Source organism: Plantactinospora sp. CNZ321 (genome assembly GCF_004217235.1).
The window spans coordinates 6,908,804-7,024,146 of record NZ_SHKQ01000001.1 but is presented as its reverse complement, the minus strand read 5'-3'; the positions used below and the strand labels follow the sequence as shown (position 1 = coordinate 7,024,146).

94 protein-coding genes, 1 tRNA gene and 5 pseudogenes (1 of these 100 cut by a window edge) are annotated in these 115,343 nt (G+C 71.0%); 67 read left to right on the top strand and 33 right to left on the bottom strand.

What is annotated here, in order from left to right; translation table 11 throughout:
* From EV371_RS30470 to EV371_RS30455, 4 genes are all read left to right on the top strand, one after another.
* Positions 1-158, top strand: partial view of a redoxin domain-containing protein gene (locus tag EV371_RS30470; RefSeq protein WP_130465084.1) — the 3' end only. Its footprint begins 385 nt before the window's first position; the window shows 158 of its 543 coding nt (coding positions 386-543); its start codon lies beyond the left edge, outside the window; its stop codon occupies positions 156-158.
* Complete coding sequence (locus EV371_RS30465; protein WP_130465083.1) at positions 155-2,047, top strand: ABC transporter ATP-binding protein; 1,893 nt, start codon at positions 155-157, stop codon at positions 2,045-2,047. Before EV371_RS30470 ends, EV371_RS30465 begins: the two co-directional genes overlap by 4 nt.
* Positions 2,047-2,628: a S26 family signal peptidase gene (locus tag EV371_RS30460; protein ID WP_130465082.1), complete on the top strand. Its 582-nt coding sequence runs from the start codon at positions 2,047-2,049 to the stop codon at positions 2,626-2,628. Before EV371_RS30465 ends, EV371_RS30460 begins: the two co-directional genes overlap by 1 nt.
* Before the next feature lie 81 nt (positions 2,629-2,709).
* Complete coding sequence (locus EV371_RS30455; RefSeq protein ID WP_130465081.1) at positions 2,710-5,574, top strand: tetratricopeptide repeat protein; 2,865 nt, start codon at positions 2,710-2,712, stop codon at positions 5,572-5,574.
* Between the two features lie 66 nt (positions 5,575-5,640).
* Here EV371_RS30455 and EV371_RS30450 read toward each other — a convergent pair whose 3' ends face one another.
* Complete coding sequence (locus EV371_RS30450; RefSeq protein WP_130465080.1) at positions 5,641-7,020, bottom strand: golvesin C-terminal-like domain-containing protein; 1,380 nt, start codon at positions 7,018-7,020, stop codon at positions 5,641-5,643.
* 667 nt (positions 7,021-7,687) lie between these two features.
* Between EV371_RS30450 and EV371_RS30445 the strand changes: the two genes are divergently transcribed.
* Positions 7,688-11,374, top strand: coding sequence for an RICIN domain-containing protein (locus tag EV371_RS30445; protein WP_130465079.1), 3,687 nt, complete (start codon positions 7,688-7,690; stop codon positions 11,372-11,374).
* A 580-nt stretch (positions 11,375-11,954) separates the two neighbouring features.
* On the top strand, positions 11,955-13,193 hold the full coding sequence (locus EV371_RS30440; RefSeq protein WP_130465078.1) for a helix-turn-helix domain-containing protein: 1,239 nt from the start codon (positions 11,955-11,957) through the stop codon (positions 13,191-13,193).
* On the opposite strand, the gene EV371_RS30435 is transcribed toward EV371_RS30440, so the two are convergent.
* A complete protein-coding gene (locus EV371_RS30435) occupies positions 13,117-13,428 on the bottom strand; it encodes a TrkA C-terminal domain-containing protein (RefSeq protein WP_486484856.1) in 312 nt (103 codons plus the stop codon). The two genes, EV371_RS30440 and EV371_RS30435, sit on opposite strands and share 77 nt — an antisense overlap.
* Before the next feature lie 54 nt (positions 13,429-13,482).
* Positions 13,483-13,707 carry a hypothetical protein gene (locus tag EV371_RS30430; RefSeq protein ID WP_130465077.1) on the bottom strand — a complete coding sequence of 75 codons (225 nt, stop codon included), beginning with the start codon at positions 13,705-13,707 and terminating at the stop codon, positions 13,483-13,485.
* A 574-nt stretch (positions 13,708-14,281) separates the two neighbouring features.
* Here EV371_RS30430 and EV371_RS30425 point away from each other — a divergent pair.
* Complete coding sequence (locus tag EV371_RS30425; RefSeq protein WP_130465076.1) at positions 14,282-14,596, top strand: TraR/DksA family transcriptional regulator; 315 nt, start codon at positions 14,282-14,284, stop codon at positions 14,594-14,596.
* Between the two features lie 188 nt (positions 14,597-14,784).
* Here the strand turns inward: EV371_RS30425 and EV371_RS30420 are convergent, their stop codons facing one another.
* Both EV371_RS30420 and EV371_RS30415 read right to left on the bottom strand, forming a co-directional pair.
* Complete coding sequence (locus EV371_RS30420) at positions 14,785-21,045, bottom strand: RHS repeat-associated core domain-containing protein (protein ID WP_130465075.1); 6,261 nt, start codon at positions 21,043-21,045, stop codon at positions 14,785-14,787.
* 292 nt (positions 21,046-21,337) lie between these two features.
* The gene (locus tag EV371_RS30415) at positions 21,338-22,198 is read right to left on the bottom strand and encodes a hypothetical protein (RefSeq protein WP_130465074.1); all 861 of its coding nucleotides are present in this window, start codon (positions 22,196-22,198) and stop codon (positions 21,338-21,340) included.
* Between the two features lie 236 nt (positions 22,199-22,434).
* Here EV371_RS30415 and EV371_RS30410 point away from each other — a divergent pair, with 236 nt between their 5' ends.
* Complete coding sequence (locus tag EV371_RS30410; RefSeq protein ID WP_207230651.1) at positions 22,435-25,230, top strand: BTAD domain-containing putative transcriptional regulator; 2,796 nt, start codon at positions 22,435-22,437, stop codon at positions 25,228-25,230.
* Between the two features lie 52 nt (positions 25,231-25,282).
* On the opposite strand, the gene EV371_RS30405 is transcribed toward EV371_RS30410, so the two are convergent.
* From EV371_RS30405 to EV371_RS30395, 3 genes are all read right to left on the bottom strand, one after another.
* On the bottom strand, positions 25,283-26,107 hold the full coding sequence (locus EV371_RS30405) for a GDSL-type esterase/lipase family protein (protein WP_130465072.1): 825 nt from the start codon (positions 26,105-26,107) through the stop codon (positions 25,283-25,285).
* A 105-nt stretch (positions 26,108-26,212) separates the two neighbouring features.
* Positions 26,213-27,745 (bottom strand): outer membrane protein assembly factor BamB family protein, encoded by a 1,533-nt coding sequence (locus EV371_RS30400; RefSeq protein ID WP_130465071.1) that lies wholly within the window; start codon positions 27,743-27,745, stop codon positions 26,213-26,215.
* Between the two features lie 351 nt (positions 27,746-28,096).
* On the bottom strand, positions 28,097-29,806 hold the full coding sequence (locus EV371_RS30395; RefSeq protein WP_130466331.1) for a phospholipid carrier-dependent glycosyltransferase: 1,710 nt from the start codon (positions 29,804-29,806) through the stop codon (positions 28,097-28,099).
* Positions 29,807-29,953: 147 nt separating this feature from the next.
* Between EV371_RS30395 and rsmI the strand changes: the two genes are divergently transcribed.
* On the top strand, positions 29,954-30,814 hold the full coding sequence (gene rsmI / locus EV371_RS30390; RefSeq protein ID WP_486484855.1) for a 16S rRNA (cytidine(1402)-2'-O)-methyltransferase: 861 nt from the start codon (positions 29,954-29,956) through the stop codon (positions 30,812-30,814).
* A 27-nt stretch (positions 30,815-30,841) separates the two neighbouring features.
* Here rsmI and EV371_RS30385 read toward each other — a convergent pair whose 3' ends face one another.
* On the bottom strand, positions 30,842-31,786 hold the full coding sequence (locus EV371_RS30385) for a hypothetical protein (protein WP_486484854.1): 945 nt from the start codon (positions 31,784-31,786) through the stop codon (positions 30,842-30,844).
* A gap of 355 nt (positions 31,787-32,141) precedes the next feature.
* Here EV371_RS30385 and metG point away from each other — a divergent pair, with 355 nt between their 5' ends.
* The 5 genes and pseudogenes from metG to EV371_RS33615 form a co-directional block, all read left to right on the top strand.
* The gene (metG, locus tag EV371_RS30380) at positions 32,142-33,959 is read left to right on the top strand and encodes a methionine--tRNA ligase (protein WP_130465070.1); all 1,818 of its coding nucleotides are present in this window, start codon (positions 32,142-32,144) and stop codon (positions 33,957-33,959) included.
* Positions 33,960-33,986: 27 nt separating this feature from the next.
* Positions 33,987-34,847: an SAM-dependent methyltransferase gene (locus EV371_RS30375; protein WP_207230650.1), complete on the top strand. Its 861-nt coding sequence runs from the start codon at positions 33,987-33,989 to the stop codon at positions 34,845-34,847.
* Between the two features lie 125 nt (positions 34,848-34,972).
* Positions 34,973-35,545: a sigma-70 family RNA polymerase sigma factor gene (locus EV371_RS30370; protein WP_130465068.1), complete on the top strand. Its 573-nt coding sequence runs from the start codon at positions 34,973-34,975 to the stop codon at positions 35,543-35,545.
* Positions 35,545-36,111: a hypothetical protein gene (locus EV371_RS30365; RefSeq protein WP_486484853.1), complete on the top strand. Its 567-nt coding sequence runs from the start codon at positions 35,545-35,547 to the stop codon at positions 36,109-36,111. The genes EV371_RS30370 and EV371_RS30365 overlap by 1 nt, the downstream gene beginning before the upstream one ends.
* Positions 36,112-36,311: 200 nt before the next feature.
* Positions 36,312-36,641, top strand: a pseudogene (locus EV371_RS33615) (PHB depolymerase family esterase); the annotation flags it as partial.
* Positions 36,642-37,014: 373 nt separating this feature from the next.
* Here EV371_RS33615 and EV371_RS30355 read toward each other — a convergent pair.
* Positions 37,015-37,224, bottom strand: a complete 210-nt coding sequence (locus EV371_RS30355; protein WP_130465067.1) for a DUF397 domain-containing protein — start codon at positions 37,222-37,224, stop codon at positions 37,015-37,017.
* Between the two features lie 534 nt (positions 37,225-37,758).
* On the opposite strand from EV371_RS30355, the gene EV371_RS30350 reads away from it, so the two are divergent.
* Positions 37,759-38,202: a hypothetical protein gene (locus tag EV371_RS30350; RefSeq protein ID WP_130465066.1), complete on the top strand. Its 444-nt coding sequence runs from the start codon at positions 37,759-37,761 to the stop codon at positions 38,200-38,202.
* 376 nt (positions 38,203-38,578) lie between these two features.
* Complete coding sequence (locus EV371_RS30345) at positions 38,579-39,484, top strand: TatD family hydrolase (RefSeq protein ID WP_130465065.1); 906 nt, start codon at positions 38,579-38,581, stop codon at positions 39,482-39,484.
* A gap of 138 nt (positions 39,485-39,622) precedes the next feature.
* Here the strand turns inward: EV371_RS30345 and EV371_RS30340 are convergent, their stop codons facing one another.
* Both EV371_RS30340 and EV371_RS30335 read right to left on the bottom strand, forming a co-directional pair.
* Positions 39,623-40,705, bottom strand: coding sequence for an Lrp/AsnC family transcriptional regulator (locus tag EV371_RS30340; protein ID WP_130465064.1), 1,083 nt, complete (start codon positions 40,703-40,705; stop codon positions 39,623-39,625).
* Complete coding sequence (locus tag EV371_RS30335; protein WP_486484852.1) at positions 40,702-41,040, bottom strand: alpha/beta fold hydrolase; 339 nt, start codon at positions 41,038-41,040, stop codon at positions 40,702-40,704. Before EV371_RS30335 ends, EV371_RS30340 begins: the two co-directional genes overlap by 4 nt.
* A 62-nt stretch (positions 41,041-41,102) precedes the next feature.
* Here EV371_RS30335 and EV371_RS30330 point away from each other — a divergent pair, with 62 nt between their 5' ends.
* The 7 genes and pseudogenes from EV371_RS30330 (at position 41,103) to EV371_RS30305 (ending at position 47,528) form a co-directional block, all read left to right on the top strand.
* Positions 41,103-42,389, top strand: a complete 1,287-nt coding sequence (locus tag EV371_RS30330) for a glycoside hydrolase family protein (protein ID WP_130465062.1) — start codon at positions 41,103-41,105, stop codon at positions 42,387-42,389.
* Positions 42,390-42,500: 111 nt separating this feature from the next.
* Positions 42,501-43,376 (top strand): 16S rRNA (adenine(1518)-N(6)/adenine(1519)-N(6))-dimethyltransferase RsmA, encoded by an 876-nt coding sequence (rsmA, locus tag EV371_RS30325; protein WP_130465061.1) that lies wholly within the window; start codon positions 42,501-42,503, stop codon positions 43,374-43,376.
* 130 nt (positions 43,377-43,506) lie between these two features.
* A complete protein-coding gene (locus tag EV371_RS30320; protein ID WP_130465060.1) occupies positions 43,507-44,463 on the top strand; it encodes a 4-(cytidine 5'-diphospho)-2-C-methyl-D-erythritol kinase in 957 nt (318 codons plus the stop codon).
* A 24-nt stretch (positions 44,464-44,487) separates the two neighbouring features.
* Positions 44,488-45,997: pseudogene (locus EV371_RS30315) on the top strand (ABC-F family ATP-binding cassette domain-containing protein); the annotation flags it as partial.
* Positions 45,998-46,083: 86 nt separating this feature from the next.
* Positions 46,084-46,293, top strand: a pseudogene (locus tag EV371_RS34800) (ABC transporter C-terminal domain-containing protein); the annotation flags it as partial.
* A gap of 161 nt (positions 46,294-46,454) precedes the next feature.
* Positions 46,455-46,910 (top strand): DUF4383 domain-containing protein, encoded by a 456-nt coding sequence (locus EV371_RS30310; RefSeq protein ID WP_130465058.1) that lies wholly within the window; start codon positions 46,455-46,457, stop codon positions 46,908-46,910.
* Positions 46,911-47,054: 144 nt separating this feature from the next.
* Positions 47,055-47,528: a DUF4383 domain-containing protein gene (locus tag EV371_RS30305; protein ID WP_130465057.1), complete on the top strand. Its 474-nt coding sequence runs from the start codon at positions 47,055-47,057 to the stop codon at positions 47,526-47,528.
* Between the two features lie 17 nt (positions 47,529-47,545).
* On the opposite strand, the gene EV371_RS30300 is transcribed toward EV371_RS30305, so the two are convergent.
* Together EV371_RS30300 and EV371_RS30295 are read right to left on the bottom strand one after the other, a co-directional pair.
* On the bottom strand, positions 47,546-48,148 hold the full coding sequence (locus tag EV371_RS30300) for a TetR family transcriptional regulator (RefSeq protein WP_349338056.1): 603 nt from the start codon (positions 48,146-48,148) through the stop codon (positions 47,546-47,548).
* A 217-nt stretch (positions 48,149-48,365) separates the two neighbouring features.
* Positions 48,366-49,340: a fatty acid desaturase gene (locus EV371_RS30295; protein ID WP_130465056.1), complete on the bottom strand. Its 975-nt coding sequence runs from the start codon at positions 49,338-49,340 to the stop codon at positions 48,366-48,368.
* A gap of 148 nt (positions 49,341-49,488) precedes the next feature.
* Here EV371_RS30295 and EV371_RS34795 point away from each other — a divergent pair, with 148 nt between their 5' ends.
* The 11 genes from EV371_RS34795 (at position 49,489) to EV371_RS30240 (ending at position 60,097) form a co-directional block, all read left to right on the top strand.
* Positions 49,489-50,076, top strand: coding sequence for a helix-turn-helix domain-containing protein (locus EV371_RS34795; protein ID WP_486484851.1), 588 nt, complete (start codon positions 49,489-49,491; stop codon positions 50,074-50,076).
* Positions 50,077-50,122: 46 nt separating this feature from the next.
* Positions 50,123-50,193: transfer RNA gene (locus tag EV371_RS30285), tRNA-Gln, on the top strand.
* Between the two features lie 73 nt (positions 50,194-50,266).
* A complete protein-coding gene (gene glmU, locus EV371_RS30280) occupies positions 50,267-51,781 on the top strand; it encodes a bifunctional UDP-N-acetylglucosamine diphosphorylase/glucosamine-1-phosphate N-acetyltransferase GlmU (RefSeq protein ID WP_486484850.1) in 1,515 nt (504 codons plus the stop codon).
* A gap of 51 nt (positions 51,782-51,832) precedes the next feature.
* Entirely contained in the window at positions 51,833-52,813 is a 981-nt protein-coding gene (locus EV371_RS30275; RefSeq protein ID WP_130465054.1) for a ribose-phosphate diphosphokinase, read from the top strand.
* Between the two features lie 293 nt (positions 52,814-53,106).
* On the top strand, positions 53,107-53,796 hold the full coding sequence (locus EV371_RS30270) for a 50S ribosomal protein L25/general stress protein Ctc (protein WP_130465053.1): 690 nt from the start codon (positions 53,107-53,109) through the stop codon (positions 53,794-53,796).
* Positions 53,797-53,895: 99 nt separating this feature from the next.
* Positions 53,896-54,486: an aminoacyl-tRNA hydrolase gene (gene pth, locus EV371_RS30265; RefSeq protein WP_130465052.1), complete on the top strand. Its 591-nt coding sequence runs from the start codon at positions 53,896-53,898 to the stop codon at positions 54,484-54,486.
* Between the two features lie 251 nt (positions 54,487-54,737).
* A complete protein-coding gene (locus EV371_RS30260; protein ID WP_130465051.1) occupies positions 54,738-55,601 on the top strand; it encodes an inositol monophosphatase family protein in 864 nt (287 codons plus the stop codon).
* A 105-nt stretch (positions 55,602-55,706) separates the two neighbouring features.
* Entirely contained in the window at positions 55,707-56,618 is a 912-nt protein-coding gene (gene cysD, locus EV371_RS30255; protein WP_130465050.1) for a sulfate adenylyltransferase subunit CysD, read from the top strand.
* Positions 56,618-57,907, top strand: a complete 1,290-nt coding sequence (locus EV371_RS30250) for a GTP-binding protein (protein ID WP_130465049.1) — start codon at positions 56,618-56,620, stop codon at positions 57,905-57,907. Before cysD ends, EV371_RS30250 begins: the two co-directional genes overlap by 1 nt.
* A 58-nt stretch (positions 57,908-57,965) precedes the next feature.
* Positions 57,966-59,255 carry a VWA domain-containing protein gene (locus tag EV371_RS30245; RefSeq protein WP_165436873.1) on the top strand — a complete coding sequence of 430 codons (1,290 nt, stop codon included), beginning with the start codon at positions 57,966-57,968 and terminating at the stop codon, positions 59,253-59,255.
* Positions 59,255-60,097 carry a peptidase gene (locus EV371_RS30240; RefSeq protein WP_486484849.1) on the top strand — a complete coding sequence of 281 codons (843 nt, stop codon included), beginning with the start codon at positions 59,255-59,257 and terminating at the stop codon, positions 60,095-60,097. Before EV371_RS30245 ends, EV371_RS30240 begins: the two co-directional genes overlap by 1 nt.
* A 599-nt stretch (positions 60,098-60,696) precedes the next feature.
* Here EV371_RS30240 and EV371_RS30235 read toward each other — a convergent pair.
* Genes EV371_RS30235 through EV371_RS30220 form a run of 4 tightly spaced genes read right to left on the bottom strand, consistent with a single transcriptional unit; the run spans position 60,697 to position 63,449 of the window.
* A complete protein-coding gene (locus EV371_RS30235; protein WP_130465048.1) occupies positions 60,697-61,086 on the bottom strand; it encodes a RidA family protein in 390 nt (129 codons plus the stop codon).
* A 6-nt stretch (positions 61,087-61,092) separates the two neighbouring features.
* Positions 61,093-61,824 carry a hypothetical protein gene (locus tag EV371_RS30230; protein ID WP_130465047.1) on the bottom strand — a complete coding sequence of 244 codons (732 nt, stop codon included), beginning with the start codon at positions 61,822-61,824 and terminating at the stop codon, positions 61,093-61,095.
* Complete coding sequence (locus EV371_RS30225; RefSeq protein WP_130465046.1) at positions 61,821-62,933, bottom strand: hypothetical protein; 1,113 nt, start codon at positions 62,931-62,933, stop codon at positions 61,821-61,823. The genes EV371_RS30230 and EV371_RS30225 overlap by 4 nt, the downstream gene beginning before the upstream one ends.
* Positions 62,934-62,954: 21 nt before the next feature.
* Positions 62,955-63,449 (bottom strand): hypothetical protein, encoded by a 495-nt coding sequence (locus EV371_RS30220; protein WP_130465045.1) that lies wholly within the window; start codon positions 63,447-63,449, stop codon positions 62,955-62,957.
* Positions 63,450-63,694: 245 nt separating this feature from the next.
* Between EV371_RS30220 and EV371_RS30215 the strand changes: the two genes are divergently transcribed.
* The 6 genes and pseudogenes from EV371_RS30215 (at position 63,695) to EV371_RS30190 (ending at position 71,394) form a co-directional block, all read left to right on the top strand.
* Positions 63,695-64,024, top strand: coding sequence for a WXG100 family type VII secretion target (locus tag EV371_RS30215; protein ID WP_130465044.1), 330 nt, complete (start codon positions 63,695-63,697; stop codon positions 64,022-64,024).
* A 12-nt stretch (positions 64,025-64,036) separates the two neighbouring features.
* Complete coding sequence (locus EV371_RS30210) at positions 64,037-65,863, top strand: M91 family zinc metallopeptidase (RefSeq protein WP_130465043.1); 1,827 nt, start codon at positions 64,037-64,039, stop codon at positions 65,861-65,863.
* Entirely contained in the window at positions 65,860-66,459 is a 600-nt protein-coding gene (locus EV371_RS30205) for a hypothetical protein (protein WP_130465042.1), read from the top strand. Before EV371_RS30210 ends, EV371_RS30205 begins: the two co-directional genes overlap by 4 nt.
* Before the next feature lie 204 nt (positions 66,460-66,663).
* On the top strand, positions 66,664-69,555 hold the full coding sequence (locus tag EV371_RS30200) for an nSTAND1 domain-containing NTPase (protein ID WP_486484989.1): 2,892 nt from the start codon (positions 66,664-66,666) through the stop codon (positions 69,553-69,555).
* 2 nt (positions 69,556-69,557) lie between these two features.
* Positions 69,558-70,792, top strand: a pseudogene (locus tag EV371_RS30195) (IS3 family transposase).
* A 38-nt stretch (positions 70,793-70,830) separates the two neighbouring features.
* Positions 70,831-71,394: a WD40 repeat domain-containing protein gene (locus EV371_RS30190; RefSeq protein WP_486484848.1), complete on the top strand. Its 564-nt coding sequence runs from the start codon at positions 70,831-70,833 to the stop codon at positions 71,392-71,394.
* A 4-nt stretch (positions 71,395-71,398) separates the two neighbouring features.
* Here EV371_RS30190 and EV371_RS30185 read toward each other — a convergent pair whose 3' ends face one another.
* The gene (locus tag EV371_RS30185) at positions 71,399-71,698 is read right to left on the bottom strand and encodes an NIPSNAP family protein (protein WP_130465040.1); all 300 of its coding nucleotides are present in this window, start codon (positions 71,696-71,698) and stop codon (positions 71,399-71,401) included.
* Between the two features lie 479 nt (positions 71,699-72,177).
* Here EV371_RS30185 and EV371_RS30180 point away from each other — a divergent pair, with 479 nt between their 5' ends.
* Positions 72,178-72,789 (top strand): DUF4352 domain-containing protein, encoded by a 612-nt coding sequence (locus tag EV371_RS30180; RefSeq protein WP_130465039.1) that lies wholly within the window; start codon positions 72,178-72,180, stop codon positions 72,787-72,789.
* 58 nt (positions 72,790-72,847) lie between these two features.
* On the opposite strand, the gene EV371_RS30175 is transcribed toward EV371_RS30180, so the two are convergent.
* Positions 72,848-73,948: a Scr1 family TA system antitoxin-like transcriptional regulator gene (locus EV371_RS30175; protein ID WP_165436872.1), complete on the bottom strand. Its 1,101-nt coding sequence runs from the start codon at positions 73,946-73,948 to the stop codon at positions 72,848-72,850.
* A 178-nt stretch (positions 73,949-74,126) separates the two neighbouring features.
* On the opposite strand from EV371_RS30175, the gene EV371_RS30170 reads away from it, so the two are divergent.
* On the top strand, positions 74,127-74,756 hold the full coding sequence (locus EV371_RS30170; protein ID WP_130465038.1) for a hypothetical protein: 630 nt from the start codon (positions 74,127-74,129) through the stop codon (positions 74,754-74,756).
* Entirely contained in the window at positions 74,753-74,995 is a 243-nt protein-coding gene (locus EV371_RS30165; RefSeq protein WP_130465037.1) for a hypothetical protein, read from the top strand. Before EV371_RS30170 ends, EV371_RS30165 begins: the two co-directional genes overlap by 4 nt.
* A gap of 120 nt (positions 74,996-75,115) precedes the next feature.
* On the opposite strand, the gene EV371_RS30160 is transcribed toward EV371_RS30165, so the two are convergent.
* Positions 75,116-75,829 carry an MBL fold metallo-hydrolase gene (locus EV371_RS30160; protein WP_130465036.1) on the bottom strand — a complete coding sequence of 238 codons (714 nt, stop codon included), beginning with the start codon at positions 75,827-75,829 and terminating at the stop codon, positions 75,116-75,118.
* A 74-nt stretch (positions 75,830-75,903) separates the two neighbouring features.
* On the bottom strand, positions 75,904-76,341 hold the full coding sequence (locus EV371_RS30155) for a MerR family transcriptional regulator (protein ID WP_130465035.1): 438 nt from the start codon (positions 76,339-76,341) through the stop codon (positions 75,904-75,906).
* 50 nt (positions 76,342-76,391) lie between these two features.
* On the opposite strand from EV371_RS30155, the gene EV371_RS30150 reads away from it, so the two are divergent.
* Positions 76,392-76,817 (top strand): SDR family NAD(P)-dependent oxidoreductase, encoded by a 426-nt coding sequence (locus EV371_RS30150; protein WP_130465034.1) that lies wholly within the window; start codon positions 76,392-76,394, stop codon positions 76,815-76,817.
* Between the two features lie 120 nt (positions 76,818-76,937).
* Positions 76,938-77,843 (top strand): arylamine N-acetyltransferase, encoded by a 906-nt coding sequence (locus EV371_RS30145; protein ID WP_207230648.1) that lies wholly within the window; start codon positions 76,938-76,940, stop codon positions 77,841-77,843.
* Positions 77,844-77,897: 54 nt separating this feature from the next.
* On the opposite strand, the gene galK is transcribed toward EV371_RS30145, so the two are convergent.
* Entirely contained in the window at positions 77,898-79,118 is a 1,221-nt protein-coding gene (gene galK / locus EV371_RS30140) for a galactokinase (RefSeq protein ID WP_207230647.1), read from the bottom strand.
* Complete coding sequence (gene galE, locus EV371_RS30135; protein ID WP_130465032.1) at positions 79,115-80,104, bottom strand: UDP-glucose 4-epimerase GalE; 990 nt, start codon at positions 80,102-80,104, stop codon at positions 79,115-79,117. Before galE ends, galK begins: the two co-directional genes overlap by 4 nt.
* A 155-nt stretch (positions 80,105-80,259) precedes the next feature.
* Here galE and EV371_RS30130 point away from each other — a divergent pair.
* Positions 80,260-81,336: pseudogene (locus tag EV371_RS30130) on the top strand (hemolysin family protein); the annotation flags it as partial.
* 122 nt (positions 81,337-81,458) lie between these two features.
* Here the strand turns inward: EV371_RS30130 and EV371_RS30125 are convergent.
* Together EV371_RS30125 and EV371_RS30120 are read right to left on the bottom strand one after the other, a co-directional pair.
* The gene (locus EV371_RS30125; RefSeq protein WP_130465030.1) at positions 81,459-82,727 is read right to left on the bottom strand and encodes a YCF48-related protein; all 1,269 of its coding nucleotides are present in this window, start codon (positions 82,725-82,727) and stop codon (positions 81,459-81,461) included.
* Positions 82,720-83,355 (bottom strand): RNA polymerase sigma factor, encoded by a 636-nt coding sequence (locus EV371_RS30120; protein ID WP_486484847.1) that lies wholly within the window; start codon positions 83,353-83,355, stop codon positions 82,720-82,722. Before EV371_RS30120 ends, EV371_RS30125 begins: the two co-directional genes overlap by 8 nt.
* Positions 83,356-83,627: 272 nt before the next feature.
* Between EV371_RS30120 and trpS the strand changes: the two genes are divergently transcribed.
* From trpS to EV371_RS30095, 5 genes are all read left to right on the top strand, one after another.
* Positions 83,628-84,653 carry a tryptophan--tRNA ligase gene (gene trpS / locus EV371_RS30115; RefSeq protein WP_130465029.1) on the top strand — a complete coding sequence of 342 codons (1,026 nt, stop codon included), beginning with the start codon at positions 83,628-83,630 and terminating at the stop codon, positions 84,651-84,653.
* 138 nt (positions 84,654-84,791) lie between these two features.
* Positions 84,792-85,307, top strand: coding sequence for a 2'-5' RNA ligase family protein (locus tag EV371_RS30110; RefSeq protein WP_130465028.1), 516 nt, complete (start codon positions 84,792-84,794; stop codon positions 85,305-85,307).
* Positions 85,308-85,490: 183 nt separating this feature from the next.
* Positions 85,491-87,140 (top strand): SPFH domain-containing protein, encoded by a 1,650-nt coding sequence (locus tag EV371_RS30105; RefSeq protein ID WP_207230646.1) that lies wholly within the window; start codon positions 85,491-85,493, stop codon positions 87,138-87,140.
* Complete coding sequence (locus tag EV371_RS30100; protein ID WP_130465026.1) at positions 87,137-88,450, top strand: SPFH domain-containing protein; 1,314 nt, start codon at positions 87,137-87,139, stop codon at positions 88,448-88,450. The genes EV371_RS30105 and EV371_RS30100 overlap by 4 nt, the downstream gene beginning before the upstream one ends.
* Before the next feature lie 154 nt (positions 88,451-88,604).
* On the top strand, positions 88,605-89,654 hold the full coding sequence (locus tag EV371_RS30095; RefSeq protein ID WP_130465025.1) for a hypothetical protein: 1,050 nt from the start codon (positions 88,605-88,607) through the stop codon (positions 89,652-89,654).
* A gap of 30 nt (positions 89,655-89,684) precedes the next feature.
* Here EV371_RS30095 and EV371_RS30090 read toward each other — a convergent pair whose 3' ends face one another.
* Positions 89,685-90,383: an exonuclease/endonuclease/phosphatase family protein gene (locus EV371_RS30090; protein ID WP_130465024.1), complete on the bottom strand. Its 699-nt coding sequence runs from the start codon at positions 90,381-90,383 to the stop codon at positions 89,685-89,687.
* A 177-nt stretch (positions 90,384-90,560) separates the two neighbouring features.
* Between EV371_RS30090 and EV371_RS30085 the strand changes: the two genes are divergently transcribed.
* Positions 90,561-91,469, top strand: a complete 909-nt coding sequence (locus EV371_RS30085) for a YihY/virulence factor BrkB family protein (protein ID WP_349337989.1) — start codon at positions 90,561-90,563, stop codon at positions 91,467-91,469.
* A gap of 148 nt (positions 91,470-91,617) precedes the next feature.
* Positions 91,618-92,061 carry a hypothetical protein gene (locus EV371_RS30080; RefSeq protein ID WP_130465022.1) on the top strand — a complete coding sequence of 148 codons (444 nt, stop codon included), beginning with the start codon at positions 91,618-91,620 and terminating at the stop codon, positions 92,059-92,061.
* 4 nt (positions 92,062-92,065) lie between these two features.
* On the opposite strand, the gene EV371_RS30075 is transcribed toward EV371_RS30080, so the two are convergent.
* Positions 92,066-92,839, bottom strand: coding sequence for an NAD(P)H-binding protein (locus EV371_RS30075; RefSeq protein WP_130465021.1), 774 nt, complete (start codon positions 92,837-92,839; stop codon positions 92,066-92,068).
* Positions 92,840-93,048: 209 nt separating this feature from the next.
* Here EV371_RS30075 and sigJ point away from each other — a divergent pair, with 209 nt between their 5' ends.
* The gene (gene sigJ, locus EV371_RS30070) at positions 93,049-93,933 is read left to right on the top strand and encodes an RNA polymerase sigma factor SigJ (protein ID WP_130465020.1); all 885 of its coding nucleotides are present in this window, start codon (positions 93,049-93,051) and stop codon (positions 93,931-93,933) included.
* Positions 93,934-94,228: 295 nt separating this feature from the next.
* On the opposite strand, the gene EV371_RS30065 is transcribed toward sigJ, so the two are convergent.
* Both EV371_RS30065 and EV371_RS30060 read right to left on the bottom strand, forming a co-directional pair.
* Complete coding sequence (locus EV371_RS30065; RefSeq protein WP_130465019.1) at positions 94,229-95,854, bottom strand: glycoside hydrolase family 13 protein; 1,626 nt, start codon at positions 95,852-95,854, stop codon at positions 94,229-94,231.
* Positions 95,855-96,058: 204 nt separating this feature from the next.
* Positions 96,059-97,132 carry a substrate-binding domain-containing protein gene (locus EV371_RS30060; protein WP_207230645.1) on the bottom strand — a complete coding sequence of 358 codons (1,074 nt, stop codon included), beginning with the start codon at positions 97,130-97,132 and terminating at the stop codon, positions 96,059-96,061.
* A gap of 276 nt (positions 97,133-97,408) precedes the next feature.
* On the opposite strand from EV371_RS30060, the gene EV371_RS30055 reads away from it, so the two are divergent.
* From EV371_RS30055 to EV371_RS30045, 3 genes are all read left to right on the top strand, one after another.
* On the top strand, positions 97,409-98,713 hold the full coding sequence (locus EV371_RS30055; protein ID WP_130465017.1) for an extracellular solute-binding protein: 1,305 nt from the start codon (positions 97,409-97,411) through the stop codon (positions 98,711-98,713).
* A 106-nt stretch (positions 98,714-98,819) separates the two neighbouring features.
* Positions 98,820-99,839, top strand: a complete 1,020-nt coding sequence (locus EV371_RS30050; protein WP_130465016.1) for a carbohydrate ABC transporter permease — start codon at positions 98,820-98,822, stop codon at positions 99,837-99,839.
* On the top strand, positions 99,839-100,684 hold the full coding sequence (locus EV371_RS30045) for a sugar ABC transporter permease (RefSeq protein ID WP_130465015.1): 846 nt from the start codon (positions 99,839-99,841) through the stop codon (positions 100,682-100,684). The genes EV371_RS30050 and EV371_RS30045 overlap by 1 nt, the downstream gene beginning before the upstream one ends.
* A 13-nt stretch (positions 100,685-100,697) precedes the next feature.
* On the opposite strand, the gene EV371_RS30040 is transcribed toward EV371_RS30045, so the two are convergent.
* On the bottom strand, positions 100,698-101,450 hold the full coding sequence (locus tag EV371_RS30040; protein ID WP_130465014.1) for a DUF305 domain-containing protein: 753 nt from the start codon (positions 101,448-101,450) through the stop codon (positions 100,698-100,700).
* A gap of 189 nt (positions 101,451-101,639) precedes the next feature.
* Complete coding sequence (locus EV371_RS30035) at positions 101,640-102,245, bottom strand: TetR/AcrR family transcriptional regulator (protein ID WP_165436871.1); 606 nt, start codon at positions 102,243-102,245, stop codon at positions 101,640-101,642.
* Positions 102,246-102,343: 98 nt separating this feature from the next.
* Here EV371_RS30035 and EV371_RS30030 point away from each other — a divergent pair, with 98 nt between their 5' ends.
* From EV371_RS30030 to EV371_RS29990, 9 genes are all read left to right on the top strand, one after another.
* On the top strand, positions 102,344-103,384 hold the full coding sequence (locus tag EV371_RS30030; RefSeq protein WP_207230644.1) for a hypothetical protein: 1,041 nt from the start codon (positions 102,344-102,346) through the stop codon (positions 103,382-103,384).
* A 135-nt stretch (positions 103,385-103,519) separates the two neighbouring features.
* Entirely contained in the window at positions 103,520-103,861 is a 342-nt protein-coding gene (locus tag EV371_RS30025; protein ID WP_130465013.1) for a hypothetical protein, read from the top strand.
* A 324-nt stretch (positions 103,862-104,185) separates the two neighbouring features.
* The gene (locus EV371_RS30020; protein WP_130466320.1) at positions 104,186-105,250 is read left to right on the top strand and encodes a BMP family ABC transporter substrate-binding protein; all 1,065 of its coding nucleotides are present in this window, start codon (positions 104,186-104,188) and stop codon (positions 105,248-105,250) included.
* Between the two features lie 148 nt (positions 105,251-105,398).
* Positions 105,399-107,063: an ABC transporter ATP-binding protein gene (locus EV371_RS30015; protein WP_207230841.1), complete on the top strand. Its 1,665-nt coding sequence runs from the start codon at positions 105,399-105,401 to the stop codon at positions 107,061-107,063.
* Positions 107,060-108,367, top strand: a complete 1,308-nt coding sequence (locus EV371_RS30010) for an ABC transporter permease (RefSeq protein WP_130465011.1) — start codon at positions 107,060-107,062, stop codon at positions 108,365-108,367. Before EV371_RS30015 ends, EV371_RS30010 begins: the two co-directional genes overlap by 4 nt.
* 171 nt (positions 108,368-108,538) lie before the next feature.
* Positions 108,539-109,816, top strand: coding sequence for an ABC transporter permease subunit (locus EV371_RS30005; protein WP_130465010.1), 1,278 nt, complete (start codon positions 108,539-108,541; stop codon positions 109,814-109,816).
* A 30-nt stretch (positions 109,817-109,846) separates the two neighbouring features.
* Positions 109,847-110,551, top strand: coding sequence for a cytidine deaminase (locus tag EV371_RS30000; protein WP_130466319.1), 705 nt, complete (start codon positions 109,847-109,849; stop codon positions 110,549-110,551).
* 39 nt (positions 110,552-110,590) lie between these two features.
* Positions 110,591-111,871, top strand: a complete 1,281-nt coding sequence (locus tag EV371_RS29995; protein WP_130466318.1) for a thymidine phosphorylase — start codon at positions 110,591-110,593, stop codon at positions 111,869-111,871.
* Positions 111,872-112,129: 258 nt separating this feature from the next.
* Positions 112,130-112,810 carry a DUF4272 domain-containing protein gene (locus EV371_RS29990; RefSeq protein ID WP_130465009.1) on the top strand — a complete coding sequence of 227 codons (681 nt, stop codon included), beginning with the start codon at positions 112,130-112,132 and terminating at the stop codon, positions 112,808-112,810.
* An 11-nt stretch (positions 112,811-112,821) separates the two neighbouring features.
* Here EV371_RS29990 and EV371_RS29985 read toward each other — a convergent pair whose 3' ends face one another.
* Positions 112,822-113,682, bottom strand: a complete 861-nt coding sequence (locus EV371_RS29985) for a putative RNA methyltransferase (protein ID WP_130465008.1) — start codon at positions 113,680-113,682, stop codon at positions 112,822-112,824.
* 139 nt (positions 113,683-113,821) lie between these two features.
* Between EV371_RS29985 and EV371_RS29980 the strand changes: the two genes are divergently transcribed.
* Complete coding sequence (locus tag EV371_RS29980) at positions 113,822-114,901, top strand: adenosine deaminase (protein WP_130465007.1); 1,080 nt, start codon at positions 113,822-113,824, stop codon at positions 114,899-114,901.
* The last annotated feature ends 442 nt before the right edge of the window (positions 114,902-115,343 follow it).

The following is a 115,343-nucleotide window of genomic DNA, read 5'->3' as shown; positions in this document are numbered from 1 at the left end:
GGGTGGTCGTCGAGGCCGGCGACGGTGCGCTGAGTTCGGCCTTCCGTGCCCGCGCCTACCCGACCCTGCTGCGGGTGGGTCGCGACGACGCCGGACGGCTCGTCGTCACCGCCAACAAGGTGGAGGTGGACCAGCCAGCCACGTTGGCGGTCCGGTGAATCCCCGGCGGTCGGCGGCCCGATCCCGAGGGCTGGTGGTGCGGGCGTTGGGCGCCGGCGCGCTCACGGGCAGGGCGGCTCCCGGCAAGCTCGGACTGTACGCGGCCATCACCCTCGTCGGCGGCGCGCTACCGGTGGCGACCGCCTGGCTCACCAAACTGGTGTTGGACAACCTGATCGGCGGCGCCGCGCTCGCGACGCTGGTCGCGCTCGGCAGCGGTCTCGCTGCGGCCGGTGTCCTGGTCAGCGTCCTTCCCCAGGTCGGACAGTACCTGCGGGCCGAGTTGGACCGCGCCGCCGGGATGCTGGCGCACGATCGGCTCTTCCGCGCCGTGAACGGGTTCGTTGGGCTGGGGCGGTTCGAGGATCCGCCCTTCCTGGACCGGCTGCGTCTGGCACAGCAGGCCGGCGGCACGAGTCCGAACCAGGCCGTCGACGGCCTCCTCGGGATGGCGCGTGCCGCCATCACCATCACCGGCTTCCTGGCCTCCCTGTTCCTGCTCAGCCCGGTGATGACCACGCTGGTACTGCTGGCCGGCATCCCGGCGCTGATCGGCGAGCTGGCACTCGCCCAGCGACGGGCACGGATGCTCCTGGAGATCGTGCCGGCCGAACGTCGCGAGTTCTTCTACCGCAGCCTGCTGTCCACTGTAGAGGCGGCGAAGGAGGTGCGGCTGTTCGGCGCGGGTACGTTCCTACGAGAGCGGATGTTGGCGGATCGCCGCACCGCCTACACCGCCACCCGTGCCGTGGATCGGCGCACGGTGCTGGTCCAGGCCGGGCTCGGGCTGATGGCGGCCGCCGTTGCCGGCGCGGGAGTGTTGTGGGCGATCCGTGCCGCCCGGCAGGGGCAGTTGTCGATCGGGGATATCGCGATCTTCATCGCGGCGGTGGCCGGCGTGCAGAGCGCGCTCGTCACCGTCGCCCGGGAGATGGCCCGTACGCACCAGGCCCTGCTGATGTTCGACCACTACCTCGCGGTGACCACGGCGGGGCCGGAGTTGCCGCTGGCGAACGCACCACGACCGCTGCCGCCGCTGCGGTCCGGGATCGAGGTGCGCGATCTGTGGTTCCGTTACTCCGAGGACCAGCCCTGGGTACTGCGCGGGATCAATCTGCGGATCCCGCACGGGAAGGCGCTGGCGTTGATCGGGCTCAACGGCACGGGCAAGTCGACGCTGGTCAAGCTGCTGTGCCGGTTCTACGACCCGACCCGGGGTGCGATCCTGTGGGACGGCTCGGACATCCGCCACGCCGACGTAGCCGAGCTGCGGCGGCGGGTCGGCGCGGTCTTCCAGGACTACATGCACTACGACCTGTCCGCCCGGGAGAACATCACCCTCGGCGACCCGGAAACCGGCGCGGACGAGTCTCGGATCCGGGCCGCGGCGCAGCGGGCGGGTATCCATGGCAGGCTGGCCGCGCTGCCGGACGGGTACGACACACTGCTCTCCCGGATGTTCGCCACCGAACCCGGCCAGACCCCAGCGGGGAGCGGGACGCTGCTCTCCGAGGGCCAGTGGCAGCGGCTGGCCCTGGCCCGGGCACTGCTCCGCGACCAGCGCGACCTGCTGATCCTCGACGAACCCTCGGCCGGGCTGGATGCCGAGGCGGAGCACGAGATCCACACCGCCCTGCGGCGGCACCGGGCGGGCCGGACCACGCTGCTCATCTCCCACCGGCTCGGTGCGGTCCGGGACGCGGACCTGATCGTGGTACTCGCCGACGGCGATGTGGTGGAGGAAGGAAAACACGACGAACTGATGGCGGTGGACGGCGAGTACGCCCGGCTGTTCCGGCTCCAGGCCGCCGGCTACCGGGACGGGGCGGACGGCTACCGGGCCGGAACGGTGAGCGCGCTGGTGCGTACCGCAGAACGTGGGCCGTGATGCCGTTCCCGGTCCGTCCCGTCGGTGCCCTGCCGGCGCTCCTACCCACCTCGGCCTGGCAGCACGGGCTGGTCTACGCGGTGCTGGTGCTTCTGTCGGTGCTGGTCGCCACCGTCCTGCTGGCCCGTCGGCTGGTCACGGTGACGGTTCGCGGGCCAAGCATGGAGCCGACCTTCCAGGACGGCGACCGGGTACTGGTACGGCGGGGGCGGGCGATGTCGGTCGGCCAGGTGGTGGTGGTGGAACGGCCGACCCCCCGTGACTGCCGTTCGGGACGGCCCTTGACCAGCAGCCGGACCCTCGCGGAATCCGGCCCACGTTGGATGATCAAACGGGTGGCGGCGGTGCCCGGCGACCGGGTGCCGCGTGGACGGGTGGCAGCCCTGGCGAACGTGTCCGAAGACCGGGTGCCACCCGGTCTCGTGGTGCTGCTCGGCGACAACCACAGGGCGAGTTTCGACTCCCGTCAGTTCGGCTACTTTCCCGCTGAGCGGATACTCGGCGCGGTGCTGGTCGCCCTGCCGCCCCATCGTCCGAAGTCCTGTCGTACCAAGGGTTCCGCGTCTGAGACCCGCCGCTGAACCGAGTGGCGAACCCGCTTGCGGGATAGCATCGGCCACAGACGCTTTTCGATCGCCGATGGGGCTGATGGAGGCTTGGTTGTGGCTGACTTGCGGGTCGCCGTGCTCGGCCCACTGTGGATACAACGGCACGGAAACCTGGTCGGAATGGGCCCCAAGCTCGCCGCGCTGTTCTCGGTCCTGCTGATCGAGGTCGACAGGATAGTGCCGGCCAGTCGACTCGTCGAACTCCTCTGGGAAGGACCCAGGCCGTACCGGGCCCGTTCCACGTTGCGCAGCCACATATCGCACCTCCGACAGGCCCTGCAGACGGAGCGCGGCGACGGTGCGATGGTGACGACCAGCGGCAGCGGCGCCAGCGTGGGCTACTCGCTCCGGATACCGCTCGACCGGATCGACTCGCACCGGTTCGAACGATTGTGCGGCGAGGGGCGGCGCCTGCTAGGCGAGGGCGACCAGGAGCAGGTCGGGCGGGCGGCGGAGTTGCTCCGGATGGCCCTGGCCCTGTGGCGCGGTCCCGCGTACGCGGACATCGCCCACCATCCGTTCGCGATACCGGAGACGTCCCGTCTCGACGCGATGCGCCGATCGGCTCGGCGGGACCTGGCCGACGCACTGTCGACACTCGGGCAGGTGGACCAGGCGATCGTGCACCTGACCGCCGCGCTCGGCGACGACCCGTACGACGAGGGCATGCGGCGCTCGCTCGCGACGGCCCTTTACGCGGAGCAACGCATCGACGAGGCGGCCGAGGTGTGCCGACAGGGCCTGGCCCTGTTGTACGAGCGCGGCATCGACGCACCAGAGCTGCAGAATCTGCAACGGGACATCCTGCGCCGGCAGGTATCGCTGGCGCCGAAGCCGCAGCAGCGCGAGCCCACAGCGGTACCACGTCTGTTGCCGCCCGAACCGCCCTACTTCGTCGGGCGGGTGGCCGAGCTCGAGTCGATCCAGCGGCGCCTCTGCGGCCCGGCCGACCCGCAGATCCTGATCGTGACCGGTCCGGCGGGGATCGGAAAGACCAGCCTCGCCGTACGGTTGGCCCACACTCTGGCCGCCGACTACCCGGACGGGCAGTTGTACGTCAACCTGCGTGGTTTCGGCCCCACCGGGCTGGCGATGCGTCCGGACGAAGCCCTGCGTCTGTTCCTCGAGGTGCTGGGCGTCTCCCCGGAACGGATGCCGGTTACCGCGGAGGCCCAGACCGCCCTCTACCGTAGCCTGGTCGCCGGCCGTCGGATGCTGGTGGTGCTCGACAACGCCCACGACGCGGCCCAGGTCCGTCCGCTACTCCCCGGCTCGACCACCTGTCCGACGCTGGTGACCAGCCGGGATCAGCTGCCGAGCCTGATCACCGCGGACGGCGCCCATCTCGTCGGCCTCAACGTCTTCACCCCGACGGAGGCCGGCCGCCTGTTGAGCCGCCGAATCGGGTCGAAAAGGATCGCGGCCGAACCGGAGGCCGTACCCGAGATCATCGCCTCCTGCGCGGGGCTTCCGTTGGCCCTGACCATCGTGTCCGCGCGAGCCGCCAGCCATCCGCACTTCTCGCTCCGTGCCCTGGCCGACGAGATCCGCGCCGCCCAGGGCGGACTCCACGCCTTCGCCAGCGGCGACGCGGCCGCCGACGCCCGGTCGGTGTTCTCCTGGTCGTACCGCCGATTGAGTGCCGGGGCGGGGCGCCTGTTCGAGTTGCTCGGACTCTGCACGACGCCGGAGATCGACGCGCCCGCCGCAGCGAGCCTGGCCGCGCTGCCGGTGGCGGAGGCCCGATCGCTCTTGGCTGAGCTGGCCCGTACCCACCTGTTGCAGGAGCGGATCCCGGGCAGGTATGCGTGTCACGACCTGCTACGGGCGTACGCCCGGGAACTCGTGGCCGAACGGCCGGGCGACGAGGAGCGCGCGGCCATGGGCCGGCTGTTCGACCACTACCTGCACACCGCCGCCGCGGCCGACCGGCTGTTGCGGACATCGCGGGAGCCGATCGTCCTGCCGACGCCACGTCCCGGATTGGCGCAGGAGTCGTTCGAGGACGAGGTCGAGGCGCTCGCCTGGTTCGCCACCGAGCATCCGGTGCTGATGGCCGTCGTCGGCCAGGCCGAGCGGGCTGGATTCGACGGCCATGTCTGGCGGATCGCGTGGACCCTGGCGAACTTCTTCGACCATCGGGGCCACTGGCACGACTGGGCCACCACGCACGAGGCGGCGGTGGCCGCGGCGCGGCGCGAGGGCGACCGGCTGGCCGAGGCCGAGGCATATCGCACCCTCGGGGCGGCGTACATCCGGCTGCGCCGGTTCCAGGAGGCCGAGTCCCAGTACCGGCATGCGCTCGACCTGTTCGTGGCCGTCGACGACCGGGTTGGCCAGGCTTTCACCCACCGCAGTCTCGGCTGGCTCCACGAACAGCAGGGCAGGGTCGACGAGGCGCTCCGGTACGACCTGCGGGCACTCGGACTCTTCCGGCAGGCCGGACACCGCGCCGGGCACGCCAGCTCACTCAACTCGGTGGGCTGGTGCTACGCACTGTTGGGGGATCACAAGCATGCGATCCGTCATTGCCGGCAGGCGTTGGAACTGCTGCGGACGATGGACAACCGGGCCGGCGAGGCGGCCACCTGGGACAGCCTGGGCTATGCCCACTTGATCGCTGGCGACGGACACGCCGTCGACTCCTACGCACGCGCGGTCGACCTGTACCGGAAAATCGGTCACCGATCCAACGAGGCGATCTCGCTCACCCATCTCGGCGACGCGCACGACAGGGCCGGAAGCCGGGCCGCCGCCCGTGTCGCATGGCAGCAGGCTCTGTCGATCCTCCAAGAGTTGGATCATCCGGAAGCCGACCAGGTGCGGGGACGACTTAACCTGGCGCTACGAGGGCCCGTCACCGCAACGGTTGAGTCCAAACCCGCAGTGTCCGGGGCGGGGACGCGTTTGACGACGTAGTAGGCGTTGGTGACGTCTTGGTGTACCGGGTCGCGTCCAGGAACACGACCCGGTACACCTCTCTGCTCAGGAGACTCTGGTGAGCCGGATCGCGTCGGCGATGACGTACCCGGTGCCGGCCGTCCAGCGTGACACGCCGACCACGTCGTGTGCCCCGGCGGACATCGGGTACGTCCCCAGGTTCACCCACTTGCCGCCGTTGGTCCGCTGGTTGACATGTACCGTCTGGTTGCCAGAGCTGGTCACCACGACGTATGGCGTGCGGTCGTTGTAGCCGGACGTCGCGGGGTACCAGACCTCCACCTTGTACGTTCCGTTACCCGGAAGGTCGGCCGAGTACCACGCCGGATCGGAAATCGGTTCCGGGTTGGCGAACCCGTAGTCGGCGCCGTACCGCTGGGTCGAGTAACTCGAAACCTGCCAGTTGGCGCTGGCCCGGAACGATGTCGACGTGTTGTCGACAATGACCGACCAGGCGGGTGGGGTGCTGATCAGGTACTGGCTGTTCGCGACGTTCCAGTGGCTGGCCAGCCAGGTGCCGGCGGCCGGTCGCACGTTGTAGTAGTCGTCGTGATTGCAGTCGAGCTGATTCTCCGGTGCTCCCGGGCACACCTTGACCAACTGCCCCGGCGGGTTCGGTATCCCGCCGTCGTCGTAGCACATGATGTCCTCGTCGTCCCAGCAGTGGCCGTGGCTGGTGGCGTTCGGCGCCCCGGGCAGCACGGCACCGAGGGTGTGCAGCAGTTCGTGCGCGCTGGGCGCCCAACCCCAGCAGCCGGTACCCATGGTGGCCAGTTCCGGCCCTGAGTTGTACCGGTTCTCCGCACCCGGCCGGGAGTCGTTCGCCCCGGGGCCACCACCGCCGAGTCCACACCACGAGGTGGTCTCGGCGTACGCGAGGTACTTGCGGCTCGTGCTGTTGTATCCCGCGCTCTTCAGGGCATCGAAGGTGTCTCCGAAGTCGCCGAGGGTGCCGTTCGGCACTACGACACGGGTCACCGTCGGCACGCAGGATGCGTCGTGCACCCACCGGACCCGCCGGTACCCGCCAGTGGCCTGCGCGTCGACGAAGAACGCCTCGTCGATCTGGGCTGCCCACTGCTGGAACGTGCTCTGGAACTGGGCGAGCCGATCGGTCTGGGACGTCTCCCGGACGTACAGAATCCGGACGCGTTTGCCGCTGGTGCCGTCGCCGTCACAGACCACCGCGGCCGGGGCCACCGCGGCCGGGGCCGCGGTGCTGCGTCCGGCCGGTCCCACGCCGATCCATCGGCTCAGCGGACCAGGGTCCGCCACCGGATCGTTGACACCGGACGCGTTGACCGCGGTCCCGGCGGTGGCGCCGTCGCCGGCTGGGTGCGCCACCGCGTCGCCTGCGGGGCTCGCCACCGCACCGCCGGCGGTGACCAACCCGGCCACCAGCGCCATCAGCGCTCTGCGTTTCATGCCACCACTGTCCCTTCGCTCCCCATCGACATCTACCTTGATCCAGCCGACGCCCCGGCCCACCATATATGTCGATATTCCGTTATGCACTAACGAACTGAGCCTTCGGACCCACGCGAGCTTGGGCCGGCCGAAGGCTCGTGGTGGCACTGGACCGAGGATGTTGTCGCAGACAAACAGGTCGGCATCGGACAGCAGCGGAGGGTCTTGAGGTCGTTCCAGATCTCCGGGAGCTTCGTAACCCTGGGCCTGACCCGATTTGACGGACATCCCAGCTCAGGGGGCTGTGAGGCTCCTCGGGAGGATGTTCATCATGGAAGGCATGGTAAAAAGCCACGCCGGCCGCGTCGGGCGTTCACGCCGGAGTTCAAGGCGGAGATCGTTGAGGTGTGCCGACGATTGATGTCGAAGGCATGTCGGGGTAAGGGATCAGTCATCTGCCCGCATCCTGTCCTCCGGCCCGGTCCAGCGGCTGGCGGCGTCCGGGACACGACCGGACGCAGTCGCCTCGTCCGCCGTCGGTGCCCTGGTCGCCCCGGGCCGCGAACTGGCGCCGGGCGCATGTGCGGAAACTGTGCGGTTCCGTGGCCATCCTGGTGCTGCCCGTGAACCGACCGCCGGTTGGCCGGGGCAGGGCGGTGCGCGCGTGTGGAGCGGAAGGACCGTGATGACATCTCGATTCGCTGTGGCCGGCTGGTCGGCGACTCTCCTGGCGGCACTCCTGGTGAACCCGGCCGTACCGGGGGTGGCGTCCGGCGCCGCGCTGTCCCGGCCGCCGGCCGCGCCGACGGCACCTGACTCGGCGGACGGGACCGAGGCCGCCCGGGCGGCCGAGACGGCACGGCGTACCGGCGTCCCCGTCGAGATCGCCGCCGAACGCACCGAGACCGCGCGAGTCTTCGCGAACCCGTCCGGCACCCGCACGCTGGAGCAGTACCTGCTGCCGGTACGGGCGAAGCGCGACGGCAAGTGGGTGCCGATCGACACCCGGCTGGTCCGGGGCGCGGACGGCAGCGTGTCGCCGGGCGCGACCCCGGTCGGGCTGCGGCTCTCCGGCGGCGGTTCCGGTCCGCTGGTCACCGCCGAGCAGCAGGGCGCCGAGTTGGCGTTGAGCTGGCCGGCGCCGCTGCCGGAGCCGGTACTCGACGCCGACACGGCGACCTATCCCGAGGTACTGCCCGGGGTGGACCTGCAGGTCCGGGTCAGCCCGGTGGGCTTCTCGCAGGTTCTCGTCGTGAAGAACGCCGCCGCAGCGGCGAATCCGGCGCTGCGGCGCATCCGGTTCGGCACCAGTACCCGCAAGCTCGCGTTGCGCGCGGGTGAGGACGGCAGCAGCGTGGCGGTCGACTCCACCGGCCGGGCGGTCTTCGCCGCCGGACCGCCGCTGATGTGGGACAGCACGCCGGAGCCGTCCGGGCCGACCGGGATCGCGTCGGCGGAGGCGGCGGGGCCGGCAGGTGCCGCCGAGGCGGGGCCAGCTTCGGACCGACGGCGGGTGATGGACCTGGAGATCAACCCCGGTGAACTGGTGGTGACCCCGGACCAGCGGATGCTCGCCGCCCCGGACACCCGGTACCCGGTCTACATCGACCCCTCGTACAGTGCCGCCCAATACCTGTGGACCCTGGTCAACTACGACGAATCTGACACATCGTACTGGACCGACGACTTCTACCGGGAGGATGTCCGGGTCGGCAGCGTGTACGGCACCGGCGACGGTCCGTGGCGGAGCCTCTTCCAGATGAACATCGCCCGGGTGGCCAGGGCGAAGGTCTCCCGCGCCTGGTTCTCCATCTCCATGACGCACACCGGAACCTGCGCGGAGACGGGCGTGGAGCTGTGGCACACCAAACTGCTCGACCCCACCAAGCCGCTGAGCTGGAACGACAGCAAGGGGCACTGGCTCGGTGGTGCGGCTCTGGACACCCGCGAGGGCAAGGCCAACAAGTCAGCCTGCGCCCAGCCACCGAAGCTGATGGAGTTCGGCCTCAGCCCCGACACGGTCACCCCGGTCGTGCAGGAGGCGGTCGCGGGGGCGAACGGTCCGCAGGAGGCGATCGGCTTCGGCCTGCGGATCCCGAGCGGCAAAGAGGGCAACGGGGACTGGTGGAAGCGGTTCAAGGTCTCCACCGCCCGGCTCAACATCGAGTACAACACTCCGCCGGAGATCCCGACGAGTGTTTCCACCGTGCCGCCGTCGCCCTGCGGGACGGCTGCCGCGCCCACCCCGCTGAAGACCGCTACCCCGATCTTCAGCGGGGTGGGCTTCGACCCGAACAGCGACAACGTCAGCAACGAACTGGAAATCCTCTCCGGCGAGCAGGTGCTGACCAGTCTCTCCTCGGGCACGGTCGGCTCGGGCAGTGTGGTGCGCTGGCCGCCGGTCGCCGCCGGGACGCTGCCGACCAATCAACCCGGTGCCGTTTTCAGCTATCGCGCCCGTACCGTCGACTCGGGGCTGGCCAGCGACTACAGCGAGCGCTGCTGGTTCACCGTGGACACCACCTGGCCGAACCCGCCCACCGTGACCTCCCAGGACTATCCCGGCCCCACCCCGGTGAAGTCGGTGGGCGAGGCCGGCACGGTCACCTTCGCTCCGAGCGGCGCGGAAACGGATGTCACCGGCTACCGCTACGGGTTCAGCCCGGACATCACCACCATGTGGGTGGCCGCCGGGGCGGACGGCAGAGCCACCGTACCGGTGACGCTCTGGCCGCAGTACGCGTCCGACACCGGTGACGTCCGCCGGACCCTCTACGTGCGGGCGGTGGACCGGGCCGGCAACAGTAGCGGGCTCAACTGCGACGATTACGGCTGCGGATACGAGTTGGTCGCCCGGGGCCGCGCCGTCACGGATCCGGCGATCTCCGCCGACGTGAACGGCGACCGGCGCGCCGACGTGACCACCCTGGTGGACCACGGCCACGGCCAGACCGCGGTGTGGAACCTGCTCTCCGCCCCGGGCGGATTCCACAACGGGTACGTCGCCTGGGACACCGGCATCGCCGGCGGGTTCCCGGCCGACCTGGTGCGGAGCGTCACCGGTGACTTCGACGGGAACGGCCGCACCGACGTGGCCATCTTCCGCGAGGACGCCGACCGGATGGTACGGCTGTTCCTGCTGCCCGCCGACGGCAACCGGTTCTCGGCCATCAGCGAGCCGGTCTGGAGCGGTGACACGTTCCGGCTCAGCCACCTGAAGGTGGTCGCCGGGGACTTCGACGCCGACGGCGACGACGACATCGCCGCGCTCCAGGGTCTGGCGGACAACCAGGTCAAGCTCTGGGTGTTCCGGTCCACCGGGAACGGCTTCGCCGCCCCGGCGCTGAGCTGGACCAGTCCCGTCCCCGGCCCCGGGGTCTCCGGTGCCAACCTGGTGGCGATGGACGTCGACGGGGACGGCGACGACGACGTCATGGACATGCACGACATCGGCGGCGCCCAGACGCAGATGCGGATCCACCACGCCAACGCCGGGGTACTCAGCGGTCCGGGGTCGCGGTGGGACAGCGGGCCCGGTGGGTTCGACGCCCGTCGAGCGCGGTTCGTCGGCGGGGACGTCGACGGGGACGCCGCCGGTCGCGACGAGGTGGTCGCGCTCTACGACGACGGCAACGCCACCGCGCGGCTGGTGGTCTTCAAGGCTCGGGCCGATGTCTGGACTCCGACGACCTGGTGGAGCAGTGGCACGGGCGGGTTCGACGCCACCCGCGGAACCCTCGCCGCCGGGGACTTCGACGCGGACGGCCGGGTCGATGTCGCCTCGCTGTACGACACCGGCGCTGGCAAACGCCGCCTCTACACCTTCATCTCCAACGGCGGCGGGTTCGCCGACAAGCGAACCGACTGGGAGGGGTACGTCAGCGAGGCCAAGCCGACCGTGCAGGTGGACCCGAACCGCAGGTACCGGATCCATCCGGTGCACAGCAACAAGTGCTTCGACGTACCGGGCGGCCGGACGACGAACGACGTGCTGCTGGACCAGTGGGACTGCGTCACCACGGCCACCTGGGAGACGTTCCGCTTCGAGCGGGTCGGTGGCTCGCCGTATTACCTGATCAGGACGGACGCCGACAAGTGCCTCGACATCAGGGTGTACAGCCTGCTCGACGGCGCGCAGACCCTCCAGTACGCGTGTCATGACGGCGGTGCGGTGAAGCCCAACCAGCTGTTCCGGCTCGACCTGGTGGCGGGCGGCGGATACGAGCCCGTGGTGCAGATGCGGGTCGTGCACAGCGGGAAGTGCCTGCGGGTCGACGGTGCGAGTCTCGCCAACGGGGCGCAGATCGTGCAGGGGGCCTGCGCGGCGGTACCGCCGGACAGTCAGCGGTTCGCCCTTCGCCTGGAGCCGTGACCGGGTCCTCGTCCTGCAGGCTCCCCGCGTCACGGCAACGCCATCGTGACCATCCACACATCGAGGCGGGCCCTCCAGTCCGCCGCTGCACACCGAGGTGAGGGACTGGCCTGGGGATCTGGATAGGAACGGCAGCGACACCCTCGGCGCCACGCCGACCCGTGGCAAGGTCACCCGCAGGGACGAACTCTCCGGTTGGGCAGACGGCGCACCGACGTTCGTGACCGGATGAGGTTCGGCTACGACGCGCACGGCCGGCAGGCCGAGACGGTCGACGTGCAGGGCGGCGCAGCACGACCCAGTTCACGCCGGCCACCGGCGGTCCGGTCACGGGCATGACCAGCACCAACGTGCTCGGGCACGGATGCCGTCCGGGCCGGCCGCTCCGGTCCTGGTGTCGGGTTGGCCGAGCACGGTTCCTGATCATCGGTGGTCGTTCGGCGGCGGGCGGGGTTCTGGGTCCACCGAGTTCGGGGGCCGCAAAGGGTGCCCGGTCCGCTCCCCGGGGTACCCCGGCGTCGTACGCTAGGCGGACCGGGTCGGCGGTCGGCGCAGACCCCCTGCCGGGGAGGTGTGCGCGATGCCCGGCAGCGCCCGCCGGACCAGCCCGGCCGGAGCCCGCTCCGACGACGCCTGGCTGGCCGAGGTCGCCAGCGCGGCCAGCGCGGACGCGGGCGGGGTGCCGGTCGAACTGCTCGGCGACTACCTGCGGCTGCTGGCCGACGCGGCGGTGACCGGCCGGCGGCCGCGACGTGGCGAACTCGACGCGGTGGAGGTCCTCGGCCGGCGCGCCGCCGAGCAGGGCGTGTCGGCCGGACGGGCGGTCCGGCTCTACCTCTCCGCCGCCCGGCGGCTCTGGCAGCAACTGCCGCACGTGGTGCGCTCCTCCGACAGCGAGACGGTACGCGCGGCAGCCGACGCCGTGCTGCACGTCGTCGACACGGCCGTGGCCACCCTTGCCGAGGGATATGCGGTGGCCCGCCGGGAATTGGTCCGCCGGGAGGAGGCGCTGCGCCGGGAACTCGTCGACGACCTGCTGCGCGGCGACTCCGACCTGGGCGGTCTGGTGGAACGGGCCGAGCCGTTCGGGCTGGACCTGGCCCGGGTGCACCAGGTGGCGCTCGCCTCGCCGGGCCGGCGACTGCCGGACACCGAGGCCGCGATCAGCGCCCTGGAACGGGTCATCTTCGACCGGCTGGGCGACCGTGACGTGCTGGTCGCCACCAAGGAGGGGATGCTCGTCGTGATCGCCCCGGCGGACACCGTGACGCCCGAACGGGGCTCGGACGAGGGCGCCTCCGTGGGAGACCTGGGGCGGCTGATGCACGCCGAGTTGGACCGGCTGGCGCGGGGCCGGCCGTGGCAGGTGGCGGTTGGCCGCCCCCACCCCGGCCTGTACGGCATCGCCCGCTCCTACGAGGAAGCGCGGGAGGCGCTGACCATGGCGCGCCGGCTGCACGCCGAGGCCGCCGTCATCGACGCCCACGACCTGATCATCTACCGGGTGCTGCTGCGGGACCAGCCGGCCATGGTGGATCTCGTGCGGGCGGTACTGGGCCCGCTGCAACGGGCCCGCGGTGGCGCCGAGCCGCTGCTGGACACCCTGGACGCGTACTTCGGATGTGGCGAGGTGGCGACCGAGGCGGCCCGCCGGGTGCACGTGTCGGTCCGGACCGTCACCTACCGGCTGGCCCGGATCCGAACGCTGACCGGTTACGACCCCACCGACCCGCGCGACCGGTTCACCCTGCACACCGCCGTGCTCGGGGCGCGGGCGCTGGACTGGCCCCGCCAGCCACTGCCGGCGCCGCCGGGTTAGCGCTGCGGGTCGTCGCGGCGACCATTTCCGGGAAGCCGAGCAGGGTGGCCAGCGCGACCGCCTCGGCGCGGGTCAGGACCAGGCCGACCATCCGGTCGGGGTCGTCCGGGTCGTCATGGACGATGTCCCGGCGGTCGTCACCGTGGTATTCGACGATGCCGATCCGGCGGCCCTGTGCCGTGGTGAAGGTGTGTTGAATCCCGATGCCGGGCAGAGTCGTGCGTTCGATATCCATTGGCGGGCGCTCCAAGCGGGACGGCTGCCGGCGGCCGGCCGGAGCGGCTCGGCGTCAGCGCAGCGCGGTGGACGGTCGGGCGGGGGTCGGCACGCCCGGCGGCGCCCGGTCGGCCGACCAGGCGGGCACGCAGCCCGGTACGGCGCGGGCCAGCCGGACCACGATGCACATGCCCAGCGCGCGACCGGCGCGTACCGCCGCGACGACCAGTGCCAGCACGACCAGGACCGAGAGCGCCAACCGCCGTTGCCCGCCGGCCGGGTGCTGTCGGCTCCACATCCCGCCGACCATAGCCGCCCGGCGTGAATGCCGGCCGCCGGTCCGCGATTGGCGGCCGAGGCTCGCGGCCGCTATGGTGCGGAGCCGTCACCGTGATCCGCTGCGTCGACCGGTGCGCGGTCGGTGTTGCCGACCGCCGGCAGACGGGCGCGCGATTGTTGGCCGGCGCCATCCCATGTCAGTGCTCTCGTTTCGGCGGACGCTGGAAGTCCGAGGCGTACCCAGCAGCGAGGAGGCGGTGATGACGACCCGCGCGCCGGTGGCTCTGCCCACCCCACCCGCCGGTTGTCCGCCGCTGCCCCCGCCGGCCTCGCCTCCTGGACGGGCCCGCCCGGGCGGCCGGGAGACAACGGTGTCTCCCGGCCCGGCCCCGACGATGCCCGGCACCGCGACCTGACGCTCCGGCACCCCCGTCCCTCGTCGTCTCCGTCCCTCGTCGTCATCGCCAGCTCCCGCGCCGTCCCACCCCCGACGGCGGCGGGGTCGTCGTTTCCCAGCCCGGCCGCCACGGCCGCCCGCCGGCACCCGCCGGCAACCGAGTCCCGGACCTCTTTCAGGTAAGGAGCAACCGACGATGACGCACAGCCTGGACGACCGTACCGAGACACTCCGCGACCAGCTGGAACGCCAGTTCCGGGAGCACACCGACCAGCTCACCGAACTGACGGTGTACTCCCGGCAGCCCGACCGGGGTGGGCACGATCCGGACACCCTGCGCCGGCTGATCGAGGCCGCCCAGCAGGGCGTCGCCGACACCGCGCAGGCGCTGCGACGGATGTCCGAGGGCAGCTACGGCACCTGCGAGGGCTGCGGCGCCGAGATCCCGACGGCCCGCCTGGAGGTACTGCCCTGGGCCCGGTACTGCGTACCGTGCCAGCAACGCCGCTGAGCGGCGCCGGAGTGAGTCGTCACCTGCTACAGGTTGAAGGGCTGACGTCCTTCGACGTGTTGCAGCACCGGGATCACACCGTCGAGCACCTGTACCCGGTACCGGGCGATCGCTGACCGGCTGACGGTAAAAGGCGCTGGGCCGGGAGAATCCTCTCCCGGCCCAGCGCCCTGGCTGCCTCCCCTCGCTCAGATGACGTCTTTTTGCACCCAGTTGGAGAAGCTGTAGGTGTTGGCCATCAGATCCTTCGCCAACAGGCCGCCGTCGAAACTGTCGATGCCGGAGGCTGCCTCGTCGGCGTGCTTCACCAATTTGTCCGCCTCGGCGATCCGGGCGGCCCGTCCCGGTGCGTTCTCGGCGAGTTCACCCGCCGCCTGCCGAGCGCCGTTGGCACTTCTCGCGCCGGCAGCGGCGGCCCGACCGAGCCCGAAGGTGACCAGGCCGAACGCCTCGAATGCCGCCTCGTGGCCGTTGCCCGCGGCAAGGTGGCTCAGCATGTCGACCGCGGTCATCCCGGCCGCGATCCCGCCGCAGATGGCGCACCCGACCAGCGCGGCGGCGCTGAGCCCCATCTTGGCGGCCTTCCAGACGGGATTCTCGGTGATGTTCTTATTGACCCAGCGCCCGGTGGACATCGCGGCCTGGGCCAGGGCCTTGTTGGTCCGCTCGACCGCAGCCTGGACCGCTCTGGCCCCCCTGGCCACCGTGGCACCCACGTGTTTGGCCGCTCTTCTTACCCCATCCAACCCCTTTCTTACTTTCTTGCCGACCGATCTGGCCACCTTCTTCGCCGCCGTCTTGATCCTTTTCTTGATCTTGACGACCTTCTTGTGGATCTTCTTGACCTTGCGGACGATCTTTTTGTGGATCTTCTTTAGCTGGGTGACGCGCTTCTTGACCTCGTTCTTGACGATCGTCACCGGAACCCGAACCAGGTTCGTGACGTGCCGTACGACCTTGTGCACCACCGCCCGGGTCACCGTCTTCTTGATGACGCGGGTGATGAAGCCCCACTTCCCGTCCGGGTCCGAGTAGGTGGCGGGGCTGTTGTTCGCGTAGGCGTACCCGTTCATCTGTTGCGGATCGGTGTAGTCGATGACCGGGTCGATCGAGATGAACCGGCCCAGACTCGGGTCGTACCCCCGTACCCCGAGTTGGACCAGGCCGGTGGCCTGATCCTTGACACCACCGACGAAGGACTTCTGACCGGGCCAGTAGTCCGGGTTGGTCCCGCGCACCTCCCCGAACGGGGTGTGCCGGCGCCGGTGCACCTGCTGGGTGGTCGCGTCGATGGCCACCTCGGGAGTGCCGTGGTGGTCCAGACCCAACCAGTGCAGCTTGTTGTCCGCCGAGGTACGCACCGCGACGGTCCGCCCGGCGAACTCGTAGTAGCGGGTGCCGGTGACCGCGCCGTTCGGACTCAGGTGCAGCTCGGTCGTGCCCAGGTAGAGCGTGGTACCGCTGGAGTCCCGCCGGATCAGCCGCTCACCGTCCACGTCGTAGACGTAGCCGGAGGTTTCCGCACCGGTGGTGCCGGCCAGGTGGCCCTCGGCGTCCCAGCTCAGGTTCAGCGTCTTGCCGTCCCTGGTCCGGGAGGTCGTGTTGCCGATGGCGTCGTACCCGTAGCTGTCGGTCCGGGTGCCGTTCGGGCCGGTCGTGGTGACGCTGCGCACCGTGTGCGGCTGGGCCTGCCCGGCCGCCGGATAGCTGTAGGTGCTCTTCGTCGTGCCGGCCTTGTCGGTCCGGGTCTCCGACAGCCGGTTGCCGGTCTTGTCGTACGTCCAGGCGTGCCAGTACGCCGCTGGCCCGCCGAGCCCGGCCGCCGACGGCGCCGTGGCACAGTTCCCCGACTCCGGCGTCCAGGCCTCGGCCAGCCGCCGCAGGTAGTCGTGCCGGAAACACTGGGTCTCCGGCCCGCCACCGGTGTCCGGGTCGGCGGTGTCGACGAGCCTGGTGAGGTTGCCGGCGGCGTCGTGCGAGTAGGTCAGGTCGACCAGCCGGCTCGGCCCGGTCTCCCGCTCGACGATCGCCCGGTTCAGCCGGTGGGTGCCGTACTCGTAGGAGTAGCTGGACCGCACCCACTTGCCGCCCGCCGACATCGTCACCTGGGCCAGCTCGCCGTACGGGGTGTAGCTGGCCCCGGTCACATAGCTGCTCTGCCCGCGCAGGCTACTGGGCAGACCGTCCCGGTTGTAGCCGATGGTGACCTGCTCGGCGGGGAGGCCACCGACGGCTGGCGAACCCAGCGAGGCGATCTCGCCGTCCGTGTGGTACGTGTTGGTGAACTCGTAGGTGCCGGCGAGCGCTCCCTCGCTGGCCGGGATCGTGTACTTCGTACCGGTCGGCCGCCCGGCGGCGTCGTACCCGGCGACCGCGGTGGTGTAGGCGTTGCCGTTCACGTACCGGGTCGTCGCGGTCTGCTCGCCCCGGGCCGCCGTACCGTCCGGCAGCACGTCGAAGGTCCACGCCGCCCGCTTGGGGCCGCTGAGCGATCCCTCGTGCACGGCCGTCATCCGACCCAGCGCGTCGTAGGCGAACGCCAGGTTGACTCCCCGGGCATCCCGGGAGCCGATCTTCTCGCCCGCGTCGTTGTAGGTCAACTCCGTGACGCCACGGTCCGGGTCCTCCGACCGGATCATCCGGCCGCGCAGGTCGTAGCCGTAGCGCCAGACGTTGCCGGCCGGATCGGTGACCGAGGCGAGCTGGCCACGCTTGGTGTAGGTGTACCGGGTCGAGTCGTACGCTCCGGTCGGCGAGTTGCCGTGGTACTGGCGCAACTCCAGCAGGTGACCGTCGACATCGGTGATCCGGGTGGTCGGGGTCTCCCCGTCCGGCGGGTCGATGTCGTGCCGGTTGTGCCCGTAGGTGTGCGTGGTGCGCCAGCGCTCCACGCCACCCACCTTGAAGATCTCCGCCACCGGCCGGTCGGCGTGGTCGTACACCGTCTGGGTCTGCGACGGCAGGAGTTGCTCGTCCACGATGAGCACGTCGGGCCCGGGTGGGGCGTCGTTGTAGTACGGACCGTTCTCCCGGACCTCCAGACCACGGGAGTTGTGGACGGTGTCGGTGACGACCCGGCCACCGCCGGGTGCCGGCTCCTGGGTCTGCCGGGGCCGCATGAACCCGTCGTAGAGCTCGTACTCGGTCTGGTACGTGCCGTCCGGCTGCAGCGACCTGGTCGTCACCGCGTTGGCGCCGTTGTTCCGGATGAGGTAGCTGAACTCCGCGGTGGGACTGTCGGTGGCCGGGTTCCGGTCCGGCCCCCACATCTTCGTCACCCGGCCCAGCGGGTCGTACTGCGATACGACCCGCCGCCCGTTCGGATCGGTGACGACCAGGTCCTCACCCCACGCCGGCTCCAGCCTGGTGCTGGTGACGTGCCCGAGCGGGTTGGTGGTGGACGCCGCGGTCACCGGCCCGCCGGTGGCCGGCGTGAAGGTCATGGCGGTGCGAGCGCCCTTCACGTCGATCGTCTCGATCTGGCGGCCGTGCGCGTCGTAGCTGGCGCGCATGGTGGTGACGTACGTCGGCGCCCCGTTGACCCAGCCGGAGAGCTCCTCCTTGCGGGTGACGTCGCCACGGGTCGGCGTGGCGCCGAGGGTGTTGCTGCCGTCGTAGTAGTACCGCTCGTCGCTGATCAGGTCCGCCGGGTACGACGGGGTCCGATCACAGCTCACCCCGACGGTTTCGACCCGGACCGGCAGGTCCTTCAGCCAGGCGGCCTCGTTGTCGACGTAGGTGTAGCGGGTGCAGGTGTCGTCGTTCGGGTCGGCCAGGTCGTTGAGGTCGGCCGTCTGGGTCAGCCGCCCGGTCCGCACGTCGTAGACGTTGTCCGACCCGGAGTTCTGCCAGCCGCCGGAACCGGTCGTCTCGGCCTGCCGGACCTTCGCCTCCTCCAGCTTGAACGCCTTGGTGGTGCCCCAGCTCCGGGTCCGGCTGGCGGTCGGATCGGAGACCCAGGGATCGGTGATCGAGCGTTCCTGGACCGTCCCGTCCTGGTTGTAGGTGATGCTCTCCCGCTCCGTCCCGGCCAGCGGGTCGGAGTCCCGCCAGGTGGTGTTCGTGGAGTCCTTCACGAACACTTCCTTGGTGCCACCCGAGTCGGTCTTGTCCCCGTCCATACCCCGGAAGAAGAGCGCCTCGGTGACCGTCCTCACCTCGTCGGCCGTGCCCTTGGTCATCCGGACCTTGCCGTAGCCGCGCCACTGCGACCACGTCTTGCGCTCGGTCGGGACCAGACCGTCCTCCTCGTCGTGCCGCCACGCCGGGGTGGTGAGGTAGTCGATCTTCGTCACCTCCGGCTCCAGCCCGGTGGTCCGGTCGGACTCGGTGACCTGGGTGACGATGTACTTGTGGAACCAGTCCTCCCGTTCCTTGAGCTCACCCTCCGGCGTCCAGCGCAGCGGATGACACCGCATGGCGTTCGAGTCCGGCGTCGGCAGGTTGTCCGGCCCCGAACACTCTCCCGGGGAGTACTCGACGGCGACCTCACCCCCGGAGTCGAGCTGGACCTTCACCACCCGGAACCAGTTCATCGGCGGGATGTAGTCGTTGCCGTCCACCCGGTTGTTGAGCCGGGTTCCGGTGAAGGCGACCTCGGGGTCGCTGTCCGTGCCGCCGACGTGCCCGGAGTGCTTGATTCCGTCGAGCCAGAGCCCCGCCCGGGTACCGTCGCCGGGGCTGGGGTAGCTGTGCCTCAGCGTCCAGGACTCGACGTCGGCGAAGGCGGTACCCCGCCAGATCTGGGTCGTGACCTTGGCCAGGCGCTTCTGGGTCCAGAACGTCGGCGAGTGCTTGTTGGTGCACTTGGTGCTGCTCGTGCAGGCCTGGTCCCACGGCACGTCCGGCCAGTTCGCCGGCTGCGACGAGGAGCAGGTGGTGCCCGGGATGCACCGGTCGGCCGGGGTGAGTACCACCCGGCCTGTCGGCGGCGTCACGACGGTTTCGTTGTTGACCCGGTGCCCGTAGTCGATCCGGTCCAGCCAACCACCCCGGTCATACGCCGAAACCTTCGACGCCGACATATTACGACCGTAGTAATTCGACTCCCGCTCGTAATACAGGCTCATCGCATTGCCATGCACATCCACCACGAAATCGAGGTTCCACCGCCACGCCTGCTGGCAATACGACGCATCGAACGTCGACTTGTAGCACGGCTCCCCCTTCTGGTTGCCATACACCGGCAACGTCCAGGTGGAATTCGTCACCTCCGAACCCGGAATCTTGTGCTTACCGAAAAAGTACTGCGTACCATCCTGCGTCGTGATCCGCCAGTACTCACCGTCATAATCCCCGTTCGGAGCATCAAACAACCGCTCCACCCGAGAACCATCGTCAACCCTCGGCCGCCACTTCCCGGTCTCGTCGTCGAGGATCAGCTCGCCGCCCTTGCCGTTGAGTGAGAAGACCGCGTTGTCGGTCGCCCAGCACATGTCACCGGTCTTGTGCCCACTGTTGTTGCCGCCGGCGGTGTCGGAGCCGCAACTGGTGTACCGCCGCTCGATATGACCGCCGGGGCTGAAGTCGAAGCCTTCGCCGACCCAGGACGGCTGGTTGTTCGTCGCGGAAGTCCGCCCGTCCACGCCGCCGCTGGAGTACGACAACTCCAGTTCCGGCTCGGGACCGCCGACCGCCGGCGGCGCGTCCAGCGGGTACCGCCAACCGAAGTCGCCGGAGGAGGTTCCCACCGTCCACATCGACGACGGCGCCATCGGCGACGCCTTGAAGTCACCCGCGCCGGACGAGGCCGCCGCGACCACCGCGTACAACCCCGCGTCGGTCGGCCGTGCGGCGCTCGACAGCGTCCCCGGTGCGGTCACCTCGGCGCTCAACCGACCCGACCCGTTGTTACGAGTCGCCACCGGCGTACCCACACACTCCGGCCGCTCCGGCGACGTCACCGCACACCCAGGCAACTTCACCAACCGCAACCGAACCGCCCAGTCCGCCCCGAACGCATCCCGGAAACCCGAGTAATCCACCTCCAACGACACCCGGCCATCCCGCGCCACACCATCAGCCCGCCGCACATCCAACAACAGACCGTCCAGGTACCGATCCTTCAACTCGACCCGAACCCGAGCGGGGGTGGCCGAGGCCGTTTCGGCGGCGGTGGACGCCCCGGCGGGCGCGGTGCCGGCGGCGCTGACCCGGACCGGCAGGGTGCCGGCAGACGCCCTGCCGCTCTGCTGCGCGGTGCCGTTCCGTTGCTCGGCGCCGCTCTGTCGCGCGGTGCCGAGGGTGATCTCGGTGGCCCCCGGCTTCGGCCAGGTCACCGCCGGGGTGCCGCGCAGGGCCCGCTCCTCGGCCGGGTCGGGGCCGGGCTCCGGTACCGTCACGCCCCGGCCGGGTACCGACTGCTCGCCGGCGGTCTTCCAATAGTCCGGTGCCGGCCTGGCGGACGCGGGCACCGCGTCGGCCAACGTCGCGACCAGCACCAGACTCATCGCCGGCACGACCAGGTGACGGGTGGCCGTCAGCCATCGGGGTCGGATCCGTTGTCTCCCTGGCCCCGCCCGGTATCGGGTCGGTTTTCGATCACGGTCCATGATGCCTCCTGTTTCCGGGGTGCCCCGGTCGGGTCGGGCAGTCGGCAGGTCGATCGACCTGCCTCCATGCCCCGAGCGGAGACATCGTGGCGGGCGGAGCGCACACGAACCGCACAGAAGGAACCGCCGCCGGTGGCGTGGACCGGCGGCGGCCGTGGGCGGAACGAACGGGCGGGCGAGTCGGGGCGGTTCAGGACGCGAAACGCTGGGTGAACCGGTTGCGCAGCGTGGTGCTGCCGGCCAGGCTCGGGCACGCCCATTCCGGTTGCACACCCCAGCTGTAGGCGACGTCGAAGACCGGGGCCGGTACCAGGCTGTCCCACCGGGCGAAGATCTGGGTCATCTCGGATCCGGTGGGCAGCCGCCACTTGCGGTTGTCCGTCGGGATACTCGAGCAGGTCTGGCCGAACGCCTGGTATACCGGCACGATCGCGGCGAGCGGAATGCCGTTGGCGAGCGTATCCTCCACCGCCTGGTCGATCAGCCCGTACTCGCAGCTCTCGCCGATCCGGCACGGGTACGGGTCCAGTCCGATCAGGTCCACTCCGGACAGCGCGGGTGCCAGTTCGGGCGGCGCGGACTCGCCGTCTCCGCCGCCGGAGACGACGAACGACTTCTGCGCGCCTCCCGTCCGGGTACGGATGTAGTTGGCCCGCTTGCTGATCAGCGCGAGTAGCGTGGGGCACGAGCTGAAGTCCGGCTCGTCCCAGAGGTACCAGCCGAACACCTTTGGGTTCCCGGCCAACTCGTCGACGATCGCGTTGAACTCGGCATCCGTGTACTCGGAGGTGCACTGGGAGATGTCCCCGCCCACCCAGATGAGGGCCCGGTGACCGGCCGGCAACGCGTCGACGTCCTCCGGGTACGGCCCCAGGTCCCAGATGTTGAAGCCGACGTTGCGGGGCGCCGAGGCGAAGTCGACGTTGTTGGTGTAGTGCAGGGAGGTGGTGGCCAGTGGTTCGACCTCGGCAGCCACGGCCGGTGCCGTACTGCCCGACCCCGCCGCCATCACGAGTGCTGCCAGCAGCGCTGTGGTCCTTCTCCCGCGCATCTGCGCTCCCCTCCCGGCATTGCCGCCGGTCGCTCGTTGTCGATCGGACGGTGGTGTGGCGCAACCAGGCTAGAGATCGAGGCGTACAGAATCCGCACACGTCCGCGGACGCCGCCGCCCCGGACGGCGCGGTGCCTGGGAACCCTGCCCCGCGTCATGTGATAAAGCGGCATCGACGCTTTCGGTAATGTCCTGGACCGGCACCCGCGTGCACCATGACACCGGAAGGGGTTGCGGTGGAATTTCGGCTGCTGGGTCCGGTGGAGGTGGTGAGCCACGGCCGGGTGCTCAAACTCGGCGGTGCAAAGCGCGCGGCCCTGGCCGCGGCCCTGCTGCTCCAGGCGAACCGTGTGGTCCCGCTCGGCCAACTTGCCGAGGCGCTGTGGGCGGCACCTCCGCGTGCCATGGAGTCCAACCTGCGTACCTACGTCGCCGGTCTGCGCACCACGTTCCTCGACGCCGGTGAGGACGGGGCCCGCCTCGCCACCGACCAGCGGGGGTACCGCCTGGAGGTCCGCCCCGGCGAGCTGGACCTGGACACGTTCGAGGCGCTCGCCGCCGAGGGGGACCAGGCGCTGGCCCGGGCCGACACCCCGACCGCGGTGCGGCGGCTGCGCGCCGCGCTCGACCTGTGGCGCGGGCCCGCGCTCGCGGGGCTGGTCGGCGGACCCTACCTGGGGATGGAGGCTGATCGGCTGGACCAGCGCCGGTTGCAGGTCGTCCGGCGGTGGGCCGACGCCGCCCTGGCCGAGCGCTGCCACGAGCAGGTGGCGACCGAACTCGACCCACTGGTGCGGGCCTATCCGATGTGGGAGGGGCTGTGGGGCCAGCTGATGCTCGCCCTGTACCGGTGCGGCCGGCGGGCGGCGGCGCTGGCGGCGTACCGGGAGGCGTACCAGGTCCTCACCCGCGAGTTGGGCGTGCTGCCGGGCCAGGCGTTACAGGAGTTGCACCAGCGGATCCTCGCCGCCGACCCCGACCTCGACCCACCACCGTCGGACACGCCGGTGCGGACCGCCCTGCCGAGGCCACGACAGCTGCCGGCGGACATCGCCACCTTCGCCGGCCGTACCGAGCAGCTCCGCGCGCTCGACGCGTTACTGGGCGCATCCGGCGGGGACCGGCCGGAGGCGGTGGTGATCGCCGTCCTGACCGGCGCGCCCGGGGTCGGCAAGACCAGCCTGGCGGTGCACTGGGCCCACCGGGTGGCCGAGCGGTTCCCCGACGGACAGTTGTACGTGAACCTGCGGGGCTTCGACCCCGGCGGCGTGGTGGTGTCGCCGTACGACGCGGTCCGCGGGTTCCTCGACGCGCTGGGTCTGTCGCCGCAGCAGATCCCGGCGAACCCCGATGCCCAGGCCGCGCTCTACCGCAGCCTGCTCGCCGAGCGACGGATGTTGATGGTGCTGGACAATGCCCGCAGCGCCGAGCAGGTCCGTCCGCTGCTTCCCGGCGCACCGGGCTGTCTGGCCGTGGTGACCAGCCGTAACCAGCTCGCCGGCCTGGTCGCGGCCGACGGTGCCGATCTGCTGACGGTGGACCTGCCCAGCCCGGCCGAGGCGCGCCGGATGCTCGTCGACCGGCTCGGCGACGAACGGGCGGCCAGGGAGCCGGCCGCGGTCGACGACATCATCGCCGGCTGCGACCGGTTACCGCTCGCCCTGGCGATCGTCGCCGCCCGGGCCGCCAGCCACCCCGGCTTCCCGCTCGCCGCCGTCGCCGCCGAACTGCACACCGCCCGGGGCGGACTGGACCCGTTCGCCGGCGACGATCCCGCCACCGACGTGCGGGCGGTCTTCTCCTGGTCCTACGGCGCGCTGCCGGCTCCGGCGGCCCGGGTGTTCCGGCTGCTCGGCCTGCACTTCGGAGCGGACATCGCCGAATCGGCCGCGGCGAGCCTCGCCGCACTGCCGGTGGAGCAGGTACGTCCACTGCTGAAAGTACTGACCAAGGCCCATCTGCTCACCGAGCGCGTTCCCGGTCGGTACGCCTTCCACGACCTGCTGCGCGCCTACGCCGCCGAACTCGTCGACAGCGTGGACCCGGCGGCGGACCGGAGCGCGGCGCTGCTCCGGTTGCTCGGCTGCTACCTGCACAGCGCGCACACGGCCGCGTTGCTGCTGGACCCCGCCCGGGAGCCGATCGGGCTGCCCCCGTTGCCGCCGGGCGTCACGGTCGAACGGTTCACCGACGGCCCGCAGGCGGTCGCCTGGTTCACCGCGGAGCATCGGGCGCTGCTCGCCGCCATCCGGTGGATAGCCGATCATGGCCTCGACGACCAGGCCGTGCCGATGGCCTGGGTACTGACGGACTTCTTACATCGTCAGGGGCACTGGACGGACTGGGTCACCGGCCAGCAGGTCGCCCTGGACGCCGCGCGGCGACTCGGGGACCGGGCCGGGCAGGGGTGGGCGCACCGCGTCCTCGGGCACGCGTACGTCCTGCTCGGACGGCCACAGGACGCGCTCTGCCAGTTCGAACACGCCCTCGAGCAGTACCGGGCGCTCGCCGACCACGTCGGGCAGGGCACCTCCCACCTCGGCCTGGGCGGGCTGCTGGAGCAGGACGGCCGGTACCGGGAAGCGTTGCACCAGTGCCAACGGGCGCTCATCCACTTCAGCCAGGCGAACGATCGGATCGGGCGGGCCCGGGCCCTCAACGCCGTCGGCTGGTGCCACGCACTGCTCGGCGACCACCAGCAGGCACTCACGCACTGCCGCGCGGCGCTCGCCATCCAGCGCGCACTCGGCGACCGGCGGGGCATGGCGACCAGCCTGGACAGCATCGGCTACCTGCACCATCAGTTCGGTGAGCACGCCGCTGCCGTCGACTGCTACCAGGAGGCCGTCGAGCTGTTCCGGGAGGAGGGGGACCGGTACTACGAGGCCGACGTGCTGCACCACCTCGGCGACACCCACCTGGCCCGGGGTGACCGTACGGCGGCCAACGAGGTCTGGCGACGAGCCCTGGACATCCTCGACGAACTCGGCCATGCCGGCGCGATCACGGTTCGGAAGAAGCTCGACGCCTGACCTCGGTTGCCGCGCAGGCCAGGGCAGCTCCGCACGCGCCGTGGGTGGCCGGTCAGGACGTGCGGGCGGCGGCCCGCAGGGCGGATTCGACGATGCCGGCGTACCCGGCGTGGCCGGCCCGGTTCGGGTGGTACGACTCGCCGAGCGGGTTGGACGTACCGTTGATCCACTCGACGTCGTCGCAGACCGCGTGCCCGGTGAACGGACCCCGGGCGTCGACGAAGGCGAAGCCGTGCGCGGCGGCCCGGGCGGCGATGGTGGTCGCCAGCAGGTTCGCCGCGGCGTTGAGTTCGGCCTGCTCGCCGGGGGAGATCCGGGCGATGATGTTGCACTCCTCGCCGTTGAAGAGCCGCGGGTAGCCGACCACCGCGACCCGGGCGTTCGGGGCCAGGCCGCGGATCCGGGAGTAGAGCTGGTCGAGCCGGCCGGGCAGGGTGTTCCGGATGGTCTTCTCGGCGTTGTCGATCTGGGACCAGCAGGTGGTGGGCCAGGGCAGCGCGCACTGCACGATCACCGATGCCCAGCCGATGTCGTTGCCGCCGGCCTGGACCGTGACGTAGCTCGTGGCCGGGTTGAGGCTGCCGAGCTGTCCGCTGAGCACGCTGAGGGTGGTGGCTCCGGAGCAGGCGGCGAAGGTGAGCGTGGCACCGAGCCGGGCCGCGTCGAGCACCGGGTAGGCGTGCCGGGAGCGCTGGCAGGAGCCGCTGTCCGGGTAGTACTCCCGGGTGCCGGTGCCGGAGGCGTACGAGTCGCCGACCGCGGTGTAGGTGGTCGCCGCCGCGTGTGCGGGTGTGGCGGCCAGGCCGATGGTGAGGATGCTGACGAGTGGGACGGCGATGGCGGTCAGCCGGGGGACCAGGCGACGAGGCAGCGGCATGTTGGCCTCCTGACATAGGCAAATGTTGATGTCAGGCTGGCAGATACCTGCGTCGTGCGGAAGTAGTTGCGTAGGTTTCTTTCCCTCCGGCCGGTGTCGGGCGGGTCAGCGGGCCGCGATGGCGTGGAACGCGCCGGCCCGGGTGCCGACGTAGATCCGCCCCCGCCAGACCGCCGGAGTCGACTCGATGCAGCCGCCGAGCTTGATCTTCCACAGTGGCTTCGGCGCGGCCCCGGTGTCTGCGACGTCGTACGCGTGCAGCGTGCCGTTGCAGTCCCCGATCACCAGTACGTCGTCGACCACCACCGGCGACTGCCAGGTCGGCCCGGGCAGCTCGAACCGCCACCGCACGGCCCCGGTCGCCCGGTCGACGCCGAGCACCTCGCCGCCCTGGGTGTCGAAGATCGCGATGTCCCGGTGCAGGGCCGGGCTGCCCCAGATGCCCGCCGGCTTGCGGGCGTGGTCGTCGACGTGCCACACGCTCGGGTTGTCCCGGCGCGTCGGGTCGAGTTTCATCATCTGCCCGACCTGCCTCGACCGGGCGGTGCCCCGCTCGTACTCCGAGCCGACGTAGAGCGCGCCGGTCTCGTCGATCGCGATCGAGGCGTCGGTGTCGTCACCGGTCCAGAACCGGAACACCCGCTTCGGCTTGCGGCCCTGTTTCAGCCCGCTGATGTCCCAGCCCTGCACCAGCCCGCCGGAGTTGGCGAAGTAGACCACGTTGCCGGAGATCGCCACCGAGTTCTCGATCGAGACCATCCGGTCGTCCACGTCGCGGAGGAGCTGGGCGTCCCAGCCGGGGGCGTTGAACACCAGCTTCGGCTTGACCGTGACCCTGCCGTCGGCGTCGTACCCGCGGTTCAGCTTGACGATGTGGAACTGGCTGTTCTCGCCGCCGAGGAAGAGGTAGTCGTCGAGGATCAGGCCGGCGCCGTCGAAGTCGTCGTTCCACATCGTCGGCGAGACCGCCCGGGCCGACAGCTTCCACAGCTCTCTCGGTCGGCCCCGGTCGATCGCGATCACCCGGTAGTAGTTGTCCCGCGATCCGGAGTAGACCAGCGGGAACCCGTCCGGGTCGACGGTGACCGAGCCCTTGATGATGTCACCGGTCGGGAAGTCCGGCAGGATCCGCTCGCCGGTCTCGCCGTCCAGAAAATGAATCTTGTGGTCGTACGCCCCGAAGACCACCCAGGTCCGCCCGTCCCGCTCGAAGACGGCGGGTTGGCCGGTCCAGCCCGTACCGCACCACACCCGGGTGCCCTTCTCGTCGGTCGACTTCCCGCACAGGCCACCGCTGCGGGGGAACTGCCACTGCCGGACCGGAGTGGTTCGGGGCATCGGCCCGGTGCCGTAGTACGTCCGGGTCGGGTTGCCCCGGAAGGTGAGCAGGCCGTCCACCTTCTCGCCGTACGGCTTGCCGACGAGGGCCGGATCGGACCAGCCGGTGAAGGGGGTCGGTGCGGCACCGCCCCCGCCGGCCGGGGTCGGGCTGATGCTGCCCGACCAACTCGGCGCGGCGTCCGGTGCGTCGCCGGCCAGATCGCAGGAGGTGAGCCCGAGTACGGCCACCAGGCCGACCACGAGGAGCCGGGTAGGGGTCGGGGGCGGGGTGAATCCTGAACGCAGTGGTCCGGTCACCGCAACAGTGTGCCTACCGACGGCAGGTACCAACAGGGCCCTTTTCGGTCACTCGAATGTCGGGTCCTTCCGTCGGGTCGGCCCGATGATCAGCGGAGCCGGCATCCCGTGCACGGGGAGTGGTCCGACGCCACGTGATCGGGCGGCTGATGCCCCTCCGGGCCCTCTGCCCCATACGCCCGTCTTGCTCGGCGGTGCGTCGGTCGGAAATCTGACCCGACACCACCCGTTGTGCCGCTGATCCAGGGTGGTTAAGCTCCTTGGTGCGCGCCCCAATCGCCCGCTTCCCCCGTGGCAGGCGATCGGGGCGCGCACCTTTGTCTGGGCCCCGATCGCCCCTCACCAGCCGATTCAGATCCAGCGGTTGCCGAGCCACATCCGGCTCGACCACTCCGCGTACGGCAGGATCTGCGCCACGAAGATCGGGTAGAAGTAGGCGAAGCAGATCGCCACCAGTAGCACGTACGTGCCGGCGACGATCGCGCCGATCATGCGACGGTCACTGGTCTGGCCACCCTGGGTGTCCTTGGCCCGCTCGGCGTCCCGGGTGCCCTTGGCCTGCTCGGCGCCGTGGGTGCCCGAGGCCTCCTCGGTGCCCGATCCGGCCGGCGGGTCACCTCCGGCCGGGGAACCCGCCGTCGCCGGTGCCCGGGCCGGGCCGGTGATCGCGCCCAGCACGTAGGTCACGGCCAGGATCATGAACGGCACCACCGGCGCGACGTAGAAGAAGAACATCGTCCGGCCGTCCATCGCGAACCAGAACCAGGGCAGCAGGCCGGCCGCCACCGGCAGCAGGATCGCCGGGGCCCGCCAGTCCCGCCGGGCCAGGCCCAGCCAGGCGAGCGCGGCCAGCGCCGGCAGGAACGACCACCACAGGAGCGGGGTGCCGAGCAGCAGGATCTCGGAGGCACAGCTCGGGGCGCCGCAGGCGCCCTGGTCGGACCAGTGGAAGGCGACCGGCCGGCCGAGCAGCAGCCACTGCCAGGGCCAGGACTGGTAGACGTGGCTTTCGCTGAGGCCGGAGTGGAACCTGAGCGCCTCTTCGTGGTAGTGCCAGAGGTTGAGCAGGCTGCCGATGACCGGCGGGCTGGACTGGCCGGTGTCGGCCCGCCAGTTCCGGAAGTAGCCGTTGTCGCTGGCGAACCAGCCGGACCAGGTGGCGAGGTAGACCAGGACGAGCAGCACCCCGGTGCCGACGAGCCAGAGTCCCTCGTCGAGGAAGGTGTCCCGCCACGGCCGGCGTACCCCGACGGAGCGTCGGGTGCCGACCTCCCAGAGGACGACGAGCAGCGCGAACACCGGTACGAAGTACAGCGCGCTCCACTTCACCCCGAACGCACAACCGAGCATCACGGCGGCGAGCAGCCGCCACCACGGCACCCCGTCGGACCACCGGAACGGCGGCCGGTTGCGCCGGCCCGGCTGGCTCGGGTCGAGGCCGGACTCGATCGCCCGCAGCCACCGCTTCCGCCGGACGTCCCGGTCCACCACCAGGGCGCCGAACGCGGCCAGCACGAAGAACATCAGGAAGATGTCGAGCAGCGCGGTGCGGGAGAGCACCAGGTGGAAGCCGTCCAGCGCCATCAGCAGCCCGGCGGTACAGCCGAGCACCGTGGAGTGGAACATCCGGCGGGCGATCCGGACCAGCAGCAGCACCGAGAGGGTGCCGATGGCGGCGGCGGAGAACCGCCAGCCCAGCTCGTTGTAGCCCCAGATCTGCTCGCCGATCGCGATCATCCACTTGCCGAGCGGCGGATGCACCACGTACGCGGCGGTGTTGTTCTTCTCGTCCCACTCGATGCCGCGCAACAGCAGGTTGTGCGCGTCGGTGGCGTAGTAGACCTCGTCGAAGATCTTGCCCTTGGGATTGCTCAGCCCGACGAAGCGGAGAATGCCGGCGATCAGCACCACCACGGCGGTGGCCAGCCAGGACCACGGTTCGAGCCGGGCGTCGAAGGGTGCCAGCCGGCGTCTGATGATCCCTGGTACGCCCCCGGCGGGGCGTTCGGGGGGCTCGGTCGTGGCTGTTCCGCCCGGGGTGGCCGAGGTCACCTCGACCACCGGAGCTGCCGGCGGCCCGGCGGTGCCCGGGCCCTCGGTCTGCGCTATCGACGCCAGAGTCACCCCGTGATCGTAGGCTGCCAAGGTGTGAAACGGGGCACGACGCTCGCTATGTGCGATGACAGGTATCGATGAAGGAGTCGGTTCGTGGAAAAATCGCCCGGTAACGGACGGCTGATCCTGCTCGGGGCGCCGCTCGGAAACCCCGGCGACGCCTCCACGCGGCTGCGGGACGCCCTCGGGCAGGCCGACGTCGTCGCCGCCGAGGACACCCGCCGGCTCAGCCGGCTGGCCCGCGACCTGGACGTCACCATCACCGGCAGGATCGTGTCGTACTTCGAGGGCAACGAGGAGCGCCGCACTCCCGACCTGGTCGACGCGATCCTCGACGGCGCGCTGGTGGCGCTGGTGACCGACGCCGGGATGCCCAGCGTCTCCGATCCCGGCTACCGGCTGGTCCGGGCCGCGCTCGACGCGGGCGCGCCGGTCACCGTGGCACCCGGCCCGAGCGCCGTCACCACCGCACTCGCCCTCTCCGGTCTGCCCACCGACCGGTTCTGCTTCGAGGGCTTCCTGCCCCGCACCGGCGGCCCGCGCCGGGCCCGGCTGCGGGCGCTCGCCGCCGAGGAGCGCACCCTGGTCCTCTTCGAGGCGCCGCACCGGGTGGCCGGGATGCTCGCCGACCTGGCCGCCACGTTCGGTCCGGAGCGGCCGGCGGCGCTCTGCCGGGAGCTGACCAAGACCTACGAGGAGGTGCTGCGCCGCCCGCTCGGCGAGTTGGCGACCTGGGCCGCCACCGGCGCGCCGCGCGGCGAGATCACTCTGGTGGTGGCGGGCGCCCCGGCGGTCGCCGCGCCGGCTCCGGCCGTCGCCGACCTGCGGGCCGCGGTCGCCGAACTGGAGGCCGAGGGTACGTCCCGACGCGACGCGATCGCCGCCGTCGCCACCGGGTACGGCCTGCGCCGCCGGGACGTCTACAACGCCGTGCACCCGCCGACGGCGAACTGACCGGGCCGGCCGAGCCGCACCCGGGGGTCAGTAGGCGGCGGCCAGGAACCCGGCGGTGAGCAGCAGCGGGCCGCCGACGCTCACCAGGGCGGCGGCGTGCCGGTTACGCCGCCCGGCCAGCCGCAGCGCACCGGTGATCCAACCGGCTCCCACGCAGCAGAGCAGTACCATCCCGAAGCCGAGTACCCAGCGCAGGTGCAGCAGGCCGGTACCCGCGCCGACGTACGCCTGCCTGCTCTCCGCCCCGGTCATCCGGGCCGTCACCCGGCTGCCGAACTCCCGGTGTGCCCCGTCGACGTCGGCCAGCCGGACGTCGTACACCCGCAACCGGCCGCTGTCGGCGCTGAACGTGCCCCGGCAGTGTTGCCCGAGCCCTCGCCCCGTGCAGGTCTCCACCGTCGCGGTACCCACCTCGCCGTGCCCGGCGGCGAGCCAGAACGGCTCGGCGCTGACCCAGGCGAAGAAGCTGGCGACCAGGGAGCAGAGGATCACTCCGGCGAGCCCGAGCGCCGGGTTCCGCTGCGGCTTCGGCGGTCGGGGTGCCCGCTGCCCGGTCGCGGCCGGGTCCTTCGGCCGGCCGTACCAGGTCCGGGGGGTCGGCTGGACGGGTGTGCCGTCCCAGTGGACCTCCTCGATCGGCAGCCAGAAGTCGTCCTCGTCGGCCGCGTCCGGCTCCGAGCCGGCCGGTCCGGTCGGCAACTGGCCGGTCGAAGTGTTCCAGGCCGGTCCGGTGGCCCGGGGTGCCCGCTGGGGCAGCATCGCGAGCGGGGCGCCGGTGGTCGGTTCGATGCCGGACGGTCCGGCGAGGGTGCCGGGGGCGCCGAGCCAGGCGGAGCCGAGCGCGGGCGTGGCGCCCCGGAACGGTCCGGCCGGCGCGGGCTCGTACGCCGGGGCCGGGCGCTGCTGCGGCGCCGGTCCCGCCTCGGCGGCCGACTGCCCGACCGGTCCGGGTCCGGTTGCCGGCCGCTCCACCGCTGCCGCCTCGGTCTCCGGGCGTCCGACCGCTCCCGGATCGGCTTCCGGGCGCCCAACGGCCCCCGCCTCGGCTTCCGGGCGCCCAACAGTCCCCGGATCGGCGGGCGGCGGGTGCTCTACCACCTCGGCGGACGCCTCGGAGTCGACCGGCGCCGGTGGATCGGGCTCGCCTGCGGCAGGGCACGTTTCCGCTGCCTGCTGCCCACCCTCGTGGCCCGTCACCCGTCCATTGGACAACGCTGATCCGGCTCGAACGGGCAGCGCGACACGCGTGTCGAAGGAGAAAAAAGTCGGATATCAGTCTGAATATTGGCAGGTTAGGCGATCTTTCAGCTCACTAGGCTAGGTGTCGATGAGTCACGTTCTCGCGGCGGTCGCCTGGCCGTACGCCAACGGCCCACGACACATCGGTCACGTCTCCGGCTTCGGGGTCCCCTCCGACGTGTTCAGCCGATACATGCGGATGGCCGGCCACGACGTACTCATGGTCAGCGGCACAGACGAGCACGGCACGCCGATCCAGGTGCAGGCGGACCGGGAGGGCGTCAGCCCGCGCGAGCTGGCCGACCGCTACAACCGGGTGATCGTCGAGGACCTGCACGGGCTCGGCCTCTCCTACGACCTCTTCACCCGGACCACCACCCCCAACCACCACGCGGTGGTGCAGGAGCTGTTCGAGACGCTGCACCGCAACGGATACATCGTGCCCAAGGTGACTATGGGGGCGATCTCGCCGTCCACCGACCGTACCCTGCCGGACCGCTACATCGAGGGCACCTGCCCGATCTGCGGCTACCCGCACGCCCGGGGCGACCAGTGCGACAACTGCGGTAACCAGCTCGACCCGGTCGACCTGGTCAACCCGCGCTCGAAGATCAACGGGGAGACGCCCCGGTTCGTCGAGACCGAGCACTTCTTCCTCGACCTGCCGGCCTTCGCCCGGGCGCTCACCACGTGGCTGGACTCCCGGGAGGGCTGGCGGCCGAACGTCCTGCGGTTCTCCCGGAACCTGCTGGACGACCTCCAGCCCCGGGCGATCACCCGGGACCTGGAGTGGGGCGTACCGATCCCGCTTGAGGGCTGGCGCGACCGCAGCGACAAGCGGATCTACGTCTGGTTCGACGCGGTGATCGGCTACCTGTCGGCGTCCATCGAGTGGGCCCGGCGCTCCGGCGACCCGCAGGCGTGGCGGCGCTGGTGGGCGGCGGACGCCCAGCGCGGCGGCGGCGTCGACGGGGACGCCCGCGGCTACTACTTCATGGGCAAGGACAACATCGTCTTCCACTCGGTGATCTGGCCGGCGCTGCTGCTCGGCTACGACGGCGAGGGTGACCGGGGCGGTGAGCCCGGCGATCTGGGCCGGCTCCAGCTGCCGACCGAGGTGGTCTCCAGCGAGTTCCTGACCATGGAGGGTCGGAAGTTCTCCTCGTCCCGCCAGGTCGTCATCTACGTACGCGATTTCCTGGCCCGGTACGACGCCGACGCGCTGCGCTATTTCATCGCCGTCGCCGGGCCGGAGAGCCAGGACACCGACTTCACCTGGGCGGAGTTTCTGCGCCGCAACAACGACGAGCTGGTCGCCGGCTGGGGCAACCTGGTCAACCGGTCGATCTCGATGGCCGCGAAGAACTTCGGCGCGATCCCGCCGGTCGACCCGGCCGGGCTGACCGAGGCCGACCAGGCACTGCTCGGCACCGCACGGGCCGGGTTCGGCACCGTCGGCGGCCTGATCTCCAGGCACCGGCAGAAGCAGGCGATCGGCGAGGCGATGCGGGTCGTCGCGGAGGCGAACAGGTACCTCTCCGAGCAGGCGCCCTGGAAGTTGCGAAGCGAGGCTGACAAGCCCCGGATGGGGACGGTCCTGCATGTCGCGCTCCAGGCGGTCAGCGACGCCAACACGCTGCTCACGCCCTTCCTGCCGTACTCGGCCCAGCGGGTGCACGAGCTGCTCGGCGGCACCGGCGTGCACGCGCCGATGCCATCGATCGTGGAGGTGGACGACCTCGACGGCGGACCGTCGTACCCGGTGTTGACCGGGGACTACACGGTCGGGGCGAGGTGGGAGTCGGTACCGGTCGAGGCGGGGCGGCCACTCGCCGCGCCGAAGCCGGTCTTCCGCAAACTCGACCCGTCCATCGTGGACGAGGAGCTCGCCCGACTCGGCGACTGACCCGAGCCGCCCGCTATGATTCGGCTCGTGACGGCACCCAACGACGGAAGCAGGCCGCAGATCCGGCAGGACGTGCCCACCCCGGCCCGAATGTACGACTACTGCCTCGGCGGCAAGGACAACTTCCCGGTCGACCGGGCGGCGGTGCTTGCCGTACACAAGCAGTTTCCGGAAGGGGTGACCGAGGCCCGGAACAACCGGCTCTTCCTCTACCGGCTGGTCCGCTTCCTGGCCCGGGACGCCGGCATCCGGCAGTTCCTGGACATGGGCAGCGGGTTGCCGACCCAGGCGAACGTGCACCAGGTGGCCCAGCGGTTCCAGCCGGACGCGCGCGTGGTCTACGTCGACAACGACCCGATCGTGCTGTCGCACGGCCGGGCGCTGCTCGCCGACGACCGGACCACCACCGTGATCGCCGCGGACATGACCGAACCGGAGCGGATCCTCGACGACCCGGAGACGCGGAAGCTTATCGACTTCTCCGAACCGGCCGCCGCGCTGTTCCTCTCGATCGGCCACTCGATCGTCGACGACGAGAAGCTGCGGGGCATGTTCGAGACGGTCTGGGCGGCGCTGGTCCCCGGCAGCTACCTCGCGTTCTCCCAGGTGTGCGGGGTCGACCGGGCGACGGTCGAAGAGGGTAACGAGATGACCAGGCGGCTCGGCCTGTCCTGGCGCAACCGCACGGTGGCCGATGTCACCGAGCTGCTGCGCGGGCTGGAGCCGGCGGAGACGATCGAGCCGGGTCTGGTCAAGGTCGTCGACTGGCGTCCCGACCCCGACCAGCCCACGTTGGCACATGTCGACGAGCCGCTGCGGCCGTACCTGGAGTCGCCGCCGCGCAACCAGCGGTCGATGGAGTGCGGCGTGGTGTTCCGCAAGCCCTGAACTGTTCCGCGAGCCCTGAAACAACCGACCGGGTGTCTGGCATAGCCAAGGTGTGAAAGCACTACGACCCGGGAGGGGCACCTTGGCGAAGACGCATGTCCGAAGGCCGGCCGGACGGAGCACCGGTGCGGACTGACATCGAACTGCTGGTGGCCTCGGACCACGACGCACACGCCTTCCGCGAGCTGTACGACAGGTACGCGAACGTGATCCACGGGTTCTTCCGGCGGCGCACCGGTGAGCACGAAGCGGCGTTGGACCTGACCGCCGAGACCTTCGCCCAGGCGTGGCAGTCCCGGCACCGCTTCGTCGACGAACGCGGCGGATCGCTGGGACCGTGGCTCTTCGGCATCGCCCGCAACCTGCTGCTGCGGGCGGTACGGGACCGGCGGGTACTCGCCGAGGCCACCGCCCGGCTCGGGATGCGGGCCGAGCGGGCCGCCGTCATCCCCGACGAGAGTTGGCTCGACGGCCTGGACGCGGACCTGGAGACCGCGCTCGCGTCCCTGCCAGCGGCGCAGCGCAGCGCGGTGGAGCTGCGGGTGCTGCACGACCGCAGCTACGAGGAGATCGGCGACGCGCTCGACTGCTCACCCGGCGCGGCCCGGATCCGGGTCTCCCGTGGACTCACGGCGCTGCGCGGACGACTCCGACCGACCGGCCCGACCCGGGCAACCCAGACGAGGAGGGCATCCTGATGACCAACGACCTGCACCCGGACCTGGTCCGGCTCGGCAACGTACTGGAGCACGCCGTGAGTCGGGAGATCGCCGCGAGCGCACCCCGCCGGGTACACCGCCGACGGCTGTTCGGGTCCCGGACCGCGTTCCTCGCGGCGGTCACCGTCGGTGCGCTTGCCGTCGGCGGCGGTGCCGCTGCCGCCGCCGTCGCGCTGCTGACGCCGGACACCGTCGCCCGGGGCATGCCGGGCTCGGCGGTGATCTTCGAGGGCACCGACCCGACGTGCACGACCGAGGACAGCGTCGTCTTCACCTGCACGCTCAGCCGGGCGCCGCAGGACGACGTGCGAACCGACCTCTCCAAGATCCCCGAAGCGAAGCGCCCGACCAAGCCGAGGGTCGTCGACTTCAAGGACCGCAAGGAGGCCTTCGTCGACGGGCAGCGCAGGATCGCCGGCGGATGTGTCGGTGCCGACACGGCCGGCCTGCACTGGACCTGCTACGCCGGCCAGCGGGCCGTGGACGAGGGGATCATCGGCCAGGACCTGCTCGGCGAGTACCAGCCGACCCCGGCCCGGGGCTGACCGACCCGCCACCGGACAGGCCGGGGACAGCGTCGCTGCCCCCGGCCGACGGGCCTCACCTGGACGCCAGGTGCGTTACGCGACCTCGGTGACGTACCTGGTGTCCAGGTCACCGGCCGAGGCGAGAATGGACCTATGCAACGGTTGTCACGGAAGGACGCAGGGTCGGCGAGGGCGCGCTCGGCACCGCCACACAGGCCGAGGAAGCGCACGGCTGGAACGCCGTCGCCGACCGGGAGGGCTTCCTCGTCGCCTATCCGGACGGGACCAGGCCGACCTGGGCGGTAAGCGACGGCCGCTGCGGCCCTGCGGTCCGGGCCGGGGTCGACGACGTGGCATTCGTCGAGGGGCTGGTCCGGGCCGTCGCCGCCGAACTGCCGGTCGACCCGAACCGGGTCTACGCCACAGGCATCTCCAACGGCGGGATGCTGGCGTACCGGCTGGCTGCGAGAGCAGCACCTTTGCCGCGATCGGCCCGGTCGCCGCCACCAGGCTGGGCGAGTGCCCGTCCCCGGCGCCGATATCGCTGATCCACATCCACGGCAGCGCCGACCCGACGGTGCCGTACGGCGGCGGCCCCGGCCTGCTCGACCTCGACCCGCCCTCCTCGGCCCTGTCCGCCACCGAGACGCTCTGGAGCTTCTTCGTCGCCCACCCGAAGCCCTACCCCCAGCCCGGTAGCACGCGCCGCCGACCTCACAACGGCACTTTTCGGCCGACGGCGATACTGCTCCACGCGAGACTGTCGAGCTGCCCCGCCTGTGCTCCCGGCGTGCTGTCCCGCACGTGCTCCCGGCGTGCTGCCCCGCCTGCCGCCCGAGCGACGACCGTCACCTGGACAACAGAGGCGCTACGCGGCATCGGTAACGCATCTGTTGTCCAGGTCACCGGCCGGTACACCGGCTACCGGTGGGCGGCGGCGCGTACGGAGTGGACGAATCGGCGCCACGGGGAGGGCGGAAAGGTGAGGACCGGGCCGTACGGGTCCTTGCTGTCGCGTACGGCGACCAGGTCGGGCAGGTTGTCGGCGACCTCGACGCAGTTGCCCTCCGCCCCGCTGCGGCTGCTCTTGCGCCAGGCGGCACCGGTCAGCTCGACTCGTCGGTCGATCATCGTCTCTCCCCTGCGAACGATCTGATCACGTCGTTCGATTCTGTCTCCGACAGGGCGAGCCCCGATCCGCCAGATCTTCACCGTCGAACACTCCGCCGCCGCTCCGGCCGTCCTGATCGTTATGCCGCCCTCGTCGCGGAGCTGACGCAGAAGCGCGGCCGAGTTGTCGCCGGGGCACGGTCGTCCGGTTCTGGTCCATTGCCGTTGCCTTTCGCCGATAGTGAAATGCGGTGGAATTGCAGACCGAAATGCCGTTTCGGCGCGGGTAGGGGAGTTGGCGGCCCAGGTGCGGGTAGCAAGGGCATCGCGCCGATAAGCGAGGTGTAATTCGGCTCCGATCATCGACAGTGATATTAGTAATGCCCAATCGCTACGGGCACCCGCGAATCGCGAGTACTCCGAGTGCCGCCGATGGCGCGGGCGGCTGTTCCATCTCTTCCAGTGGGCGCGCGCGATCCTGCTCTCACGGGTTGCGGAGTCGTAGGATCGTGGCGGGACGAAGCTCGCGTACCGCCAGACCGACCGGAGGAAACGATGCGCAACACCGAAATGGCGAAGCTCGGCGGGCTCGTCGGCGAGTGGACGGCGACGCTGTCGGACGCCTGGTTTCTCGAACCGCCGGGCGCCACGGTGCCGGGCACCACCACCGTCGAGTGGCTCGGAGAGTCGCTACTGGTCCTGCGGTCGGAGTTCGGCGGAGGCGGGCACGCGCATTCCGAAATGAGCCTCGTCCTCGGGCGCAGCGACCCGAACGACCGGTTCGTCGCGCTCTACCAGGACGACCGCGGCGTCTGCCGGCAGTTCGCCATGACCTTCGACGGCGGGTACTGGACGATGCTCCGCGAGGACCCCGACTTCCACCAGCGCTTCACCGCCGAGGTCGAGCCGGATCGGATCCACGGCCGTTGGGAGGCGTCCGAGGACGCCGGCAAGACCTGGCGAAAGGACTTCGACCTCACCTTCGCGCGCCTGCGCTGACGCGTCTCAAACGCGGTACGGCACGTCGAGGAGCTGGTCGTCGGCGACCTCGACCGCCGGCGCCCACGCCTCGTAGACCCCGCGCTCGTAGCACTGCGCCGAGTGCGGCGACGTTGTCCGGGTCGGGCCGGCAGAGCCGTACCCGCAGCCAGCCGCCCTCCTTCCCCGACCTCGCTGGCGTGGGCATACCGGTGATAGCGGTAGCGGGCGTCGGGGCGGCGGTCCCGCTCGAAGCCGGGCGCCGCTCCGGTGCTGAACAACTCGTACGCGGCACCCCGGGCGAGTTCCCCCGTCCCCGCCGGTTCGGCCGACGCCTACCGCCCCGCTATCCGGGCCCATCCGGTACGCCCGGGCCAGAGCACGGGACCGATATGTGATGCTGGCGGCGATGAGTCAGCAGCCGACCGAGAGCCGCCATCAGCGGGCCGCCCGCCGGGCGGGGGAGTATCCACCGGTACCCGAGCCGCTGCCGGTGCCGGTGCTCGACAGCCACACCCACCTGGACATCACCCTCGCCGAGGCGGACCCGCCGCCCTGGCACGGCCGGTCGGCCGATCCGGTGGCGGCAGCGGTCGAGCTGGCCACAGAGGTCGGGGTGGACCGGCTGGTGCAGGTCGGTGTCGACGTGAGCTCGTCCCGGTGGGGTGCCGAGGTGGCGGCGCGGCAGCCGGCCGTGGTCGCCACGGTGGCGCTGCACCCGAACGAGGCGCCCCGGCTCGCCGACCTGGACGAGGCGCTGCGGGAGATCGAGGCACTCGCCGCCGAGGAACGGGTACGCGGGATCGGCGAGACCGGGATGGACTTCTTCCGGACCGGGGACGAGGGTCGGGCGGCCCAGGAGGCGAGCTTCCGGGCGCACATCGCGATCGCCAAGCGGTACGCCAAGCCGCTGGTGATCCACGACCGGGACGCGCACGCCGACGTGCTGCGGATCCTCGACTCGGAGGGTGCCCCGGAGACGGTGGTGCTGCACTGCTTCTCCGGCGACGCCGACTTCGCCACCGAGTGTGTCCGGCGCGGCTACCTGCTCAGTTTCGCCGGCACGGTCACCTTCGGCAACGCCGGCGCACTGCGCGAGGCGGCCCGGGTCACCCCGCTGGACCAGATCCTGGTGGAGACCGACGCCCCGTACCTGACCCCGATGCCGCACCGGGGGCGGCCGAACGCGTCGTACCTGATTCCGCTGACCGTCCGGTCGCTGGCCGAGACGACCGGCGCCGACCTCGGCGAACTCTGCGCGGCGCTCTCCGCCACCGGGAACCGGGTTTTCGGTCCCTGGTGACGGCCCGGTCGCCGACCGAGCCGGCCACCGGAGACTCCACCGGTGGCGCCCCGTCCAGCGCCGCGTCCCGTGTGTGCACCCAGCTCGACAGGCGGCGGCACGGAGGCCGGCCGTCCGGCAGCCGCCGGCGCGCCCCGGTCAGGCCGAGGTACGCCGACCGCGGGCGGTGCGGCCGTTGTTGCCGGTCGGCGTACCGCCGGTCGGCTGGGTCGGTACCCCGCCGCCCAGGCCCTCGGCGGCGAGTCGCCGGGCCGCCCAGGGGGTGATCACGAAGCCCCGCTTCACGGTGAGCAGCTGCACCCCGGCCGTCCACGCCCGGATACCGTCTATCCCACCGAGAGTCCTGGTGGTGAACTCGAAGACGTCGGCGTGGGTCGGCAGGATCACCTCGCACATCAGCGACTCCTGGCCGAGCGTCGCGGCGACGTAGCGGACGCCGCGCAGCGCGGCCAGTTCCCGGGCCACCCCGTCGAGCCGGGACGGCGCCACCGAGAGCCAGAAGAAGATCTCCGCCTCGAAGCCGAGCGCCGTCGCCGGGACCAGCGTGATCACCTGTACGCAGCCCGCGTTGTACCGCGACTCGAACCGCCGCCGGACGGTGCTCTCGCTGACTCCCAGCCCGCCGGCCACGGCCTGGAAGCTGTTCCGGCCGTCCTCGCGGAGCGCCGCGATGATCCGCTCGTCCAGTTCGTCGAGGTGCGCCGGGGGGCAGTCGTGCACCGGCGGCGGGGCGACGAGCTGGGGCCCGGTGCCGAGCAGGTGCCGGGACCACTCGTGGGTCGACTTGTAGGTGTGCAGGTTCAGGTCCGCGACGCTGCCCTGCACCCCGGGGACCTTCTGCAACCCGTTGAGCAGCACGCTGTGCAGGCTGGCCCCCTTGGGCACCAGTACCTCGGCGACCAGATCGTAGACCCCGGTCACCAGTGCGACGAACCGGATCTCCGGCATCGCGGCCAGCGCCTGCGCGGCGGCGAGCTGGCTTCCCGCCGCGCAGCGGATCCGCACGATGAGCAGATCGGCCAGCCCGCCGCCGGGCTGCGGCGCGGCGGCGACCTTGACCAGCCCGTCGGCGAAGAGTTGCTGCGCCCGGCGCGCCACGGTGGTGACCGAGGTACCGGTGAGCTGGGCGATCTCCGTCCAGCTCGCCCGGCCGTTGACCTGGAGCGCGGCGACGATGCGCCGGTCGGTCGGGTCGAGGTCGTAGGTCTCGCCGGGCGTCATGCCCGGTGCGCCGGTACGCCGGCCAGGAAGTCGCGGACGACCTGCTGGAAGCGCTCCGCCTCCTCCAGCTGCGGGGGATGCCCGGAGTGCTCGAAGACCACCAGTTTCGCGTCCGGGATCAGCTCGACGGTGGTTTCGCTGCATTCCACCGGCGTGATCCAGTCATGTCGACCCACGGTGACCAGGGTCGGACAGGAGATCCCCGGGAGCAACGACTTGATGTCGTAATTCGGCTGGTTGACGGCGAATGCGAAGTTGTGCGTGGCAAACCGGTCGTAGTAGCGGCGCTGCTCGACGATCGGCTCGCCGAGCAGGAAGGTACGCTCGCGCTCCACGAACCGTCCGCCGAGGCTGCGAGTGTGCGGGATCTGTGCGGCGGGCCCGAGATCATCCGGGCATGCGTACTCGGAGGCTTTCCGCCGCCGTCGTCGTCGGCCTGCTCACGGTCGCGGCGCTCGCCCAGCCGGCGCACGCCTGGACGCCCACCGTCTCCTCGTCGGGCGTGCCGCTCCCCAACGGGGTGTACCCCGGACAGGCCGGCTATCAGACCGCCGGCTACTACCAGTACGCGCCCTCGATCGTCCAGACCTCGAGCACCCAGCGGATCATCTACTACTGCGCCAACCAGGTCGAGTACGACCGCAAGGCGGGCAACGGACTACAGGCCACCCACGACCACGTCCTGTTCAACGTCGGCACCCGGCAGTCGAACGGCTCGTACAGTTGGGGCCGCACCCAGGTGGCGCTCCGGCCCCGCCTGGAGCCGGGAAATCCCGGGTACCATCCGGCCACACCGCGCTGGGCGGCGTACCACATCTGCGACCCGGAGGTCGTCAAGGGCAGGTTCACGTACCCGACGGCGGACGGCGGGCGGCGGACCTACACCTGGGCGATGTTCTTCACCGGGGCGGACAACGATGACGGCGGCGCCGACGGCCGGTTCAACGTCGTCGGCCTCGCGCTGGCCACCTCGCCGCTCGGTCCGTGGACCATCGTCGCGAACCCCGTCATCGACATCACCGAACCGGACTACAACCCGGCCGGATACGGCGTGGGTCAGCCGAGCGTCACCAGCGTGAACGGGCAGGGATACCTGCTGCTCTTCTACAGCGGGCTGGACTGTGCCGCGCTGGACCGCCCCGAGCCCGGTTGCGACGGCACGGACCGGGGCACCGCCGTGCGTACGCTCGACATCAGCAACGCCGACGCGCCGGTTCTCGGCACCAGGTCGTTCGTCACGACCGCCGGGCTCACCCCCGAGCCGTTCCTGCCGAACTCGGGGCGTTTCCTGCACAACGCCTCGTGGGCCTACGACTTCAGCCGGGACTCGTTCGTCATCTCCCGGGACACCGGGGCACTCGGCGGCAACGAGGTCCAGGAGTCGGTCGAGATCGACTGGATCGCCGGAGCCAGCATCTGGGCGGGCGGCGGCACCTGGACCGTCATCGGGCAGATCACCGGCGCCCAGACCGGATACCGGTGGAACCACAACTCCGGGCTGGTCCGCGACGCATACGGTGGGCTCGCCTACCGGGCCCCGCTCGACCACTCGGGCGTCGACGTGTACTTCGCCACCGAGCCGGGCCAGAGCACGGTGACGCCACCCTGGGACGGGTACTTCAGTTACCGGATGCGGCACTGCACATCGCCGCTGCACGAGTCGCCGCCGCAGCAGGCTCGGTGACAGGGCGTCAGCAGGCTCGGTGACCGGGCGGCAGCAGACTCGGTGATCCGGCGTCCGGCGCGCACCGGTGCGCCGCCCGGCCCGCCCCGCTGACCCGTACCCTGTCACAGCGTGGCCGCAGACCTGCTCGGACCGGTGGAGATCCGGGAACTCGCCGCCCGGCTGGGCGTGCAGCCGACCAAGAAGCTCGGCCAGAACTTCGTGCACGACCCGAACACGGTGCGCCGGATCGTCAGCGCCGCCGGGCTGACCTCGGCGGACGTGGCCCTGGAGGTCGGGCCGGGGCTGGGCTCGCTCACCCTCGGCCTGCTGCCGGTGGCCGGGCACGTGCACGCGGTCGAACTCGACCCGGTGCTGGCCGGAGCGCTGCCGGCGACCGTGCAGCGGCGCGCCGGCCCGGCCGGTGCGGCCCGGTTGACCGTGCACCCCGCCGACGCGCTGCGGATCACCGCCGGCGACCTCGGTGAGCCGGCCCCGACCGCGCTGGTGGCGAATCTGCCCTACAACGTCGCCGTGCCGGTGGTGCTGCACCTGCTCGCCGAAGTGCCGGGCCTGCGGCGCGGACTGGTGATGGTGCAGAAGGAGGTGGCCGACCGGCTGGTCGCCGGCCCCGGCTCCCGGACGTACGGCGTCCCGTCGGTCAAACTCGCCTGGTACGCCGACGCGCGCAGCGCCGGTCGGGTGCCGCCGAACGTCTTCTGGCCGGTGCCGAACGTCGACTCCGGGCTGGTCGCCTTCACCCGGCGTGAACCGCCCCGGACCGACGTACCCCGGCAGCGGGTCTTCGCGGTGGTCGACGCGGCGTTCGCGCAGCGCCGCAAGACCCTGCGGGCGGCGCTGGCCGGCTGGGCCGGCGGCCCGGACCGGGCGGCCGCGGCGCTGGTCGCGGCGGGGGTCGATCCCGGTGCCCGGGGTGAGTCGCTGACCGTCGGGCAGTTCGCCGCGATCGCCGCGTCGGCCCCCGTGGCCGCCCCGGCAGCCGAGTAGGCTGACGGCGTGTGTGGCAGGAGATGGTCGACGTGACGGCCGAGCCCGGCATCCCGGCGGCCCGGCGGCCGTGGTCACCCGACCCGCTCCGGCAGCGGCCCGCCCGGCCCAGGGTCAGGGACATCGCTGCATGACCGAGGCGTGGCGGCCGGACGAGGAGGACGAGCGTCCGCGCCGGAGGATGTCCGGCCCGGTCAAGGTCCGGGTGCCGGCGAAGGTCAACCTCCATCTCGGGGTCGGGCCGCTGCGCCCGGACGGCTACCACGAGCTGAACACCGTCTACCAGGCGATCTCGATCCACGACGAGCTGACCGCCCGCCGGGGGGACACCCTCACCCTGACCATGGAGGGCGAGGGCGCCGGTGAGCTGGCCCTGGACGAGTCCAACCTGGTGATCCGGGCCGCCAGGGCGCTGGCCGCGTACGCCAGGGTGCCGGCGCACGCCCGGCTGCACCTGCGTAAGCAGATCCCGCTCGCCGGCGGCCTGGCCGGTGGCAGCGCCGACGCCGCCGCCACGCTGGTCGCCTGCGACGCGCTCTGGGGCACCGACCTGAGCCGGGACGAGCTGGCCGGGATCGGCGCCGGGCTCGGCTCCGACGTCCCCTTCCTGGTGTACGGCGGCACCGCGCTCGGCACCGGACACGGCGAGACGATCAGCCCGATCCTGGCCCGGCCGGTCACCTGGCACTGGGTGGTGGCGATCGCCGAGGTCGGCCTCTCCACCCCGGCCGCCTACCGCGAACTCGACCGGCTGCGCGCCGAACACGCCGCCCCGCCGCCGCTGCGCAACGCCGACGCGCTGCTCGCCGCACTGCGCGGCCGGGATCCGGCCCGGCTCGGCCGGGCGCTCGGCAACGATCTCCAGGCCGCCGCGCTCTCGCTGCGCCCGGCGCTCACGGAGACGCTGAAGGCCGGCGAGGCGGCCGGTGCGCTCGCCGGCATCGTCTCCGGATCCGGCCCGACCTGTGTCTTCCTGGCCACCGACGGCGGTCACGCCGAGCGGGTCGCCGCCGAGCTGACCGCCTCCGGGCTGTGCCGGACGGTCCGGATGGCGTACGGGCCGGTCCCCGGCGCCCGGGTGAGCTGACCGGGGCGACTACCGTCTGGGTACATGGCCAACATCGTCAATCTGGACCGGGTCTCCAAGGGGTACGGCGCGGCTGGGCAGCTCCTCACCGACGTCTCCCTGGGCCTTTCCGACTCGGACCGGATCGGCGTCGTCGGGCTCAACGGCACCGGCAAGTCCACCCTGCTGCGCCTGCTGACCAAGGCCGAGGAGCCGGACAGCGGCCGGGTGACGCACCGCCGCGACCTGCGGGTGGCCGCGCTGCCGCAGACCCTGGTGCTCGACCCCGAGGCCCGGGTCCGGGACGTGGTGCTCGGCACCGCCTGGCTCGCCGAGGGGTTCGGCGCCGAGCACGAGTGGGCCGGGGACGCGGGCGTGCGCGCGATCCTGGACGGGCTCGGCATGCCGTACCTCGGGCTGGACCAGCCGGTCGGGCCGATGTCCGGCGGCGAACGGCGGCGGGTGGCCCTGGCCGCCCTGCTGGTCCGCACCGTCGACCTGCTGGTGCTGGACGAGCCGACCAACCACCTCGACGTGGCCGGGGTGGACTGGCTGGCCCGACACCTGGTCGGCAGGCGCGGCGCGCTGGTGGTGGTCACCCACGACCGGTGGTTCCTGGACGCCGTCTGCACCGCCACCTGGGAGGTCGCCGACCGCACGGTACGCGCCTACGAGGGCGGCTTCGCCGCCTGGACGCTGGCCCGGGCCGAACGGGAACGGGTGGCCGCGGCCACCGAGGCACGCCGGCAGAACCTGCTGCGCAAGGAGATCGCGTGGCTGCGGCGGGGCCCGCCGGCCCGGACCTCCAAGCCGCGCTTCCGGATCGAGGCGGCGAACGCCCTGATCGCGGACGTACCGCCGCCGCGGGACACCGTGTCGCTGCAACGGATGGCCACCGCCCGGCTCGGCAAGCAGGTGTACGACCTCACCGACGTCACCCTGTACGCCGGGGAGAAGCTGATCCTCGACAGGCTGACCTGGCAGGTCGGCCCCGGCGACCGGATCGCGATCGTCGGCGCGAACGGGGCCGGCAAGACCACCCTGCTCCGGCTGCTGGCCGGGGTGCGCGGCCCGGACGCCGGGCAGTTGCGGACCGGCTCCACCGTCCGCTCGGCGTTCCTGTCGCAGGAGCTGGCCGAGCTGCCGGGCCAGCTGCGGGTGCTGGAGGCGGTCGAGGAGGTGGCCCGCCGGGTCGTCCTGGGGGACCGGGAGGTCAACGCGTCCCAGCTCGCCGAGATCTTCGGCTTCGACGACCGGCGGCTCTGGACCCCGGTCGCCGACCTCTCCGGCGGTGAGCGGCGGAGGCTGCAACTGCTCCGGCTGCTCGCCGCCGAGCCCAACGTGCTGCTCTTCGACGAGCCGACCAACGACCTGGACACCGACACCCTGGCCGCGCTGGAGGATCTGCTCGACTCCTGGCCCGGCACCCTGGTGGTGGCCAGTCACGACCGCTACCTGGTCGAACGGGTCACCGACGTGGTGTACGGGATGTTCGGTGACGGCCGGCTGGTGCACCTGCCCGGCGGCGTCGACGAGTACCTGGCCCGCGCCGCCACGCCCGGCGGGCCGCCGCCGGACGGGCGGAGCAACGGTGCGGTGCCGGTCGAACGGCCCGAGGGGGCGTTCTCCGGCGGGGAGCTGCGGGCGGCCCGCAAGGAGCTGAGCCGGCTGGAGCGGCAGATCGGCAAGCTGGAGCAGCGGGAGACGGCGCTGCACGGCCAGATGGCCGAGCACGCCACCGACTACGCCCGGATCGCCGAACTGGACGACCAGCTTCGGGCGGTACGGGCCGAACGGGAGCAAACCGAGGAGGCCTGGCTGACCCTGGCCGAGCAGGTACCCGAGGGCTGAGCACCGCCGGATCGACGGCCGGGCCCGGACGACGGCCGCGAATCCACCGCGCCGCACGTGACCGCCGACATGCTCGATGGGGGTGTGCGGGGTCACCCGGAGGCGATGCGGAAGAATCTCGCTCCGACCCTCACTGGCAACGGCGTTGGAGACTGTTGATCATGGCCCACAACCCCGTCAACCATCCCGCGCGGCCGATCTACCGGGCGATCGGCGGGCTGGCCGGCCTCTACCTGGTGACCTTCGGCGTCCTCGGCTTCGTCCAGGCCGGCGGCGGCGAGTTCTTCGCCCAGGACGACACCCTGGTGCTCGGCCAGGGGACCAACCTCGGCCACTCGGTGATCTCGATCGTGCTCGGCCTCGTCGTACTGGTCGCCACCCTGGTCGGCCGGAACGTCGACACCGTGGTCGACAAGTTCCTCGGATACGGCCTGATGGCGCTCGGCCTCGCCGAACTGGCGGTGCTGCGTACCGACGCCAACTATCTCAACTTCACCGTCACCACCACCATCGTGACGATGATCCTCGGCGTGGTCCTGCTGATGTGCAGCATGTACGGCAAGGTCGGCTCCGAGGAGGAGGCCAAGGCCTGGCAGGACGCCCGCCTCGTGCTCTGATCCACCCTCGTGTCCTGAACCACCCTCGCACCGGTCGGACGTCGGCGTACGTCCGGCCGGTGCAATCCGGCGTTCGCCGCGCGATCTCCTCCGGCCCGGGTGACAATCCGGTAGAAAGCCGTCCACCGGTTGCGAGGAGGGGGAATGGCGCACATTCCAATCAACCATCCGGCCCGGCCGATCTACCGGGTACTCGCCGGGCTGATCGGCCTCTACATCGTGGTCTTCGGCATCTTCGGACTCTTCGAGACCGCCGGGGACGACTTCTTCAGCCGGAGCAGCCACTGGGTGCTGGGGCTGCGGACCAACCTGGCGTTCGCGACGGTGTCGGTGGTCTTCGGGCTGGTGGTGCTGGCCGGCGCGGTGCTCCCGGGCAATTTCGGGCACCTGATGAACCTGGCCATCGGGGTGGTCTTCCTGGTGGTCGCGATCGTCATGATGACCGTGTTGCAGACCGAGGCGAACATCCTCAACTTCTCGATGTCGACGGTCGTCGTGTCGATGCTGTTCGGCCTGGTCCTGCTCGCCACAGGTCTGTACGACAAGGTCGGCCCGCCGGAACTCGCCGAGAAGGAACGCGAGACGCGCAGCAGTTCGAGCGCCCGCACCGGCCGCTGAGACCAGCGGCCGGCGACTCAGCGGGCCCGGCGGGTGAGCAGGGTCGGCTTGGCCTCCAGGTGGGACAGGCCGTTCCAGGCCAGGTTCACCAGGTGCGCCGCCACCGTCTCCTTGCGCGGCTTGCGTACCTCCAGCCACCAGCGGCCGCTCAGCGCCACCATGCCGACCAGGGACTGCGAGTAGAGTTCGGCGAGCTTCGGGTCGTAGCCCCGGCTCTTGAACTCGGCGCCCAGGATGTGCTCCACCTGGTGCGCCACGTCGTTCATCACGCTGCTGAAGTTGCCGGTCGCGGAGAGCACCGGCGATTCCCGGACCAGCACCCGGAAGCCGTCGGTCTCCTCCTCGATGTAGTCGAGCAGGGCCAGCGCCGCCTGCTCCAGCAGCTCCCGGGGGTGCCCGGCGGTCAGTGCCGTGGTGACCCGGTCCAGCAGGGCGCGTACCTCCCGGTCGACGACGACCGCGTAGAGGCCCTCCTTGCCGCCGAAGTGCTCGTAGACCACCGGCTTGGAGACCTTGGCCCGGGCGGCCACCTCCTCTATCGAGGTGGCGTCGAACCCGCGCTCGGCAAATGCCTGCCGGCCGATGGAGATGAGCTGCTCGCGGCGCTGCGCCGCGGACATCCGTACCCGGGAACCGGGCTTGGCGGGCGGCGCCGGGGCCTGCCGGCGGCCGACCCCGCGGCCGGTACGCGGAACGTCTTCCACATCGTCGTCCCGCTGCCGTCCCGTGGTGCCGCGTCGACTCGCGCCGTCCCCGGTGGCGCCCTGGCTGCGCTCGGTCACCCGGCCATCCTGCCAGGCAGACGCTCGTGATCGGATGCCCGGACGCGCCGCGGGGTCACGGCGAGGGTGTTGATTTGACCAGCTTCGCGGCGACCCGCTCCGGCTTCGGCCACCGTACGTCGTACGCGGCGCCGACCTTCTCGAAGAGCCAGATCGCCCGGGCCGTGATGTCGAGCTGACCACGCAGTACGCCGTGCCGGGCACAGGTCGGGTCGGCGTGGTGCAGGTTGTGCCAACTCTCACCGAAGGAGAGGATGGCCAGCGGCCAGAAGTTCGTCGCCCGGTCGCCCTCGCGCACCTCGAAGGGCCGCTCGCCGTAGACGTGGCAGACCGAGTTGATCGACCAGGTGATGTGGTGCAGCAGGGAGACCCGGACCAGGCCGGCCCAGAAGAACGCGGTCAACGCGCCCTGCCAGGACCAGGTGACCAGGCCACCCAGCAGCGCCGGGGTGAGCAGGGAGAGGCTCACCAGCAGCGGGAAGAGCCGGTCGACCCGGTGGATGTCCTTGTCGGCGAGCAGGTCGGGGGCGAACCGCTCCCGGTTGGAGAGTTCCCGCTTGAACAGCCAGCCGACGTGCGCGTGGAACAGCCCTTTGGTCAGGCCCCACACACTGGCCCCGAACCGCCAGGGTGAGTGCGGGTCACCCTCGACGTCGGAGAAGGCGTGGTGCCGGCGGTGGTCGGCCACCCACTGGGTGATGTTCCCCTGGACGGCGAACGAACCCGCGACGGCCAGGGCGACCCGCAGCCAGCGCTTGGCCTTGAACGAACCGTGCGTGAAGTACCGGTGGAAGCCCACCGTGATGCCGAGTCCCGCCACCACGTACCACACCCCGGCGATGGCGATGTCGGTCCAGCTCAGCCACCCACCCCAGGCCACCGGTACGGCGGCGAGCAGGGCGAGGAAGGGAATGGTGACGAAGGACCAGAGGGCGATGAGGATGCCTCTGGACTGGACGCCGTCGGTGAGTGGCTTGGGGCCCTTCTTGACGCCGGTGGCCGTTGGTGGTTCGAGCAGAACGGAGGACATGGCACCTCGCTGAGCGTAGGGGGACGATCGGTAACTTACGCCTACGTCACCGTAACCTACGGTCCCGTAGTCTGTCATGGACGCGGACTGAGAATCCGCTGGCAACCATCGACGGTTCTTGTCGTACACGAGTCCTAATCTCCAGGTCATGGTCGATCCGCTCGCCGATGAGGCACGCCGGCTGCGTACCGTCGAGATGCTGTCCGCGCGGGAGATCCGGCGACGGCTCGGCATCGGCAAGGACCGGTTGTCGGCGTTGCTGCGGGATGTTCCCCCGCCGGAGTGGACGAAACGGCCCAACGCCAAGGACGGGCTGCGGGCCCGCGCCGTCGAGCTGCGCGCGGCGGGCCGGTCGGTGCCGGAGATCGCCGCCGAGCTGGGGGTGGCGAAGTCGACCGCGTACCGGTGGGTCCGGCACCTGCCGCTCGACCGGGACCCGGAGGTCGAGGCCGACCGTCGACGCGCGCTCCCGCCGGATGACCGACGCGCTCTGGGGGGCGCACCGGGAAGCGCGGGACGCCGCCCGGGCGCAGACGGTCAAGGCGACGTCATCCGCTTCGTCGAGGCGCTCGGGGTGCGGCGGTCGGTCCTGCGGTTCCAAACCAACCGGCAGAACACCGGCGACGCCTACCGCGGCTGCCTGGTTGTGGAGGTTCCCGCCGCCCGCCGGCTGTACTGGAAGATCGAGGGGATCATGCGTGGGATGACGGATGAGGATCCGAGGGAGGGGCGGTAGGGTGTAGATGCTCTCCAACTGAGGGAACTATGTCCCTTTAATGCAGTCCCGGGTCGTCTAATGGCAGGACGTCAGGTTTTGGTCCTGATTGTAGGGGTTCGAATCCTCTCCCGGGAGCTTCACCCATCGCCGCTGGTGCCTGGTTAGCATGGGGCCGCACACTGCCGGCCGTTCTGACGGGAGCATTCTCGTGTCCCAGCCCCGCCTCCGCACCGTCGTCGTCCTCGCCGCCGGTGAGGGCAAGCGGATGAAGTCGGCGCTACCCAAGGTGCTCCATCCGATCCTCGGTCGTACCCTGCTCGGCCACGTCCTGGCGGCGGCCGCCCCGGTGTCGGCGGACCGCACGCTGGTGGTGGTCGGTCACGGCGCCGACCAGGTCACCGCGCACCTGGGCGAGGTCGCCCCGCACGCCGAGCCGGTGCTCCAGGCCGAGCAGCACGGCACCGGGCACGCCGTCCGGATCGCCCTGGAGAGCGCGCCGGACGCGGGCGGCACCGTGGTGGTGCTCAACGGAGACGTGCCGCTGCTGCGCCCGGAAACCGTCACCGAGCTGGTCGCCGCACACGAGGCCGCCTCGGCGGCGGCGACCGTACTCGCCGCCGAGGTTTCCGATCCGACCGGCCTCGGCCGGATCGTCCGGGGCGCCGACGGCGGGCTGGAGCGGATCGTCGAGGAGCGGGACGCCAGCCCCGCCCAGCGGGCGATCCGTGAGATCAATGCCGGGATCTACGCCTTCGACGCCGCGCTGCTGCGGGACGCGCTGGGCAAGCTCTCCACCGACAACGACCAGGGCGAGGAGTACCTGACCGACGTGTTCGGCCAGTTCGCCACCACCGGCGAGACGGTGGCGGTGCACGTGGCGGCGGACGCCACCGAGACGCTGGGCTGCAACGACCGGGTCGAGCTGGCGGCGCTGCGCCGGCTGCTGCGGGACCGGGTCAACGAGGGCTGGATGCGTACCGGGGTGACCCTGCTGGACCCGGCGACCACCTGGATCGACGTCACCGTCACGCTGGGCCGGGACGCGGTGGTCGACCAGAACACCCAGCTCTGCGGGGCCACCACGGTCGGCCCCGAGGCCGCCGTCGGCCCGGACACGACGCTGATCGACACCACCGTCGGCGCCGGGGCGACGGTGGTCCGCGCGCACGCGGTCGGCGCGGCGGTCGGCCCGGGCGCGAGCGTGGGGCCGTACGCGTACCTGCGGCCGGAGGCGACGCTGCGGGAGAAGGCGAAGGTGGGCACCTTCGTCGAGGTGAAGAAGTCGGAGATCGGCGAGGGGGCGAAGGTGCCCCACCTCAGCTACGTTGGCGACGCCACCATCGGGGCGCGGGCCAACATCGGCGCCGGGACGCTCTTCGTCAACTACGACGGGGTCGCCAAGCACCACACCGTGGTCGGTGAGGCGGCCTTCGTCGGCTGCGACACCAGCCTGGTCGCGCCGGTCGAGGTGGGCGCCGGGGCCTACGTGGCGGCGGGCAGCGCGGTGACCAGCGACGTACCGCCGGGAGCGCTCGCGGTCACCCGGGCCCAGCAGCGCAACATCGACGGCTGGGTGCTGCGCCGTCGGGCCGGCACCAGGTCGGCGGCGGCGGCGGAGCGTGCCGGACAGGGGCCCTCCGGCGCAAGCGAAGGTGAGCCACTCCACGAGGGGTCGGTAGCGGATGAAGGTCGTCCGGCCTCGGGAGATACTGCAACCGAATAGTCTCTGGCCCAACGCCGGGTGACCCACAGACAAACGGGAGCAGACGAGCCGATGGGCAGCATCGTCGCCGAAAATCGCAAGAGTCTGATGCTCTTCTCCGGGCGGGCTTTCCCGGAGCTGGCAACGGAGATCGGTGAGGTGCTCGGGGTGGCGCCGACACCGTCCGACGCGTACCAGTTCGCCAACGGTGAGATCTTCGTACGGTTCAAGGAGTCGGTGCGTGGCTCGGACGCCTTCGTGGTGCAGTCCATCACGCACGGCGTGAACAAGTGGATCATGGAAACCCTGATCATGGTCGACGCGCTGAAGCGCGGCTCGGCCAAGCGGATCACCGTCGTGCTGCCGTTCTACCCGTACTCCCGGCAGGACAAGAAGCACCGCGGCCGGGAGCCGATCTCGGCCCGGCTGGTGGCGGACCTGCTCAAGACGGCCGGTGCCAACCGGATACTCACGGTGGACCTGCACACCGCGCAGATCCAGGGGTTCTTCGACGGGCCGGTCGACCACCTCTTCGCAATGGACATCCTGGCCGAGTACGTCCAGCGCAAGTACGCCGGCCGCCCGATGACGGTGGTGGCCCCGGACTCGGGCCGGGTACGGGTGGCCGAGCGCTGGACCGACCGGCTCGGCGGCTGCCCGCTGGCGTTCATCCACAAGACCCGGGATCCCTCGAAGCCGAACCAGGTGGTGGCGAACCGGGTGGTCGGGGACGTCGAGGACCGGGTCTGCCTGATCGTCGACGACATGATCGACACGGGTGGCACCATCTGCAAGGCGGCCGAGATACTGCACGAGGCGAAGGCCGCCGACGTGGTGGTGGCGTCGACCCACGCCCTGCTCTCCGACCCGGCGACGGAGCGGCTCAAGAACGGCCGGATCAGCGAGGTGGTGGTGACCAACACCCTGCCGCTGCCGCCGGAGAAGCAGCTCGACAAGCTCACCGTGCTCTCCATCGCGCCGCTGCTGGCCCGGGCGATCCGCGAGGTCTTCGACGACGGCTCGGTGACCACCCTCTTCGGTGGACTGAGCTGACGGCACCCTGCCGCAGCGGTCGGTCCAGAGGTGGAATTGGCGGATCGCGAACGATGCCGGGCCGGCTGAGCGGGGACCGCCGCGAACCCGCATCGGGCCTCGGGTAGACTGGTGCGGTTGCCACGGCGAGGGTGCCCTGCGGGCCGCTGAAGCAAGCGCCGCACGGACGCACCGTCATCGACGCGGTGCTCCGGGCAGTGGCCACACGCAAAGCCCCCAGCGCGCCCCATCGCCCTGGCACCGCAAACCGCCAGCCGACGTAGCGCCGAAGTGACCGTATCAGGAGTCTTCCCGTGTCCGAGGTAAAGATCAGCGCCGAGCCCCGCACCGAGTTCGGCAAGGGTGGTGCCCGTCGTACCCGCCGGGCCGGCAAGGTGCCCGCCGTGCTGTACGGCCACGGCGAAAAGCCCAAGCACATTGCGCTACCCGCGCTTGAGTTCGCCGCCGCCATCCGGCGCGGCGGCGCCAACCAGTTGTTCACGATCGAGATCAGCGACGGCACCCAGGCGCTCGCGCTGCCGAAGGCCATCCAGCGGGACCCGATCAAGGACACTCTCGAACACATCGACATGCTGCTCGTGCGGCGGGGCGAGAAGGTCACCGTCGACGTGCCGGTGCACCTGACCGGCGAGCCGGCCCGGGACACCCTGGTCGTGAACGAGCAGAACACCCTGGCGGTGAGCGCGGACGCGACCCGGCTGCCGGACAGCTTCGAGGTGTCGATCGAGGGGCTCGATGTCGGTTCGCAGGTGACCGCGGCGGACGTACCGCTGCCGCAGGGTGTGGAGCTGGCCGTCGACCCGGAGCAGATCCTCGCGCTCATCACCCAGTCGCCGACCGCCGAGCAGATGGCGGCCGAGGCCGGCGAGGAGCCGACCGAGGAGGCCCAGGAGGAGGCCGGAGCCGAGGGCCCGGGTGCCGAGGCGGCCGAGGCCGAGGGCGGCAACGAGGGCGCGCCCGCGCAGGCCGCCGCCGAGGCCTGAGCGAGAGGCTGTCGGACAGGCGCTCCCGGACGTTCGGGGGCGCCTGTTTCCGTACAGTGACGCTCACGGGGCGGGAAGCAGAACTGGGGGAAGAGCGGCGTGGCGGAGGAGCTTCGTCCGTGGTTGCTGGTCGGGCTCGGCAACCCCGGCAGAGAGTACGCGCGGCACCGGCACAGCGTCGGCTTCATGGTGGCCGACCTGATCGCCGAGCGGATCGGCGCCAGGTTCGGGCGGCACCGCCGAGCGGTCGCCGAGGTGGCCGAGGGGCGGCTCGGGTTCGGCGGCCCGAAGCTGGTGCTGGCGAAGCCGATGACGTACATGAACCTCTCCGGCGGCCCGGTGTCGGCGCTGGCCCAGTTCTACAAGGTGCCGGTCGACCAGGTGATCGCCGTGCACGACGAGCTGGACATCCCGTACGGGCAGATCCGGTTGAAGCAGGGCGGTGGCGAGGGCGGACACAACGGGCTGCGGTCGATGTCCAAGTCGCTGGGGACGAAGGACTACCTGCGGGTGCGCTTCGGGATCGGGCGGCCGCCGGGCCGGCAGGACCCGGCCGACTTCGTACTCTCCGACTTCTCCTCCGTCGAACGCAAGGAGCTGGAGTTCCTGGTGGACCGGGCGGCGGACGCGGCGGAGGCGACCGTGACCCGTGGCCTGGAGTGGGCGCAGAACGCGTACCACAGCACCTGAGCCCGTGCCGGACTGAAGCGCCCGAGCCCGTGCCGGACTGAAGCGCCCGAGCCCGCGCCGGACTGAAGCGCCCGAGCCCGCGCCGGACTGAAGCGCCCGAGCCCGCGCCGGACGGACCGCGCCGGTGTGCCGGGGCCCGGCGCGGCTCCTCGCGCACACCCGACCGGTAGTCTTTCGCGGCGGGTGAGGAGGCAGACAATGATGATCTCTTGTCAGGTGGCCGGTGACGTGGCTTTCCGGGAGGTGCGCTGATGGCGGCGCCGCCGGTGATCGACGGGGAGTTCGCCCGGTGGCTGGCCGGTCGGGCCGGCCAGGCGTTGCTGGAACTCCGGACCGAAGTCGGCTTCTCCGACCCGGGCGCGCTGAAGGCGGCCGGCGACAAGGTCTCGCACGAACTCCTCCGCACCGAGCTGGCCCGGTGGCGGCCCGCCGACGCGGTGCTGTCGGAGGAGGACGAGGGCGCCCGGCTGGCCTGGGCGGCCGACGCCGAGCCGGAGATGGCGCCCCGGCTGAGCGCCGACCGGGTCTGGATCATCGACCCGTTGGACGGTACCCGGGAGTTCTCCGAGGAGGGCCGGGCCGACTGGGCGGTGCACGTGGCGCTCTGGGCCCGCCGGGCCGGCACCGCGCACGGGCTGGTCGCCGGCGCGATCGGGCTGCCCGCCCAGCACCGGGTGCTCGGCACCGACCAGCCGCCGGCATACCCGTCGACGGTGTCGGCGGCGGCGACCGGGAGTACCGCAGCGAACGGTCCGGACGGGATCGGCCGGCGGGTCAGGCTGGCGGCGAGCCGGAGCCGGCCGCCGGTCTTCCTCACCGACCTGGCCGCCGAACTCGGCGCCGAGCTGGTGCCGATGGGTTCGGCCGGCGCGAAGATCGCCGCCGTGATCAGCGGCGAAGTCGACGGCTACGTGCACGCGGGCGGCCAGTACGAGTGGGACTCGGCGGCTCCGGTCGCTGTGGCGATGGCCACCGGGCTTTTCGCTTCCCGAATCGACGGATCCGCGCTGAAATACAACCAGGCCGATCCCCGCCTGCCGGATCTCGTGGTATGCCGCGAGGATCTCGCCCCTCGGCTGCTCGCAGCGTTGCAGCGGCACATCCGGGTACCCTAGGCGGGGCCTGGCGACTCAACCGATCGGAAGGGTCTGGAATCCCATGCGAGCAGCAGGTGTGCGGGCTGGCACGAGTGGGCGCGGCGGGCACGGCGAGGTGACGCCATGACCTCGCCGGCGGCCTACCGGGTGTCCCACCTCGACGCGCTGGAAGCCGAGAGCATCTTCGTCATCCGCGAGGTGGTGGCCGAGCTGGAGCGGCCGGTGATGCTCTTCTCCGGTGGCAAGGACTCGATCGTGATGCTCCGGCTGGCCGAGAAGGCGTTCGCGCCGGCCCGGATTCCCTTCCCGGTGATGCACGTCGACACCGGGCACAACTTCCCCGAGGTGCTGGAGTACCGCGACCGGCGGGTGGCCCAGATGGGGCTGCAACTGGTGGTGGCCAGCGTGCCGGAGGCGCTGGAGTCCGGGCTGGTGCACGAGCCGGCCAACGGGGTACGCAACCGGATCCAGACCCCGGTGCTGCTCGACGCGGTGGAGAAGTACCGCTTCGACGCGCTCTTCGGCGGCGCCCGGCGCGACGAGGAGAAGGCGCGGGCCAAGGAGCGGGTGTTCAGCTTCCGCGACGACTTCGGCCAGTGGGATCCGAAGAACCAGCGCCCCGAGCTGTGGTCGCTCTACAATGGCCGGCACCATCAGGGGGAGTCGATCCGGGTCTTCCCGCTCTCCAACTGGACCGAGCTGGACGTCTGGCACTACATCGCCCAGGAGAAGATCTCACTGCCGTCGATCTACTTCGCCCACCAGCGGGAGGTCGTCGAGCGGGACGGCATGCTCTACGCGGTCAACGAGTTCATCACGCCCCGGGCCGGCGAGACACCCTTCGTCGAGCGGGTCCGCTACCGCACCGTCGGCGACGCCTCGTGCACCGCCGCCGTCCGGTCGGCGGCGGACACCGTCGAGCTGGTGATCGAGGAGGTGGCCGCGACCCGGATCACCGAACGCGGCGCCACCCGGGGCGACGACCGGGTCAGCGAGGCGGCGATGGAAGACCGCAAGCGGGAGGGGTACTTCTGATGACGGCGACCGCGGTGCCGAGCGAGACCCGTGCGATGGACCTGCTCCGGTTCGCCACCGCCGGCAGCGTCGACGACGGCAAGTCCACCCTGATCGGCCGGCTGCTCTACGACACCAAGTCGCTCTTCACCGACCAGCTCGAGGCGGTCGAGGCGGTCAGCGCGGCCCGGGGCGACGAGTACACCAACCTGGCGTTGCTCACCGACGGGCTGCGGGCCGAGCGCGAGCAGGGCATCACCATCGACGTGGCGTACCGGTACTTCGCCACCCCCCGGCGGAAGTTCATCATCGCCGACACCCCCGGGCACATCCAGTACACCCGGAACATGGTGACCGGGGCGTCAACGGCCGACCTGGCGCTGATCCTGGTCGACGCCCGCAAGGGGCTGGTCGAGCAGTCCCGCCGGCACGCGTTCCTCTGCTCGCTGCTGCGGGTGCCGCACCTGGTGCTCTGCGTCAACAAGATGGACCTGGTCGACTGGTCACAGGAGGTGTTCGAGCGGATCGCGGACGAGTTCACCGCGTTCGCGGCGAAGCTGGAGGTGCCGGACCTGTCGGTCATCCCGATCTCGGCGCTGCACGGCGACAACATCGTCACCCGCTCCGAGAACACGCCCTGGTACGAGGGCCCGTCCCTACTGCACCACCTCGAACACGTGCACATCGCCAGCGACCGCAACATGGTCGACGTACGGTTCCCGGTGCAGTGCGTGATCCGTCCCCAGTCGACCACCGTCACCGACTACCGGGGCTACGCCGGTCAGGTCGCCTCCGGGGTGCTCAAGCCGGGCGACGAGGTGATGGTGCTGCCCTCCGGGTTCACCAGCCGGATCGCCGCGATCGAGACCGCCGACGGCCCGGTCGAGCAGGCGTTCCCGCCGATGTCGGTGACCGTCCGGCTCACCGACGAGCTCGACATCTCCCGGGGTGACCTGATCTGCCGGCCGAACAACGCCCCGGCGGTCGCCCAGGACATCGAGGCGATGATCTGCTGGATGGACGAGACCAGGCCGCTGCGGGTCGGCGGCAAGTACGCCGTCAAGCACACCACCCGGTCGGCCCGGGCCGTGGTGCGGAACCTGCACTACCGGCTGGACGTCAACTCGCTGCACCGGGACGAGTCCGTGACCGAACTGCGGCTCAACGAGATCGGCCGGGTACGGCTGCGGACCACCGTGCCGCTGCTCGCCGACGAGTACCGGCGCAACCGTACGACGGGTGGCTTCATCGTCATCGACGAGGCCACCAACCGCACCGTCGCGGCCGGCATGATCGTAGAGACCGGCTGACCCCCGCCGCACCACGGGGCGGCGGTCAGTGACGATCGTTGATCACTAGGATACCTTGGTGATCCAACGCTCCTTATCTGTCCTTATCGGACTGACCACTGTGCTCTGTCCACTCGCGGCAGTGCCGGCGCTCGCCGACGAGACCGAACCCGCCGCCGAGCCGTCCCGGGTCGAGCTGGTGCTCGACGTCAGCGGCTCGATGCGGGCCACCGACATCGGCGGCCGGAGCCGGATCTCGGTCGCCCAGCAGGCGTTCAACGAGGTGGTCGACGCACTACCGGACGACACACAGCTCGGCATCCGGGTCCTCGGCGCGACATACAAGGGCAAGGACAAGGCAATCGCCTGCCGGGACACCCAGCAGCTCGTGCCCGTGGGCCCGGTGGACCGGGCGGCCGCCAAGGACGCGATCGCCACGCTGCGGCCCACCGGGCACACGCCGATCGGCCTCGCGCTGCGCGGTGCCGCCCAGGACCTCGGCACCGAGGGCGGCAACCGGCGGATCGTGCTGATCACCGATGGTGAGGACACCTGTGCCCCGCCGGACCCCTGTGACGTGGCCCGCGAGTTGGCCGCCCAGGGGACCAGACTGGTGGTAGACACCCTCGGCCTCGCCCCCGACGAAAAGGTACGCCGGCAGTTGCTCTGCATCGCCGCAGCGACCGGCGGGACGTACGCCGCCGCCCAGTCACCCGAGCAGCTCACCAACCGGATCAGGCAACTGGTGCGGCGGGCCGAGGCCAACACGCCCGCCCCGGCGCCGGTTGCCGGCGGTCGGGAGTGCGCCGGTGCGCCGCTGCTCGGACCCGGTGTCTACACCGACCGGGAGAAGCCCGCCGAGCACCGGTGGTACCGGGTGCCGGTGGCCGACGGGCAGGAGCTGCGGGCGGCGGTCAGCGTGGCGCCGGACCGACCGATCCACCGCGACTACGGGGTGCTGCTGCGGGCCACCGCCGCCGACGGGCGGGAACTGGTCCGGGGTACGGACGCCGGCAGCGGGCGGACCGACGTGCTCTCCACCGGGCTGCGCTGGTCGGCGGGTGAACCGGAGTCGTCGGACGGCGACGCGGAGCCGTCCCGGGGCGCGGCACGGGGCGACGAGTCCCGGCTCACCGAGGTCTGCCTGGTGGTGAGCAACTCGTTCGCACCGGTGGATCGGCAGGACGGGCAGCCCGGCATCCCGTTCGAGCTGGTCGTGGACGTGGTGGCCGGCTCGGAGCCGCCGGCCGCGCCGGGACTCGGCCGGGGCTGGCTGCTGCTGCTCGTGCTGGGCGGAGCCGGTCTGCTCACCGGCGTGTTGGCGGGCTGGCTGACCCGTTGGTGGATCGCGACCTGGAGGACGAACTGATGCGTACCCGGATTCGACCCGCCGCCGCCGCGGTGGCCGCCTTCCGGCTGGCGTGGCCGGTCTGCCGGGCCCTCGCGGTGCCGGCCATCCTGTTCGGAGTGCTGTACCCGGCCGCCGCGCTTGCCGCGCCCACCCCGTCACCCGGGGCGGCCGCGCTGGATCGGGCCGGCACGTCGTTCCTCACCGCCGTGCCGGTTACCGCCGGCCAGCCGGTACGCCTCGGCGCCTCGACCGGCGACTACCTCTACTGGTCGTTCCCGGGCGCGGCCGGCGACGTGACGGAGATCGCCGCCACCCTGCGCTTCCCGGCCGGTGCCAAGCGGTCCGGTGCGTCGACGTGGAGCATCGAGGTGTTCGACGGGCTGCGACGCAGGCAGGCCTGCACGGCCGGCGCGCAGACGCCGACAGCCGCCCGGGACGCCACCGAGGTACGCCTCGGCTGCGTACTGCGCCGGGTACGGTCCTGGGCCGAGCCCTGGTCCGGAGACCCGCTCCCCGGGACGTACTACGCCAAGCTGTCCGTTGTCGAGCTGCCCGAGGCGGACCTCGGGCTGCCGGTCGAGGTCGACCTGCTGATCGGCACCACGGACGGTGGATCCAACGCCGACGACGGCGAGCTGCGGGCACCCCTGGCCCCGCCGGCCCGACCCGGCGCGGTGCTGGCCGCGACCGACGGATCCGGCGCGTCGCCGAGCCCGGCCGCTGCCGACGCTGACGCCGACGGTGGCATCTTCGACTGGGTGCCGGCGTTCTCCACGCGGTGGATCTGGACCACGGTTGGTGGGGTGCTGGCGGCGGTGGCCGGAGTCTTCGGGTTCTCGCTGACCTGGCGCCGCCGCTGACCCTCGCCGGGGCCCTTCCCGACCGGGAAGGGCCCCGGCAAGACCGTTCGCCGAGAGCGGTTGACGGCCGTACCGGCTCACCAACAGCGGTTAGCGGCGGTGGCCTCGGCCCGGGCGACGGCCTCGCCCCGGCTGGAGATCACCCTCGTGACCTCGATCCGAGCGGACGCTGCGGCTGACCCAGGCCGGTCTGGTACCGCCGTCGGGCGGCGACCGGTGTGCCGAGCTGCGCGAGAAGGACATCCAGGAGCGCGGGTCCGGGCACGGTTCCCCGAGATGCCGCCGATGCCGAGCCATCCCCGGTTGGGCACCTGCTCGCCGAGGCCGGGTTGCCGCTGAACTACCGGAACGGCCTACCACGCCCGCGCCGCTGGCCCGGTACGGCGCGATGGAGCTGCTAGGGGAGTTGGCGGACCTGGCTCGGGGCGGGTGCGGGGTGGCTGCTCTGTCCGATGAAAAGCCGGGGCAGCTTCCCCGGCTCGACGCCACGGTGGTGCCGGTGGCCCAACGAGTTGGTCACACTGCCGGACGCCTGGGTGGCAACCAACACCGGCATGGCCGGCCCCCAGGTGACCGCTGTACTCAGTGGGCGGCTGTACTCAGTGGGCGGCCAAGGCGTCCACCTGTACCCGGAAGCTGGGGCCGACGAGTCCGGCGACGAAGAGGATGGTCAGGGTCGGTTCATGACGCCCGAGCCAGCGGGCGAGTTCAGCTCGCAGCCGATCCATGTCGACGTCACCGACGAGGTAGATGGTCAACTTCATCACGTCGTTGATCCGCATGTCGGCGGCGAACAGGTTCCAACGGACATTTTCGAGCACGATCGTCAGTTGTTCGATCGCGTCGTCCGGCACATGTCCGTCAGGTCGGATCCCGAGTTGGCCGGAGAGCACCACCCACCGGTGATTCTGGCCAATCTCCACCTGGTGGTGGAAGCCGGCGATCGGTGGATGGACCCGTGTTGGCGCGGGGTTTCGGAATATTCTCACCAGGACTCAGTTCGGGCCGGTCCGGGAGAGGTGGGACACCGCCTCCTTGGTGAACGCTTCGGCGAAGTCACGGAGGAAGGCGAGGACCTGATCGATCTCCCGAGTTGCGGCCCGGTTATCGATGCGGGTGGTGACGCGCAGGTTGCCATGGCGTAGCTCGTAAAGAACCTCCACTCCGGCGGCGTCGAGGTTCTCGGCGCTGGGATGCTGCTTGGGCTCGGCCGGGACTACCGTCTGGAAATAAACCCCTTCGTCCCACCAGCCGCTGACATCCTGTGTCGATATCTGTGGCTTGGATTCCGCGAACTTCCGCAGGGAGATCACCTCTGCCTCGTGGGCTTTCTCGGCATCCTCGTGGTTCGGGTACGTCCGCAGCCTGACGGTGCCGGCCGGATCAAACTCTCCGACCTCGGTACGGAACCGTTCACCGTCGTCGAAGGCCCTGATGGCGCAGCTCAGGTAGACGTCCGTACCCCGGGTGTCGAACTGCACCGTCGGATCGTACGAGGGTTTCAGCTTAAGGCCGAACCGTGCAGCGACCTCCGTCATCTTCATGCGTTCGCACATGTCCGGGCTCGCCTGCCCGTATGTCACACGTGGCTCGGGGGTCTCGGTCGGCTTCGGGCTGGAATCGCATCCGCCGACGAGAAGGCCGGCAGCGGCGACCACCACTGTCGAACCGCGAACGATCTGACAGTGGACTCGGTGCTGCGACTGCCTGCCGACAATCCCGTTCATCGAGCCCTCGGCAAGTGGAAGCTACTGCTGTCCGTGTCGCCGAGTAGCCGGGGCTGCCGGGGCACCAGTCGCCCATCCTTGCCATCCGGCGTGTCCCGGATGAATTCCATCCGCGAGAGGGCATCCCTCACCAGTACATGGAGATCCTGATACTGCTCATTTGAGTTCTGGTCGATGAGCGTGATGGCATCGGTCAGGGCGTGCAGCAACTCTTCGGCGGTGCCGCCGGTCAAGGCATGCTGGTCCATCGGGTTTGGCGCTGCGGCGCCTGCTAATGCGGAGGCGCCGGCGCTGGCCATGTCGAGGCTGTTGGCCCATAGGTCCCGGCCTTTTGCCATGGGTACGAACGCGCTGACGATGATCATGGCGTGCTTGGTGGACTGCTCCTGCTGCTTCGCTGCCGCCTGCTGGGGGCGTCGGTGCAACTGTTCCAGGAGCGCTTCGCGGGTGGCGTGCAGCACGTTCATCAGGCTCTGTTGGGTGAGGTCGACGGTGGCGTGCGCGGCCTCTAGGCCGGCGACGAGTGAGGCGAGCATCCGGTGGTGGCTTGCCAGGGTCTGCTCGAAGGGGTTGTAGAAGTTCGTGGCGAAATCCTCGGCCGCGTCACCGGACCAGTTGCCGAGGGTGTGCCGCAGCTTGCCGAAGTCGTGCGGCACGAAGTCTTCCAACCGCGCCAGCGCGTCCCGCACCGGTTGGATGATGTCGTTGAGATAGACAGATCCGGTGGGGTGGGCCAGCGGCTTGACCATCGATCTGATCGATTCGATGTTGTCCGATGCCCACCCTGAGGCCTTCGCCTTGTATTCCTCGACCTGCTTCTGAATTTCTTCCTCGATCGAATCCTGCCAGATCAGACGGGGCGGGAACGGCGGCGGCACGGACCACATACGGCTGAACGAGACCGTCCCGGCGAACTCCACCTTGACCCAGGAACCGGGGGCGCTCCCGAGAGCGGCTATCTCGAGGAATATCTCCAAGGAGCTGGACTCGATGCCGTCCATGTATGCGAACACCTGGTCGATGTAGTGCAGCTCGGCCAGGTAGGTGCCGATCTCGTTGAGGTACTGGTGCATCTGGCGATAGTCGAAGGGGATCGAGGCGTCGACCATGGCGTCTCCCGTCTGGCCAGGTCAGTCAACGATGTTGCGGGGAATGTGACGTACCAGCGGCGGATCGCCGGGGGCCGGGGGATTGGGCGGAGCAAGGGCGGGTTGCTGGTAGTCCGACGCGTGGTAACCGAGAAGCCGGGTGAACTCCTTCGCCGCTGCCTCGTCCGTGGCTGCGTACCGGTCGGCGATGGTGACCAGCGCGGCGCCGACCTCCGACATCCGCAGCGAGGTCAGCCGTAACACGTCCTGTACCTCGGCGCGCAACTCCAGCAGACGCTGCTGCGCCGGGCCGATGCCTCGGTCGGGCAGGTCGAACTGTCCTTCCATCGCCCCGGCCGTCTGGTGCACGAGCACCGTCACGTCGGCATAGGTTCTGGCGATCCGGGGCAGCTCGTTACGGCCGGCCCGGTATAGGTAGTAGAGGTGCGCGCCGAGTTCCCTACCCGAGCCGACGTTGCCGACGTTGCCGTCAGCGCCGCGATACTCCGGCCGCCACCCCGGCTCGGTTGTCTCCATGATCCCGTTACCCCCCGGTTACAGGTGGAATTGCCTCGGAGGTTATAGCACGAAGCGCAACGACTCCGTCACCCTGCAGTCGGGAACCTGTGGATAACCTCATTGCTCGTATCGGCGCTCGATGCTCCGAGCAGGATCCGTCTTCCTGGACGGTGTCCCAGGCCGGTTCCTCGCTGCCGATCCGGAAGGTACTCAGTAGGCTTCGAGACCCGCGGGTTGGCCATGGGGCGGTAGCGTGGACAGGCATGGGGGAAGAGGTTCGCGCCGATCCAGTGGAGATCGCCAGGGTCGCGCAGTCCTACCTGGACAATTCGACCGAACTCGCCTCGGCGCTGCGTGCGGTGCGCGCGGACGCCGTGATCTCGCCGGCCGACTTCGGGCAGGTCGGCCCAGCCGGCCAGCTCAACGACGCCTACCAGACGGTGGCGGGCAGCGCCGGTACGGCCGTCGAGCGCGTCATCGGTGTGCTGGAGGTCGACAACGAGAGCCTGCTCCAGGTCGCGTTCGCCTATCGGCAGGCCGACGAGCGAGCGGCCGAGCGGCATCGCCGGGAACATCCCAACATCCCGATCTAGGAAGGACTCCTGATGGGCTTTCCGCCGGAGGATCGGGAGATCCGGCTCGACGCGGCGCTCTGGGACCTCCAGGCCAACCCGGGCCGGATCGAGAGCGCCGCGTCGGCGTGGCGGCGCTTCGGCAAGGAGAGCGTCGCGGTCGGCGACGACCTGGATGCGGACAGTCGAAAGTTGCTGGGCTCGGAGTGGGCGGGAGCGGCGCGCGACTCCTTCGGTCAGCACCAGTCCAAGGTGTTCGGCAGCCTCGACACGATGGGCAGCCAGGCTGGCCGGCTCGCCTCGGCGCTGGAGGGTGCGGCTGAGCTGCTGCGGTGGTACCAGAACGCGCTCGACGGCGAGCGCGAGCAGATCATGGGCGCCGTGCCGAGCTGGCGCTCGGGCGGCGAGATCGTCTTCCGGTGGAATCAGCCCGCACAGGCTACCGAGGTCAGCAACGCGACCAACCGGGCTCGCACGCTGCGCAAGGAGCTCGACGACGCCCTGAAGGGGAAGCTGAGCGGCTTCTCCGCTGCGGAGTGGGACAGCATCTCGACGCAGTGGGACAGTGTCTCCTCCGGCGCGGCCGACCCGTTCACGCTGCCGGCGGAGGCGACCGGCGTTTCGGTGCTGATGGTCGACGGCCGGGCCGTGGTCAACACGGGTCCGGGCGACGACATCGTCAAGGTGACCCACGACCCGGAGACCGGTCAGGTGATCGTCGAGGTCAACGGGGTCAAGTACCACTATCCGGAGGGCACGCCGGTGACGATCCGCGCCGGGGACGGCGACGACCGGGTCGAGGTGCCCAAGGGCGCCAACCTGAGCCTCACCCTGCTCGGCGGCGAGGGTGACGACAAGATTTCTGGCGGGGACGGCAACGAGCGGATCATCGGCCTGCACGGCGACGACGAGATCTACGGCGGCGCCGGCAACGACTACGCCTCGGCCGGCTCCGGCCGTGACTACACCGACGGTCAGGGCGGCGACGACCTGCTGTCCGGCGGCCGAGGCAACGACGTCGTCTACGGACTCTCCGGGAACGACAACATCTCCGGAGGCGAGGGCGAGGACTACCTCGAAGGCGCGACCGGCGACGACACCGTGCACGGCGGCGCGGGTCGGGACATCGTCTCCGGCGGCCGGGACAACGACCGGCTCGACGGTGGTTCCGGCGACGACGTGCTCTACGCCGGGCACGGCCGCGACACGATCTCGGGTGGCGGCGGAGCCGACACCGCCTACCGGCAGGACGAGGACCAGGCGTCCGGCGTACGCCAGGACGTGCGGGTCGAGGTGAGCGACGCGGCGCAGTACATCCAGATCGAGGGGTCGCCCGAGTTCCAGGAGCGGGTCCGCGCCGACCTGGACATGATGCGCGCATCCCCGATCGGGCAGCAGATGCTCGCCGAGCTCGACGACATCCACAACGACTCGGCCGCGATCGCCGCCGACTGGCCCGGGCTCGGCGGAATCTCGTACCAGGGAAACCCGCTCGTGATCGTCGAGGCCGACTCCAACACCGCCTCGTACAGAACGAACTGGCATCTGGGTGAGAACTACGAGGTCACCTACAACCCGAGCCGGCTCTCGTCGTCGGACGAGCGGCCGCCGATCGCGGGCCTGTTCCACGAGTTCGCGCACGTCTACGACTACGGGAACAACACGTCCGCTCCGGGTGAGCATGAAGGGCCGGACGATGTCGGGGTGGAGAACGACGAGCGGGAGGCTGTCGGCCTGCCGATCGACGAGGATGACGACCCGAACACGCCCGGCCGGATCGACCCGGACCACCCCTACAGTTACACCGAGAATGCTTTCCGGGACGAGATGGGCTGGCCGAGAAGGACGTCGTACTCTTGATCAAGAAGTTGCTCTTCGCCTGTGGCGCGGCGGTGCTCGCCGTCGTCACGCTGGCCGGCTGTGGTGCGGAGGCCTATGTGGATTTCGAGCCGGAGTGGAAGCCGACCGGCGTAAAGCCGACGGCGAGCTTCGACGCCGAGGTCACACCTCGGGCGGAGGCCCTGGGCGTGCGTTACACGCTGCGCAACCAGGGCGCGGAGCCGATCGTCGCCTATGTCGGGGTGGAAGGGAACGTTGCCTCGCATGCCTACGACGTCTACGTGACCGCCCGAGAGGATGGCACGGTCGAGTTGGCCAAGCGCACCTTCGCCATCCCGCCCGGGGTGGACGCCGACGCGATCGGCACCATCGAGGGCGTGGTTGTCCCACCCGGCGAGGAATTCACCGAGGAGTTCTCGGTTCCGTTGCCACTCGAAGGCCGTCGCCCCTACGTCGCCACGGTCAAGCTCCCGGAACCGGTGCGCGAAGTGGTCTTCTGTCTCGGCGTCGTACTCCAGAGCGAGGCCGCCGCGCCGAAACCCGCCGACGACGGTCGCGGGAAGTATCCGCTGAACGGGCCGCAGCATCTCCTCTGTTCGCCGCCCGCGACGCTGTGACCGGCGCCCGCCGGGCGGACGGCTGTTACCGGTCGCTCACGAGCGGCTACTGTAGACGCGGGCAGACGGCTGGGAGGCGGGGTTTTGGGGCAGCGGCGACGCTCGTCGAAGGCTTTGCAACTGTCTCTCCTGGTCGTGGCGGTGTTCCTCGAACTGGCTACGAATGTCCTCGCCAACGACGACAGGTCCTGGTTCGTCGGGCTGATGAAGACAGTCGCAGGGCCAGCGCTGGTCATCTTGCTTGCCGGACTGCTCGTGGGTAACGCGGTCGTGTTCTGGTGGGAGAACCCACGCAGTAGGCGGCCGACGTGGAACGCGGACCGCTCGCCGTACCCGGGTCTTGCTGCCTTTCAGGAGGAGGACGCGGCGGTCTTCTTCGGCCGCGAAGCGCAGGTCTCGGATCTCGTAGCTCGGCTACACACCGTCGGCGCCGAAGCCTCCTCTCGGTTCGTATGCGTCACCGGCCCATCGGGCAGCGGGAAGTCTTCCCTGATACGTGCCGGTGTAGTGCCACGCCTGCGGCGTCATCGGTGGCACGTCCTGCCGGCGGTCGCTCCGGCCGGAGAGCCGCTGACCCGGATGGCTCTGATGGCAGCCGACCTGTCCGGTAGTGACCGCATGACGCTGCTGCGGGAGCTGCGTACCCGGCCCGACAGTCTCACGCAGGTTCTGGCCCGATGGCGGGTCAGCAGTGGCAACCGATATGGGCGGTTGCTGCTGGTCGTCGATCAGATCGAGGAACTGTTCACCCTGTCTGGATCCACCGAGCGGGAGCTGTTCCTCGATCGGATCGCGTCCGCGCTGGCCGCAGATCGGCGGCTGTGGGTGATGGCCACACTGCGGGTCGAGTTTCTGGCAGATGTCCTCGCCGACGCACACGCGTCGCTGTTCGCCGCGCCAATGGCGTTGGGCACCGTACGCCCCGCCGACCTGGTGACAGTCATCGAACAGCCGGCCCGGCTCGCGGGGATGAGCTTCGAGCCCGGACTGGTCGACGAGGTCGTCAAAGACACCGGCACGGCGGACGCGTTGCCGCTGCTGGCGTACCTGTTGCAGGAGTTGTATCTGGCAACCGGTCCGGATCGGGTGGCGACCCGGCGGGTATACCAGGAGTTGGGTGGGGTCGCCGGTGCCCTGGCGCGGCAGGCAGACACGGTCCTCGCCGAGTTGCGCAACTACCACGAGCCAGAGACGATCCTGTCCACCCTGCTGCGCCTGGTGGCCATGGAGGGTCCGGAGCCGACACGGCGGAGAGTGCCGACCACCGAGTTGTCCGCCGACGAGCGACGGATAGTGCAGGTGTTCACCGATGCACGGCTGTTGACCACCGATGTCTCCGACGGCGTACCGATCGTGCAGGTTGCCCATGAGGCGCTGTTCCGGCAGTGGCCGCCGTTGCGGCAGCAGGTCGCCGCACGAGCGGAGGCGTTGAAGCGACGGACGGAACTGGACCGCTGGGCGGGCGACTGGCTGCGGTCCGGGCGCAGCCCGGACTATCTGCTCACCGGCGCTCGGCTTGAGCTGGCAGGGCAGTGGCTGGAGGCAATGACCTCAGCCGGCCAGGACTCGCCGAGCGCCCGCGCGCTGGTGGAGGCGTCGCAGGCGCGGGACACCGCGTTTCTGCGCCGGGTGTCGGAGTCGGTCGGCAGGTACGCGTTGACCAACATCGACCGATACCCGGAGCTGGCGATCCTGCTCACCTCGGCGGCGCTCGTCGAATGCCCGCCCACGCCGATCGCTCGCCATGCGCTGATGGCAGCTCTGGCGTTCAGTCATGGTGAGGCCGTGCTCGCCGGCCACACCGACGCGGTACGCGGGGTCGCCTGGTCACCCGACGGCCGGCACCTGGCGACCGCCTCAAGAGATGGCACGGCGCGGATCTGGCACACCGACGACGAAACGGTGCTGCGGGTGCTGCGCGGGCACAGCGGAATGGTCGAGGCCATCGCCTGGTCACCGGATTCGACGAAGGTGGTGACGGCGTCTCGGGATGCCACGGTCAGGGTCTGGAACGCGGAACCCGGAGCCACGATCCAGGTGTTGGAGTGCGGCGACTCCGCGCGAGGGGTGGCATGGTCGCCGGACGGCACACTGCTTGCCGGCACAAGCCGTGATCACGCTGTACGACTCTGGGACACCGCCTCCTGGCAACTCCGGAACACCCTGACCGAACACAGCGGTGATGTCTGGGGTGTCCACTGGTCGCCCGACTCCACCCGCCTCGCTACTGCCTCGCACGACCGCACGGTGATCGTGTGGGACGTGGCCACTGGTCGCCCGACTGCCACGTTGAGCGGGCACCAGGACTTCGTCGAAGCGGTGGCGTGGTCGCCGGACGGGCAGTCGATCGCGACCGGCTCGGGAGATCACACCATCCGGTTCTGGAATCCGCGCACCGGTGACCAGCAGACGTCTCTCGGTGGTTACCGCGATCCCGTCTGGTCGATCGCGTGGACACCTGATGGGGGACGGATCGTGTCCGCCAGCGGTGACGGCACGGCCCAGGTGTGGGACGTACACCGGTCGCGAGAAGTCGCGGCGCTGCGTGGGCACTCGCAGACCCTCTGGTGTGTGGCAGTTTCTCCGGACGGCCGTCGCGTCCTCACCGGCTCCGGAGACAGCACTGCTCGGCTGTGGTCCTTACACCCACCAGGGGCGGAGCGGGCGAACCTGGCCGACCATCGGGATCGTGTCACCACGGTCGCAGTGTCGAGTGCCGGCGTGGTGGTGACCGGTTCGTCTGACGCCAGCGTTCGCCGCTGGCGTCCTTTCGCGTCCAGCCTGCCAAACGTCGCGGTCGGCGCGCCCGTCATCACGCTGGCGCTGCCCCGAGCTGCCGACACTGCGGCCGTCGCGTTGCAGGACGGCTCAGTGAGGCTCATCCAATCCGACGGGGAAGACGTGCTGCTCGCCGACGGTTTGGAGTACGAGTCGATCGCCTGGTCACCCGACGGGACGAGGGTTGCCGCCGGCGGCAAAGACAACGCCATTCATCTCTTCGACGCACGTACGCGAACGGCTGCCGGCACCCTTCGGGGCCACACTGTGTTCCGCACCGGGTTTGATGGAGACATCGAAACCTGGGAGGAACACTAGCGATGCCGGCACCGAAGAAGTACAGCGATGAGCTGCGTGAGCGTGCTACCCGGTTGGCGGTCGAGGCCCGCCGGGATCCGGCGTCCGCGGTCGGGGCGATCCGGCGGATCGCCGGTCAGCTCGGGGTTCATCCGGAGGCGTTGCGCACGTGGGTGAAGCAGGCCGAGACCGACGCCGGGCAGCGGCCGGGGACCACCAGCGGCGACGCCGAACGCATCGCCGCCCTGGAACGGGAAGTGCGTGAGCTGCGGCGGGCGAACCAGATCCTGAAGTCCGCGGCGAGTTTCTTCGCGGCGGAGCTGGACCGTCCGTCGCGATGAAGGTCGACTTCGTCGACTCCCAGAAGGCCGAACACGGTGTCCAGCCGGTCCTGCGGGCGCTCGAAGACACGCCGGCGCAGATCGCACCGTCGACCTACTACGCCGCCAAGACCCGCCCCGCCAGCGCCCGCTGTCGGCGCGACGAGGAGCTGACCGCGATGATCGAGCAGGTCCACACGGCCAACTACGGCGTCTACGGCGCCCGCAAGATCTGGCACGAGCTGCACCGCCAAGGGGTGCGGGTGGCCCGGTGCACGGTCGAGCGGCTGATGCGTGAGTCCGGGCTGCGTGGGCTGCTGCGCGACAAGTCGCCACGCACGACCCGCCCGGCAGCCGAGACCAGCCGCCCTGCTGACCTGGTCAGACGGGACTTCACCGCAGCCGGGCCGAACCAGCTGTGGGTCGCGGACCTGACCTACGTGCGCACCAGCGTGGGCTGGGTGTACGCCGCGTTCGTCCTCGACGTGCACTCCCGCATGATCGTCGGCTGGCAGGTGTCCACGAGTCTCTACACCGGTCTGGCCCTCGACGCGTTGAAGATGGCGATCTGGCGCCGCGAGAATCAAGGCGCTGACCTGGGCGGACTGGTCCACCACTCCGACCGGGGAGTCCAGTATCGAGCGATCCGCTACACCCAGCGGCTGGCCGAGGCCGGCGCCGTCGCCTCGGTCGGCTCCAAGGGCGACTCCTACGACAACGCCATGGCCGAGGCGTTCAACTCCCTGTACAAGGCCGAACTCGTCCGCAACAAAGGCCCGTGGCGTGGACTCGACGACCTGGAGATGGCCACCGTCGAGTACATCGACTGGTACAACAACCGGCGCCTACACGGCGAGCTCGGGCACGTCCCGCCCGCCGAGCACGAGGCACTACACGCGATGACCCAGCCGGTCACCGCACCCCTGGAAACCAGCTAACCAACTCTCCATCAAACCCGGGGCTTGACACTGACTGGGTGGGGGCGTTGGCCTTCTCGCCCAGCGGACGCTACCTGGCGTCAGGCTCCGATGACCGCGTCGTGCGAGTCTGGGACATCGAGAACCCGGGCAACGTGATCGTCTTGGCCGGGCACCAAAATTATGTCGACGGGGTGTGCTGGGCTCCCGACGAACGATCCCTCGCCAGTTGCTCGGCCGACTGGACCATCCGCGTCTGGGATCTACCCGCAGGCACCTGCGCCCAGGTGCTCACCGGACACGAACGCCGGGTGCGGGCCGTCTCATGGTCCCCCGATGGCCGCTGGCTGGTCTCCGGGTCCGACGACCGCACCGTCCGCCTCTGGTCGCACGATCACGAGTTTCGGTCCGAGATCATCGGCGTACACCGCGACGCCGTCACCAGCATTGCCTGGATGCCGGACGGCGAGCAGGTGGTCACCGGATCGGTGGACGCAACAGCCCGCGTCTGGGCCATCGAAGTTGATCCACAGGAACTTGCGGCTGCCGCGCGCACCCGAGTGTTCCGGGGACTGACGGCCGACGAGCGGCGTGCGCATCTGCTGCCCGTTCAGCACGAGTAGGGATCTACAGCACTGTCTCCACCTGGCGGACCTGCTCACCGAGCAGGAACTGCGATGGATCGAGGTCCATCGCCTTCCGCTGCGGAGACGCCCAGTATCGGGCGTTGGCCTCCTCGAACGAGTCGTCCCCGTCGTAGCAGATCACCCAGATGTGCTCGCTGCGCTCCCGGTCCACCCAGGAGCCGGAGATTTCGAACCCGAACTGCTGGCGTAGCGGAACCACCAACGAACGCCACTTGGCCACCCACTCGTCCAGCCGCTCCGGCCGCACCGTGTAGTTGCGGAACTGGGTGCTTCTCAGCATGTGCTCTCCCGATACGAGTACCTGACCGGACCAGCCTTGTCGTGCAGGATCGCCAGCACCCGTAGCCCCCAAGGTTGAACCTTACGCTGCGGTGTCGGCTTTGCTACGCCAAGCGTTGACCACCAGCGTTGCCGGGTCCGCTACTGGCGGCCACTCTAGTGACCTTCCGTGACGAACGCTCGGAGTCGTCAGCGGAGATCGTCATCGGCACATTCTGACCCATGCGGATCTGCCGCCGGCCGGGTAGTCATGACCGTGGGAGACGCATGGGAGACGCATGACCAAGCGGACGCGCCGTTGGCTCGATGAGCGCGTCATCACCTCGCTGGATCCACCTGGCACCCGCCTTGTGGGTTCCAACGCTGGTTCGCAGGCCCAAGCAGCGCATTCGAGCAGGTAGGTCCAGCCGCTGACAAGTCACCCAAGCGTGTCCTCGCGGTTGGTTGTCGCGACCTTACCGTGAGTGCACACTGCCACGTATGTCTTCACGCATTCCTATTGCGGCGGTCGCTGCCCTCCTGCTCACTCTGTCCGCCGCCTGCGCCGAAGGCGACCACGCTGCGGCTCCGGTGACGCCGACCGCGACGCCGTCCGTCCCAGCCACTGCGGCCCCCGTCACCGTGGCACCTGCTGCCACGGAACCGCCAACCAGCCCTCCGGCACCGCCTGAGCCAAAGCTGGGCACGGAGCAAACCACCAACCTGGGTGACGTTACTGTCTACGCTGTCAAGTTCCCGGTGAAGGCACAGGACTCCACCGCCACTGCCATCCGCGACAAGGGCATGCAGTTCGCCATTGCCGATATCAAGGTGTGCGCCAACGGCGAGGTCGATGCGGACGGATACGGCTTCTCAGCCAGCGACTTCTTGCTGATTGACGAGGATGCGCGCGCCTACGAGTTCTGGAATGTACAGGTGGGCGCCCGATCGCCGAACTTGACTGACAGCGTCGGGTTCGGAACGGAGACGCCACGGAAGCGGTCGTGCAAGCGAGGATGGCTGACGTTCCAAGTGCCTCCGAAGTCGGAGATCGTGGCAGTTGAGTACAGCCCGTCGGGCGGCACGGCTCCGCTGGCCTGGAAGATTCATTGAGTTGTGGTTAGATATCTATGCATTCGAGGGCCCAGAGGGTCGGCACGGGATCCTTCGCTCAGGCCCTGTCGCTCAGCGCGCTGTGGATCCGGGGTCTCGGTGCGGGCCGTCTGGTAAAGCCGGCCCAGGCGTACGGGGTGAACCGGAGCATCGGCCCTGTCGGATCCTTCGAGTCCCGTACCCCGACCGCCCCAGCCAGTTCGGCGACCTCAACGCAGTTGGAGTCGTTGGCGCCGCTGCGGCTGCTCTTGCGCCAAACGGCCTGACTCAGGTCGGGGGCGGTCATCGTCGTCTCCTCGTACGGGTCACTCGGGTAGTTGTCCGCCACCCGAGCCAAGAACTCGCCTGACTGATCGGGGTCGAGTGCCTTCGCGCGCAGGTGGTCGAACATGAGTCTATAGCGCGCGACCTGCGCCTCCTTCTCCATGAGCAGGGTGCTCGTGTCATTGCCGATGTAGACGACCGTCGGGTCAAGGACCGGGTCGTCGTAGTCCAGGATGGTGAACGGACCACCCATGGCGGCGTGGGCTCCGGCGTCGAACGGCAGTATCTGCAACACGATCGAGGGGTTGGCACACGCCTCGATCAAGCGCCCTACCTGGGCCCGCATCACCTCAGTGCCTCCGATGATCCGGCGAAGTGCGGCTTCGTCCAGCACGATCCAGAGCTTTGGCGGAACGTCGCGGGAGAGCAACGCCTTCCGCGCCAGGCGCGCAGCGACGATGCGGTCGACATCTTCGGGGTTGGCCGAGACTCGGCCGGCGTGGATGATCGCTCGGACGTACTCTTCGGTCTGGAGCAAGCCTGGCATGTAGCTGCTCTCGTAGGAGCTGATCGAGGAAGCTTCGGCCTCGAAGCCCACATAGGCGTCCGGCAGCACGTCGCCGTACGCGTTCCACCAGCCCTTCTGTCTGGCCTGCCGGGCCAGGGTCGTCAACTTCTCCTGGTCTTCCTCCGAGGCTTTGTAGAGCGCCAGCAGGTCTCGGACATCATTTTGAGTGACCCGTGAGTGGCCAAGCTCGATGCGGATGACCTTGGTGCGATGCCAGCCCAGGTCGGTTGCTACCTCCTCCGCGATCAGGCCGGCTTGGTCGCGGAGCCGCCGCAACTCGCGCCTCAGCCGGCGAGCTCTGATGGTCGGACTGGGGATCTGCGCCACTACCCTCGCCCCTTCTGAGTGAGTTTCGTCGATTCTTGCCCCGTCATCCTCCAGCGTCAATCATCTGGCTCAAACTTCTCCATCGGATTCAACATGTGACGTTGCAAACCCTACCTGTGTCGTCCATGCTCTGTGTAGTGGGCCGTTCACCCACGACGATCAACGCCTGGAGGTACGCGTGACTCAGAACAACTCGCCGCACTGGGAGCAGCCGCGCCGTGAGCGGACCCCACCCGAGCAGCCCCAACCCGACCCAGCCGCCCACAGTGCACCGTCCGAGCCGTACGCCGACCTCTTCGCGGTCCTCGACCGGGCCGACGTCTCGGAGGCCGTTCGCGCGGCCCTCGCCCACGCACTCAACCCACCCACCCCGCCCGATCTGCCAACCGACCCCGACGCCCACCGCCAACTCCACGCCGCCCGCGAGACCAGCCCCAACCTGCGCCTCCGCTCCATCGGCCGACCCACCGAACCGCGCCGCCGCTACACCCTGCACGTCACCTTCCCGGCCCACGACCTCCTCGCCGCCCGCAGCAAAGCCGCCGCCTACACCGAGGCGCTGCTCCTGCTCCGACCCGAGTTGACCGCACACCCAGCCCTACTGAGCCGCGCCGACCAGTGGAACCACAACCAGCCGGTCACCTGCGGCCGACGCGGACCCGACGGCGAGGTCTGCGTCAGGGCCGCCGACCATCCCGGCTGCCACTGGGACAGCGTCCTCGGCGGCTCCTGCTGGAGCATCGAAAACTGGAGCGCCGAAAAGGTAACCGGTTCGGCCAGCTACTGCGACCGGACGGAGGATCGGTGAGCCGCCCGGCCCGGGGCGGGACGCTTCCGCCGTACCCCCGGGTCTGTCCCTGCCGGCACTGCGGCCTGGCCGTGCTGCGCGACAACGACGACAACTGGATCCACGCCAGCCTCTCCTACGCCTGCCGCGACCGTTGGGGCCGTGCCTACGGCACCACCGCCGAACCGACCCCGCCGGCCCTGGTCCGGGCCGCCGCGACCCGGCGTCCCGGACCCGTCCGGGTCACTGGCCTGGGGTGACGGTTCCGACCAGGTGTAGCCAAGCGGAGCTCCACCGTTGCTGCGCGCCGTCATCGTCCTCTGCCGAGCAGGCACTCCTGCCGCCCCGGCGAGCCTTCCTGGAATCCAATAACGGTCGGCCTACCGCGTCAGGGTCTCCGCGGTGGCCCGCAGCCGGGTCGCCGCGTCCTCGCGGAGGGGGTCGCCGTGGCCGAAACAGGCGATGTCGACGTCGAGCCGCGCCTGGCGCTCGAACGAGGCGACCGCCCCGACCGGATCGACGTTGAAGACGCCGAGGATGACCTCGCCGTCCGGGCTGCGGGCGATCGTGTCCCCGGTGAACAGCACACGCTGCTCGGGCAGGTAGAACGAGACACTCCCGGCGGTATGACCGGGCACGCCCACCGTGACAGCCTGTACGCCGCCACCGAAGTCGAGCACATCGCCGTCTTCGAGTTCGAGATCGACCCGTACGGGCGCGGGCGGCTCGGTGGGCATCCCGGCGCGGACCTGTTCGAGCAGGACACGTTCCCAGTCGGCCAGCTGCGGCGGTGGACCGACCGCCTCGCCTCGGATCACGGGCGCGTCGGACCGGTGCGCGTGCACGACGACATCTCCCCAGCCGGCGATGTCGGCGGCCGAGCCCATGTGGTCCTCGTGGAAGTGCGTGAGCAGCAGACGCCGGAGATCGGACCGCCGGAAGCCGAGTTCGTCGATCGCTTCGGCGATCAGCGGCGCGGACCCGGGGGTACTCGTGTCGATCAGGGTGAGACCGTCCGGATCAGTCCAGAGGTAGGCGTGGCCGACCGGAAAACTCAGCATGTACAGCCGGGGGAGCAACTGGATGATCGTCACGAACCGACGCTAGCGCCGGGCCGGCGCAGACCCGGGCGCCTACGCCAGCAGCGAATACGCTGCCAGCGTAAGGGTCAGGAACCGCCGTCTGTGGGTTGTGGGTTCCAGAGCCGATCGGCGGTGCCCTGCGCGAGATGGCGCTCGTACACGACGATCTTGGACGCGACCAGGTCCAGGCACGCCGTGAGCTCGTCGACCTTTGCGGCCACCTGCGCCTGGTGGGCGCGGAGCACGTCGAGGCGGGCGGCTTCGTTGCCGTTGCCCTGCCGAAGCAGGCCGACATAGCGGCGGATCGTCTCCAGCGGCATGCCGGAGGCCCGCAGGTGGGTGCAGACCCGCAACCATTCGAGGTCCGTGGCGCCGTACATCCGGTGCCCGGTGGCAGAGCGCCGGATCTGGCCGGGCAGCAGTCCCTTCCGCTCGCAGAAGCGGAGCGTGTGCACGCTCAGGCCGGTCCGTTCGGCGAGCTGGCCGATGCTCAGTTCCTCCGGCGGCGTCGGGCACCCGTTCACGGTACCCGGACTTGACCTAGAGTCCGCTCCAACCTCTACGGTCCCGGGCCATGACTGATTCTCCTGTTGCCCTGATCACGGGCGCTTCCAGCGGTATCGGCGCCGCGACCGCCCACCGGTTGCTCCGCGAGGGTTACCGGGTCACCGTGACCGGACGCGACCGGGGTCGCCTGGCGCGGTTCGCCGCCGCGCTCGACGAACCGGCGGAGTTGCTGACCGTCGTCGCGGTTGCCGCCGAGTACGACGCGGTTGAGGCGGCCGTCGACGCCACGGTCGGCGCGTTCGGGCGGTTGGACGTCGCGATCGCCAACGCCGGCTTCGGCACGCACGACACGGTCGCCGACGGCAACCCCGCCGGGTGGCGCGATATGGTACTGACCAACCAAATCGCCGAGGCGATCGCCTGGACGGTCAGCCAGCCGGCCGGCGTCGACGTGAACACCGTGACCCTGCGACCGGTCAGCCAGGCCGCCTGAACCGCCCCCCGCCTCGCCCCCCGCCTCGCTCGCCGTCAGGTGAGCCGGCCGGCTCCCGGTCCGGGAGTTGAGGTGAAGAGGCGAACCGTTGTTGTCGGTGCCCCTGGCTAAGCTGACGCGGTGATCGGCACGACATCCGCTAAGGTGAATCTCTGGCGCCCGCCGGCGCTTGACGACGGGGTCGCCGCCGCCTACCTGCGCCGGCTGGGTGTCGACCCAAACACCGAGCGAGCGGAGCGGCCGTCGGTGGCGCAACTGCACCGGCTGCATGCCGCGCACGTCGAGCGGGTGCCGTACGAGACCGTCTGGATCGCCCTCGGCGAGCGTCGGGAGATCGATCCGGTCGCGGCAGCGGATCACCTGGTGGCCGGGCGTGGCGGCTACTGCTTCCAGCTCAACGGGGCCTTCTCGGCGCTGCTGACCACCCTCGGCTATCCGGTGACCTGGCACCGGGCCGGCGTGCAGGGCCAGCCCGGCGACCCGGCCGGGGACAGCGGCAACCATCTCGCGTTGACCACGGTCCTCGACGGTCGGGGCTGGTGGCTGGACACCGGACTGGGCGACGGGCCGCTCGACCCGGTGCCGCTGCTGGCCGGGGCCTTCGGCCCGGACGACCGGTTCCGGCTGCGACCGTCGGACTCGGTGCCGGGCGGCTGGCGGTTCGACCACGAGCCCGGCGGCGCGTTCGTCGGGATGGATTTTTCGGTGACCGCGACCGGGCCGACCGACCTGCTGGACAAGCACATCGAGATCTCCACCTCGCCGACGTCCGGAATGGTGCGGGTGGTGACGGTGCAGCACCGGACCCAGGCCGGTGTCCGGATCATCCGTGGCCGGATGTTCTCCGAGCGGCCGGTGGCCGGCTCCGCGACGGTCCGGCAGCTTTCCGGGTACGCCGAATGGCGCGCCCTGCTGCGGGAGGTGTTCCGACTACCGCTCGACGACGTACCGGAGGAGCGGTTGCGGGCGGTGTGGCAGCGGATCGAGGCGGACCATGCCGCATGGGAACGCGACCGCCAAGCCTGAAGTCGCCGTGCTGACCCCACCGCCGGGGGCGTCGCCGGGGCAGGGTTTCACACGTCAGCCGATCCGTTCGGCTCCGCCCCCCGGGGTGACGGTGAAGCTGGACGGGGCACGGAAGCCGCGCCGGGCGTACGACTCGGCCACCGTCGACGCCACCGTCTCGGCGGCAGCCGCGTCGACCAGCGCGAGTACGCAGCCACCGAACCCACCCCCGGTCATCCGGGCACCGTACGCCCCGGCGGTCAGGGCCGCCTCGACCGCGGTGTCCACCTCCGGGACGGTGATCTCGAAGTCGTCCCGCATCGAGGCGTGCGAGGCGGTCAGCAGTGGCCCGATCTCGGCGAGCCGGCCGGCGTGCAGCAGTTCGACCGTCTCCAGTACCCGCTGGTTCTCGGTGACCACGTGCCGCACCCGGCGGCGTACCGTCTCGTCGTCGAGCCGGGCCAGCGCGGCGTCGAGATGGTCGACGGCGACGTCCCGCAACGCCGGCACGCCGAGAGCGGCGGCGGCGGATTCGCAGGCGGCGCGGCGGGCCGCGTACTCGCCACCGGCGTGCCGGTGCGGCGCGTTGCTGTCGATGACCAGGATGGCGAGCCCGGCGGCGTCGAGGTCGAACGGCACCTGCTCGACGGCGAGGGTCCGGCAGTCCAGGAAGAGCGCGTGCCCCGGGCGGCAGCGCAGCGAAGCGGACTGGTCCATGATGCCGCACGGCACCCCGGCGTAGTCGTTCTCGGCCCGCTGCGCCAGCGCCGGCCGGTCGGCCAGCGGCAGGTCGAGTTCGCCGAGGTCGGCCAGGGCGGTGAGTACGGCGGACTCCAGCGCCGCCGAGGAGGAGAGTCCGGCCCCGAGCGGTACGTCGGAGGCGATCGCCAGCCGGGCCACCGGTACGTCGTGTCCGGCCTCGCGCAGCGCCCAGACGACCCCGGCGACGTACGCCCCCCAGCCGGTGACCCGGCCCGGTTCGGCGGCGTCGGCCCGGCCGAACGAGATCCGTGCACCGGCCTGCTCGGACCAGACCGTCCAGCGTCGTCCGCGCTCCGGTGCGGCCGCGACGACGGTGCGCTGCGGCAGCGCGAACGGCAGCACGAAGCCGTCGTTGTAGTCGGTGTGCTCGCCGATCAGGTTGACCCGACCGGGTGCGGCCCAGACTCCGGCGGGGCGCTCGCCGCCGTACTCGGTGGAAAAGCCGGCGGTGGCGCGTTCGGTGACCGGCCCGACCGGCCGGTCCGGGTGACTGGTCGTGCTCTGTCGATGGGTGGTGTCGGGAGTGCCGGTCACGACGCCGCTCCGCCGAGGATCTGCTCCCGGTAGAACGTCCAGGCGTCGGCGACGATCTCCGGCAGGGCCGGCTTGGCCGGGGTCCAGCCCAGCTCGGTCCGGGCGCGTTCGGCGGAGGCGACCAGCGCGGCCGGGTCGCCGGGGCGGCGCGGGGCGGTCTCCACGGGTACCGGATGCCCGGTCACCTCGCGGACCGCCTCCACCACCTGGCGGTTGGAGAAGCCGCAGCCGTTGCCGAGGTTGAAGACCTGGTGCGCGCCGGGCTTGGCGGCATCGAGGGCGAGCAGATGTGCCCGTGCCAGGTCCTCGACGTGGATGTAGTCCCGGACGCAGGTGCCGTCCTCGGTCGGGTAGTCGTCGCCGAAGAGTTGCAGCTTCTCCCGACGGCCGGCGGCCACCTGGAGGGCGATCGGGATCAGGTGTGTCTCCGGCTCGTGCCGCTCGCCGAGCGCCACCCCGTCCCGCAGGTAGGCACCGGCGACGTTAAAGTAGCGCAGCGACACCGCGGCCAGCCCGTGCGCGGTGGCCATCGAGGTGAGCGCCAGGTCGACGGCGAGCTTGGTGGCGCCGTACGTGCTGGTCGGCAGCGGGGTGCTGGTCTCCCTGATCGGCGTCTCGGTCGGGTTGCCGTAGACGGCGGCGGTGGAGGAGAAGACGAACCGGGGCACGCCGGCGATCCGGGCGGCGTCCAGCAGCGCCAGTGAGCCGACCGTGTTGACCTTCCAGTAGAGCTCCGGCCTGGCCATCGACTCCCCGGCCGCGATCAGCGCGGCGAAGTGCAGCACGCCGTCGAAGCCGGCGTCGGGGGTGAGCACTCCGGCGACGTCGGCGAGGTCCGCCCGGACGAAGGCGGCCTCCGGGGCCAGCGCCTCGGCGTGCCCGGTACGCAGGTCGTCCAGGACCACCACCTGGTGCCCGGCGTCGAGCAGCAGCCGGGTGACGACGCTGCCGACGTAACCGGCACCCCCGGTGACGAGCAGTTTCACGGCTGTGCCCTTTCTGCTTCGGTACGACTTCGACGCCGAGCCCTCAGCATTCCACCATGTTCTGTCAATTCTGCACAGAGTCGAACATGACCGGTGGGATGACGCGGGCCCGAGGTGCCCACACCGGGCACCTGAAGGTGTCTACCATCCTTGGCATGCGGGACGGCGGCAGTACCGGGCCCCGGCGGCGATCGTCGGGGCGCCCAAGACGGCAACCGGGCCCACTCGCGCGGGCCCTGGCCCGGGTCATCGTACGCGCGGCGGACGGCTCGACCCGGCTTGTCACCGCGCTGCTCGGGGCCAGCCCGACGGCGGGACGGGAACAGATCAGCGAGGCCGAACTCCGGGACCTGGTCGCTGCGAACACCCGACTCGACCCGGTCGAGCGGCGGATCATCGACGAGGTACTCGTGGCCGGCGCCAGCCTGGTCCGAGAGGTGATGATGCCCCGGACCGAGGTGGTCTTCCTGGCCGCCGGGCTGCCCCTCGGGGAGGCGGCCCAACTCGTCCGGGCCGAGACCCACACCCGGTATCCGGTGGTCGACGGCACCTCCGACGACGTGGTCGGCTTCGTGCACCTGCGTGACGTGCTGCTCCGCCCGGACGACGACGCCTGCACCACGATCGGGGACCTGACCCGGGAGGTGAAGAAGATCCCCGGCAGCAAGCGGGTGCTGGCGGCGCTGACCGAGATGCGCCGCGAGCGGCACCACCTGGCGGTGGTGATCGACGAGTACGGCGGCACGGCCGGGATCGTCACCCTGGAGGACCTGATCGAGGAGCTGGTCGGCGAGATCCACGACGAGTACGACAGCGCCCCCGACCCGGTGCCGACCGGCGGCCCGACCGAGGTGGACGGCCGGCTCAACCTCGCCGACTTCGCCGAACGGGTCGGCTTCGCCCTGCCACCCGGCCCGTACGAGACGGTCGGCGGATTCGTGATGGCCGCCCTGGGCCGGTTGCCGGTCTGCGGTGACGAGGTGCCGGTACCCGGCGCGGAGCAGCCCGGCGGGGGCGGCAACGGCGGCGGTGCGGGCCGTTCGGCGGGCGGGTTCGGCAACGGGGCCGAGCCGGAGGGCGACCCGGACGGGGACGGCTGGCTGCTCCGGGTGCTGGCGGTGGAGGGCCGCCGGGTGGCTCGGGTCGGCATCTCGGTGGTCCGGGCCCCGGAGCAGCAGCGGGCCCCGGAGCAGCAGCGGGCCCCGGAGCAGCAGCGGGCCCCGGAGCCGCAGCGGGCGGCGGAGCAGCAGGCCGCCCCGGAGCAGCTGCGGGCCAGCGTGCCGGCCGCGCGCACCGACGGGGAGCCCGACGAGGCACCGGTGGCCACGCCCGACTGACCCGCCCCGCTGATCGATCAGATGATCTGGAGCTTGCGCCAGGTGGCGCCGTCGGCGGAGTAGGCCGCCCAGCCGGAACCGAACAGGTCGTAGGCGACAAAGCCGGCGACGGTGCGCTCCAGCCGGGCGAGCGGCGGCAGGCTTCCGCCGGCCCGCTGGAAGGTGACCCCGTCGTCGGCGCTCAGGTAGAGCTGCCGATCGGTGCCGGTCACCAGCAACCGCCCGTCCAGCAGCGGCACCAGCGCACCGGAGATCCCCGCCGGCACCCCCGACGCGTCGGAGCGGCTCCGGGTGAAGGTCCGGCCACCGTCGGCGGAGTGGTAGAGGGCGAGCAGGCTCCGGTCGGTGCCGAGCACCGCCGCGTAGGCCTGACTGCCCAGGCTGGCCACCTCGACGGTACGGGCCGAGGTGCCGGTGTCGGGCAGTTCCACGGTCCGCCAGCTTGCCCCCCGGTCCCGGGTCAGCGCCACCGCGGCGTGGCCGTTGCGGAAGCCGCCGACCCACCAGGCGCCGTCGGCACCGGCAGCCGGTGCCACCCAGCAGACGTCGAGGTCGGGTGAGGTCGCCGGAGCACCGGCCCGGGGCCGGTCCGGCCGCCACACCTCCACGTCCAGGCCGCACCGCCCGCCGCCCGGCCCGGCCCGGAGCAGGTCGCCCCGGACCGCCGCGACCCGGCCGGTACCGTCGCCGGTGTCGACCTCCCGCCAGCTCCGTCCGGCGTCGGCGGAGGCGTACGCCCCACCGGGGTGGCTGACCAGCAGCCGGCCGTCGGGAAAGGCCGCCAGTTCCAGGCGGTGCTGCCCGGCGCTGCCGGCGGGCAGCTCGGTGTGTTCCCAGCTCGCGCCGCCGTCCGAGGTCCGGGCCAGGCTGGCCGGGCAGGGCTTGGCGACACCGCATCGGGCCAGCAGGTAGCCGTGGTCGGGGTCGACGAACTCGACGTCGCCGATCGTCCCCGGCACGTGCGCGACGGCGGACGCGGTGAGCCCGTTGATCGTGATGCCGGCCCCGGTGTAGACCGGTCCACCCGGCGGCGCGTCGGCCACCGGCGGGGGCGCCGGATCGGTGCCGTCGGCCGTCCACGGCTGGAGGGCCACGGTCGTCGTCACCACCAGGCTGAGCAGGGCGGCACCCCCGGCCGTGCCGGCCGCGTGCCGGCGCCGCCGCCGGGTCGCCGCGCGGTCCCGGATCCGGGCCAGCGGCGGCTGCTCGATGTCGTCCAGCAGCGCCGCCCGGCCGCGGGCCAGCCGTACGTCGAGGTCCGGGCCGGACCTGTCCTGGTCAAGCATCTCTCACCCCCCGTCGCACCGCCGGCCGCACCCGGGCCGGTTCTTCCACAGCCCCACCCGAACCAGCGCCGCGTGCCGTCCTGGCGACCATCCGATCCGGGTCGCCGGCCGGTGGGTCCGGCCGGCCCGGCTGTCCCGGCGCCGAGGTGGCCTCGCCGGCGCCCCGGTAGTCGCCGAGGCGGGCGGCGAGCGCCGAACGCCCCCGGGACAGCCGCGACTTCACCGTGCCGGTCGGTACCCCGAGCACGGTGCCGACCTCCTCGACCGGCAGGTCGGCGAAGTAGTGCAGCACGATCACCTCCCGGTAGCTGATCGGCAGCCCGGCCAGGGCGTTGCGCAGGTCGGTCCGCTCCGGTCCGGGAGCGGCCTCGACCAGCCGCGTCACCGGACGGTCCCGCAGCAGGATGGTGTCCAGCAGTTGGCGTCGCCGCCAGCGCCGCCGTACGACGTTGACCGCGACCGTACGCAGCCACGCCTCGGGGTTGTCGATGTCGGCCAGCCCCTGCGGCCGGGCGATCGCCCGGGCGAACGCCTCCTGCACCACGTCCTGCGCCTCAATCAGGTCCGTGGTGAACGCGTAGACCTGCGCGACCAGTCGCCGGTAGCAGGCGTGGTACAGCTCACCCATCGCCTCGTCCACCGCGTCCCGTTCGCCGCCCGCGGAGCGTCCGCCGTGCCGTACCAAACGCTGTCCCTCCCGGCCGGGCGGTGCGCCGCACTCCCGGGGTTGCGGCGGAGCCGCCCAACTCCCCGGGTTGCGGCGGAGCCGCCGACCGACTCCGGTTTCCGGGTACGAGTCTGCACCGTTGCGCAGGGTTCCCCGGTTTCCGTAGGTGAAAGGGTCGGAATGGCACGGGGGCGTGCGGGCGCGTTCCCACGGTTGCTGTCAGAATTGCCGGCATGTCCGACGCTCCTGCCCGGCCCCGGGTACTCTCCGGGATCCAGCCGACGGCCGACTCCTTCCACGTGGGCAACTACCTGGGCGCGGTACGCAACTGGGTGGCGATGCAGGAGACGCACGACACCTTCTACAGCGTGGTCGACCTGCACGCGATCACCGCCGGGCACGACCCGGTCGCGCTGCGGCACTCCAGCCGGGTCGCGGCGGCGCAGCTCTTCGCGGTCGGGCTGGACCCGGAGCGGACCACCCTCTTCGTCCAGTCCCAGGTGCCGGAACACGCCCAGCTCGCCTGGGTGCTGAGCTGCATCACCGGGTTCGGCGAGGCGAGCCGGATGACCCAGTTCAAGGACAAGTCGATCAAGCAGGGCGCCGACCGGTCCAGCGTCGGGCTCTTCACCTATCCGATTCTGCAGGCCGCCGACATCCTGCTCTACCAGGCCGACGCGGTACCGGTCGGCGAGGACCAGCGGCAGCACCTGGAGCTGACCCGCGACCTGGCACAGCGGTTCAACACCCGGTTCGGCCAGACGTTCACGGTGCCGGCGCCGTACATCGTCCGGGACACCGCGAAGATCACCGACCTGCAGGATCCGACGGCCAAGATGTCGAAGTCGTCCTCGTCGCCGGCCGGGATCATCATGCTGCTGGACGACCCGGCGAAGTCCGCCAAGAAGATCAGGTCGGCGGTGACGGACACCGGCCGGGACATCCTCTTCGACCCGGAGCGGAAGCCGGGGATCTCCAACCTGCTAGTCATCTACTCCGCGCTGACCGGGCGGAGCATCGACGACCTGGTCGAGGCGTACGCGGGCAAGGGCTACGGGGACCTGAAGAAGGACCTGGCCGAGGTGGTGGCGGAGTTCGTCCGGCCGATCCAGCAGCGCACCCAGGGCTACCTCGACGATCCGGCGCAGCTCGACAAGCTGCTGGCGATCGGCGCCGAGAAGGCCCGCGCGGTCGCCTCGGTCACGCTGCGCACGGCGTACGACCGGGTGGGGTTCCTGCCCGGCACCCGGAACGGCTGAGCCCGCCGGACGTCCCGGACGAGGGCTCGGACCCCGGCCGTCGGGAATGGTCGCCGGGCGGCGCGCTGCCGGTCGGCGGGTGAGTGAGTGGAGCGGAGGGTGGTTGTCACGGACGGATCACAGGATCCGGGGACTCCGATGACCCGGGTCGGGGTCGCCGTCGACGTCCCCGAGCCGTGGTGCGAGTTCCTCACCCGGCGGCGGGCGGAGGCCGGTGACCCGCAGGCCGAGTACGTGCCGGCGCATCTGACGCTGCTCGGGCCGACCGACGTACCCCTGGCGAGCCTGCCGGCGGTGGAGCGGCACCTCGCCGAAGTGGCCGCGGCGCACCGGCCGTACCTGCTGCACCTGCGGGGTACCGGCACCTTCCGGCCGATCACCCAGGTGGTCTTCGTGGTGGTGGCGGCCGGGATCAGCGAGTGCGAGCTGCTCGCGGCGGCGATCGGCCGGGCGCCGGAGCTGCGCCGGGAGAGTCGTTTTCCGTACCATCCGCACGTCACGGTCGCCCAGGATGTCGCGCCGGAGGCGCTGGACCAGGTGTACGAGGACCTGGCCGACTTCTCCGCGCTCTTCAAGGTCGAGAAGTTCACCCTCTTCTCGCACAGCGGCGAGGCCCGCTGGCAGCCCCGCCGGGACTTTCGGCTCGGCGGCTGACCCAGAGTCGGTCGGCGGCTGACCCAGAGTGTCGGTGGCGTGCCGGCACCGGCGGCGCTCCGGTCGCCGCCCGGGCCGACACCCCTTGGTTTGACCTTGCTGGATACCATCGCGGTCCTGGTAAACCACGGAAGGGGAACTGTGGCACGGGTCCAGCAAGGCATACGGAGAGTTGCACAGGCGGTGGCTGAGGGTGCCGACCCGCAGGCGTTGGCACGGGCGGAACTACAGCGCCGCGGCGGTGCGGTGGCCAGCGCGATCGTCGGTGCCGGCGGCGAGCAGCGGTCGCAGTCGCAGGAGGGCGGGATGGACCCCGTCGACTTCCCGGCGGCCCGGGACCTCGGCGGCAGCATCGACACCCTGATGGAACAGCGGACGGTGCCGCTGGACGACGCCGGAGAGGTGCTCAACCGCAGCGAGCAGCGCCGGGAGGACGGCGAGCAGGTGCACGTCATCTGCCCGATGGTGATCCCCCGGGGCCGTTCCCTGGCCACCATGCTGCCGGTGTCGCTGCTGCTGGTGCTCGGCGCGTTCGCCGCGGTGGTGATCTGGGCCGGCGGCGGCAGCGTGCTCACCAACCCCTTCTTCGGCCTGCACTACTGGCTGCTGGCGATCTTCGCCGTCGGCTTCGTCTGGTGGCGGCAGGGCATGGTGATGGTGCCGGACGGCTGCGCCGCCCTGATCACCCGGTTCGGCAAGCTGGAGCAGGTCGTCGGCCCCGGCCGGGTGATCCTGCTGAACCCGTGGAAGCGGGTGTCGTACATCGTCAACACCACCCGGGAGTACCCGTTCAACGCTCCGGTCCGGGAGGCGCCCACCAAGGGCGGGGTGAAGGCGTCGATCGACCTGTTCATCCAGTTCCGGATCAGCGACCCGGTGGAGTTCGTCTACACCCTGGGTGCGGTACGCGGCTTCGAGGAGAAGCTCAGCAACGCCGTCAGCGAGACGATCCGCAGCCTGATCTACGAGCAGGAGGCCGCGGAGATCTACAACATGGTCGGCGAGGACACCGGTCGGCTGCTGGAACAGCTCAACCAGCAGTTCCGTCCGGCGGTGGAGCTGACCAACGCGAACATCACCCACGCCGAGCCCTCCGACCGCAAGTACCGGATGGACCTGGCCGCGCCGGAGATGGTGCGGGTGGCCAAGGACGCCTACACCCACGAGTACGCGTTGCAGCTGCGCAAGGAGCAGGACGAGGGTGACCTGACCAAGGAACTCGCCAGTCTCCAGGAGACCCTCTCGGCGATCCAGGCCGACATCGCGCAGTACCAGGCGCAGATGGACACCGCGGTGGAGCGGGAGACCAACCGCGCCGAGGCGCTGGCCCGCCAGCGGTACGTGCTGGCCGAGTCCGAGGCGCGGGCCAACGCCGCGCTGCTGGACGCCCAGGCCCTGGACATCCGGGCGGTCAGCGCCGCCGAGGCGCCGGAGATCCTCGAATACCGCTACCAGCGGGAGGTGCTCGACACCCTGGAGGCGGTCGCCGACCACCTGCCGCGGTTGGTCCGGATCGGCGGATCCACCGACCCGAACGCCGCCGCCGGGGTCGACCTGCTCCAGCTGGCCCGGGAGTTCGTCGGCGAGCGCGGCGCGGAACTCTTCACCGAGGCGGACATGGCGGGCATGCGTACCCGGCTGGCCGAGGTCGCGGCCCGGATCGCCGAACGGGAACCGGAGATCAACGCGTTGCGTGAGGCCAACGAGCCGACCGTGCCGGCCGTCGCGGGCGGCGCCGAAACAGCGGCCGTCGCGGGCGGCGCGGGCACGGCCGAGACAGTTCCGGGCACCGGTGCCACCGGACCGGTCGACGGGGCGGAGGGGCAGCGATGAGTACGGCACGGACGGGTCGCAGTTCGGTCATCGCGGAGGCCGTCGCCTCCTGGGGCGAGATCGCCCAACTGCTGCGTGGCGGCGAGGCCGGCACCCTGGTACCGGTCGTCATCCCCAGGCATCGCCGCCGGCTCGGCTGGATGGTCCCGCTCTGGCTGGGCCTGCTCGCCGTGCTGACCGGCGTGATGCTCGCGGTGCGGGGCGACGACGGGCTGCTCGGGTCCGCGTACGACGCGCTGGGCACGCTCGCCTACGTGGCCGGGGCGGTGCTCCTGCTGATCGGTGTGCTCTGGTGGTGGCGTTCGTCGATCGTGGAGATCGAGCAGGGCACCAACGGGGTACTTACCCGCTACGGCGCGGTGACCCGCACCCTCGAAGCGGGGCGGCATTACCTGTGGCACCCGTGGTCCCGGGTCGACTTCGTGGTCGACGTGGCCACCGAGATCCCGTACTCGGCGCCGGTGATGGCCTGCCCGACCAGGGAGAACGTGCCGCTGCGCTCGATCGAGTTCTTCATGAAGCTGCGGATCACCGATGCCGTGCTCTTCGTCCGGACCATCGGGGCCGGCAACTTCGACCTGGTGCTCTCCAGCGCGGTGCAGGACGCGATCCGGCAGCGGGCCCGGCTGGTGCAGACCGAGCGGGCGTACGACCTGCGGGGCTCGGACGTGGCCGACATGCAGGAACTGCTCAACCGCCAGCTGACCCGCTACGGGGTACGGATCACCGGCTGCAACATCCCCGACGTGCAGCTGCCCACCCAGTACCAGCAGCACCTGGCCACCCGGGAGCGGGTCGCCAAGGAGCACGCCGCGTACGAGCAGGAGTGGGGCCTGATCCGCAAGCGCCGGATCGACAGCCTGCAGATGGACATCGAGCGGGCCAAGAAGATGCGGGACGCCCGGATCGTCGAGGTGAAGGCGGCGCTGAACAAGGCCCGGGAACAGGTCGCGCAGCTGCTGGAGGAGCAGGAGACCAACGCGCAGCGGGTCCGCTTCGAGATCGAGACCAGGGGACGCAGCGGGCTGATCGCGGCCGAGAACGAGGCGAAGGCGCAGCGCCGGTTGGCGCAGGCGTACCGGGACAACCGGGCGGTGCTGCAGTACGAGCTGGCGCTGCGCCGGCTCGAGGTCGGCGCGGAACTGGCCGAGAAGGCCCCGCAGCCGGTGGTGGTGCGTACCGACGGTGCCGGCGGCGGCGACACGTCGGCGCTCTCCACGCTGCTCACCGCCCAGTTGTTGCCGCGCAGTGTCGCGCTGCCGGCCCTGGACGGCACGAGCCGGGCTTCCGGCACCGGCCACCCGGAGTAGGATCCCGGCCCGCGAGACGGCCCGGCGACCCCGTTCGGCGCGCTGCCGAGGGACGCCGGGCCGCCGCCGCGTTCGCACGATCTGCGGATCCACCCACCACAGGTGGCCGTCGGGACGGTACCGGCGGTCACCTTCCGTTCCTACGATGATGGGCATGGCTCCCGTCGCCGCGGCCGATCTCTGGGACCTGGGTGCGTCTCCGGGCACCCTCCAGGAATACGCCGCGGCCTGGCGGCAGGCCGGGCAGGCCGCCGAGAACGCGGCCACCACCGTGGGTACCGCCGCTCGGCAGACACTGCACGAAGAGGGTTGGGCGGCTGACAGCGCGGACTCGTACGCCGCGCACCAGTCCCGGGTCACCGCCGACCTCGACGCGGTCGCCGGGGCCGCGACGTCGGTGGCCGACGCGCTGGATTATCTGGCCGGGGTGCTGGCCTTCAACCAGGAGCTGCTGCTGACCGAACGGGGCCGACTCTCCGGGATCCGCAGCACCGGTCAGGGCGCGGACCTGGCCTTCCACCCGGCGGACGAGACGCAGGCCGCGCTGGTGCGGGACTCGATCGCCAGTGCGCGGGAGATCCGGGCCCGGGTGGACGACGAGATCGCGCTCAAGAAGGCCACCTTCAGCACGGCGTACGGCACGCTGGCCGCGATCGAGCAGACCTGGCGGCCGCGCACGATCGGCATGCTCAACCTGAACATCGGCCAGGGCTACAAGAACGAGCCGTTCAACTCCGAGGGGACCGACCGCAGCGACATGGACCTGATCGCGCAGATCATCGCGGGTTCCAACGTCGAGGTGGCCACCCTGCAGGAGGTCTTCGGCAGCGACGTCGAGCGGCTCGAACGCGAACTGCGCGAGCGCACCGGTGACGACTGGACCATCTACTTCGGCGAGGCCAGCGAGAAGCCGTACTGGAGCGACGGGATCCGCCCGGTCGGCATGCACGAACCCTTCGGCAACGCGATCGCGGTGCGGCACGGCGACGCCATCGCCGGCTCTGCGCACACCGACACCATCAAACTGGACGTTCCCGGCTCGGTCGTGTCGGGAAACGGCCCGCCCACCGACACCACCACACCGGCGCACCCGCCGCCGGGCACGATCCCCGACCCCTCCCCGGACGACCCGGTGATCACCGACGGCGAGGGACGTTCGGCCACCGAGGTACGGATCGACTTCCGGCCCAGCAGCGGGGGATAGTTCCGGCCTACCAGCGGGGATGGTTCCGGCCTACCAGCGGGGGATGGTCACGTCGACCCGCTGGCCGTCGTGGTCGGACGGGCCGCCGTCGACCCGGGTCGGGTTCTCCACCGACACCCCGTCGGTCGGCATCACGTAGTCGATGCTGCGTCCCGAGTGCGAGGTGCCGCCGACCTCGCCGGCCTCCACCTCGAACCCGTGGTCGCCGTACGCCGCGACGGCGTCGGCCGACTGGTTGCCGTCGTCCAGTTCGGCGTTGAGATCGGCGCCCAGTATCGCCGGTCCGTCGATCGACTCGCGCAACCGCTCGATCTGACCGGCCCGGACCAGGTCGTCGGTATTGCTGCCGTCGCTGTGCACGTGTGCGCTGTAGAGGCTCATGCTCTGGCCCGAGGCGGCGAACATCCGGTCGGCGGCCGCGTGGTCCATCTGCCGGAACGTCGCGACCGCCTCGCCCAGCCGGACCACGTCCTCGTCCAGGACCTGGGTCAGCCCCGAGAGCGTGCTGCCGGCCAGGGCGTGCAACCGGTGAAATTCCGAAAGGCAGTCGCCGGCGGAATCGGTGTTGCCGAAGGCGGGCGCCGTGGCGAACACCGGACCGTGCCCGAACGGCAACGGCATGGCGACGCCGATCTCCGGGGTCGCGCCGAGGCCGGCACCTCCGCCGGACAGCTCCTCGGCCGCCGCGCCCACCTGGAGCGCCAGCGCCTCGACCTGTCCATAATCCATCCAGGTCACCCTGACAAGGCTAGGTCAGGATTCGACTTATTTCCATCTTTGCTCGTCCGCCGGATCGCTGCCGGGCCCGCCCGTGCCGGGTGCCAGGATCGGCGATGCTGGCCGCCAGGTGTCCGAGTACCGTGTCGACGGCGACCAGACCGGGCGGTGATGGGCAAGGATGGCGGCGTGAACGCCTTCGAGCGGGTGGTGCTGCGCGCCAACGCACGGCTGACGGCGTACCGCCGGCAGGCGCCGTGGTTCGACCACCTCGCCCGGGCGGTGGGTCGGTACACGGACGTGCTCGGCGCCCGGCTGGCGGCGGCGATCGCCTACTACGGCTTCTTCGCCGTCTTCGCGCTCGGCCTGGTGGCGTATGCGGTGCTGGGCGCGCTGCTCGGGAACAGCGCCGAGAGCGGTGAGGTGGTCGTCGACTTCCTCACCCGGAACCTGCCGTTCGTCGACGCCGAGCAGATCCGGGAGAGCAGTGGCCGCCCCGGGGTCATCGGGCTGATCCTGCTGGCGATCACCGGCATCGGCTGGGTCGAGTCGATCCGCTCCTCGCAGCGGTTGATCCACGGCCTGGACCAGCATCCGGGCTACGTCGTGCTGCGCCAACTCGTCGACCTGGCGGTACTACTGGTGATCTTCGTGCTGCTCGGGCTCTCGATCGGTGCCGTGGACGCGCTGGAGTCGCTGTTGAGCTGGCTGCTGGGTGCGCGTTCGATCGTGCTCACGATCTGTAGCTGGCTGCTGGGCTTCCTGGTCAACATGCTGCTGGCCTCGGCGCTGCTGCTCGCCGTACCCCGGCTGCGGATGAGTTTCCGGCGGTGGCTGCCGGCGGTGCTGCTGGTGGCGGTGGGTGTGACGCTGCTGAACTCGGTCGGCCGGTTCTATGTGGTGCGCTGGGAGCGGAATCCGGCGTACACGGTGGTGGCCGGCGCCGTCGGCCTGCTGATCTATCTCTATCTGCTCAACCAGTTGCTGCTGTTCGGTGCGGCGCTCGCGGCGACCAGCCATCAGGGGCGGGTCCGGGACCTGGCCGGGGCGCCGGAGGTGCCCGATCCGGCCCGGCCGTACCCGCCGTCGACGGAGTGAGGGCGGGTACGCCGGGTCGTTGCCGACCGGCACCGGGCGCCTGGGCCGCCGGTGTTGGCCGAGCGTGATCGGATCCGCGGAAAGGGACGGACCGATGATTCCGGCAAAAGCCACAAATAGCGCCGAGATCGCCGCGATGATGAGTCGCGTGGGCGCACTAGTGACGTTGGACCTGCCGGACGACTCTCCGATCCTCGCGCTGCCCTGGATCATCACCTTCGGGCCGCTCGACGACGACGAGGAGTGGGAACCGGTCGTCTGCGGCCCGTACGAGCGGCCCCACGCGCTGGCCCTGGCCGAGTCGGTGGTCGCCGACGAGGAGCTGATGGCGGTGGTCGAGCCGCTGCTGCCCCGGGTCTCCGCCGAGGAGATCCGGGCCGAGATCGCCGCCGCGCAGATCGCCGTCGAGGCCGAGGACGAGGCGGCGGACCTCGACGACACCAGTATCTACGGCGACTACGAGGAACTCGGCGAGGAGGAGGTGATCGGCGAGAGCACCCGGGCACCGGCGCAGCCCCGGCAACCCCCGGATCCGACCGAGGTACGCGCCGGCATCGCCCGGATCGCCGCGATGCTCGGCCGCCCCTCCTGAAGGCCTACAGCGCGGCCTGGGACATTCGTTCGGCCAGGAAGATCTCCCAGGTCCGGGTTCCGAATGTGGCGCCCTGCCGGGCAAGGTTGTCTCCGGCCCGGTAGGCGCGGCCGGCCTTGCCCGGCATCGGCACCGGCACGAACGGCCGGCGCCTGCCGTGCGCCCGGAGGTATCCGCGGATCAGCTCCGCCATCGAGTACACCTTCGGCCCGGCCAGGTCGGGCACCAGGCCGGCCGGCGCGCCGAGCGCGAGGTCGACCAGCCGGGCCGCCACCTCGCGGGAGTCCACCGGCTGGAATCGCACCGCGCCGGGGGCGGGGATCACCGGCAGCTTCGCCATCTTCTCCGCCACGGTCAGCAGCAGGTCGTGGAACTGCGCCGCGCGCAGGATCGTCCACCGCAGGCCGGATTCGGCGATCGCCCGCTCGGCACCGAGCTTGGCCCGGAAGTATCCCAGCGGCACCCGGTCGGCGCCGGTGACCGAGATGTACACCAGGTGCCGGACCCCGGCCCGCTGCGCCGCCCGGACCAGGTTGCCGGTCGCGCGGTCGTCGCCCTTGGGCCCGCCGGCCAGATGCACGACCGTCTCGACACCCTCCAGCACGCCGCCGAGGTCCCGGTCGGCGAGCAGGTCGGCGGTGACCTGCTCGACGCCGTCGCCGGCAGGTCCGCCGCGGCGGCTGAGGACGCGCACCGGGTAGTCGGCCTCGCGCAGCAGCGGGGTGACCAGTCGGCCGAGGGTGCCGGTGCCGCCGGTGACCAGGATGGGTGAGTTCATGGCGTCCTCCACAGGGGTACGGAGCGCGGGCCGGGCTGCGGTCGCCTCCGCTAGGTTCTTTCGATCGGGTGTCACCGCCTCGACCCCACGACGACCGGGAACGTGACGGCAGTGACGCAGGCCACATCGCCGTGCTGGTCGGGGCCGCGCTGTCACGTCCGCCGGGCCGGGCGGGTCGAGGGGGTGGATCCCGCGGGAAAGGACGCGACATGGGCGAGGACACCTGGCTGGCCGACCGGTTCGAGCAGAACCGGCCGCACCTACGTGCGGTCGCCTACCGGATGCTCGGGTCACTCACCGAGGCCGACGACGCCCTGCAGGAGGCGTGGTTGCGGCTGGCCCGCACCGACACCAGCGAGGTGGACAACCTCGCCGCCTGGCTGACCACGGTGGTCGCCAGGGTCTGCCTGAACACGCTGCGCGACCGCCGGCACCGCCGCGAGGAATCCCTCGACGTGCGAGTGCCCGACCCGATCGTCACACCGGCCGGTCCGGACGACCCCGAACATGCCGCGGTGCTGGCCGACTCGGTCGGGCTGGCCCTGCTGGTGGTGCTCGACACCCTGACCCCGACCGAGCGACTGGCGTTCGTGCTCCACGACATGTTCGCGGTGCCGTTCGACGAGATCGGTGCGATGGTCGACCGCACTCCGGAGGCGGCCCGGCAACTTGCCAGCCGTGCCCGTCGCCGCGTGCAGGGCCGCGCACCGGCCCCCGACCCGGACCTCGCCCGCCAGCGCCGGGTGGTCGACGCGTTCCTGGCCGCCGCCCGCGACGGCGACTTCGACGCGCTCGTCGCCGTGCTCCACCCGGACGTCGTGCTCCGCTCCGACGGCGGCACCGCGCGCCGCCGCCAGACCACGGTGATCAACGGCGCCCGCGAGGTGGCCGCCCAGGCCGCCACGTTCGGTCGGCTCTCCCCGCTCGCGCGCCCCGTCCTGGTCAACGGAGCCGCCGGAGTCGTCACCACCGCCGCCGGACGGCCGTTGTCGGTCATGGCCTTCACGGTCACCGACGGAAGGATCGCCGCCATCGACGTCATCGCCGACCCGGATCGCCTGCGCCGGCTCGACCTCGCACTGGACGACGACTGACGCAGCCGGACGACTGGCGCAGCCGGACGACTGGCGCAGCCGGACGACTGGCGCAGCCGGACGACTGGCGCAGCCGGACGACTGGCGCCGCCGGCGCCCGGGCGGGCGGGAGACCGCCGGCAACTGCCGAACCGGAACGCCGCCAGGGCCCGGGAACAGCGCCGGGGAACGCACCGGTGCCCCGGGAGCGCGCGCTCCCGGGGCACCGGTACCACCATCCCCTCCACCACAAAGGGGTCGCCGCCCTGGCCGCCCGTCGGCGCGAAGCGCGGCGGACGACCAGGTCGATAGCGGGTTACCCGGTTACCGGCCGGATGAACCACCCCGCCGTGTCGGTCGGCAGTCCCGCCGGCTCGGCGGCCGGCTGGCTGCGCAGGATCGGCGTCCCGTAACGATCGACGTCGACCGGCTCGTCGCCGAAGTTGACCACGCAGACCAGCTCCGTCGTGCCCGCCGCAGGCCGGCTGAAGGCGAGCACGTCCGGCTCACCGTCCAGCCAGGTCACCGCGCCCGGGCCGGCCGGGGCGGCGTGCTCGCGCCGCAGCCGGAGCGCCGCCCGGTACAGCTCCAGGGTCGAGTCCGGGTCACCGGTCTGGGCAGCGACCGAGCGGGCCCGCCAGGTGGGCGGGGCCGGCAGCCAGGCCGGGGCGCCACCGGCCGGGCCGAAGCCGTACGGCGGGACGTCGCCGCTCCACGGCAGCGGTACCCGGCAGCCGTCCCGGCTCTCGCCGGTGCGCCGGAACGCGGGATCCTGGCGCAGCTCGTCCGGCAGGTCGAGCACCTCCGGCAGGCCGAGTTCCTCGCCCTGGTAGAGGTAGGCGCTGCCGGGCAGCGCGAGCATCAGCAGGGCGGCCGCCCGGGCCCGACGCAGTCCCAGCGCGCCGTCGCCGTACCGGGTGACGTGTCGCTGCTTGTCGTGGTTGGAGAGCACCCAGGTGGTCGGCGCGCCGACGATCGCCGACTCGGCCAGCGCGGTGTCGACGACCTTGCGGAACGAGTCGGCCGACCAGGTGGCGTCGAGGAAGTCGAAGTTGAACGCCTGGTGCAGCTCGTCCGGGCCGACGTAACGGGCCAACCGCTGCGGGGTCTCGGCCCACGCCTCGGCGACCGCCATCCGGCCGCCCGGGTAGCTGTCCAGGATGGGCCGCCAGGCCCGGTAGATGTCGTGCACCTCGTCCTGGTCGAAGTAGGGCAGCCGGGCCCGGCCCAGGAGTTCGACCTGGCGCTGGCCGGCCGGTACGCCGTCGCCGACGTCCGGCAGCCCGTCCGCCTTGATCATCCCGTGTGCCACGTCGATCCGGAACCCGTCCACGCCACGGTCGAGCCAGAACCGGAGTACGTCGGAGAACTCGCTGCGTACCTCGGGGTGCCGCCAGTTCAGGTCGGGCTGGGCCGGGTCGAAGAGGTGCAGGTACCACTGGCCGTCCGGGACCCGGGTCCAGGCCGGACCGCCGAAGATCGACTCCCAGTCGTTCGGCGGGAGTTCGCCGCCGGCGCCCCGGCCGTCCCGGAACAGGTAGCGGTCCCGCTCGGCCGAGCCGGGCGGACCGGCCAGGGCGGCGACGAACCACGGATGCGCGTCGGAGGTGTGGTTCGGCACGATGTCGACGATGATCCGCAGCCCGAGCGCGTGGGCGTCGGTGATCATCTGGTCGAAGTCGGCCAGCTCGCCGAAGATCGGGTCCACGTCCCGGTAGTCGGCGACGTCGTAGCCGCCGTCCACCATCGGTGAGCGATAGAACGGGGTCAGCCAGAGCGCGTCGACGCCGAGGTCGCGCAGGTACGGCAGGCGGCTGCGTACCCCGGCCAGGTCGCCGATGCCGTCGCCGTCGTGGTCGGCGAAGCTGCGGACGTAGACCTGGTAGACGACCGCGGACTTCCACCAGTCCTCGGGCCGGCTCGGTGTGGGGGAGACGCTCATGCCGGCACTCCGCTTCGCTCGGTGCCGCCATGCGGCACATAGGCACTGAGCCAACTGATTCGCTCGCTTCGCTCGCTCATGCGGTGTCCGTTCGTCGGGCATGGGAATGCCGGGCGGGTCAAGGCAGGATGCCCGGTCGGCTCTGCAAGAGTCAAGCAATCCTTGCGCAAGAACCTGCCGGAGCTGCTCTGCGAGCCGGCCGGATCAGACCGGCAGCGGCAGGTCGGCCGGCGGCCCGGGCCGGCCCACCGGCTTGTCCAGCACCCCCGGCACGACCGCGGTCGAGCCCCGCACCACCAGCTCCGGCCGGAAGATGTACTCCGAGTGCGGCGCGGCGTGCCCGTGGATCTCGTCGACCAGCGCGCGTACCGCCGCGACCGCCATCGCGGTGACCGGCTGCCGCATCGTGGTCAGCGGCGGATCGGTGAACGCCATCAGCGGCGAGTCGTCGTAGCCGACCACCGAGAGGTCGGCCGGCACCGACAGGCCGCGCTGCCGGGCCGCCCGGATCGCGCCCAGCGCCATCAGGTCGGAGCCGCAGACCAGCCCGGTCACGCCCCGGTCGAGCAACCGGGCGGCCGCCACCTCGCCACCCTCCACACCGAACAGTGACAGTTCGGCCAGCTCGTCCAGCTCGGCGTCGGCCAGCCCGACCAGCCGCTTCATCGCGGCCTTGAAACCGGCCACCTTCCGCTGTACCGGCACGAACCGGCCCGGCCCGGTGATCAGGCCGATCCGGCGATGTCCGAGCGCGACCAGGTGGGCCACGGCCAGCTCGCCCGCCTCCCGGTCGTCGCAGGAGACGAAGGGCGCCGGCAGGCCGGGCTGATAGCCGTTGACCAGCACGATCGGCAGCGGCCGGGCGATCAGCGTGCGGTATCGCGCCGGATCGGCGGCGGTGTCGGCGTGCAGGCCGGAGACGAAGACGATCCCGGAGACCTGCCGGTCCAGCAGCATCTCGACGTACTCGTCCTCGGTGACCCCGCCGGGCGTCTGGGTGCAGAGCACCGAGGTGTAGCCGGCCTGGGCCAGCCCGGACTCGACGACCTGGGCGAAGGCCGGGAAGATCGGGTTCTCCAGCTCCGGCACGACCAGCCCGACCAGCCCGGCACTGCGCTTGCGGAGCCGGGCCGGGCGTTCGTAGCCGAGTACGTCGAGCGCGGTGAGTACGGCCTGTCGGGTCTCCGGCGCCACCCCGGGGCGGTCGTTGAGCACCCGCGACACCGTGGCCTCGCTCACCTCGGCCTGCTGGGCGATGTCGGCCAGTCGTGCACGCATGGCGGAACTGTAGCCCACGAGTCGATTCTTGCGAAGCCCACCGCAAGTACTTGCAGAGCCGGTCCGTGCCGCGCCGGCGCCCGCCTGCCGGCGCGCTGACGATGCCGGTACGGCGGGCTCTACACGGGCCGGCGGGCACCTGCGAAAGGGATCAATTGCCCCGCCAGGTGACGACTGGGCGACGGTTGTTGCAAGGAGGTTTGCAAGGGGTTTCGTAACCAGCAACTCCTTGCTACTGTCCCGCCGATACCCGGACGGCAGAACGAGGAGCGCTAGATGCGTCGCACAGCCAGAGGGATCGTCGTACTCGCCTGCACGACCCTTGCTCTGACGCTCGCCGCCTGCGGCGGCGAGGACGACAAGTCGGGGGAGTCGGGCGCCAAGACCGATCCCGCCGCCCTTAAAGCAGACCTGACCTGGTGGGACACCTCGGATCCGAAGAACGAGGGACCGGCCTTCCAGGAACTCGTCGCGAAGTTCAACCAGACGTACCCGAACGTCAAGATCAACTATCAGTCGGTGCCGTTCGGTGAGGCACAGAACAAGTTCAAGACCGCCGCACAGGCCAAGACCGGTGCCCCGGACATCCTGCGCGCCGAGGTCGCCTGGGTGCCGGAGTTCGCCTCGCTCGGCTACCTCTACGCCCTCGACGGCTCGGAGCTGACCGCCGACGAGTCCGACTTCCTGCCCACCCCGCTCTCGGCGGACAAGTACGACGGCAAGACGTACGGCGTACCGCAGGTCACCGACTCGCTCGCCCTGCTCTACAACAAGGAACTGCTGACCAAGGCCGGCATCAGCTCGCCACCGGCGACCTGGGCGGATCTGAAGACCGCCGCGCTGGCGGTCAAGGAGAAGACCGGCGCGGACGGCGTCTACGTCAACCCGGCCGGCTACTTCATGCTGCCCTTCATGTACGGCGAGGGCGGCGACCTGGTCGACGCCGACGCCAAGAAGATCGTCGTCAACTCCGCGCAGAACGTCGCCGGCCTGAACGTCGCCAAGGACCTGATCGCCAGTGGCGCCGCGCCGAAGCCGGCCGCCAACGACGCGTACGGCACCATGATGACCCTCTTCAAGGAGAAGAAGGTCGCGATGATCATCAATGGGCCGTGGGAGGTCAACAACGTCAAGAGCGCCCCGACCTTCGGCGGGCTGGAGAACCTCGGCATCGCCCCGGTCCCGGCCGGCTCGGCCAAGGCCGGTGCGCCGGTCGGCGGGCACAACTACGTAATCTGGTCCGGCATGCCACAGGAGAAGGTCGAGGCGGCGATCGCGTTCGTCAAGTTCATGAGCTCGGCGGAGTCGCAGGGCTTCCTCGCCGACAAGCTCGGCCTGCTGCCGACCCGCAAGTCGGCGTACGAGCTGGACACGGTGAAGAACAACCCGGTCATCTCGGCGTTCCGGCCGGTCGTCGAGTCGGCGGTGCCGCGGCCGTGGATCCCGGAGGGTGGCCAGTTCTTCGGCCCGCTGGACCAGATGGCCACCCAGGTCCTGGTGCAGAACAAGGACCCGAAGGCGGCCCTGGACGAGGTCGCCGAGAAGTACAAGTCCGAGGTCGTGCCCGCGTACGGCATGTGATCCCACCATCGGCGCCGGCTCCGGCCGGCGAACCCGTCCGGCACCCGGCGGGGCCGACCGGCGCTGGCCGGCGGCCCTGCCGGGCTCCCTTCCTGGAGCGCTGCTGATGACCACCGTGACCGCCGGCCCGGCGCCGGCGCCCGCGCCGCCCGGCCGCCGCCCCGCCGGCCCGTCCCGGCTGCGCCGAAGCTGGGACCGGCACTGGTACGCCTGGGCGATGGTGCTCCCCGTCGTGCTGGTGCTCGCGGTACTGATCTTCTATCCGCTGGCCCGCGGCATCTGGCTCTCGCTGACCAACCTGACCGAGGCCAACCAGCTGGCCGAGATCTGCACCAGGTCGATCACCGGGGGCGAGGTCTGCAAGGAGAACCCCAACCGGTGGGAGTTCGTCGGGCTGGACAACTACCTCCGGGTGCTCACCGGCGGAGTCGGCGAGTTCTGGCAGTGGACCGGGGTCACGCTGATCTGGACCTCCGTCTGCGTGGCGTTCCACTACGGGCTCGGGCTCGGCCTGGCCACCATGCTGAACCGGCCGATGCGGCTGCGCGGGTTCTACCGGGTGCTGCTGGTGCTGCCGTGGGCGGTGCCGGCCTTCGTCAGCGCCTTCGCCTGGAAGTTCATCTTCAACGAGCGGTTCGGGCTGGCCAACTCGCTGCTCACCGCCGTCGGGGTCGACCCGGTCGACTGGTTCGCCAACCGGTGGACCTCGCTGTTCACCGCGATCGTCACCAACATCTGGCTCGGGGTGCCGTTCATGATGGTGGCGCTGCTCGGCGGCATGCAGACCATCCCCGGCGAGCTGTACGAGGCGGCCGAGATCGACGGCGCCAGCCCGTGGCAGCGCTTCGTCAACGTCACCCTGCCCGGCCTGCGCCCGGTCAGCATGACGGTGCTGCTGCTCGGCACCATCTGGACCTTCAACATGTTTCCGATCATCTTCCTGGTCACCGAGGGCCAGCCGGCTGGCCAGACCGACATCCTGGTGACCGGCGCCTACCGGGCCGCCTTCGAGGGGATCCGGAACTACTCGCTCGCCTCGACCTACGGGGTGTTGATCCTGTCCATCCTGCTCGTCTTCTCGGTCTTCTACCGGCGGGCGATGCGCAAACAGGGCGAGGTGTGGTGATGAGTCGATCCGTCCGTACCGGCCGGAGCCCGCTGCGCTCGGTGGGGCTGCACGGCACGCTGATCGTCGCCTCGCTGATCGCGGTCGGCCCGATCCTCTGGGTGCTGCTCTCCTCCTTCAAGCCCGGCCACGCGGTGCAGAGCAGCGAGTTGAGCCTGGTCAAGGAGCCGACGTTGGCCAACTACGCGTACGTGCTGGGCGAGACCAGCTTCGTACGCTGGTTCGGCAACTCCGTGCTGGTCGCCGCGTTCACCATGCTCTTCGGGATCTTCCTCGCCGCCACCACCGGCTACGCGGTCTCCCGGTTCAACTTCCCGGGCCGGCGGCCGCTGATGACGATCTTCCTGGTCACCCAGATGTTCCCGGTCGCCATCCTGATCGTGCCGATCTACATGATCATGGCTCGGCTGGGGCTGATCAACACACCGACCTCGCTGATCATCGCGAACCTGACCATCGCGGTGCCGTTCTGCGTCTGGATGCTCAAGGGCTACTTCGACTCCATCCCGATCGCCCTCGACGAGGCGGCGGCACTCGACGGCTGCGGACCCTACGGGATCTTCTGGCGGATCGTGCTGCCGCTGGCCCGGCCGGCGCTGGCGGTCACCGGCTTCTACGCCTTCCTCACCGCCTGGGGCGAGGTGGCGTACGCCTCCGCGTTCATCCAGGAGGACCGGAACTTCACCCTGGCGTACGGGCTCCAGCAGTTCGTACCCCAGTTCAACCCGCAGTGGGAGTACCTCACCTCGGCGGCGGTGCTGGTCACCATCCCGGCCGGGCTGGTCTTCCTCTACGCCCAGCGGCACCTGGTCTCCGGGCTGACCGGCGGCGGCACCAAGGGGTGACCGGAGCGACGGCTCACTTCGACGCCGGGTCGAGCACCTCGCGCATCCGGTTGACCTCGACGGCCTGCGCGAAGGCGATGTTCCGGGCCAGCTCCCGGAGTTGCCGGTCGACGCCGTGCACGAGTACCTCCTGGGCCATCGCGATGGCGCCCTGGTGGTGCGCGCTCATCATCTCGACGAACATCCGGTCGAAGTCCGTCCCGGTCGTGGCGGTGAGCGTGGCGATCGCCTCCGGGCTCTGCATGCCGTGCATGGTGGGGTGCTCGTGCCCGGTCCCGCCGAGCAGCGAGTCGAGGCCGCGGTCGCGCAGCCAGCCCCGCAGCACCTCGACCTCGGGCCGCTGGGCGGCCCGGATCCGGTCGGCGACCGCGATCACACCGGTGCTGCCGGCCCGGTCCGGGACGAGGGCGGCCATCTGCAGAGCCTGCTCGTGGTGCGGCACCATCATCGTGGCGAAGCGGATGTCGGCCGCGTTGTGCCCCGACCCGGGCGGCGGGGTGAGCTGGTCCGGTCGCAGCACCGGGGCCGACCCGCCCGGCCGACCGGGCCGGATCGCCGGCGTGGTGCCGACGGCCGAGGGGGGCCGGGCCGACGGGGCGGGTGCCGGGGTCGTGGCACCCGGGGCGGCGATGGGAGCGGCCGGTCCATCCCGACCGCTGGTCGCGATCCCGGCGATGCCGAGGGCGAGCAGCACCGCCACCGTTTCGACAAGCGCGAGAAACACGATCGCCGGTCGGCGCGTGCCGCCGGTCGCGTTCCTGGCCAACACCACAGCGTGACTCCCGTCCGCCCTGCCGGCCGGTCGCGGCGTAGCCGGGGCTCTGCACCGGGGCCGGGTCGTCGGCCCGGGTCGGCCGATGGTAGCTCCGCCGCCAGGACCGTGGAAGATCCAGTACGCCCTGGTCCCGGGCTGGCGCCCGGGACGGGCCCGTCCTGTTCGGACGGCTTCCGTCACCTACTCTCGCACGCCCTGGCCGGCGAGGAGGGCGCGTACGCCGTCGAGATAGGTCTTCGGGTCCGGGCCGCCGGCGAGGATCCGTTGCAGCGCGAAGCCGGGGATCAGGCCGAACAGGGCGGCACCCACCGCCTCGACGTCGGCGTCGGCCGGCAGCTCGCCCGCCTGCTGGGCCCGCCTGGCCAGTACGACGAAGCGGGCCCGGAAGCCGCTGTAGAGCCGGGCGACGAACTCGGCCAGCGCGGGATCGCGCAGTGACTCGGACCAGACCTGGATGGCGAGCGGGAGGACGCCGTCCGGGCCGGTCTGGGACTCGACGAAGGTCAGCGCTCGGTCCAGCGCCTCGATCAGCGGCAGGGGCGGTTCGGCCGAGGCCAGCGTCTCGAAGAGCTGGTCGGCGCCGTCGAGTACCGACTCGGCGATCGAGGTGATCAGCTCGTGCTTGCTGCCGAAGTAGCGGTAGACGGCGCCCACCGAGAGACCGGCCTCGGAGATCACGTCCTGCATCGAGGTGGCGTGGAAGCCGTTGCGCAGGAAGCAGCGCCGGGCGGCGTCGAGGATCTGCCGTCGCCGGGCCGCCAGGTGCTCGTCGGATACGCGTGGCACGGCACACAGTATAAAACGAGCGTTCGTTCGTTGACCGGGGAGCGTGTGGGGAGGAGGCTGAATAAGAGAACGAGCATTCGTTTTAGAAGGAGTCCGAGATGACTCGTCCACCCGCCCCCTCCGGGCCGCTCACCTCGACGCACCCGCGCCGGCCGCTGGCGGTCGCCGTCCTGCTGGCCATGGCGGTGGTGCTGTTGCAGTCGCTGCTCGTACCGCTCTTTGCCGGGCCGGCGGCGAACCTGGAGCCGCGCGACCTGCCGGTGATCGTCGCCGGGCCGACCCCGGCCACCGACCGACTCGTCGGGCAACTCGACGCCGCCGCGCCGGGCGCCTTCGACGTGATCCGGCTGCCGGACGGTACGGCCGCCGACCGGGCGCTGCGCGACCGCGAGGCGTACGCCGCCTTCGTGCTCGGCCCGGACAGCGTGACCCTGCACACCGCGAGCGCGGCCAGCCCGGCGGTGGCGGCCCTGCTCAGCCAGGCCGCCGGGCAGTTCTCCGCCGGCCAGCCCGTCCCGGTGGTCGACGTGGTGCCGGCCGACCCGGACGACCCCCGGGGTGCCGGCTTCGCCGCCGGTTTCCTGCCGCTCGGGATGACCGGCATGGTGGCCGGGGCGCTGCTGGTGCTGCTGCTCGGCAGCCGGCTCGCCCGGCTGGCCGGGCTGGTCAGCTTCGGGCTGCTGGTCGGCGTCGCCGGGCCGCTGGTGCTCCAGGGCTGGCTCGGCCTGCTGCCCGGCGACACGCTGGCCGTCGGCGCCGCCCTCGGGCTGGTCGGGCTGGCGGTCGCGGCCACCGTCGCCGGGCTCGGCGCGCTGCTGGGTCGGCCCGGTATCGGGCTCGGCGCGGTGCTGGTCTTCCTGGTCGGCAACCCGCTCTCAGCGGTCGGCGCGGCGCCCGAACTACTGCCCCAGCCCTGGGGCGAGATCGGCCAGTGGCTGCCCGTCGGTGCCGGCGGGACCCTGCTCCGGTCGACGGCGTTCTTCGACGGCGCCGGAGTCGGCACCCCGCTGCTGGTCCTCGCCGGGTACGCCGCCGCCGGCCTGCTCCTGACCGCCCTGTCCCGCCCCACCCTGGCCCACCCCACCCCGACGGCCCCCGCCGCCGTCGAGGTGGATGATCGGGCTACTTCGGTGATGTAGCGGCCTCGACCTTTCGCCTCTCGGCGCGGCCACTACATCCCGGAAGGAGCGGCATGCCCCACCGTGGTCGTCCCCGGGTCCGCGTGAAGCGGGCCGGGGGCGACGTACGGTACGCGATGAGGGAGGATGGCGGCCGTGGAACCTCTCCGGCTGATACTCCTCTACGCCCACCTGATCGGTTTCGCCCTGCTGCTGGGCGGCGCCGCCGCCCAGTACGTCACCGGACGAATCCGGATCAACCCGATGATGCTCTGGGGCGCCGTCATCCAGTTGGTGACCGGGATCGGACTCTCGGCGCCGCTACGGGACGGCGACGAGCCCGCACCGGCGAAACTCGGCACCAAGCTGGTCATCGCCTTGGCGATCTTCGTGATGGTGTTCTTCTCCCGCAAGCGGGAAGAGGTCAACCGCGGCCACTTCCTGGCGATCGTCGGGCTGACCCTGGTCAACGCCGCCGTCGCGGTCTTCTGGCGCTGAGCTGGCCGGGCCCTGGTCTGGCACTGAGCCGGCCCCGCCGGCCCGCCTCGCTGGCCGGCCTGCGGAAACGGGCGGAAACGTGACGGCCACAGATCCAGGTCACGCATCGGGCTGGCCGGGAAGTGATGTCGCGCACCCTGAAGTTACGTAAGGGTAACGGGCGTTCAACAGTCAGGCACGATTGTCGGCCGGTGGACAGGCGCGGGCGTACGCTCCCGTCCGTAACGTGGGACAGCCGGCGGCAACGCGCAGGCCGGCTTAGGGCTGCCACCGCGGTGGGCGGTGTGCAATGGGAAGGAGACCGTCTTGCGCTCTGTGCGTGGGATGCGGATCGTCTCGGTATTCGCGGTGGGCGGGCTCGCGCTGGGCGCCGCCGCGTGTGGTGAGGCTCCGAGCGATAGCAACGATGGCGGCGCCGCGGCCGACAAGTACACCGCGTGCATGGTGACGGACGTCGGAGGCATCGACGACAAGTCGTTCAACACCTCCGCCTGGGCGGGCCTGGAGGCGGCCAAGGCCGCCGACAGCAAGATCGACATCAAGTACGTGGCGTCCAAGGCCGAGGCCGACTACGAGCCGAACCTGACCCAGTACGTCAACCAGGACTGCGACTTCATCCTCGCCGTCGGTGGCCTGATGGGCGAGGCCACCTCGAAGATCGCCAAGGCGAACCCGGACCAGCAGTTCGGCATCGTCGACGCGAAGCTGCCGGAGAGCAACGTCTTCCCGATGCAGTTCGACACCGCTCAGGCCGCCTTCCTCGCCGGTTACCTGGCGGCCGGGATGACCAAGACCGGCAAGGTCGGCACCTACGGCGGCATGAAGATCGGTCCGGTGACCATCTTCATGGACGGCTACGCCGACGGGGTGGCCCACTACAACAAGACCAAGGGCAAGAACGTCCAGGTCCTGGGCTGGAACAAGGAGACCCAGAACGGGTCGTTCACCAACGACTTCGTCAAGCAGGACGAGGGCAAGAAGGTCTCCGACACCCTGGTCGCCCAGGGCGCGGACATCGTCATGCCGGTGGCCGGCGGCGCCGGTCTGGGCACCACGGCGGCCGCGCAGGCCTCCAACGGCAAGTACTCGGTGATCTGGGTCGACGTCGACGGCTGCGAGAGCACCCCGAACTGCCCGGCCCTGCTGACCACGGTCGTCAAGAACATCTCCGGCGCCGTCGAGGACGCCGTGGTGAGCGCGGCCAAGGGCGACAAGCTGGCGCACGACCCCGGCTACCTCGGCACCCTGGCCAACAACGGCGTCTCGCTGGCGCCGTACCACGAGTTCGACAGCAAGGTGCCGGCGGAGCTGAAGGCCGAGATCGACAAGCTCAAGGCCGACATCAGCTCCGGCGCGATCACCGTCACCTCGGCCAGCCAGCCCAAGTGACCTCCGGGTCGACCGCCCGACCAGCTCGGGCGGTCGACCGGTACGGCTCCGTAGGCCGACGATCCGGTCGCTCCGATCGGCGTGCAGACAGATCTGCACGCCGGTCGGGGCGACCGATTTTCACGCCGAGCAGCAGCTAGGCTGCACCATCGCCCGCACTCGCCAGGAGGTTGCGCTGAGACTCGAACTGCGCGGCATCACCAAGCGGTTCGGTGAACTGGTCGCCAACGACCACATCGACCTGACGGTGGAGCCCGGAGAGATCCACGCCCTGCTCGGTGAGAACGGCGCGGGCAAGTCCACCCTGATGAACGTGCTGTACGGCCTGCTCCAGCCCGACGAGGGCGAGATTCTGGTCGACGGCAGGCCGCTGAAGGTCAAGGGTCCCGGTGACGCCATCGCGGCGGGCATCGGCATGGTGCACCAGCACTTCATGCTGGTCCCGGTCTTCACCGTGGCCGAGAACGTGATGCTCGGCGCCGAGCAGGTCCGCGGCGGCATCGCCGGCTTCCTCGACCGGCGGCGGGCCCGGCGCCAGGTGACCGAGGTCTCCACCCGTTACAACCTGCGGGTCGACCCGGACGCGGTGGTCGAGGACCTGCCGGTCGGCGTGCAGCAGCGGGTCGAAATCCTCAAAGCGCTGACCCGGGACGTCGACCTGCTCATCCTGGACGAGCCGACCGCCGTGCTGACCCCGCAGGAGACCGAGGAACTGCTCGGGATAATGCGGTCGCTCAAGGAGTCCGGCAAGTCGATCGTCTTCATCACGCACAAGCTCAAAGAGGTCAGGGCGATCGCCGACCGGATCACCGTGATCCGCCGGGGCCGGACCGTCGGCACCGCCAGCCCGAGCGCCAGCGAGGACGAACTGGCCGCGCTGATGGTCGGGCGTACGGTCAACCTGACCGTGCAGAAGTCCGCCGCCGCACCGGGTGAGCCGGTGCTGGAGGTCGAGGGGCTGGTCGTCGACGACGAGCGGTCGGTCCGGGCCGTCGACGGCGTCGACCTGACCGTACGGGCCGGTGAGGTGCTCGGCATCGCCGGTGTGCAGGGCAACGGCCAGACCGAGCTGATCGAGGCGCTGATGGGGCTGCGTCCGGTGCTGCACGGCACGGTGAGCCTCTCCGGCCAGCGCATCGACGGCTGGCCGACCAAACGGGTGCTGCGGGCCGGGGTCGGCTACGTGCCCGAGGACCGCAGCGTCGACGGGCTGGTCAAGGAGTTCAGCGTCGCCGAGAACCTGGTGCTGGACATCTACGACCGGCCGCCGTTCGGCTCCGGGCTGGCGCTCCGGCCGGCGGCGATCGCCGCCTCGGCCCGGGAGCGGATCCCCGAGTTCGACGTACGCACCTCGTCGCCGGAGGCGGCCGTCGGCACGCTCTCCGGCGGAAACCAGCAGAAAGTGATCATCGCTCGGGAGATGTCCCGGCCGCTCAAGCTCTTCGTGGCCGCCCAGCCGACCCGGGGGGTGGACGTCGGCTCGATCGAGTTCATCCACCGCCGGATCATCCACGAGCGGGACATCGGCGTCGCCGTACTCCTGGTTTCCAGCGAGCTGGACGAGGTGATCGGGCTGGCCGACCGGATCGCGGTGATGTACCGGGGCCGGATCATCGGCATGGTCGGGCCGGACACCCCGCGCGAGGAGATCGGCCTGCTGATGGCCGGGATCACCGATGCCGCACCGGCCGGGACCGCCGACGGTGGCGGTGCCGGGGCGGCCGGGACCGGTGACGGTGCCGAGTCGGCCGCAAGCCCCGACGGGCCGGTGAGCCCGGCTCCCGACGTCGCTGGTAGCGAGGAAACCCGATGACCGACGTGAACGAGCCCGGGTCGCCGTCGCCGGAGCAGACCCCGGGCGGGGCCGGCAAGGGGCCGACCGACCGGGACGGCGGTGGACGGCAGCTGCTCCAGGCGTTCGTGCACAACCTCTGGGCGGCCAACACCGCCACGGTCACCGTGCTGGCGATCGTGCTGGCCACGCTGATCGGCGCCGTGCTGATCGTCATCTCCGACCCGGACGTGCTGGCCACCTGGGGCTACTTCACCGCCCAGCCCTCCGACGCGATCAACTCCAGCTGGGCGGTTGTCAGCGATGCGTACGCAAACCTGTTCAAGGGCGCGGTCTTCGACCCGGCGGCGGTGCGGGCCTGGGCCGACGGCACCGGCGGCTGGCAGCCGGTCTTCGCGCCGATCTCGGAGACGTTGACCTACACCGCCCCGCTGGTCTTCACCGGGCTGGCGGTCTCGCTCGCCTTCCGGGGCGGGCTGTTCAACATCGGCGCCCAGGGGCAGGCCACCCTCGGGGTGATCCTGGCCGCGCTGGCCGGGTTCCTGCTACCGCTGCCCCCGGTGGTGCACCTGATCGTGGCGGTACTCGCCGGGGCCGTGGGCGGGGCGATCTGGGGATTCGTCCCCGGTTTCCTGAAGGCGCGTACCGGTGCGCACGAGGTGATCACCACGATCATGCTCAACTACGTCTCCTTCTCCTTCCTGGCCTGGATCATCGTGCAGGACGGGGTGCACGCGCCGAACCGGACGGACGCGATCAGCCGGCCGGTGGACGGCTCCGCCCAACTGCCCCGGCTGCTCGGCGGCGACCTGCGGGTGCACCTCGGCATCGCGCTCGCGATCGCCGCCACCTGGGCGGTCGGCTGGCTGCTCAACCGCTCCACCTTCGGCTTCGAACTGCGGGCGGTCGGCGCCAACCCCGACGCGGCGCGGACCGCGGGGATCAGCGTCGGCCGGACGTACGTGCTGGTCATGGTCATCGCCGGGGCGCTGTCCGGGCTGGGCGGCGCGAACATGGTCCTCGGCACCACCGCCACCGCGCTCACCCCGCTGGTGATCGCCCAGATCGGCTTCGACGGCATCCTGGTGGCGCTGCTCGGCCGGGTGAAGCCGTGGGGGGTCGCGCTCGCCGCCCTGCTCTTCGGCGCGCTCCAGGCCGGCGGCAACCGGATGCAGTCGTACGCCAGCATCTCGCTGGAGCTGGTCACCGTACTCCAGGCGCTGATCGTCATCTTCATCGCCGCGCCCGCACTGGTGAAGGCGATCTTCGGGCTCCGGGCCGCCCGGGCCGCCAGGTTGTCCACGAGCATGGCGAAGGGCTGGTAGTCGGTGAGCGCGAGGAGTGAGCTTGCGAGCCCCGCAGTCGCGAACGGAAGGCGGCACAGGTGAGCGCGAGGAGTGAGCTTGCGAGCCCCGCAGTCGCGAACGGAAGGCGGCACAGGTGAGCGCGAGGAGTGAGCTTGCGAGCCCCGCAGTCGCGAACGGAAGGCGGCGCTGATGTCGACCATGACTGCCGAGGAGCTGGCCGTCACCGTACGGCCGGGCTTCTGGATCCGGGACCGCAAGGTCGGCGCCGGTGCCGTACTGCTCGGGCTGGTAGCGGCGGTGCTCTTCGGCGCGCTGGCCACCGGTGAGAAGGCGCGGTTCACCCTCAGCGAGGATGCCGCCGGCGCGGCGTTGTCCATCGACGGCACGGTCGGGGCGGTCCTGTTCGGGCTAGTCGCGGCGGCGGCCGGCGCGGCGCTGCTGGCCGGGCTGCCGAAGCGCTGGTTCGTGCCGCTGCTCGGCGTGGCGGTGGTCGGGGTGGTGCTCTCCTTTCTCTGCTGGCAGGTGTCGGCGGCGCCGACCGGGCAGAACTTCATGCCGCTGGTCAACATCGTCCGGGGTACCTTCATCCTTGCCCTGCCGCTGATCTTCGGCGCCCTGGCCGGGGTGCTCTGCGAGCGGTCCGGCGTGGTGAACGTGGCGATCGAGGGCCAGTTGCTGATGGGCGCCTTCGCCGGGGCCCTGGTCGGCACGCTCGCGGCGAGCGCCTGGATCGGGCTGGTCGCGGCGGCGCTCGGTGGCGCGCTGATCTCGCTCCTGCTGGCGATCTTCACCATCCGCTACCTGGTCGACCAGGTGGTGATGGGGATCGTGCTCAACCTCCTCGCGGTCGGGCTGACCGGGTTCCTCTACGAACGGTTGATGCAGCCGGACGCGAAGAAGTACAACCAGCCGCCGAGGTTCGAGGCGTGGCCGATCCCGGTGCTGTCGGACATTCCGGTGCTCGGGCCGGCACTGTTCCGGGGCAACATCTTCCTCTACCTGGCGTTGATCCTGGTGGTGGTGATCCACGTCGGGCTGTTCCGTACCCGGTGGGGGCTGCGGACCCGCTCGGTGGGTGAGCACCCGACCGCCGCCGACACCCTCGGGGTGAAGGTGCTGGCGCTGCGCTACCGCAACGTGCTGCTGGCCGGCATGGTCGCCGGGCTGGGTGGCGCCTCCTACACGCTGGCGCTCTACACCTTCAGCAAGAACATGATCGGTGGCAAGGGCTTCATCGCGCTGGCGGCACTGATCTTCGGGCGGTGGAGCCCGACCGGTGCCCTGCTGGCGGCGCTCTTCTTCGGCTTCGCCGACCAGCTCGGGACGTACCTCGGCGCGATCGACAGCAGCATCCCGAGCGAGTTCCTGGCGATGCTGCCGTACCTCGCCACCCTGCTGGCCGTGGCCGGCCTGGTCGGCAAGGTGCGGGCGCCGGCCGCCGACGGCAAGCCCTACATCAAGGGCTGACCAGCGGCGGGGCAGGATGGGAGCGTGACGATGGAGATTGACTGGGCGCAGCTGCGGGCCGCCGCGACCGACGTGATGCGGCACGCGTACGCGCCGTACTCGAATTTCCCGGTCGGGGCGGCGGCGCTGGTCGACGACGGCCGGGTGGTGGTCGGCTGCAACGTCGAGAACGCCGGGTACGGGGTGACGCTCTGCGCCGAGTGCGGCGTGGTCTCGGCGCTGCACGCCTCGGGAGGCGGGAAACTCGTCGCGCTGTCCTGCGTCGGTGCCACCGGTGAGCCGTTGATGCCGTGCGGGCGGTGCCGGCAGCTGCTCTGGGAGAACGGCGGGCCGGACTGCCTGATCGAGGCGGAGCCGGTGCCGCTGCGGATGGCGGAGTTGCTGCCGCACGCGTTCGGGGTGGAGGACCTGGAGGCGATCGCGACGTCGGCCAAGGTCCCGACGGTGCCGGAGGAGTTGGCCGCGTGGCGTGGCCGGGGCACCGTCTTCGTGCATCCGGACGTCTCGGCCGGGCGGCAGGTCTGGACCGGATACTGGGAGCGGGCCGCCGGGGACGTCGAGGGGGTGCGGACCGGGGTACTCGAGGAGGCGCCGACCTGGGACGACCCGGCCGAGGCGGTGAGCTGGGGACAGGCGCGTACGCCCCGGGTGGTGGTGGTCGGCGCGGACGGGGCGATGTTCTGGGCGGGTGAGGGGGAGCCGCCGGCCGAGATCCCTGCCCGCTGGGGTGCCTGACGAGGAACCGCTGGGGTGCCTGACGAGGAAGAGGAAACTGTGCGTGGGTTCGCCGCGGTCGACGTGATCCGGGCCAAGCGGGACGGCGGGGCGCTGTCCGACGAGCAGATCGACTGGGTGGTCGACGCGTACACCCGGGGGCGGGTCGCCGACGAGCAGATGGCGGCGCTGGCCATGGCGATCCTGCTCCGGGGCATGACGCCGGGCGAGATCGCCCGTTGGACGGCGGCGATGATCGCCAGCGGGGACCGGCTGGACCTCTCCGGGGTGCCCCGACCGACCGTCGACAAGCACTCCACGGGCGGGGTCGGCGACAAGATCACCCTTCCGCTCACGCCGCTGGTGGCGGCGTGCGGTGCCGCCGTACCGCAGCTCTCCGGGCGAGGGCTGGGCCACACCGGCGGGACCCTGGACAAGCTGGAGTCGATTCCGGGCTGGCGGGCCGCGCTGGACAACGACGAGTTCATCGCCCAACTGGGTGAGGTCGGCGCGGTGATCTGCGCGGCGGGTGAGCGGCTGGCGCCGGCCGACCGCAAGCTCTACGCGTTGCGTGACGTGACCGGCACGGTGGAGGCGATTCCGCTGATCGCCAGCTCGATCATGAGCAAGAAGATCGCCGAGGGTACCGGCGCGCTCGTCCTGGACGTGAAGGTCGGCTCGGGCGCGTTCATGAAGTCGGAGGCGGAGGCCCGGGAACTGGCCAGGACCATGGTGGAGCTGGGCGGTGCGCACGGGGTCCGGACGGTCGCCCTGCTGACCGACATGTCGACGCCGTTGGGGCTGGCCGTGGGGAACGCGGTCGAGGTGGCCGAGTCGGTCGAGGTGCTGGCCGGCGGTGGGCCGACCGACGTGGTGGAGCTGACCGTGCGGTTGGCCCGGGAGATGCTGGGCGCCGCCGGACTGCCGGACGCCGACCCGGAGCGGGCGCTGCGGGACGGCCGGGCGATGGACACCTGGCGGGCGATGATCCGGGCCCAGGACGGCGATCCGGACGCCCCGTTGCCGGTCGCCCCGGAGGTGGAGGTCGTCCGGGCCGACCGGGACGGTTACGTCGCCGCCGTCGACGCGTACGGGATCGGCATCGCGGCGTGGCGACTCGGCGCGGGACGTGCCCGCAAGGAGGACCCGGTCAGCGCCGGGGCCGGGGTGGTGCTGCACCGCAGGCCGGGAGATCCGGTCCGCGCCGGCGAACCCCTCTACGAGCTGCGGGCCGACGATCCGGGGCGGATCCCGGCGGCCCGCGCGGTCGCCGCCGGGGCGGTGTCGGTCTCGGCCGAACCGCCGATCCTGCCGGACCTCGTCATCGACCGGATCGGCTGATTCCCGGATCTGCCGGCCCTGGTCACGGGCCGGGTGGTCGGGGCCGCGAGCCGCCGGCGGGCCGGGCGCGCCGCTCGATTTCCGGTTGTCCGGCCGCCGCGCGAGGCGCCCATGGTGTACCCGCTGTGGACCGGCTATCCTCCGTCGCCGAGGGGTGGCACGGGGTATTGAGTCGACGTGACGACCGGTCCACCCGGATCCGGTGCCGTGGGTGCCGTGTACCCCCGAGGCGACTCCGACGTGACAGGAAACCAGGCTGTGACCGTAACCGCTCCTGACCCGCAGGCGGTCCGGGCCGCCAACGTGGCCGAGGTGCAGCGGCTGGGGCTGCCCGTGCCGCCGGCACAGTTCCCGCTGGTCTGGGAGCTGGGCGACGCGGTCGAGCTGCGGCCCACCGCCGAGATCGAGGCCCGTACGGCCGTACTGCACCTGGTGCTGGCGCGCTGCTTCGGGATGTCGCCGGAGGCGGGGATGAGCTGGCTTCTCGGCTCGCACCTGGTGGAGCACGTGACACCGCCGGAGTGGCAGTTCGTGATGGGCAGCCGGGGCGACCACCGGTCGTTCGTACTGCACCACGACGCGATCTTCGCCCTCGCCTGGGTACTCGGGCTGAGCCGGCACCTCGACCCGACGGAACCCAGCGACGAGCGGCTGATGGAGCAGTTGCCCAACCTGGTGGCGGGGGAGAGCTTCGGCCAGTGGCGCTCCCGTACCCTGGCGGCGCCCCGGGACGCGGCGGAGGTGGCCGCCGTGCTCGACTTCTACTACTGCCTGGACTGGGGCTATCTGGAGGCCGAGCAGGAGGGGCTGCGACTGCCCGGGATGATCGACAGCAACGCCATCGGTCAGCGGCGGTGGGCGCTGGAGTGGGCGGTGGTGTTCCGGGGGCCGTTCCACGACCCGCCCGCCGGCTGGGAGGAGGTCGACCTCTCCACCTGACCGGGCGGTGGTCAGCGGGGGCGGTGGGCGGTGACCTGGACGGCGACGGTCACCGTGACCGGTTCCGGGAGTTCGGCGAGCCGCCGGTCGAGCCGGGCGGGATCGGCGTGCCAGGCGCTCGGACCCATCCCGACCAGGGTGCGGACCCCGGTCCGGTCGAGCCGGAGCGCGGCCCGGTGTAGCGCGGACATGCCGGGGGTGAAGTGCTCGGCCAGGCTACCGGCGAGCCGGGCCTCCTTGGCCGGGTCGACCCGGAGCAGGCCGAGCCGGTCGACCAGCTCGCCGAGGTGCTCGGCGGTCGGCGTGACCACCAGCAGCGCGCCGTCGGCCCGGAGCACCCGGCGGAACTCCGGGCCGTTGCGCGGGGCGAAGACGTTCAGTAGCAGCCCGGCGGCGGCGTCGGCCAGCGGCAGCCCGCGCCAGGTGTCGCAGAGCGCGGCGCCGGCCCTGGGGTGGGCCCGGGCGGCGCGGCGCAGCGCCGGCTTGGAGACGTCCAGGGCCAGCCCCACGGCGGCGGGCAGCGCGTCGAGCACCGCGCCGAGGTGCCGGCCGGTGCCGGCGCCGGCATCCACCACCAGTTCCGGGTACGTCCGCGCCGCCGGCCCGGCGACCGCCCCGGCGAGGTCGGCGAGCGCGTTCGAGATCAGGTCGTAGTGGCCGGCGCCGAGGAACTCCTCCCGGGCGGCCACCATCGCCGGGCTGTCCCCGGAGTGCGTGGTCCGGCCGGCGGTCAGGTTGACGTACCCCTGGCGGGCCAGGTCGAAGCTGTGTCCCGCCGGGCAGCGCAGCGCGACCACGGCGGCGGCCGGTACGGCGGCGAGCGGCCGGGCGCAGACCGGGCAGCGGAGCCGCCGCAGGACCTCGGGTGGCACCCCGTCACGATAGTGCGGGACCACCGTGGGGTGCCGGCGGTGGTCGGTCCCAGGGCCGTCCGTGGTGCCGACGCTGGGCGGCGTCCGGCGTCCGTGGTGCCGCCGCTGGGCGGCGTCCCCGGGCTACTAGGGTCGGGGCATGGCGGCAATCGGCTACGAAGACATCGTCCGGGTTCCCAAGGCGCTGCTGCACGACCACCTGGACGGTGGGCTGCGTCCGGCGACGGTGGTGGAGTTGGCCGAGGCGGTGGACCATCCGTTGCCCACCACCGACCCGGAGGAACTCGGCCGGTGGTTCGTGGAGGCGGCCGACTCGGGGTCGCTGGAGCGCTACCTGGAGACCTTCGCGCACACCGTCGCGGTGATGCAGACGGCCGAGGGGCTGCGCCGGGTGGCCGCCGAGTGCGCCCTCGACCTGGCCGCGGACGGCGTGGTCTACGCGGAGGTCCGGTTCGCCCCGGAGCAGCACCTGGAGCGAGGGCTCGACCTCGACGGCGTGGTGGAGGCGGTGCTGGCCGGCTTCGTCGAGGGCGCGGCCGAGGCGGCGGCGGCCGGGCACCCGATCCGAGTCGGCACCCTGCTGACCGCGATGCGGCACGCCGCCCGGTCGCAGGAGATCGCCGAGCTGGCCGTCCGGTACCGGGACACCGGGGTGGTGGGCTTCGACATCGCCGGTGCCGAGGCGGGCTTCCCGCCCACCCGGCACCTGGACGCCTTCGAATACCTGCAACGGGAGAACTTCCACTTCACCATCCACGCGGGTGAGGCGTTCGGGCTGCCCTCGATCTGGCAGGCGATCCAGTGGTGCGGCGCCGACCGGCTGGGGCACGGGGTGCGGATCGTCGACGACATCACCCCGGGGGACACCCGGCCGGTGCTGGGCCGGCTGGCCGCGTACGTCCGGGACAAGCGGATCCCGCTGGAGCTCTGCCCGTCGTCGAACGTGCAGACCGGTGCCGCGCCGTCGATCGCCGAGCATCCGATCGGGTTGCTGCGCGACCTGCGGTTCCGGGCCACGGTCAACACCGACAACCGGCTGATGAGCGGCACCTCGATGTCCCGGGAGATGGCGCTGCTGGTCGAGGCGTTCGGCTACGGCTACCCGGAGTTGCAGTGGTTCACCATCAACGCGATGAAGAGCGCCTTCATCCCGTTCGACGAGCGGCTCGCCATCATCAACGACGTGATCAAGCCAGCCTACGCCAAACTGCTGTCCTGACCGTGGCGCCGGTGCGGCCGGGGTCGGGTCGGCCGCCGAGTCGAGGCGTTGTCGCACGATTTCCGGTCTGCTATCTCTTTTGGCCGGGAAAACTGCCGGGCCGGTCAGCCGGCCCGTCCGGGCGGCCATTCGACGGTCCGCACGGAGCGCGTAATCCGGCACTTCGACCTTGCCGTACCGGACCGGTCGGGCAATGGTTCTCTGCGCTGTGCGAGTGCCAGGCTCCCGGTGACACCGGAGCCGAACGCGACCACCCCACGCGGGGCGTAGGGTTTCCCGTGCCGGTAACGTTCGATACGTTGCGATACGGTTTCCCGCTGCGGGGCGAGCAGCGGCCATCCGGTTGCGGACGGTCGATGGCAATAGAGCATAGACAGGATGCGTGACTACCCTGGGTGACGCCAGAAGGACAGACTGCTGTCAAAGCGCGGGGACATTCCGA

Excerpts from the sequence above, each read along its gene's own strand:
- metG (WP_130465070.1), top strand. The coding sequence starts at position 32,142 with ATGAGTCACGTTCTCGCGGCGGTCGCCTGGCCGTACGCCAACGGCCCA.
- EV371_RS30010 (WP_130465011.1), top strand. The coding sequence starts at position 107,060 with ATGACCGACGTGAACGAGCCCGGGTCGCCGTCGCCGGAGCAGACCCCG.
- EV371_RS30005 (WP_130465010.1), top strand. The coding sequence starts at position 108,539 with ATGTCGACCATGACTGCCGAGGAGCTGGCCGTCACCGTACGGCCGGGC.
- EV371_RS30425 (WP_130465076.1), top strand. The coding sequence starts at position 14,282 with ATGACGCACAGCCTGGACGACCGTACCGAGACACTCCGCGACCAGCTG.
- EV371_RS30055 (WP_130465017.1), top strand. The coding sequence starts at position 97,409 with ATGCGTCGCACAGCCAGAGGGATCGTCGTACTCGCCTGCACGACCCTT.
- EV371_RS30210 (WP_130465043.1), top strand. The coding sequence starts at position 64,037 with ATGGGCTTTCCGCCGGAGGATCGGGAGATCCGGCTCGACGCGGCGCTC.
- EV371_RS30060 (WP_207230645.1), bottom strand. The coding sequence starts at position 97,132 with ATGCGTGCACGACTGGCCGACATCGCCCAGCAGGCCGAGGTGAGCGAG.
- EV371_RS30220 (WP_130465045.1), bottom strand. The coding sequence starts at position 63,449 with ATGGAGACAACCGAGCCGGGGTGGCGGCCGGAGTATCGCGGCGCTGAC.
- EV371_RS30435 (WP_486484856.1), bottom strand. The coding sequence starts at position 13,428 with ATGGATATCGAACGCACGACTCTGCCCGGCATCGGGATTCAACACACC.
- EV371_RS30365 (WP_486484853.1), top strand. The coding sequence starts at position 35,545 with ATGACCAACGACCTGCACCCGGACCTGGTCCGGCTCGGCAACGTACTG.
- EV371_RS30150 (WP_130465034.1), top strand. The coding sequence starts at position 76,392 with ATGACTGATTCTCCTGTTGCCCTGATCACGGGCGCTTCCAGCGGTATC.
- EV371_RS29980 (WP_130465007.1), top strand. The coding sequence starts at position 113,822 with ATGGCGGCAATCGGCTACGAAGACATCGTCCGGGTTCCCAAGGCGCTG.
- EV371_RS30030 (WP_207230644.1), top strand. The coding sequence starts at position 102,344 with ATGACTCGTCCACCCGCCCCCTCCGGGCCGCTCACCTCGACGCACCCG.
- EV371_RS30230 (WP_130465047.1), bottom strand. The coding sequence starts at position 61,824 with ATGAACGGGATTGTCGGCAGGCAGTCGCAGCACCGAGTCCACTGTCAG.
- EV371_RS30020 (WP_130466320.1), top strand. The coding sequence starts at position 104,186 with ATGCGGATCGTCTCGGTATTCGCGGTGGGCGGGCTCGCGCTGGGCGCC.
- EV371_RS30000 (WP_130466319.1), top strand. The coding sequence starts at position 109,847 with ATGGAGATTGACTGGGCGCAGCTGCGGGCCGCCGCGACCGACGTGATG.
- EV371_RS30090 (WP_130465024.1), bottom strand. The coding sequence starts at position 90,383 with ATGGATTATGGACAGGTCGAGGCGCTGGCGCTCCAGGTGGGCGCGGCG.
- EV371_RS30185 (WP_130465040.1), bottom strand. The coding sequence starts at position 71,698 with ATGCTGAGAAGCACCCAGTTCCGCAACTACACGGTGCGGCCGGAGCGG.
- EV371_RS30295 (WP_130465056.1), bottom strand. The coding sequence starts at position 49,340 with ATGTCCTCCGTTCTGCTCGAACCACCAACGGCCACCGGCGTCAAGAAG.
- EV371_RS30045 (WP_130465015.1), top strand. The coding sequence starts at position 99,839 with ATGAGTCGATCCGTCCGTACCGGCCGGAGCCCGCTGCGCTCGGTGGGG.
- trpS (WP_130465029.1), top strand. The coding sequence starts at position 83,628 with ATGTCCGACGCTCCTGCCCGGCCCCGGGTACTCTCCGGGATCCAGCCG.
- EV371_RS30430 (WP_130465077.1), bottom strand. The coding sequence starts at position 13,707 with ATGTGGAGCCGACAGCACCCGGCCGGCGGGCAACGGCGGTTGGCGCTC.
- EV371_RS30260 (WP_130465051.1), top strand. The coding sequence starts at position 54,738 with ATGGCGGCGCCGCCGGTGATCGACGGGGAGTTCGCCCGGTGGCTGGCC.
- EV371_RS30450 (WP_130465080.1), bottom strand. The coding sequence starts at position 7,020 with ATGAAACGCAGAGCGCTGATGGCGCTGGTGGCCGGGTTGGTCACCGCC.
- EV371_RS30300 (WP_349338056.1), bottom strand. The coding sequence starts at position 48,148 with ATGTCCGCGGCGCAGCGCCGCGAGCAGCTCATCTCCATCGGCCGGCAG.
- EV371_RS30320 (WP_130465060.1), top strand. The coding sequence starts at position 43,507 with ATGACCGAGGCGTGGCGGCCGGACGAGGAGGACGAGCGTCCGCGCCGG.
- EV371_RS30215 (WP_130465044.1), top strand. The coding sequence starts at position 63,695 with ATGGGGGAAGAGGTTCGCGCCGATCCAGTGGAGATCGCCAGGGTCGCG.
- EV371_RS30125 (WP_130465030.1), bottom strand. The coding sequence starts at position 82,727 with ATGCTTGACCAGGACAGGTCCGGCCCGGACCTCGACGTACGGCTGGCC.
- EV371_RS30110 (WP_130465028.1), top strand. The coding sequence starts at position 84,792 with ATGACCCGGGTCGGGGTCGCCGTCGACGTCCCCGAGCCGTGGTGCGAG.
- EV371_RS30100 (WP_130465026.1), top strand. The coding sequence starts at position 87,137 with ATGAGTACGGCACGGACGGGTCGCAGTTCGGTCATCGCGGAGGCCGTC.
- EV371_RS30330 (WP_130465062.1), top strand. The coding sequence starts at position 41,103 with ATGCGTACTCGGAGGCTTTCCGCCGCCGTCGTCGTCGGCCTGCTCACG.
- EV371_RS30440 (WP_130465078.1), top strand. The coding sequence starts at position 11,955 with ATGCCCGGCAGCGCCCGCCGGACCAGCCCGGCCGGAGCCCGCTCCGAC.
- EV371_RS30305 (WP_130465057.1), top strand. The coding sequence starts at position 47,055 with ATGGCGCACATTCCAATCAACCATCCGGCCCGGCCGATCTACCGGGTA.
- EV371_RS30275 (WP_130465054.1), top strand. The coding sequence starts at position 51,833 with ATGGGCAGCATCGTCGCCGAAAATCGCAAGAGTCTGATGCTCTTCTCC.
- EV371_RS30180 (WP_130465039.1), top strand. The coding sequence starts at position 72,178 with ATGTCTTCACGCATTCCTATTGCGGCGGTCGCTGCCCTCCTGCTCACT.
- EV371_RS30225 (WP_130465046.1), bottom strand. The coding sequence starts at position 62,933 with ATGGTCGACGCCTCGATCCCCTTCGACTATCGCCAGATGCACCAGTAC.
- EV371_RS30345 (WP_130465065.1), top strand. The coding sequence starts at position 38,579 with ATGCTGGCGGCGATGAGTCAGCAGCCGACCGAGAGCCGCCATCAGCGG.
- EV371_RS30405 (WP_130465072.1), bottom strand. The coding sequence starts at position 26,107 with ATGCCGCTGCCTCGTCGCCTGGTCCCCCGGCTGACCGCCATCGCCGTC.
- EV371_RS30445 (WP_130465079.1), top strand. The coding sequence starts at position 7,688 with ATGACATCTCGATTCGCTGTGGCCGGCTGGTCGGCGACTCTCCTGGCG.
- EV371_RS30200 (WP_486484989.1), top strand. The coding sequence starts at position 66,664 with ATGAAGACAGTCGCAGGGCCAGCGCTGGTCATCTTGCTTGCCGGACTG.
- EV371_RS30240 (WP_486484849.1), top strand. The coding sequence starts at position 59,255 with ATGCGTACCCGGATTCGACCCGCCGCCGCCGCGGTGGCCGCCTTCCGG.
- EV371_RS30065 (WP_130465019.1), bottom strand. The coding sequence starts at position 95,854 with ATGAGCGTCTCCCCCACACCGAGCCGGCCCGAGGACTGGTGGAAGTCC.
- sigJ (WP_130465020.1), top strand. The coding sequence starts at position 93,049 with ATGGGCGAGGACACCTGGCTGGCCGACCGGTTCGAGCAGAACCGGCCG.
- EV371_RS30340 (WP_130465064.1), bottom strand. The coding sequence starts at position 40,705 with ATGACGCCCGGCGAGACCTACGACCTCGACCCGACCGACCGGCGCATC.
- EV371_RS30075 (WP_130465021.1), bottom strand. The coding sequence starts at position 92,839 with ATGAACTCACCCATCCTGGTCACCGGCGGCACCGGCACCCTCGGCCGA.
- EV371_RS30415 (WP_130465074.1), bottom strand. The coding sequence starts at position 22,198 with ATGCGCGGGAGAAGGACCACAGCGCTGCTGGCAGCACTCGTGATGGCG.
- EV371_RS30250 (WP_130465049.1), top strand. The coding sequence starts at position 56,618 with ATGACGGCGACCGCGGTGCCGAGCGAGACCCGTGCGATGGACCTGCTC.
- EV371_RS30420 (WP_130465075.1), bottom strand. The coding sequence starts at position 21,045 with ATGAGTCTGGTGCTGGTCGCGACGTTGGCCGACGCGGTGCCCGCGTCC.
- EV371_RS30350 (WP_130465066.1), top strand. The coding sequence starts at position 37,759 with ATGCGCAACACCGAAATGGCGAAGCTCGGCGGGCTCGTCGGCGAGTGG.
- EV371_RS30310 (WP_130465058.1), top strand. The coding sequence starts at position 46,455 with ATGGCCCACAACCCCGTCAACCATCCCGCGCGGCCGATCTACCGGGCG.
- EV371_RS30355 (WP_130465067.1), bottom strand. The coding sequence starts at position 37,224 with ATGATCGACCGACGAGTCGAGCTGACCGGTGCCGCCTGGCGCAAGAGC.
- EV371_RS30460 (WP_130465082.1), top strand. The coding sequence starts at position 2,047 with ATGCCGTTCCCGGTCCGTCCCGTCGGTGCCCTGCCGGCGCTCCTACCC.
- cysD (WP_130465050.1), top strand. The coding sequence starts at position 55,707 with ATGACCTCGCCGGCGGCCTACCGGGTGTCCCACCTCGACGCGCTGGAA.
- EV371_RS30095 (WP_130465025.1), top strand. The coding sequence starts at position 88,605 with ATGGCTCCCGTCGCCGCGGCCGATCTCTGGGACCTGGGTGCGTCTCCG.
- EV371_RS34795 (WP_486484851.1), top strand. The coding sequence starts at position 49,489 with ATGGTCGATCCGCTCGCCGATGAGGCACGCCGGCTGCGTACCGTCGAG.
- EV371_RS30050 (WP_130465016.1), top strand. The coding sequence starts at position 98,820 with ATGACCACCGTGACCGCCGGCCCGGCGCCGGCGCCCGCGCCGCCCGGC.
- EV371_RS30120 (WP_486484847.1), bottom strand. The coding sequence starts at position 83,355 with ATGGGTGAGCTGTACCACGCCTGCTACCGGCGACTGGTCGCGCAGGTC.